This is a genomic window from Streptomyces sp. NPDC048506, assembly GCF_040651315.1.
Lineage (GTDB): Bacteria > Actinomycetota > Actinomycetes > Streptomycetales > Streptomycetaceae > Streptomyces.
Genome location: NZ_JBEZIX010000041.1, coordinates 1 through 98540, shown reverse-complemented (window position 1 = coordinate 98540; position 98540 = coordinate 1). Strand labels below are relative to the sequence as shown.

The 98540-nt window shown below is 72.3% G+C and carries 62 protein-coding genes and 1 pseudogene; 35 read left to right on the top strand and 28 right to left on the bottom strand.

Annotation, left to right across the window (positions count from 1 at the left end):
* The first annotated feature begins 242 nt into the window (after positions 1 to 242).
* Positions 243 to 1769: an amino acid permease gene (locus AB0C96_RS29400; protein WP_362921440.1), complete on the top strand. Its 1527-nt coding sequence runs from the start codon at positions 243 to 245 to the stop codon at positions 1767 to 1769.
* Positions 1770 to 1919: 150 nt separating this feature from the next.
* Here the strand turns inward: AB0C96_RS29400 and AB0C96_RS29395 are convergent, their stop codons facing one another.
* The 3 genes from AB0C96_RS29395 to AB0C96_RS29385 all read right to left on the bottom strand — a co-directional run bounded on the left by AB0C96_RS29395 (position 1920) and on the right by AB0C96_RS29385 (position 5792).
* The gene (locus tag AB0C96_RS29395) at positions 1920 to 2306 is read right to left on the bottom strand and encodes an NTP pyrophosphohydrolase (RefSeq protein ID WP_362921438.1); all 387 of its coding nucleotides are present in this window, start codon (positions 2304 to 2306) and stop codon (positions 1920 to 1922) included.
* 130 nt (positions 2307 to 2436) lie between these two features.
* On the bottom strand, positions 2437 to 4569 hold the full coding sequence (locus AB0C96_RS29390) for a 3-hydroxyacyl-CoA dehydrogenase NAD-binding domain-containing protein (RefSeq protein ID WP_362921436.1): 2133 nt from the start codon (positions 4567 to 4569) through the stop codon (positions 2437 to 2439).
* Positions 4566 to 5792 carry an acetyl-CoA C-acyltransferase gene (locus AB0C96_RS29385; RefSeq protein ID WP_362921435.1) on the bottom strand — a complete coding sequence of 409 codons (1227 nt, stop codon included), beginning with the start codon at positions 5790 to 5792 and terminating at the stop codon, positions 4566 to 4568. The genes AB0C96_RS29390 and AB0C96_RS29385 overlap by 4 nt, the downstream gene beginning before the upstream one ends.
* Positions 5793 to 6066: 274 nt before the next feature.
* Here AB0C96_RS29385 and AB0C96_RS29380 point away from each other — a divergent pair, with 274 nt between their 5' ends.
* Positions 6067 to 6747 (top strand): PepSY domain-containing protein, encoded by a 681-nt coding sequence (locus AB0C96_RS29380; protein ID WP_362921433.1) that lies wholly within the window; start codon positions 6067 to 6069, stop codon positions 6745 to 6747.
* 76 nt (positions 6748 to 6823) lie between these two features.
* Here AB0C96_RS29380 and AB0C96_RS29375 read toward each other — a convergent pair whose 3' ends face one another.
* From AB0C96_RS29375 to AB0C96_RS29365, 3 genes are all read right to left on the bottom strand, one after another.
* Positions 6824 to 8110: a ribonuclease D gene (locus tag AB0C96_RS29375; RefSeq protein WP_362921431.1), complete on the bottom strand. Its 1287-nt coding sequence runs from the start codon at positions 8108 to 8110 to the stop codon at positions 6824 to 6826.
* Between the two features lie 78 nt (positions 8111 to 8188).
* Positions 8189 to 8851 (bottom strand): response regulator transcription factor, encoded by a 663-nt coding sequence (locus AB0C96_RS29370; protein ID WP_362921429.1) that lies wholly within the window; start codon positions 8849 to 8851, stop codon positions 8189 to 8191.
* 360 nt (positions 8852 to 9211) lie between these two features.
* Entirely contained in the window at positions 9212 to 9868 is a 657-nt protein-coding gene (locus AB0C96_RS29365) for a DUF3000 domain-containing protein (RefSeq protein WP_362921428.1), read from the bottom strand.
* Between the two features lie 117 nt (positions 9869 to 9985).
* Between AB0C96_RS29365 and hemE the strand changes: the two genes are divergently transcribed.
* Positions 9986 to 11077, top strand: coding sequence for a uroporphyrinogen decarboxylase (gene hemE, locus AB0C96_RS29360; RefSeq protein WP_362921445.1), 1092 nt, complete (start codon positions 9986 to 9988; stop codon positions 11075 to 11077).
* A gap of 19 nt (positions 11078 to 11096) precedes the next feature.
* On the opposite strand, the gene AB0C96_RS29355 is transcribed toward hemE, so the two are convergent.
* The 4 genes from AB0C96_RS29355 to AB0C96_RS29340 all read right to left on the bottom strand — a co-directional run bounded on the left by AB0C96_RS29355 (position 11097) and on the right by AB0C96_RS29340 (position 16367).
* Positions 11097 to 12521, bottom strand: coding sequence for an FAD-dependent oxidoreductase (locus AB0C96_RS29355; protein WP_362921427.1), 1425 nt, complete (start codon positions 12519 to 12521; stop codon positions 11097 to 11099).
* Positions 12522 to 12537: 16 nt separating this feature from the next.
* Positions 12538 to 13731: an aldehyde dehydrogenase family protein gene (locus AB0C96_RS29350; protein WP_362921425.1), complete on the bottom strand. Its 1194-nt coding sequence runs from the start codon at positions 13729 to 13731 to the stop codon at positions 12538 to 12540.
* 172 nt (positions 13732 to 13903) lie between these two features.
* Positions 13904 to 15100 (bottom strand): thiolase family protein, encoded by a 1197-nt coding sequence (locus AB0C96_RS29345; RefSeq protein ID WP_362921423.1) that lies wholly within the window; start codon positions 15098 to 15100, stop codon positions 13904 to 13906.
* A gap of 94 nt (positions 15101 to 15194) precedes the next feature.
* Positions 15195 to 16367 (bottom strand): DUF4349 domain-containing protein, encoded by a 1173-nt coding sequence (locus AB0C96_RS29340; RefSeq protein ID WP_362921421.1) that lies wholly within the window; start codon positions 16365 to 16367, stop codon positions 15195 to 15197.
* Positions 16368 to 16494: 127 nt separating this feature from the next.
* Here AB0C96_RS29340 and hemG point away from each other — a divergent pair, with 127 nt between their 5' ends.
* On the top strand, positions 16495 to 17958 hold the full coding sequence (gene hemG, locus AB0C96_RS29335; protein WP_362921420.1) for a protoporphyrinogen oxidase: 1464 nt from the start codon (positions 16495 to 16497) through the stop codon (positions 17956 to 17958).
* Positions 17959 to 17969: 11 nt separating this feature from the next.
* Positions 17970 to 18722: a hydrogen peroxide-dependent heme synthase gene (hemQ, locus tag AB0C96_RS29330; protein WP_362921418.1), complete on the top strand. Its 753-nt coding sequence runs from the start codon at positions 17970 to 17972 to the stop codon at positions 18720 to 18722.
* A gap of 77 nt (positions 18723 to 18799) precedes the next feature.
* Here hemQ and AB0C96_RS29325 read toward each other — a convergent pair whose 3' ends face one another.
* The 5 genes and pseudogenes from AB0C96_RS29325 to AB0C96_RS29305 all read right to left on the bottom strand — a co-directional run bounded on the left by AB0C96_RS29325 (position 18800) and on the right by AB0C96_RS29305 (position 24662).
* A complete protein-coding gene (locus tag AB0C96_RS29325) occupies positions 18800 to 20485 on the bottom strand; it encodes an alpha/beta hydrolase (protein ID WP_362921417.1) in 1686 nt (561 codons plus the stop codon).
* 84 nt (positions 20486 to 20569) lie between these two features.
* The gene (locus tag AB0C96_RS29320; protein WP_362921415.1) at positions 20570 to 21361 is read right to left on the bottom strand and encodes a TIGR04222 domain-containing membrane protein; all 792 of its coding nucleotides are present in this window, start codon (positions 21359 to 21361) and stop codon (positions 20570 to 20572) included.
* 101 nt (positions 21362 to 21462) lie between these two features.
* Positions 21463 to 22455, bottom strand: coding sequence for a TIGR04222 domain-containing membrane protein (locus AB0C96_RS29315; RefSeq protein WP_362921413.1), 993 nt, complete (start codon positions 22453 to 22455; stop codon positions 21463 to 21465).
* Positions 22456 to 22460: 5 nt separating this feature from the next.
* A pseudogene (locus AB0C96_RS29310) lies at positions 22461 to 23766 on the bottom strand (DUF692 domain-containing protein).
* Between the two features lie 143 nt (positions 23767 to 23909).
* Complete coding sequence (locus AB0C96_RS29305) at positions 23910 to 24662, bottom strand: aminoacyl-tRNA hydrolase (RefSeq protein ID WP_362921411.1); 753 nt, start codon at positions 24660 to 24662, stop codon at positions 23910 to 23912.
* 346 nt (positions 24663 to 25008) lie between these two features.
* On the opposite strand from AB0C96_RS29305, the gene AB0C96_RS29300 reads away from it, so the two are divergent.
* The 3 genes from AB0C96_RS29300 to AB0C96_RS29290 are packed head-to-tail and all read left to right on the top strand — an operon-like array spanning position 25009 to position 26959.
* On the top strand, positions 25009 to 25968 hold the full coding sequence (locus AB0C96_RS29300) for an ATP-binding cassette domain-containing protein (protein WP_362921409.1): 960 nt from the start codon (positions 25009 to 25011) through the stop codon (positions 25966 to 25968).
* Positions 25965 to 26633: an ABC transporter gene (locus AB0C96_RS29295; RefSeq protein ID WP_362921407.1), complete on the top strand. Its 669-nt coding sequence runs from the start codon at positions 25965 to 25967 to the stop codon at positions 26631 to 26633. The genes AB0C96_RS29300 and AB0C96_RS29295 overlap by 4 nt, the downstream gene beginning before the upstream one ends.
* 44 nt (positions 26634 to 26677) lie before the next feature.
* Complete coding sequence (locus AB0C96_RS29290; protein ID WP_362921405.1) at positions 26678 to 26959, top strand: hypothetical protein; 282 nt, start codon at positions 26678 to 26680, stop codon at positions 26957 to 26959.
* Positions 26960 to 26977: 18 nt separating this feature from the next.
* Here the strand turns inward: AB0C96_RS29290 and AB0C96_RS29285 are convergent, their stop codons facing one another.
* Positions 26978 to 28345 carry an alkaline phosphatase PhoX gene (locus AB0C96_RS29285; protein WP_362921403.1) on the bottom strand — a complete coding sequence of 456 codons (1368 nt, stop codon included), beginning with the start codon at positions 28343 to 28345 and terminating at the stop codon, positions 26978 to 26980.
* A 106-nt stretch (positions 28346 to 28451) separates the two neighbouring features.
* The gene (locus AB0C96_RS29280) at positions 28452 to 29090 is read right to left on the bottom strand and encodes a TetR-like C-terminal domain-containing protein (RefSeq protein WP_362921401.1); all 639 of its coding nucleotides are present in this window, start codon (positions 29088 to 29090) and stop codon (positions 28452 to 28454) included.
* Positions 29091 to 29143: 53 nt separating this feature from the next.
* On the opposite strand from AB0C96_RS29280, the gene AB0C96_RS29275 reads away from it, so the two are divergent.
* Positions 29144 to 30178, top strand: a complete 1035-nt coding sequence (locus tag AB0C96_RS29275) for a hypothetical protein (protein ID WP_362921399.1) — start codon at positions 29144 to 29146, stop codon at positions 30176 to 30178.
* Between the two features lie 88 nt (positions 30179 to 30266).
* Here the strand turns inward: AB0C96_RS29275 and zapE are convergent, their stop codons facing one another.
* Entirely contained in the window at positions 30267 to 31403 is a 1137-nt protein-coding gene (zapE, locus tag AB0C96_RS29270; RefSeq protein WP_362921397.1) for a cell division protein ZapE, read from the bottom strand.
* Between the two features lie 67 nt (positions 31404 to 31470).
* Here zapE and AB0C96_RS29265 point away from each other — a divergent pair, with 67 nt between their 5' ends.
* Together AB0C96_RS29265 and AB0C96_RS29260 are read left to right on the top strand one after the other, a co-directional pair.
* Complete coding sequence (locus AB0C96_RS29265; protein WP_362921395.1) at positions 31471 to 32292, top strand: dihydrofolate reductase family protein; 822 nt, start codon at positions 31471 to 31473, stop codon at positions 32290 to 32292.
* A 157-nt stretch (positions 32293 to 32449) separates the two neighbouring features.
* Complete coding sequence (locus tag AB0C96_RS29260) at positions 32450 to 32923, top strand: indole-3-glycerol phosphate synthase (protein ID WP_362921393.1); 474 nt, start codon at positions 32450 to 32452, stop codon at positions 32921 to 32923.
* Between the two features lie 123 nt (positions 32924 to 33046).
* Here the strand turns inward: AB0C96_RS29260 and AB0C96_RS29255 are convergent, their stop codons facing one another.
* Positions 33047 to 33733 carry an ABC transporter ATP-binding protein gene (locus AB0C96_RS29255; RefSeq protein ID WP_362921391.1) on the bottom strand — a complete coding sequence of 229 codons (687 nt, stop codon included), beginning with the start codon at positions 33731 to 33733 and terminating at the stop codon, positions 33047 to 33049.
* On the bottom strand, positions 33730 to 34863 hold the full coding sequence (locus AB0C96_RS29250) for an ABC transporter permease (RefSeq protein WP_362921443.1): 1134 nt from the start codon (positions 34861 to 34863) through the stop codon (positions 33730 to 33732). The genes AB0C96_RS29255 and AB0C96_RS29250 overlap by 4 nt, the downstream gene beginning before the upstream one ends.
* A 184-nt stretch (positions 34864 to 35047) precedes the next feature.
* Here AB0C96_RS29250 and AB0C96_RS29245 point away from each other — a divergent pair, with 184 nt between their 5' ends.
* From AB0C96_RS29245 to msrB, 4 genes are all read left to right on the top strand, one after another.
* Positions 35048 to 36283, top strand: a complete 1236-nt coding sequence (locus AB0C96_RS29245; RefSeq protein ID WP_362921390.1) for a sensor histidine kinase — start codon at positions 35048 to 35050, stop codon at positions 36281 to 36283.
* Positions 36280 to 36960: a response regulator transcription factor gene (locus AB0C96_RS29240; protein ID WP_362921389.1), complete on the top strand. Its 681-nt coding sequence runs from the start codon at positions 36280 to 36282 to the stop codon at positions 36958 to 36960. Before AB0C96_RS29245 ends, AB0C96_RS29240 begins: the two co-directional genes overlap by 4 nt.
* A gap of 182 nt (positions 36961 to 37142) precedes the next feature.
* On the top strand, positions 37143 to 38540 hold the full coding sequence (gene murC / locus AB0C96_RS29235; protein ID WP_362921387.1) for a UDP-N-acetylmuramate--L-alanine ligase: 1398 nt from the start codon (positions 37143 to 37145) through the stop codon (positions 38538 to 38540).
* Between the two features lie 18 nt (positions 38541 to 38558).
* On the top strand, positions 38559 to 38966 hold the full coding sequence (msrB, locus tag AB0C96_RS29230) for a peptide-methionine (R)-S-oxide reductase MsrB (protein ID WP_362921385.1): 408 nt from the start codon (positions 38559 to 38561) through the stop codon (positions 38964 to 38966).
* Positions 38967 to 39205: 239 nt separating this feature from the next.
* Here the strand turns inward: msrB and AB0C96_RS29225 are convergent, their stop codons facing one another.
* From AB0C96_RS29225 to AB0C96_RS29205, 5 genes are all read right to left on the bottom strand, one after another.
* Positions 39206 to 39832: a hypothetical protein gene (locus tag AB0C96_RS29225; protein ID WP_362921383.1), complete on the bottom strand. Its 627-nt coding sequence runs from the start codon at positions 39830 to 39832 to the stop codon at positions 39206 to 39208.
* 46 nt (positions 39833 to 39878) lie between these two features.
* Positions 39879 to 40589: a hypothetical protein gene (locus AB0C96_RS29220; protein ID WP_362921382.1), complete on the bottom strand. Its 711-nt coding sequence runs from the start codon at positions 40587 to 40589 to the stop codon at positions 39879 to 39881.
* A complete protein-coding gene (locus AB0C96_RS29215; protein ID WP_362921380.1) occupies positions 40586 to 41107 on the bottom strand; it encodes a SigE family RNA polymerase sigma factor in 522 nt (173 codons plus the stop codon). Before AB0C96_RS29215 ends, AB0C96_RS29220 begins: the two co-directional genes overlap by 4 nt.
* Positions 41108 to 41281: 174 nt before the next feature.
* A complete protein-coding gene (locus AB0C96_RS29210) occupies positions 41282 to 42709 on the bottom strand; it encodes an amino acid permease (RefSeq protein ID WP_362921378.1) in 1428 nt (475 codons plus the stop codon).
* A 145-nt stretch (positions 42710 to 42854) separates the two neighbouring features.
* Positions 42855 to 44120: an ArgE/DapE family deacylase gene (locus AB0C96_RS29205; protein ID WP_362921442.1), complete on the bottom strand. Its 1266-nt coding sequence runs from the start codon at positions 44118 to 44120 to the stop codon at positions 42855 to 42857.
* Positions 44121 to 44300: 180 nt separating this feature from the next.
* Between AB0C96_RS29205 and AB0C96_RS29200 the strand changes: the two genes are divergently transcribed.
* Positions 44301 to 44738, top strand: coding sequence for an Lrp/AsnC family transcriptional regulator (locus tag AB0C96_RS29200; RefSeq protein ID WP_362921376.1), 438 nt, complete (start codon positions 44301 to 44303; stop codon positions 44736 to 44738).
* On the opposite strand, the gene AB0C96_RS29195 is transcribed toward AB0C96_RS29200, so the two are convergent.
* Positions 44719 to 45060, bottom strand: coding sequence for a LysR family transcriptional regulator (locus AB0C96_RS29195; RefSeq protein WP_362921374.1), 342 nt, complete (start codon positions 45058 to 45060; stop codon positions 44719 to 44721). The genes AB0C96_RS29200 and AB0C96_RS29195 overlap by 20 nt on opposite strands.
* 343 nt (positions 45061 to 45403) lie before the next feature.
* Here AB0C96_RS29195 and AB0C96_RS29190 point away from each other — a divergent pair, with 343 nt between their 5' ends.
* The 16 genes from AB0C96_RS29190 (at position 45404) to AB0C96_RS29115 (ending at position 91227) form a co-directional block, all read left to right on the top strand.
* Positions 45404 to 46735: a GAF domain-containing SpoIIE family protein phosphatase gene (locus AB0C96_RS29190; RefSeq protein ID WP_362921372.1), complete on the top strand. Its 1332-nt coding sequence runs from the start codon at positions 45404 to 45406 to the stop codon at positions 46733 to 46735.
* A 608-nt stretch (positions 46736 to 47343) separates the two neighbouring features.
* Positions 47344 to 47961: a response regulator transcription factor gene (locus tag AB0C96_RS29185; protein ID WP_362921370.1), complete on the top strand. Its 618-nt coding sequence runs from the start codon at positions 47344 to 47346 to the stop codon at positions 47959 to 47961.
* 139 nt (positions 47962 to 48100) lie between these two features.
* Positions 48101 to 52090, top strand: a complete 3990-nt coding sequence (eccCa, locus tag AB0C96_RS29180) for a type VII secretion protein EccCa (protein WP_362921368.1) — start codon at positions 48101 to 48103, stop codon at positions 52088 to 52090.
* Positions 52091 to 52170: 80 nt separating this feature from the next.
* Positions 52171 to 53568: a type VII secretion integral membrane protein EccD gene (eccD, locus tag AB0C96_RS29175; protein WP_362921366.1), complete on the top strand. Its 1398-nt coding sequence runs from the start codon at positions 52171 to 52173 to the stop codon at positions 53566 to 53568.
* 10 nt (positions 53569 to 53578) lie between these two features.
* Positions 53579 to 54904, top strand: a complete 1326-nt coding sequence (gene eccB / locus AB0C96_RS29170) for a type VII secretion protein EccB (RefSeq protein ID WP_362921364.1) — start codon at positions 53579 to 53581, stop codon at positions 54902 to 54904.
* Between the two features lies 1 nt (position 54905).
* On the top strand, positions 54906 to 57863 hold the full coding sequence (locus AB0C96_RS29165) for a hypothetical protein (protein ID WP_362921362.1): 2958 nt from the start codon (positions 54906 to 54908) through the stop codon (positions 57861 to 57863).
* Complete coding sequence (locus AB0C96_RS29160; protein WP_362921361.1) at positions 57860 to 61120, top strand: right-handed parallel beta-helix repeat-containing protein; 3261 nt, start codon at positions 57860 to 57862, stop codon at positions 61118 to 61120. Before AB0C96_RS29165 ends, AB0C96_RS29160 begins: the two co-directional genes overlap by 4 nt.
* A 194-nt stretch (positions 61121 to 61314) precedes the next feature.
* Positions 61315 to 61626, top strand: a complete 312-nt coding sequence (locus AB0C96_RS29155; protein WP_362921359.1) for a WXG100 family type VII secretion target — start codon at positions 61315 to 61317, stop codon at positions 61624 to 61626.
* 28 nt (positions 61627 to 61654) lie between these two features.
* Positions 61655 to 61942, top strand: coding sequence for a WXG100 family type VII secretion target (locus tag AB0C96_RS29150; protein WP_362921358.1), 288 nt, complete (start codon positions 61655 to 61657; stop codon positions 61940 to 61942).
* Position 61943: 1 nt separating this feature from the next.
* Positions 61944 to 62591 (top strand): hypothetical protein, encoded by a 648-nt coding sequence (locus AB0C96_RS29145; protein WP_362921356.1) that lies wholly within the window; start codon positions 61944 to 61946, stop codon positions 62589 to 62591.
* Positions 62592 to 62855: 264 nt separating this feature from the next.
* The gene (locus tag AB0C96_RS29140) at positions 62856 to 66263 is read left to right on the top strand and encodes a hypothetical protein (RefSeq protein ID WP_362921354.1); all 3408 of its coding nucleotides are present in this window, start codon (positions 62856 to 62858) and stop codon (positions 66261 to 66263) included.
* A gap of 183 nt (positions 66264 to 66446) precedes the next feature.
* Positions 66447 to 66869 carry a YbaB/EbfC family nucleoid-associated protein gene (locus AB0C96_RS29135; RefSeq protein ID WP_362921353.1) on the top strand — a complete coding sequence of 141 codons (423 nt, stop codon included), beginning with the start codon at positions 66447 to 66449 and terminating at the stop codon, positions 66867 to 66869.
* A 113-nt stretch (positions 66870 to 66982) separates the two neighbouring features.
* Complete coding sequence (locus AB0C96_RS29130) at positions 66983 to 67369, top strand: WXG100 family type VII secretion target (RefSeq protein ID WP_362921352.1); 387 nt, start codon at positions 66983 to 66985, stop codon at positions 67367 to 67369.
* Positions 67370 to 67379: 10 nt separating this feature from the next.
* Positions 67380 to 86675: a glycosyltransferase gene (locus tag AB0C96_RS29125; RefSeq protein WP_362921351.1), complete on the top strand. Its 19296-nt coding sequence runs from the start codon at positions 67380 to 67382 to the stop codon at positions 86673 to 86675.
* A 380-nt stretch (positions 86676 to 87055) separates the two neighbouring features.
* Positions 87056 to 88105 carry a polyprenyl synthetase family protein gene (locus tag AB0C96_RS29120; protein WP_362921350.1) on the top strand — a complete coding sequence of 350 codons (1050 nt, stop codon included), beginning with the start codon at positions 87056 to 87058 and terminating at the stop codon, positions 88103 to 88105.
* A gap of 230 nt (positions 88106 to 88335) precedes the next feature.
* A complete protein-coding gene (locus tag AB0C96_RS29115; RefSeq protein ID WP_362921349.1) occupies positions 88336 to 91227 on the top strand; it encodes a BTAD domain-containing putative transcriptional regulator in 2892 nt (963 codons plus the stop codon).
* Positions 91228 to 91545: 318 nt separating this feature from the next.
* Here the strand turns inward: AB0C96_RS29115 and AB0C96_RS29110 are convergent, their stop codons facing one another.
* Complete coding sequence (locus AB0C96_RS29110) at positions 91546 to 91974, bottom strand: hypothetical protein (protein WP_362921348.1); 429 nt, start codon at positions 91972 to 91974, stop codon at positions 91546 to 91548.
* 161 nt (positions 91975 to 92135) lie between these two features.
* A complete protein-coding gene (locus AB0C96_RS29105) occupies positions 92136 to 94973 on the bottom strand; it encodes an AAA family ATPase (protein WP_362921347.1) in 2838 nt (945 codons plus the stop codon).
* 570 nt (positions 94974 to 95543) lie between these two features.
* On the opposite strand from AB0C96_RS29105, the gene AB0C96_RS29100 reads away from it, so the two are divergent.
* From AB0C96_RS29100 to AB0C96_RS29090, 3 genes are all read left to right on the top strand, one after another.
* Positions 95544 to 95978, top strand: coding sequence for a DUF485 domain-containing protein (locus tag AB0C96_RS29100; RefSeq protein WP_362921346.1), 435 nt, complete (start codon positions 95544 to 95546; stop codon positions 95976 to 95978).
* Positions 95975 to 97603 (top strand): cation acetate symporter, encoded by a 1629-nt coding sequence (locus tag AB0C96_RS29095; protein WP_362921344.1) that lies wholly within the window; start codon positions 95975 to 95977, stop codon positions 97601 to 97603. The genes AB0C96_RS29100 and AB0C96_RS29095 overlap by 4 nt, the downstream gene beginning before the upstream one ends.
* Before the next feature lie 81 nt (positions 97604 to 97684).
* On the top strand, positions 97685 to 98540 hold an 856-nt coding region (locus AB0C96_RS29090), incomplete at its 3' end, for an AMP-binding protein (RefSeq protein WP_362921343.1).

The following is a 98540-nucleotide window of genomic DNA, read 5'->3' as shown; positions in this document are numbered from 1 at the left end:
CGCAAGCCACGTCAAAATGCCCGTAATCCAGATTGCCCGGGCATATCTTTACGCGATCACCCCTCCGACGCATCGAGGGAGGAGACGGATGACCGACCCGGCCCATCGGCATACCGGTCGAACCACCCCATCGGGTGAATAACCGCCGCCCGGAGGCCCGCCGAAGCTGACTGTTTCCCGACATTGCGGAGACTCGGTCAGTTCAGGAGAGTTGCCAGGGACGTCCAGGCGGAGGTTCGCCCATGAGCACACAGCACGGCACACCACACGATTCGCGCCGCAATCGCGGTCTGTTCCGGACGAAGACTGTCGAGCAGTCGATCCTGGACACCGAGGAGCCGGAGCACACGCTCAAGAAGTCCCTGTCCGCGTTCGATCTGACCGTCTTCGGTGTCGGTGTCGTCATCGGCACCGGCATCTTCGTCCTCACCGGAAAAATCGCCAAGGAGCAGGCCGGGCCCGCCGTCGCACTCTCCTTCGTCGTCGCGGGCGTGGTATGCGCGCTGGCGGCGCTGTGCTACGCGGAGTTCGCCTCCACCGTGCCGGTCGCCGGATCGGCCTACACCTTCTCGTACGCCTCACTGGGCGAACTGCCCGCCTGGATCATCGGCTGGGACCTCATCCTGGAGCTCGCCCTGGGCTGTGCGGTGGTCGCCGTCGGCTGGTCCGGCTACATCCGCTCGCTTATGGACAGCGTCGGGTGGCACCTGCCGGCCGGTCTCGCCGGCACCCATGAGGGGCACTTCGGCTTCGACCTCCTGGCCTGTGTCCTGGTGCTGGTGCTGACCGCCATCCTGGTGTTCGGGATGAAGCTGTCCTCGCGGGTGACGGCGGTGGTCGTCGGCGTCAAGGTCACCGTCGTCCTGCTCGTCATCATCGCCGGCGCCTTCCTGATCAGCGGCGCCAACTACGAGCCGTTCGTGCCGCCCAGCGAGCCGGCCCCGTCCGGCGGCGGACTGAGCGCCCCGCTGGCGCAGCTGATGTTCGGCTTCACCCCGTCCAACTTCGGCACCATGGGCATCTTCGCCGCCGCGGCGGTGGTCTTCTTCGCGTTCATCGGCTTCGACATCGTGGCCACCGCCGCCGAGGAGACCCGCAACCCGCAGCGCGACGTGCCGCGCGGCATCCTCGGCTCGCTGGCCATCTGCACGGTCCTCTACGTCGCGGTGTCCGTCGTGGTCACCGGCATGGAGAAGTACAGCAAGCTCTCCACCGACGCCCCGCTCGCCGACGCCTTCAAGGACCTCGGAAAGCCCTTCTTCGCCGGGGTGATCAGCTTCGGTGCGGCGGTCGGCCTGACCTCGGTCTGCATGATCCTGCTGCTCGGCCAGAGCCGGGTGTTCTTCGCGATGAGCCGGGACGGGCTGCTGCCCCGGGTCTTCTCACTGTCCCACCCCAAGTACGGCACCCCGTACCGGTCGACCATCGTCCTGGGCGTGGTGGTCGCCATCGCCTCCGGTTTCACCTCCATCGACGTGCTCGCCGAACTGGTCAACATCGGCACGCTGTTCGCGTTCGTCGTGGTCGCCATCGGCGTGGTCCTGCTGCGCCGCTCCCGTCCCGACCTGCACCGCGCCTTCCGCACCCCGGGGGTGCCGGTGGTGCCGATGCTGTCCGTCCTGGCCTCGGTGTGGCTGATGCTCAACCTGCCCGCCGAGACCTGGGTCCGGTTCGCGATCTGGATGGCGGCCGGATTCTGCGTCTACTTCGTGTACGGGCGCACCCACAGCCGCCTCGGCAGGCGCAACGAGCAGGCGGGCAAGGGCTGAACAGGACCCCCTGACGCCTCCCGCCCCGACCGGCCCTGACCGTTCCGACCGGCCCTGACCGTTCCGACCGGCCCCGTACGCCCACGGCGTACGGGGCCCTCACACGCTCCCACTGCACGACCGGGGCGCAGCACCCCTACGGGACAACCCTCAGCTACCGTTCCGTCCCCACACCGCCCGCGGCCCCGTCACCCGCGCGCCCAGCGCCTGGACCCGTTCGCGCAGCCCCCGGTCCGCGGTGACCACCAGGCAGTCCCGTCCGGCGCCCTCCTCCGCCACCAGCTCGACGATCCGGTCGTCGCCGCTGCCGGCCGCCGACACCACCCGTACGCCCTCCACGGACGACACGCCGCGCGCCGCGCCCTCCACCACCAGCACCATCTCCAGCGGTGCCGCGACCAGCCCCGGCAGCCCGTCCGCCGCACGGGCCGGCAGCGCGTCCCGCAGCCGCTCCGCCGCACCGCGCCGGTCCCGCCACCAGCCGTCGGGCACCGAGCCGACGACGTTTGCGGCATCGACAATGACCAAGGAATCCATGGCGCAAGCCTCCCACGGCCGTCGCCGCCGTCACCGCTGCCGCCGGCCCCGCACCACGGGCCCGGAACACGACGAAGCGCGGGCCGGCTCCACCGAGCCGGCCCGCGCATCCGTCCTCAGTCCCGCACCGTTACGCGGGCACGCTCGCCACGCCCGGGGCCAGGAACTTCTTGCCGGTCACCCGCTCGGAGACGCCCTCACGGTCCAGGTACGGCGTGATGCCGCCCAGGTGGAAGGGCCAGCCGGCGCCGGTGATCAGGCAGAGGTCGACGTCCTGCGCCTCGGCGACCACGCCCTCGTCCAGCATCAGGCCGATCTCCTGCGCGACGGCGTCCAGGACGCGGTCGCGGACCTGGCCCTCCGTCAGCACCGAGTCGCCCTGCTTGAGCAGCGCCGCGACCTCGGGGTCCAGCTCCGGCTTGCCGGAGTCGTAGACGTAGAAGCCGCGCTTGCCGGCCTCGACCACGGCCTTCAGGTTGGGGGAGACCTTGAAGCGCTCGGGGAACGCCCCGTTGAGGGTCTCCGAGACGTGCAGACCGATCGCCGGGCCGACGAGCTCCAGCAGCACCAGCGGCGACATCGGCAGACCGAGCGGCTCGATGGCCTTCTCGGCGACGTCGACGGGCGTGCCCTCGTCGATGACGTTCTGGATCTCGCCCATGAAGCGGGTCAGGATGCGGTTCACGACGAACGCCGGGGCGTCCTTGACCAGCACCGCGGTCTTCTTCAGCTTCTTGGCGACGCCGAAGGCGGTGGCCAGCGAGGCGTCGTCGGTCTTCTCACCGCGGACGATCTCCAGCAGCGGCAGGATCGCGACCGGGTTGAAGAAGTGGAAGCCCACGACCCGCTCGGGGTGCTTCAGCTTCGACGCCATCTCGGTGACCGACAGCGAGGAGGTGTTGGTGGCGAGGATGGCGTGCGCCGGCGCCACGGCCTCGACCTCGGCGAACACCTGCTGCTTGACGCCGATCTCCTCGAAGACCGCCTCGATGATGAAGTCCGCGTCGGCGAAGCCCTCGGCCTTGTCCAGCACGCCGGTCACCAGGGCCTTGAGGCGGTTGGCCTTGTCCTGGTTGATCCGGCCCTTGCCGAGCAGCTTGTCGATCTCGGCGTGGACGTACCCGACGCCCTTGTCGACCCGCTCCTGGTCGATGTCGGTCAGCACGACCGGCACCTCCAGACGGCGCAGGAAGAGCAGCGCGAGCTGAGAGGCCATCAGACCGGCGCCGACGACACCGACCTTGGTGACCGGGCGCGCCAGGTTCTTGTCCGGCGCACCGGCGGGCCGCTTGCCGCGCTTCTGCACCAGGTTGAACGAGTAGATACCGGCGCGGAGTTCGCCGCCCATGATCAGGTCGGCGAGCGCCTGGTCCTCGGCGTCGAAACCGGCCTGGAGGTCACCGCTCTTGGCGGCGGCGATGATGTCCAGCGCACGGTACGCGGCCGGGGCGGCGCCGTGCACCTTGCCGTCGGCGATGAACCTGCCGCGCGCGACGGCCTGGTCCCAGGCCTCACCGCGGTCGACCTCGGGACGCTCGACGGAGACCTCGCCCTTGAGGACGTTGGCCGTCCACACCAGCGACTGCTCCAGGAAGTCCGCGCCCTCGAAGATCGCGTCGGCGATCCCGAGGTCGAAGACCTGCTGGCCCTTGAGCTGCTTGTTCTGGTTGAGCGAGTTCTCGATGATGACCGAGACCGCCTTGTCCGCGCCGATGAGGTTCGGCAGCAGGGCGCAGCCGCCCCAGCCCGGGACCAGACCCAGGAAGACCTCGGGCAGCGAGAACGCCGGCAGCGCCTTGGACACCGTGCGGTACGAGCAGTGCAGACCGACCTCGACGCCACCGCCCATGGCGGCGCCGTTGTAGTACGCGAAGGTCGGTACGGCGAGCCCGGACAGCCGCTTGAAGACCTCGTGGCCGCCCTTGCCGATGGCCAGCGCGTCCGAGTGCTGCTTGAGCAGCTCGACGCCCTTGAGGTCGGCGCCGACCGCGAAGATGAACGGCTTGCCGGTGAGGCCGACGCCGACGATGTCGCCGTCCGCGGCCTCCTTCTCGACCTGGTCGAGCGCGGCGTTGAGGTTCGCCAGCGAGCCCGGCCCGAAGGTGGTCGGCTTGGTGTGGTCGAAGCCGTTGTCCAGCGTGATCAGCGCGAACCGGCCCGCCCCATAGGGGAGTTCGAGGTGGCGTACGTGCGCCGACGTGACGACCTCGTCCGGGAACAGCTCGGCGGCGCCCTTCAGGAGCTCAGCGGTGGTGGTGCTCACTTGTCGCCTCCGGCGTCCTTGTGGTGCGGGTTCTCCCAGATGACCGTGGCGCCCATGCCGAAGCCGACGCACATGGTGGTGAGGCCGTAGCGGACCTCGGGCTGCTCCTCGAACTGGCGGGCCAGCTGGGTCATCAGCCGGACGCCGGAGGAGGCCAGCGGGTGACCGAAGGCGATGGCGCCGCCGTACTGGTTGACCCGCGCGTCGTCGTCGGCGATGCCGTAGTGGTCGAGGAAGGCGAGCACCTGCACGGCGAACGCCTCGTTGATCTCGAACAGGCCGATGTCGCCGATGCCCAGGCCCGCCTTGGCGAGCGCCTTCTCGGTCGCCGGGATCGGACCGTAGCCCATGACCTCCGGCTCGACGCCCGCGAAGGCGTAGGAGACCAGGCGCATCTTGACCGGGAGACCGTTCTCCCGGGCGAAGTCCTCGGAGGCGATGATCGAGGCGGTCGCGCCGTCGTTGAGGCCCGCGGCGTTGCCCGCCGTGACCCGGCCGTGCGTACGGAACGGGGTCTTGAGGCCGGCCAGGTTCTCCAGGGTGGTGCCCGGACGCATCGGCTCGTCGGCGGTCACCAGGCCCCAACCGGTCTCGCCGACCTCGGCGTTGGTGTTGCGCACCGAGATCGGGACCAGGTCCTGCTGGATCTTCCCGTTGGCGTACGCCTTCGCCGCCTTCTCCTGCGAGCGCACGGCGTACTCGTCGGCGCGCAGCTTGGTGATCTGCGGGTAGCGGTCGTGGAGGTTCTCCGCGGTCATGCCCATGAACAGGGCCGACTCGTCGACGAGCTTCTCGGACACGAACCGCGGGTTCGGGTCGACGCCCTCGCCCATGGGGTGGCGGCCCATGTGCTCGACACCGCCCGCGATGACGGCGTCGTACGCGCCGAAGGCGATGGAGCCGGCGGTGGTGGTGACGGCGGTCAGCGCACCGGCGCACATGCGGTCGATGGAGTAGCCGGGCACGGACTGCGGGAGGCCCGCGAGGATGCCGGCGGTGCGGCCCAGGGTCAGGCCCTGGTCACCGATCTGCGTGGTCGCGGCGATGGCGACTTCGTCGATCTTCGCGGGGTCCAGGTCCGGGTTGCGGCGCAGCAGCTCCCGGATGGCCTTCACGACGAGATCGTCGGCGCGGGTCTCGTGGTAGATGCCCTTCGGGCCCGCCTTGCCGAACGGGGTGCGGACGCCGTCGACGAAGACGACGTCCCTAGCGGTACGAGGCACGTTGGCTCTCCTCCAGGTGCGGGATGGCACTGCTGTGGCGCGCCCCCAGGGACGCTTCACACCCACATGCTACTTACGGGTAACCAAGCTGCACACCCCCACCGCCCGGAGCGGTGAAGGTCACACCCGACGGAGGTGTGGCGGGCCGGTCGCCCGCGCCCCGAGAGGCGGAATCGACCGACCGAAAGGGGCCGGATGTCGTCGGGTCCTGGCGCAATTCATTCCCTCGCGCACTTAAAGTGCGCATATGGGTACGAAGAGGAGAGGTGTCGTGATGGGGCGCCGGCGGTCGGCCGCGCCCCGTGCCCTCGGGCTGGTCTGCGCCCTGACCGCCGCCGGCGCGCTGCTGTCGGGCTGCGCCACTGCCACCTCGGACGGCACCGCCGACACCGGACGCGACGACGGCAGCGCGGTCCCCTCCCGCGCGGTGGCGGCCTCCGCCCACACCCGCCCGAGCGCCACGCTCACCGCGGACCAGCAGAAGCGGAAGGCGCTGATCCCGGCGGCCAAGGTGACCTACGAGGAGGCGCTGGGCGCGGCGGTGGCGGCGGTTCCCAAGGCCGAGCCGGTCGCGGCCGAACTCAAGGGCACGCCCCGCAAACCGTATTGGGAGACCGCGGTCACCAACTCCGACGGAACGGCGCACATCGTCCGGGTCGACGCGGTCTCCGGCGAGGCCGGCAGACCGCGCACCGAGTCCGACGACGCCGACGACAAGAAGCGCCTCGCGACCCGGCTGGCCAAGGCCACCGTCACCGCCCCACAGGCGGCACGGACCGCCACCCGGTCGACCGACGGCACCGTCAGCGGGGTCGCACTCGGCGAGGCCCGCAACGGCAGCGACGCGGTGGCCTGGTCCGTCGACGTCGTGACCCGGGACGACTGGAACCTGACGACCTATGAGATCGACGCGGTGACCGGCAAGGTGCTGCGGATGCACGTCGACCAGGACTGAGGCCGCGCCGGTACCGGGCCTCCCGCCATGGCGGGAGGCCCGCCGGAAACCGGCCGGCGGGCGCTCGTCGGTCGCGTCAGTCGGTGTCCGGGACCGTCCGCAGCGCCTCCGTGAGGATCGGTGCGACCTGCTCGATCTGCCAGGCGCGTGCGCCGTGGCCGGCCAGGACCGTGCCGACCGACTCCTCGGCGGGGACGGCCGGCGGCTCCCAGCACAGCCGGCGCACCGTGTCCGGGGCGATCAGGTTCTCCTGCGGGAGGTTCAGACGCTCGGCGAGCGCCGTCACCGCCGCGCGGGCGGCCGACAGGCGGGCCGCCGCGACGGGGTCCTTGTCGGCCCAGGAACGGGGCGGCGGCGGGCCGTTGAGCGGCTGACCCGGCTGCGGCAGCTCGCTCTCGGGCAGCGCGCGGGCGCGGTCGACGGCGGCCTGCCACTGCTCCAGCTGCCGGCGGCCCATGCGGTGCCCGAAGCCGGGCAGCGCCGCCAGGGCGTGGCTGCTCTGCGGCAGGTGCAGCGCGGCCTCCACGATCGCGGCGTCACCGAGCACCTTGCCCGGCGACACGTCACGCCGCTGGGCGACCTGGTCGCGGGCCGTCCACAGTTCCCGTACGACCGCCATCTGGCGGCGCCGGCGCACCTTGTGCATACCGGACGTCCGGCGCCAGGGGTCCTTGCGGGGCGGCGGCGGGGGAGCGGCGGCGATCGCGGCGAACTCCTGCCGGGCCCACTCCAACTTCCCCTGCCGGGTCAACTCCTCCTCCAGCGCATCGCGCAGGTCCACCAGCAGTTCCACGTCGAGCGCGGCGTAGCGCAGCCAGGGCTCGGGCAGCGGCCGGGTGGACCAGTCGACGGCGGAGTGGCCCTTCTCCAAGGCGAAGCCGAGGACGTTCTCGACCATCGCGCCCAGGCCGACCCGGGCGAAGCCGGCCAACCGCCCGGCGAGCTCGGTGTCGAACAGCTGGGAGGGAGCCATCCCTATGTCGCGCAGGCACGGCAGGTCCTGGCTGGCGGCGTGCAGCACCCATTCGGCGTCGCCGATCGCCTCGCCCAGCGCCGACAGGTCGGGACAGCCGACCGGGTCGATCAGCGCGCTGCCGGCGCCCTCGCGGCGCAGCTGGACGAGGTAGGCGCGCTGGCCGTAGCGGTAGCCCGAGGCTCGCTCGGCGTCGACGGCCACCGGGCCGGTGCCGGCCGCGAAGGCGGCCACGACCTCGGCGAGCGCCTCTTCCGTGGCGGTCACCGGGGGGATGCCCTCACGGGGTTCCAGGAGAGGGACCGGCGCCGGGCTGGGGTCCGGAGGAGGGTCTCCGGCTCGCAGTGTCGTGTCTGTCGTGTCTGCTGCGGTCTTTTGGGCGTCGGTCACCAGTCAAGGGTATCTGTGTATGCACGTCGCCCGTCGAGGGAACGTTCCCTCGACGGGCGAGCGGGGCGGGCAAAAGGGTCAGTGGATGATGCCGGTGCGCAGCGCGACCGCGACCATTCCGGCCCGGTCGCCGGTGCCCAGCTTGCGGGCGATCCGGGCGAGGTGGCTCTTGACGGTCAGCGCCGACAGCCCCATGGAGACGCCGATGGCCTTGTTGGACTGGCCCTCCGCCACCAGCCGCAACACCTCGACCTCGCGGCCGGACAGCTCCCGGTAGCCACCGGGGTGACCGGGCGCGCCCGGCGGGCGGCGCTGCATGCGTGCCGCGGTGGCGCCGATCGGAGAGGTGCCGGGGCGACCGGGAATGCCCAGGTTGGTGCGGGTGCCGGTGACGACGTAGCCCTTGACGCCGCCGGCCAGGGCGTTGCGTACGGCGCCGATGTCGTCGGCCGCGGAGAGCGCCAGACCGTTGGGCCAGCCGGCCGCCCGGGTCTCGGACAGCAGCGTGAGGCCGGAGCCGTCGGGAAGGTGGACGTCGGCAACGCAGATGTCGCGCGGGTTGCCGACGCGGGGACGGGCCTCCGCGATGGACGATGCCTCGATCACGTCACGTACTCCGAGGGCCCACAGGTGGCGGGTGACGGTGGAGCGGACGCGAGGGTCGGCCACGACGACCATGGCCGTCGGCTTGTTCGGGCGGTAGGCGACCAGGCTCGAAGGTTGCTCGAGGAGAACAGACACCGGGCCTCCTGGGGGAGTGGCGGGGACGGAAGCCGGCTTGGGGGAGCCGGAATGATCCGTATTTGAAGGGTCACTGACCTCTTCGGCAGCAATCAGGCGGGACTTTAGACTTTGATCACGATTTAGTTAGGGGCAATTCGGGCAAATCGGATGGGTGATCGATCAGGTGTGGGCACGGAGTGCATAGCGAGGTGATCACAGCCGTACCCGAACGTGATCAGGGTGGGCGCGATGGAACGACGCACCCGGACCCTGTACGTGGACTCCGTGCGTGGACTGTGTACCGGGGCTGCGTGCCGTAACGGTGCGCCGGACCGCTCGGGACGGGGGAGGGAGGGGACGTGGCGGGCGGTGTGGGGCCTAGCGCGGTTGTGCGCCGCGGCGCTGCGGCAGCGGGACCACGCCGCCGCGCGGCGCCATGTCGGGGGTGGCCGGCGGCAACCCGGCGACCTGGCAGAGCAGGTCGCACCACGCCGCCAGATGGGCCGCCAGGTCCGGTACCCCGCCGGGGCCCTCGACCGGTGTCCAGGACGCCCGGATCTCGATCTGTGTCGCCGGCTCGCGTTCCGCCAGCGCACCGAAGTACGACGACCCGGCCCGGGTCACCGTGCCGCTCGGCGCCCCGTAGCGCACCGCGCGGGCGTTCAGCGCACCGGTCAGCCACGACCAGGACACCTCCGGCAGCAGCGGATCGGCGCCCATCTCCGGCTCCAGCTCGGCCCGGGCCAGCGTCACCACGCGGAAGGTGCCCTGCCAGGTCTCGTCCCCGGCCGGGTTGTGCAGCAGCACCAGCCGTCCGTCCGCCAGGTCCCGGTCCTCGTCCCCCGGGCCGGCGCCGTGCTCGACGACCGCTGCCTCCAGCGCGTAGGCGAACGGGGCGAGCCGTTTCGGCGCGGGCGTCGGGTCGATCTCGATCTCCGGTCGCAGCCGTGCCGACCGGAGCGCCTCGACCGCCTGCCGGAAGGGGATCGGGACCTCGTCCGCGCTGTCCGCGAGGTGTTCGTGAGCCGCAGCCATGCCCGGAAGATTAGGCGGAACCGGCCCCGCATACGCGGAGGACACCCGGTATGCGCGTCGCCCATTCGGAGGCGCCCTGGGGCGCGTGCGAAGATTTGGGGCGTGAGCGCCAACGACATCCCCCAAGCTCTCGACTCCGATCGAGCAGGGGGCACCCCCAGCGCGGGCCAGCAGCGGACCAGTACGTACGACTCGGCCTTCCTCAAGGCCTGCCGGCGCGAGCCGGTGCCCCACACCCCGGTGTGGTTCATGCGCCAGGCCGGGCGCTCGCTGCCCGAGTACCGCAAGGTCCGCGAGGGCATCGCGATGCTCGACTCCTGCACGCTGCCCGAGCTGGTCACCGAGATCACCCTCCAGCCCGTGCGCCGCCACGGCGTGGACGCCGCCATCTACTACAGCGACATCGTCGTCCCGCTCAAGGCGATCGGCATCGACCTCGACATCAAGCCCGGCATCGGCCCGGTCGTCGAGAACCCGATCCGCACCCGCGCCGACCTCGCCCAGCTGCGCGACCTGGAGCCCGGCGACGTTCCGTACGTCACCGAGGCCATCGGCATGCTCGTCCGCGAGCTCGGCGGCACTCCCCTGATCGGCTTCGCCGGTGCGCCCTTCACGCTCGCCAGCTACCTCGTCGAGGGCGGCCCGTCCCGCAACCACGAGCGCACCAAGGCCCTCATGTACGGCGACCCGCAGCTCTGGGCCGACCTGCTCGACCGCCTCGCCGACATCACCGCCGCCTTCCTCAAGGTCCAGATCGAGGCCGGCGCCAGCGCGATCCAGCTCTTCGACTCCTGGGTCGGCGCGCTGGCGCCCGCCGACTACCGTCGCTCCGTGATGCCCGCCTCCACCAAGGTCTTCCAGGCCGTCGAGGGCCTCGGCGTACCCCGCTTCCACTTCGGCGTCGGCACCGGCGAACTCCTCGGCCTGATGGGCGAGGCCGGCGCGGACGTCGTCGGTGTCGACTGGCGGGTGCCGCTGGACGAGGCGGCCCGCCGGGTCGGCCCCGGCAAGGTGCTCCAGGGCAACCTCGACCCCGCGGTCCTCTTCGCCCCCCGTGAGGCCGTCGAGACCAAGGCCCGCGAGGTCCTCGACGCGGCCGCCGGCCTCGAAGGGCACATCTTCAACCTCGGCCACGGCGTGCTGCCCAGCACCGACCCGGACGCGCTGACCCGGCTCGTCGAGTACGTCCACACCCAGACGGCCCGCTGAGCCCGGCGCCGCGCGGCGGTCAGTCGCCGGCCGCCCGTACGGCGCCGGCGGCCTTGCGGGCCGCCACCAGTACCGGGTCCCAGACCGGGGAGAACGGCGGGGCGTAGCCGAGGTCGAGGGCGGTCATCTGCTCCACCGTCATTCCGGCGGTCAGCGCGACCGCCGCGATGTCCACCCGCTTGCCGGCACCCTCGCGGCCGACGATCTGCACGCCGAGCAGCCGTCCCGTGCGGCGCTCGGCGAGCATCTTGACGTGCATCGGGCGGGCGCCCGGGTAGTAGCCGGCGCGGCTGGTCGACTCGACGGTCACGGTGACGAAGCGCAGCCCGGCGGCGCGGGCGTGGCGCTCCAGCAGACCGGTCCGGGCGATCTCCAGATCGCAGACCTTGCTGACCGCGGTGCCGACCACCCCCGGGAACGTCGCGTAGCCGCCGCCCACGTTGGTGCCGATGACCTGGCCGTGCTTGTTGGCGTGGGTGCCCAGCGCGATATGGCGGGTGTGGCCGGAGACCAGGTCGAGGACCTCGACGCAGTCACCGCCGGCCCAGACGGCGTCGTGGCCGCGCACCCGCATCGCCAGGTCCGTGAGCAGCCCACCGGACTCGCCCAGCGGCAGCCCGGCCGCGGCGGCCAGCGCGGTCTCGGGGCGGACGCCCATGCCCAGGACGACCACGTCCGCCGGGTACTCGGCGTCCTCGGTGGTGACCGCGCGGACCCGCCCTCCTCCTTCTCCTCGGCTCCGCCCGGGCAGGGAGGCGCCCGCGGTGTCCTCCTCGGTCAGCACGCCGGTGACGGTCGCACCGCGCACCGTCTCGATGCCCAACCCGCACATCGCCTCGTGGACCAGCGCGCCCATGTCCGGGTCGAGGGTCGACATCGGCTGTGTGCTCTGCTCCAGGACCGTGACGTGGTAGCCGCCGTGGATCAGCGCCTCGGCCATCTCCACGCCGATGTAGCCGGCGCCGACCACCACCGCCCGCCGCCCCGGGGACGCGTCCAGCCCGTCCAGCAGTGCCCGGCCGTCGTCCAGGGTCTGCACGCCGTACACCCCAGGCGCGTCGATCCCGGGCAGGGCGGGTCGCCGCGGTCGGGCACCGGTCGCCAGCACCAGTTTGTCGAAGCCGGTCCAGGACTCCCGGCCGCCGTTGTCCAGCTCCCGGGTGCGCACCCGGCCGCGGTCCAGGTCGAGTTCGGTGACCTCGGTCCGCATCCGCAGGTCGATGTCCCGGGCGCGGTGCTCCTGCGCCGTCCGCGCGATCAGCGCATCCGGCCCGTCGACCACCCCGCCCACCCAGTACGGGATGCCGCAGGCGGAGTACGAGGTGAAGTGGCTGCGCTCGAACGCGGTGATCGCCAGCTCGTCCGGCTTCCTCAGCCGCCGTGCCTGCGATGCCGCGGACATCCCCGCGGCATCGCCCCCGACGACCACCAGCCGCTCCGTCATGGTCAACTCCTCCGGCTCAGAAGGGGTACGCGGCCGGCGTGGCGCGGACCGTCGTCCAACGGGTCTCGGTGAACGCATCGAGGTTGGCGTCGCCGCCGAAGCGCGAGCCGGTGCCGGAATCGGCCAGGCCGCCGAACGGGGCGATCGGTTCGTCGTTGACCGTCTGGTCGTTGATGTGGAGCAGGCCGGTGGGGATGCGGTCGGCGAGGTCGAGGGCGCGGGTGGTGTCGCGGGTGACGATGCCGAGCGCGAGGCCGTAGTCGGAGTCGCCGGCGAGTGCGACGGCCTCGTCCGCGGTCTGGAAGGCGCGCACCGGCGCCACCGGGCCGAACACCTCCCGGCCGTAGGCGGGGGAGGAGCCCACGGACCCGGACCCGTAGCCGGGGCCCGCGTCGGCCAGCACCGTCGGGCGGTAGAACAGCGCGTGGTGCCGGCCGCCGGCGGCGATCCGTACGCCGGCCGCCGCGCTGCTGCGCACCAGCTCGTCGATCTTGTCGAGCCGGCCGCGGTCGATGACCGGGCCGAGGTGCACCTGCTCGCGGAACGGGTCCCCGACGGTGAGCGCATCGGCCCTGGCCGCCAACCGCTCCACGTAGTCGTCGTAGAGGGAGGCGTGGACGAGGTGCCGGCCCGCGGTCATGCAGATCTGGCCCTGGTGGAAGAAGGAGGCCCAGGCGGCGGTGGACATCGCGGCGTCCAGGTCGGCGTCCTCCAGCACAAGGAGGGCGCTGTTGCCGCCCAGCTCCAGGTGGGAGCGCTTGAGGTGGCGGGCGGCCAGTTCGCCGACGCCGCGCCCGACGGCGCCGGCCGGCACCCGGGTCGTGTACGACAGGCGGGGCGCGGCGGAGGGGAGCACCTGCCCGAGCGGGCGGTGGGCGAGGGCAGCGGCCTCGTAGCACTCCTCGGCCGCCGCGCGGATCTCGAAGTCGGCCTTGCCCCGGATGCTGCCGGACTCCCGGATGATCCACTCGGCGATCTCCGCTTCGTGCCGTCGGATCAGATCGCCGGCCCGGCGGAGCACCGCGGCCCGCTCCGGGTACGGCGTCCCGGCCCAGCTCCGCTGGGCGCGCGCCGCGGCGACCGAGGCCCGCTCGACATCGGAGGCGGCGGCGAGCATGAAGGTGCCGAGCACCTCGCCCGTCGCGGGCTCGACCGCCTCCGCCGTACCGCCGTGCAGGGAGTGCCAGTTGGTCGGGTCGAGCAGGGCCATCGCGCCAACCTCCGGTCGGGAACAGAGAGTTGATGGATGAGCAGGTGTGGGGTGCGGTCCAGCCCTTCCAGGGTGATCCGGGCCGCCGTGCCGGGGCGTGTCGAACGTACCGCGCCCGGCGCGGATCGCCGCGCACGGCGTGCCGCCGGGCACCCGAGCGGACACGCCCTGGCTAGCGCTCCAGGACGAGCGCCAGCCCCTGCCCCACGCCGATGCAGAGGGCGGCGAGGCCGGTGCCCGAGCCGAGGGCGGCGAGCTGGTGGGCCACCGCGCCCGCGAGACGGGCGCCGGACGCACCGAGCGGGTGGCCGATGGCGATGGCGCCGCCGCGCGGGTTCACCACGGACGGGTCGAGGTCGGGCCACTGGCCGATGCAGCCCAGCGCCTGGGCCGCGAAGGCCTCGTTGAGCTCGAAGGTCGCGAGGTCGGCGAAGCCGCGGCCGGAGCGCTCCAGCGCGCGCCGCACCGCCTCCACCGGGCCCAGCCCGAACAGCTGCGGCTCGACACCGGTCACCGCGCTCGCGCCGATGCGGGCCAGCGGCTCGCGCCCGGTCGCCCGCAGGCCTTCCTCGTCCACCAGCAGCAGCGCCGCCGCACCGTCGTTGAGCGGCGAGGAGTTGCCGGCCGTGACCGTTCCTCCGGCCGTGCGGAAGACCGGCTTCAGCTTGGAGAGGGACTCCAGGGAGGAGTTCTCCCGGATCGTCTCGTCGCGCTCCAGGTCCACGTCCGGGACCGGCACGACCTCGGCGTCGTAGGCCCCCTCCCGCCAGGCGCGGGCCGCCTTCTGGTGGCTGGCCAGCGCGAAGACGTCCTGCTGCTCCCGGGTGATGCCGTGCCCGTCGGCGATCAGCTCGGCGCCCTCGCCCAGCGCCACCGTCCACTCCGGGCGCATCCGCGGATTGACCATCCGCCAGCCCAGCGTCGAGGAGAACATCTCCTGGTGGCCCGCGGGGAAGGCCCGCTCGGGCTTGCGCAGCACGTACGGCGCGCGGCTCATCGACTCCACCCCGCCCGCCACCGCGATGTGTGCGTCGCCGTGCGCGATGGCGCGGGCCGCCTGGATGACCGCCTCCAGGCCGGACCCGCACAGCCGGTTCACGGTCACCCCGGGGACGGTCGGCGGCAGACCGGCCAGCAGCACCGCCATCCGCGCCACGTTGCGGTTGTCCTCGCCGGCGCCGTTCGCATCGCCGAAGCAGACGTCGTCGATCCGTGCCGGGTCGAGGTCCGGGGTGCGGTCCACCAGGGCCTTCAGCACGTGGGCGGCGAGGTCGTCGGGGCGGACCTCGGCCAGCGCGCCGCCGTACTTGCCGACGGGGGTCCGTACCGCATCGACGATGTAGACATCCCGTACCCGTGGGTCGCTCATCAGGCCCTGTCCTCGCTGTCCCGGCTCGACGGTCGGCGGACGGTACGAAGATCGCCGCCCGCCGACCCGAGTCTTTGCCCGACGGTGCCCGCTGTCAACGGGGACCTCGGTCATCCTCCTCCGTGACGTCGGCCGGGTCGGCGGGCGGCGCGACGGCCTGCCCGGTGGCCTGCCCAGGGGCCGGTCCGGTGACCGGCGCGGCGACCGGTGCGGTGGCCTGCCCGGCCACCGGCGCGGCCATCGGCGCGGGGGCGGTCCGTTGCCGGGCGCCGCCCTTGCCGCCGGCCCGCCGCCGTATCCGCAGGGCGGCCGGCAGCCGGTCGCGGACCAGTCGCCACAGCGCGTACAGCACGCCCGCGGTGACCGCGAACGGCAGCACCGCGCCGATCGCCACCAGCACCCACCGCACCGCCGTGAGGAACGCGTGCCAGCCACCGGACAGCGCCTCCGAGAAGGACGGCTCGTGCTCGCCGGAATCCGTCTCGGCGGCGGCGTCCGGCTGGCGGAGCAGCAGCGTCACGGTGGCCATCCCGGTCCGGCCCTTGAGCGACTTCAGCTGGGCCTCCAGTGACTCCAGATCCGCCTCGCGGGAGTTGAGCTCGGACTCCAGCGCCACGATGTCGCTGATCGTCGTCGCCTTGTCCATCAGCTCCCGGACGCGCGACACACTGGCCCGCTGGGTCTTGATCCGGCTGTCGACGTCCACCACCTGGTCGGTGACGTCCTTCGCCGAGACCTCGCGGGAGAGCAGCTTGCCGAGCCCGGTCAGCTTCCCCAGCACCGCGTCGTACTCGGCGGGCGGCACCCGCAGGACGATCCGCGACCGGTCGTGCCCCTCGGGGTCCCGGTCGGTGGTCTCGTCCGCCGCGTAGCCACCCGCGCCGTCGACCGCCGCCCGCGCCTTCGCCAGCGCCGTCGTGACGTCCTTGGTCTGCACGGTCAGGGTGGCGGTGCGGATGATCTGCGACGGGGTGAGCTTCGGCGCCGCGCCGGGCCGGCCCGCCCTGGCCGCCGCCCCGCCGCCCTGCCGGCCGTCCGCCGCCGGGCTCGGTGCCACCGCCGACGTGTCGGAGCGCGCGTCGCCCGCCGCACTCGGCCCGCCCGAGCCGCTGCACCCGGCGAGCGCCAGCGACGCGGTGAGGAACAGCGCCGCCGCGGCTCCCCGCCCGGACGCCCGAACTCCCCCTGCCGGTACGGTCGTTCGCCCCGTGGCCCACCCCGTCGTGCGCCCCGTGGCCCGTCCGGCCGCTCGTTCCGCTCCCCGCATGAACCGCTCCCCGTATGAAATGGCCTGTCGATGTCGCCCCTTCGACGGGGAGCCCCGGCCCCCGGTTGCCGTGCGCAGGTCGCGATCCGGTCACGGTCCGGCCCGGGCGCTCTGAGAGAGTGGAGGCATGAGTGCAGCGGACACCAGGACGGCCCACGGGCCCGGCGGCATCGGCCACGCGGTGGTCATCGGCGGAGGCATCTCCGGGCTGGCGGCGGCGCACCGGCTGCTCGACGGCGGAGCCCGGGTGACCGTCCTGGAGGCGTCCGGTCGGCTGGGCGGCAAGCTCCGCGCGGGCGCGATCGCCGGCGTACCGGTCGACCTCGGTGCCGAATCCATGCTGGCCAGGCGGCCGGAGGCGGTGGAGCTCGCCCGCGCCGTGGGGCTCGGCGAGCGGCTGCAACCGCCCACCACCGCCACCGCGTCCCTGTGGACCCGCGCGGCGCTGCGCCCGATGCCCAAGGGTCACGTGATGGGCGTGCCCGGCGACCTCGGTCCGCTCGCCGCCTCCGGAGTGATCTCCCCGGAGGGGCTCGCCCGGATCGAGGAGGACGCCCGGCTGCCGCGCACCGAGGTCGGCGCGGACGTCGCGGTCGGCGAGTACGTCGCCCGGCGGCTCGGCCGCGAGGTAGTCGACCGGCTGGTCGAGCCCCTGCTGGGCGGGGTGTACGCGGGCGACGCGTACAAGATCTCGATGCGTGCCGCCGTACCGCAGCTCTTCGAGGCCGCCCGGACGCACCGCTCGCTGCTCGACGGCGTCCGCGACATCCAGGCGCGCTCCGCCGCCGCGGTCCACCAGATCGGGCCCACCGCCACCGGCCCGGTCTTCATGGGCATCGACGGCGGCATCGGGACCCTCCCGGGCGCGGTGGCCGAGGCGGTGCGCGCCAAGGGCGGGGAGATCCGCACCGGTACGCCCGTCACCGACGTCCGGCGGATCCCGGACGGCTGGCGGATCACCCTCGACGGGGCCTCGCTCACCGCGGACGCCGTCGTCCTCGCCACCCCCGCGCAGGACGCCGCCCGGCTCCTCGCGCACGTCTGCAAGCCCGCCGTCGCCGAGCTCACCACCGTCGAGTACGCCTCGATGGCGCTGGTCACCATGGCCTTCCGCCGCTCCGACGTCGCCGCCCGGCTGACCGGCAGCGGTTTCCTCGTACCGCCCGTCGACGGCCGCAAGATCAAGGCGTCCACCTTCGCCAGCAACAAATGGGGCTGGATCGGCGGCGCGGACCCGGACCTCTTCGTGCTGCGCACCTCCCTCGGGCGCCACGGCGACGAGGAGGACCTCGCGCGCGAGGACTCCGAGCTGGTCGACTTCTCCCGTACGGACCTGCGCGAGGCGGTCGGGCTGACCGCCGCCCCGGTCGCGACGGAGGTCACCCGCTGGCACGGCGGACTGCCCCAGTACCCGGTCGGACACCTGGAGCGGGTGGCCCGCATCCGGGACGCCGTCGCGCAGCTGCCCGGCCTGCGGGTGTGCGGTGCGCTCTACGACGGCGTCGGCATCCCGGCCTGCATCGCCTCCGCCCACAAGGCCGCCGACGACGTGCTCGGCACCCTGCGGCCGCTCGGCGCCGCCGGCGAGTGAGAATGGACGACATGACAGACGCTTCCACCCCCGCATCCGCGCCGCAGACCCCTGCGGCGCCCGAGAAGGCCCCCAACGCCGGCAAGAAGGCCAAGGACCTCAACGAGGTCATCCGCTACACCCTCTGGTCGGTGTTCAAGCTGCGCGACGTCCTCCCCGAGGACCGCAGCGGCTACGCAGACGAGGTCGAGGAGCTGTTCACGCAGCTCGCCGCCAAGGACGTGGTGGTCCGCGGCACCTACGACGTGTCCGGTCTGCGCGCCGACGCCGACGTCATGATCTGGTGGCACTCGGAGAGCTCGGACGCCCTCCAGGACGCGTACAACCTCTTCCGCCGCACCCGGTTCGGCCGCGCCCTCGCGCCGGTGTGGTCGAACATGGCGCTGCACCGCCCCGCCGAGTTCAACAAGGCGCACATCCCGGCCTTCCTCGCCGACGAGCGCCCGCGCGCCTATGTCAGCGTCTACCCCTTCGTGCGCTCCTACGAGTGGTACCTCCTCCCCGACGAGGACCGCCGCCGGATGCTCGCCGACCACGGCAAGATGGCCCGCGGTTTCCCCGACGTCCGCGCCAACACCGTGCCGTCGTTCTCGCTCGGCGACTACGAGTGGGTGCTCGCCTTCGAGGCCGACGACCTCTACCGCATCGTCGACCTGATGCGTCACCTGCGCGGCTCCGAGGCGCGGATGCACGTCCGCGAGGAGGTCCCGTTCTACACGGGGCGGCGCAAGCCGGTCGCCGAGCTGGTCGCCGGTCTGGCCTGACCCGTCCGACCCGCACACCCACACGCCGAGGGCCGCCCCCCAGGGGGCGGCCCTCGGCACGTTGCAGGCGGATGGGCTCACTTCCCCGGACGCATGTGCTGCCCCCGGGTCAGTGCCTGGCCCGGCACCGGCTCCGCCCGCGGCGAGCAGTACACCTTGTGCGCCGGGACCTTCCCGCGCAGCAGGTACGCCTCGGCGTACGCGTTCACACAGGCGTTCTCGCCGAAGGCGATGCCGTGGGTGCCCGCGCCGTTCTCGGTGACCAGCGAGGAGCCGGGGAACCGCCGCTGGAGCTCGACCGCACCCGGGTACGGCGTCGCCGCGTCCCGCTTGGCCGCCAGCAGCAGCACCGGCGGCAGCGCGCCGGGCTCGGTGTGGATGTCGAGCGGACCCTGCTGATCGCGGAGCGCGCCGTCGAGCTCGGTGTCGGCGGCGTGCCCGGCGGCGTCCGCGAGCTCCTGGTCCACGTCCTGGCCCGCCGCGCGGAGCACGTCGTCCAGGCCCTCCGTGGCCGACTGCGACCGGGTGGGCCAGAAGGCGCACGGCAGATTCATCCAGGCGTTGTCCCAGGTCTCGAACGGCGCGACCCGCGCCATCCGGCTGTTGTCCCGGTCCCAGGTCTTGAACGAGCGCGGCCAGGACGCGTCGTTGCACTCCACCGCCGTGTAGACGGCGTTGGTGTTCTCCTCGGCCTGGGCCGTCCGCTCCTGCGGCAGGGCCTGGGCGATCAGCGCCTTGGGGTTGCCGTTCAGATAGCCCGAGAGCGCCTCGGCGCGCATCGGCCAGAAGGCGTCGTTGTAGCCGGTCTTGAGGTAGGCCGACTGGAGCTGGCCGGGGCCGATCTTGCCGTTGAGCGGCTGCCGGCGGAGTTGGGCCGTGGCCTTGTCATAGGACTGCTGCACCGCCTGCGGGGTCTTCCCGAGGTGGTAGTGGTCGTCGTGCTTGGCGGCCCAGCGCAGCCAGTCGCCCCAGCGGCGTTCGAAGGCGAGGTTCTGGTCGAGGTTGTTGCGGTACCAGATCTGCCGTGGGTCGGGGTTGACCACGCTGTCGAAGACCATTCGGCGGACATGGCCGGGGAAGAGCGTCGCATAGACCGCACCGAAGTACGTCCCGTACGACGCGCCCATGAACGTCAGCTTCTTCTCGCCCAGCGCGGCCCGCAGCATGTCCAGGTCGCGGGCGTTGTTGATGGAGTTGTAGAACGGCAGGTCCGCCCCGGCCCGGCGGGCGCAGCCGCGGGCGTACGCCTTCGCCTCGGCCACCTTCGTGCGCTTGAAGGCCGCGTCGGGGTGCATCCGGCTGTCGGTGGGCGCCTTCATGAACTCCTTGGGGTCCTGGCACGACAGCGGTGCCGACCGGCCGACGCCGCGCGGCGCATAGCCGACGAGGTCGTAGGCGCGGGCCAGCTTGCTCCATCTGGGGAGGCCGCCGTAGAGCGGGAACTCCATGCTGGAGGCGCCCGGGCCGCCGGGGTTGAAGATCAGGGCGCCCTGACGCTCGGCGGGCGCGGTGGCGCGGACCCGGCTCACCGTGAGCTGGATCTTCTTGCCGTCGGGCCGCGCGTAGTCCAGGGGGACGGTGAGTTCTCCGCACTCGACGGACGACGGCAGGTGCTCCACGGCTGCGCAGCGGCCGAAGCCGATGCGGTGCGAGGCGGGCGCGGGCGGCGCCGCCGGAGCCCTCGTGGTGCCGCCTGCCGGGGCAGTGGCGAGGGCGGTCACGATCAGCGACCCGATGGTGCCGTACAACGCAAGTGCTCTCACTGGCCGTCCCTTCGTGTGTGCATACAAAAGGGATAGTTGGGGCGCTGGTTGGTGTTGTAAAGCACCTGGTGCCGGTGTCGGACGCTATGCCCCGGAAGAGTGGAGCGCGGCGCGAAGGGAGGGGTCGGTGAGGGCGCCGGGACCGTGGAGGGCGAGCGTGGTGAGTGAGGCGGCGGTGGCGGACGGGCCGGGGGAGCCGGCGGCGCCGGGCAGTCGGCGTTCGCCCGAGGCGGTGGCCCAGTCGCTGTAGGGATGGAGCTCGAAGCGGGCCACGGCCAGGGTGCCGAGCGTGAGGATCATCGGCAGCGCGAACCAGCCCACGAGGCCGACGACGTCCGCGTCGTCCGGCGCCGACCAGTAGCTCGCCGCGGCGGACAGCAGCACCAGGAGGGCGGCGGCCCGCACCAGGCGGACCGCACTGCGGACGCCCGGGCGGGCCGCGGCCGGCAGCGCGAGCCCCGCGGCCACCAGCCGGTCGGCCACCGTCCGCACCGCCTCGTCGGCCACCAGTGTGTCCCGTACGGCCGGTATCTGGCGCTGCCCCTCGGGCCCTATGGCGCTGAGCGTGGCGCGCTCGACGGCGTCCTGGCCGACCGGGTCCACGACGGTGGCCCAGCCGGTGTGGGCGAGCAGCAGCCGCCGCTGCTGTGCCATCAACACCAGGACCACATCGGCGAGACGGTGCGGGCCGCCGGAGAGATAGGCCATCTCATACAGCGTCAGACCGCCGTCCGCGGTGGCCGGACCCGGGCCGGGGGCGGGCGCCGACGGCCGGTCCGGACCGGTGGCCCGGGCCACGGCAACCGCGATGCGACAGGCCCGCGCGCAGGAGAACGCCGCCGCCACACAGGCGACGAGGAGGAAGAGGAACCACATGGCAGAGTTCCTACGGGACGACCAGCGGCGCCGCCAGGCAATTTCCCAGATTGTGGGCGACCGCACCGCGCACGCTGCGGAGCGGCGCCGGCCGTCGTACGTCAGCTGCCGCCGCAGCCGCCCCCGCCACCCCCGCACGACGAGCCGCCGCCGCACGACGAGCCGCCCCCACAGCTCGAACCACCGCCGCACGAGGAGCCGCCGCAGCCGGACCCCGACCCGCCGTCGGACGAACCGCACCAGCCGCCACTGTCCCCGGAGCCACCGGAGTCGTAGGACGACGACGAACTCCCCGACGACGAGGACCCGCTGCCGGCGGCGACCGCGGTGGCCCGCTGCGCCTCCTCGAACTGCTGCCGCAACAGCTCGTCCGTGATCAGTGCGGTGCCGCCGAGCGCCACCACCAGTGCCGCAGGCTGCCAGGCCCCGCCCGCGCCCCCTTGGGCGTTGCCCGCCTTCGCGGAGTTCAGCGCACGCGTCCCCGCCTTGGTGATCCGACGGTGGAACACCTTCCGGCACGCGGAGGCGATGAGCACGCCGACGATCAGCGCCGGGACGACCTTGAGGACGGTCTGCTCGTCGCCCGATCCGACCGCGTCGTCGGCGAAGATCGACATCAGGAACGCCGCGACGAACAGCAGCCCGCACGCCGTCATCTGGGCACCCGCCAACCGGCGCCAGCCCCGGCCCAGCCGCGGAGGGCGCATCAGCCCCCGTGCCGCCAGCCCGTCACCGATGCCCTGGACGGCCGGGCTGCGCATCGCCGTGGTGCGCACCGCGGTCAGCGCCCCGCCGGGCGTGCGGGCGACCGCGTCCAGGACGGCCGCCTCGACGGCGTGCCGATCGGTGGCCTGACGGACGGTCACCACACCCGGGCCGCCCACCACCAGCCGGCCGTCCTCGTGCATCCCGGCGACCGCGGCGTCCACCACCCGCCCGGGACCCCCGGCGAGGAACGCCATCTCCCACACGTCGTTCGTCCGCGCCGCCGCCCTGCGCACGGACGGCGTCCGCAACCGCACCAGCACCGCGCCGACGACCAGCACCGACGACGAGACGCCCAGCCCTACGTACACCCACAGCGGGAAGGACATCCCGCTCACCCCCGTTCGGATATCCGGCGCAGGGCCCGCACCAGGCGGGCCGCGGGCCGCGTGGACGGCGGCTTGGGACCGGCCCGGTCCCGCCACCACCGTGTCAACTCCTGTCGTGCGCCCGGGTCTTCGGGACGGCCCCGGGCCAGCAGGTGCGCCGCGAAGTCCAGGGCGTCCTGCCGGTAGCCGCCACCCATCGGCCGGTGCCGCGCATAGTCGACGAAGGCCGCGCGGTAGTCCGTGCCGAGGAGCTCCGGCAGCTCGGGCGCCACCTTGGCGACGACCGCGGCCCGCTTGGCGATCAGCGCCCGGCTCTGCACCTGCAACCGGGTCCGGTCGAAGCCCTCGGGGGCCGGCACCCCGGCGACCAGCGCGGACAGCAGCGCGGCCTGTGCCAGCGCCAGCCGCTGGCGTGCCGCGTCGGTGGCGGGGTCCGTGCGCGGTTCCGGGGGCGTGTCCCGTACGGGCTCAAGCCGCCTCGACATGACGGGCCTCCTTGAGCACGGTGCGGATGGCGTCGAGTTCGGCGGCCAGTTCCCCGCCCTCGGGGAAGTCGTCATCGCGCTCCAGCAGCACGCCGGGCGGCGTGGTCCGGGCGCACAGCTCGGCGAGCACGTCCAGCACCGGCCGGGTCACCGGGTGGGCGTGGCTGTCGTGCCACACCCCGTCCCGCTCCACCCCGCCCGCGACGTGCACATACGCGATCGCCTCGACCGGCAGCTCGTCGAGCGCGACGGCCGGGTCCTCGCCCCGGTTGACGTGGTTCGTATGGAGGTTGGCGACATCGATGAGCAGCCGCACCCCGGTCCGCTCCACGAGCTCGGACAGGAACTGCCCCTCGGTCATCTCCTCGCCCGGCCAGTTGATCAGGGCGGCGATGTTCTCCAGGGCCAGCGGCACCGGCAGCGCGGCCTGGGCGATCCGGACGTTCTCGCAGAGCACGTCCAGGGCGTCCCGGGTGCGCGGCACCGGCAGCAGATGCCCGGCCTCCATCACCGGGGAGGCGGTGAGCGGCCCGCCGGCCCGGACGAACGCGATGTGCTCGGTGACCAGTGGCGCGCCCAGCAGCTCGGCGCGTTCGGCGAGGGCCGCCAGCCGGCCGGGGTCCGGGCGGTCCGCGCCGCCGAGGCCGAGCGAGACCCCGTGCGGGACAACGGTCGTGCCGCGCTCACGCAGCTGCTGGAGGGCGTACGGCAGGTGGCCCGCGCAGAGGTTCTCCGCCACCACCTCGACCCAGTCCACCCCGGGCAGCCCGGCGATCTCCGCGGCGATCTCCGGTCGCCAGCCGATACCCGTACCCAGGCGCTCCATGCTTCCCCCTCCGCTCCGTGGTCGGGGTACTCATGCCGCGCCACGGGGCGTCGAATCCTGCACCGGCCGAGTTCAGAGCTTGATTTGAGCTTGCGCGGACGGCGGTCGGTCGCCTGCCCGAGCGGGCGCCGTGCCGTCCCGCGTCAGGCGACGGGCGGCAGCGCGCTCCGCAGCGCGGGGTGGTCCGCGACGACCGTGCAGGAACCCGGGGCGATCTCCGTGAACCCGGCATCGCGCACCACCGGCAGCCCGCTGCGGGTCAGCGCCTCCCACGCCGCGGGCGCCGCGGACCGTACGGCCAGCGTGAACCCCGTCGCGCGCCAAGCCGCCCGCTCCTCCTCGGACAGCTCCCACCACGCCAGCTGCGCACCGTGCCCGGCCTGTGCCATCTCCTTGCCCGCCGACATCTCCAGCGCCGGGTTGAACCACAGCACCGGCACGCCGTCCGCGGGCGGCCCGGGCGGCTGCGGATCGTCCAGCTCCGTGCCCGAGACCTGGAGCCGGGCCAGGTCCTTCGGCCAGCCGTCCAGCGGCACCGGCGGATGGACCCGCACCTCGGCCTCGCGCCCGCGGACCGTGATCCCCGGCAGCGCCTCGGCCCGCCGCCACTCCGCGCCGCGCGCCCGCCGGACGACCTTCCGGATCCGGGCGTCCTGCCAGTCCCGCACCGCCTCGGCCCACTCGCCGTCGCCGGTCGCCCGTTCGTCCGACAGCAGCACCAGCACCGCGCGGGCGGCCGTCTCCAGTGCGTCCGTCCGCGCCGGCGGCTCGGCCCGCTCTATCCGCGCGACCAGCGGCAGCACGAACTGCGGCGCCGCGTCCCGGTCGGTCTGCTCCTGCTGGAACGGGCTGCTGGAGTCGTTGCCGGACTGTCCGGCGGTCTCGGTGCTGATCACGCCCTTCAGTCTGCCAGCCACCACTGACAGCGCCCCTGCCCCGGGCCCACCGCCCGCGCGGCAGGCCTCCGACGGCCGTTCGCCGCTGGACCCGCGGTCCGCCGTCCCGACCGGCCAACTGCGCCCGCCGGGCGCGGCGTTCGCTCCGTACGGCTGCGCCGCCCGCGCTCCCTTCCGGGCATCGGACCGGCCTCTCCGGTTACCGTTTACCGTCGTGGACAGCACCGGGGCGGGGAACACCGGGGGACGTCGGGAGCGCCGGGGACGAGCGGAGAGCCCCGGAGGACGACGGGAGAGTCCCGGAGGAGAGCCCGGGCACCGGTGGTGAGCGGGAGGGGCGGAGCGCATGAGGCTGGACGGGGTGGGGCGGCGCTACGGGGTGCGCGGGCCCTGGGTGCTGCAGGACGTGCGGCTCGACGTGCCCGGAGGCGCGCTGCTGCGCGTCGAGGGGACCAACGGCAGCGGGAAGTCCACCCTGCTGCGGCTGTGCGCCGGCATTGACCGCCCCAGCGCCGGCCGCATCACCGGCCGCCCGCGCAGCGCGTACGTCCCCGAACGGTTCCCGGCCACCCTGCCGTTCACCGTCGTCGACTACCTCGCCCACCTCGGACGCATCCACGGCCTGCGCGGCCCGGAAGCCGGCCGCCGCGCCACCGAGTGGCTCGAACGCTTCGGTGCGGCCGGGCACGCCCGTACGCGACTGGCCGAGCTGTCCAAGGGGACCAGCCAGAAGGTCGCGGTCGCCCAGGCACTGCTCGCCGAGCCCGAACTCCTCGTCCTGGACGAGGCCTGGACCGGCCTGGACCGCGACGCCCGCGCGGTGCTCGACCGGGCGGTCGCCGAGCGGGTCGCGGCCGGCGGCACCGTCATGTTCGTCGACCACGACCCGCAGCGGTTGGCCGGCGCGGCGGATGCCCGCTACCAGGTCGTGGACGGGCGGTTGCTCCCCCAGGAGGACGGCGACCCGGCGCCGACGGCGGGTGCGACCGGCCCCCGCGTGACCATCGAGGCCGTGGGCGCACCCGGGGCCGCGCCGCCCACGAGCGACCGCGCGCCACGGCTGCCGGGCGGGCCGGAGATCGCAGCGGGCCCGGACGGTACGACCCGGCTGACGGTCCCCGCCGTCCACTCCGACGCCCTGCTGCGCGCCCTGCTGACCGCCCGTCCGCCCTGGCACATCCGCTCGGTCACCCCCGCGCCGGTCCCGCGCGGCGGCACCCCCGGCGCGGTCCCCGAGGCGCCCACCCCGCCCACCGCAGCCGAGCACCCCGGTGCTCCCGACCCCTACGAGGCCCCGCACCCGTGATCGCCCTCCTCCGCTACCAGGCGGCGCTGCTCGTCGGCTCGCACCGCTGGCTGCCGCCGGTCATCCTCTACGCCGCCTTCCTGGCCATCGGCATCCAGAGCGGCGGCCCGATCCTGGACGCGTCCGGCTGGGCCGCGGGCGGGTTGCTGCCGGTCGCCGTCTGGCTCACCCGGATCTGCGTCACCAACGAGCCGCCGGCCGCCCGCAATTGCGCCGCGGCCGCCGCCGGACCCGGACGGGTGCACCTCTCCTGCGTGCTGACCGCGGCCGCCGCCGGGCTGCTGCTCGCGCTCGCCGGCACGGCGATGGTCGTGCTGCTGTCCGACCCGCACTCCACCTATCACCGGGTGGCTGTCCCGGTCCTGCCGGCGGTCGGCGCCGGGCTGGTCGCCGCGCTGGCCTGCCTGTTGATGGGCATCGCGATCGGCGCCCTGTGCAACTGGCCGGTGCTGCGCAGCCCCGGCTGGGGCGTCCCGGCCGGCCTGACCGCCGCCCTGCTCCTGCTCGTCCTGGGCGCCTCCCCGGCCAACGCCGCCGTCACGGGCCTGGTCACCGGCTCCGCCCACGGCACCATCAACACCCCCTGGCTGCCGCTCGCCGCCACCGTGCTGATCGCCTCCGCCGCCACGGCCGTCGCCTGCGGTCTCAGCTCCCGGCGCAGCTGAACGGGGCGGGGCGAGGGCGGGGGAGCCGGCGTACGCTCGGCACCATGCCGACCACCGACGCCGCCACCCCGCCCGAGGCCCGCACCCCGTCCGATGCCGCTACGACCACCGATGCCGCTACGACCACCGATGCCGCTACGACCACCGACACCGCTACGACCACCGACGTCAGCGACACCGCCCCGGCCGGCTCCACCGCCTCCGCGCCCCGTGCCGACTGCCTGCACTGCGGCCGTCCCACCGAGTACCCGGTCGACCGCCCCGGCATCGTGCTCTGCCCGGTCTGCGAGTGGCAGGAGGCCCAGCGCTCCGCCTGCTCCGGCTGACCGCGGCGCTGCCCGGGATCAGTGGTGCCAGGGGCCGCGCACCGCGAACGTCGTCCCCGGCGTGTAGCAGTTGACGTACATCGTCCGGTGGTCGGGCGCGAAGGTCACTCCGGCGAACTCGCCCCACTCCGGCTTCTCCGGCGTGCCGATGTTCTGCCGGCCACGCGCCATCGGGTAGACCTCGCCACGCCGGGTGAGGCCGAAGACGTGCTGGGCGCCGTCGCCGTCCTCGCACACCATCAGGCCGCCGCTGGGCGCGAGGCAGATGTTGTCGGGGGACTCGCCGGGCAGTTGGAGGTCGGTGTCCGGGCCGAAGACCACGACCTGGGTGAGCCGGCGCCGCCGGGGGTCGTACTTCCAGACCTGGCCGTAGTGGTCGGCCGCCGAGCCGGCCGCCCGGTGCGCGAAGCTGGAGACGAAGTACACACAGGAGCCGCCCCAGTAGCAGCCCTCCAGCTTCTGGGCGTGGGTGATGCCCCGAGGGCCGAAGTCCTGGAAGCGGACGGGCGTCCGGCGGGCGAGCGGGTCGGGGACGTCGACCCACTCGACGTGGTCGAAGGCGGTCCCGGGCTCCTGGATGGTGGACAGGTCGGGCACCCCGGGGACCCGCAGCGCCTGGAGCCGGCCGCCGGCCCGTAGTGAACCCCGGCCGCCCATCGGCTTGTTGGGCAGGAAGCGGTAGAACAGGCCGAACGGCTTGTCGAAGGCGTCCTCGGTCTCGTAGACGGTGCCGGTTCCGGGGTCCACCGCGATCGCCTCGTGCTGGAAGCGGCCCATCGCGGTCAGCGGCACCGCGCCGGTCCGCCGCGGGTCGTACGGATCGACCTCGAAGATGAAGCCGTGGTCCTTGGTGTAGTTCTCGTCACCGGCCCGAAGCTCGGTCTCCTCGCAGGTCAGCCAGGTGTTCCACGGGGTGTGGCCGCCCGCGCAGTTGGTGGAGGTACCGGCGACGGCGACCCGCTCGGAGCGCACCGTGCCGTCCCGGTCGAGCTCCAGGGCGGTACAGCCGCCCTCGCCACCGGGGTCGTAGGTCAGATCGCGGACCCGGGGGACGGCGGAGCGGGAGCCCGTACGGTTCTCGTGGTTGCGGACGAGGTGGGTCCCGCCGCGGTGCCCGGGGAAGGCCGACATGCCGTCGCAGTTGCTGGGCACCCTGCCCTCCCCGGAGAGCAGGGGGTCGCCCTCCTTGGAGAGGACCCGATAGCGGAAGCCCTCGGGGAGGTCGAGGAGGCCGTCGGGGTCGGGGACCAGCGGGCCGTAGCCGCGCCTCCCCATGTCCCGGGCGGTCGCGGTCCCTGCGAAGATCTCCGTGAGGCTGCCGGAGAAGGCGAGGGACGCCCCCAACGCACCGGTTCTGGCCAGGATCTGACGTCGTGTCGCGGACATGGGCAACTCCCTGTTGGCGGACAGGTGACGTGACCCGTTTGTGTGTACCACGCACCCGGGCCGTCGGAAACCGGTCGGCGCCCGGTCCGCCGTGGCGGCGCCGTCGTCAACCGTCCCCGTTCACCGTGCCGTCCGCCCGACCGTGGTGCGCGACCAGCGGCAGGAAGATGTCGTCGACCACCGCCGTGACGGCGGCCGGTGAGGGTGCCTGATGGGTGATCAGCATCTCGCTCGACACGAGGGTCACCGGCAGCGCGGCGACCGGGGCGGGGATGCGGGAGGGGTCGAGCTCGCCGCGCCGGGCCGCACGGTCGAGCAGGTCCGCCATCGCGTCCCCGCCGCCCTCGCGTGAGCGTTCCGCCAGGTAGTCGCTGAGGTCGGTGCCGCGCGTCCGGCTGTCGGTGAGCACCTGTAGCACGGGTGTGATCTCCGTCAGGCGGGTGGTGATCTGGTCGAGCAGGGCGAGCACGTCGGTGCGCAGCGACCCGGTGTCCGGCACCGGTGGGGGCAGCGGCGGCGTCCGGTGGCGCAGCGCGGCGAGGATGAGGTCGAGGCGCTGGGGCCAGCGCCGGTAGAGCACCGTCCGGCTGGTCCGTGCGCGCGCGGCCACGCCCTCGTACGTCAGGTCGTGACAGCCGACGGCGAGGAGCTCGTCCCAGGTGGCGTCCAGTAGTGCGGCTTCCAGCGCGGCGCCCCTGCGTCGGCGTCCCGGGGGCGGCGACCCGCCCTTCACATCTTTAGGCACAGTATGTATCTTACTCTTCAGAATAAGATACGCGACGAACCTTAAGGAGCGCTATGCGCGGCAAGGGTGTGCAGTACGACACCGGAACGTTTCCGAACGGCGACACCACGAACCCCGCCTTCACCCCCGACCTCGCGGCCCGCGACATGCGCGTCATCGCCGAGGACCTGCACTGCAACGCCGTGCGCATCACCGGCGGGGACCCCGAGCGGATCAGCGCGGCGGCCGCGGCCGCCGCCGAGGTCGGGCTCACGGTCTGGTACTCGCCGTTCCCCTGCGAAATGACGGAGGACCAGCTCCTGCCGTACTTCGCCGAGTGCGCGGACCGCGCCGAGGAGCTGCGCCGGACCGGCGCCGAGGTCGTGCTGGCCACCGGCTGCGAGATCAGCATCTTCAACCGTGGCTACCTGCCCGGCGCGAGCTTCAACGACCGGATGGAGACGCTGCGCGCCGCGCCCGAGGTGCGCGAGAAGGCGCTCGCCACCATCCCGGAGCAGCTCAACGCCTTCCTCGCCGAGGTCACCGCGACCGTACGGCCGCGGTTCGGCGGCCCGCTCAGTTACGCGTCGATCCCCATCGAGCACATCGACTGGACGCCCTTCGACATCGTCGGCATCGACGCGTACCGCAGCGCCCGCAACGCCGCCACCTACCGCGAGGACCTGCGGGAGTACTTCGCGCACGGCAAGCCGGTCGTGGTCACCGAGGCCGGCTGCTGCGCCTACCGCGGTGCCGGGGACATGGGCGCGGCCGGCTGGCTCGTCGTCAAGGCGGACCACACGGTCGCACCGGGGACCGTGCGGGACGAGGGCGAACAGGTCCGCTACATGGACGCGTTGCTCCAGGTCTTCGAGGAGGAGGGGATCGACACGGCCTTCTGGTTCAGCTTCGCCTGCTACGCGCTGCCGCATCGCAGCGACCCGCTCCTGGACCTCGACCTGGGCTCGTACGGGATCGTCAAGGTGCTGAACGGCGAGCGCGACGGCACGTACCGCGGCCTGCCCTGGGAACCGAAGGAGGCGTTCCACGCCCTGGCCCGGCACTACGGGGGCGCCGGGCGGCCGGAGACCGAGGGCGTGTCCGACTAGCGGCCGGAGACCGAGGGCGTGTCCGACTAGGGGTGCCCTTTTTTTGGGGGGGCGCCCCTGGTCGGACAGGAAATCCCTGGAGACGCCCCTAGAGGGGGGCGCCCTCGGCCAGCGGCTTGGCGTCGCGGGCCAGCGCGGTCAGTCGGGAGATCGCGCGGAAGTACTTCTTCCGGTAGCCGCCGCGCAGCATCTCGTCGCTGAACAGCTCGTCGAAGGCCTTCCCGGAGGCCAGCACCGGCACCTCCCGGTCGTAGAGCCGGTCCGCGAGGACCACCAGCCGCAGCGCGGTGGACTGGTCGGGCACGGCCTGGACGTCGGTGAGGCAGACCGCCTCGATGCCGTCGCACATCGCGCCGTAGCGACTGGGGTGCACCTTCGACAGGTGCGCCAGCAGGGAGGGGAAGTCGTCGAGCGAGGCACCGGGCATGCGGTACGCGACGCGGGTGACGGTCTCGTCGTCGTACGGGGCGGGGGCCTCCGGCAGGCCGCGGTGGCGGTAGTCCTCGCCGTCGATGCGCAGCGGGCGGAAGTGGGCGCTCAGGCCCTGGATCTCGCGCAGGAAGTCGGCGGCGGCGAACCGGCCCTCACCGAGCTTGCCGGGCAGGGTGTTGGAGGTGGCGGCCAGTGCCACGCCGCTGTCCACCAGCTTGCCGAGCAGGGTGGAGACCAGGACGGTGTCGCCGGGGTCGTCCAGCTCGAACTCGTCGATGCACAGCAGCTTGTGGTCGCCGAGCGTGCGGATGGTCTGCTGGAAGCCGAGCGCGCCGACCAGGTTGGTCAGCTCGACGAAGGTCCCGAAGGCCTTGCGCTCGGCCGGGGCGGGGGTGGCGTGCCACAGGGAGGCGAGCAGATGGGTCTTGCCGACGCCGTAGCCGCCGTCCAGGTAGACGCCGCGCGGGCCCTTGGGTGCGGCCGGCTTCTTGGCGAACCAGCGGCGCTTGCCGGCGGCCCTGCCCGACCCGGCGTCGATGCCGTCCGCGAAGTCGCCCAGCACCTGCACGGCCTGGGCCTGGCTGGGCTGCTGGGCGTCCGGGATGTAGGTGTCGAACCGCGCGTCCTGGAAGCGGGGCGGCGGCACCATCTCGGCGACCAGGCGGTCGGCCGGGACGTGCGGGGCGCGGGCGGTGAGCGCGGCAGGAGACGTGCCGGGGGAGGTGCCGTCCCCGTCGGCCGGCGGTCCGGCTGTCGGGGCGGGCTGGGGGAGGGAGGGCTGGGAAGGCGACACAGCCGTCCAGCCTATCTCCTCGCCCGTATCAGCCGGCCCGGCGAGCGAGGCATGTCACACTGCCGCCATGCGACGCCTGTTTCCCCTCCCTGCACCTCCCGCACCCGCTTCCGTCGGTACCGACACCGTGCCGCCGACCGACCTCACCGACCGGGAGTGGACGCTGGACGAGCTGGCCGACGCCTACGCCTACCCGGCGGCGGACGACCCGGCGCGGGCCGGTCGCACCGGATGGCTGCGGGCCAACATGGTGTCCTCCATGGACGGCGCGGCCCACCACGAGGGCCGCTCGCAGCCGCTCTCCAGCGCGGCCGACATGCGGATCTTCGGGGTGCTGCGGGGTGTCGCGGACGCCGTGGTGGTGGGCGCTGAAACGGTCCGGCAGGAGGAGTACCGGCCGGCCCGCGCCCGGGAGGCCTTCGCCGCCCGCCGGGCCGCCGCCGGCCAGGCGCCGGCACCCGCCATCGCGGTGGTCACCGCGGGACTCGGGCTGGACTTCGACCTGCCCCTGTTCACCGAGGCGCTGGTCCCCACCCTCGTGCTGACGGGCGCGGGCGCGCCGGCCGATCGGGTGGCGCGGGCCCGGGCGGCCGGCGTCGAGGTGCTGTTCGCCGGTGAGGGGCTGGGCGTCGCCCCGGGGCGGGTGGCCGGGGTGCTGGCCGAACGGGGACACACCCGGCTGCTGACGGAGGGCGGACCGAAGCTGCTGGGGCAGTTCGCGGCGGCCGGGGCACTGGACGAGATGTGCCTGACGCTGGCCCCGGTGGTCGCCGTCGGCGATGCGCCGAGGATCATGAACGGGCCCGCCGTCCCGGTTCCCGAGCGGTTCGCCCTGGCATCCGTATTGGAGGAGGCCGGGTTCCTGTTCACTCGCTACCGCCGGTCCTGACAATCAGCGGAATTACCTGTTCCGCTTAGCTACCTTTGGGCACACTAAAACCCAACAGGTCCCGTGTGGCGACGGGGCAGGATGGTTTCTGTCGGGCACCGCGCACTGTGGCGCCCCGAAGAGAAGAAGGGCGTCCGCCGTGTTCACGAGCGTATTGATGATCGAGAAGCCTCTGACGCCCGCCGACGTGGAGTTCGTGACCACCCTGCACGGCGACGACCCCATCTCGTTCGTCGTGCTCATGCAGCCCCGCGGCAAGCAGGACGTCCTGCTCCGGGCCATCGACGACGTCGCCCTCGGCGAGTTCGACGACGCCGTGCGGGAGGGCGGGGAACCGGCCGGCGAGGCGGCCGAGGCCCCCGCCCAACTCGCCCTCTCCCACACCCTGGAGGCCCTGCGCGCCGCCGGTGCGGAGGCCGTCGGGCAGGTGGTCGAGGACCACCCCCTGGACCTGCTGCGCACCGTCGTCGACGAGACCGGTGCGGACGAGGTGATCGTGCTGACCGCCCCGCACTTCGTCGAGGAGTTCTTCCACCGCGACTGGGCCTCCCGCGCCCGCCACAAGGTCGGCGTCCCGGTGCTCAAGCTCTTCTCGCACGCGGCGGACGACCAGCCGCAGGAGTCGGCCTGACCTGTCGGCCCAGGTCCTGACCGTCCGCCCACGTCCTGACGGTCCGCCCACGTCCTGACCGTCCGCCCACGTCCTGACCGTCCGTTCCGGGCCCGCCTGTCGGCTCCGGGCCGGCCCGTCCGTTCACTGCCGGACCACGGCCCGCCGCCGCAGCCGCCCGTCCCGCACCTCCGCGATCTCGTCGGCCGCGTCCAGATGGGTGTGATCGTGGGTGACCAGCACGGTGGCGGTGGCGCGCTGATGGGTGAGGGTCAGCAGCAGTTCGAGGACCGCCGCGCCCCGCTCGTGGTCCAGTGCACTGGTCGGTTCGTCCACCAGCAGCACCGCCGGGTCGTTCATCAGCGCGCGGGCGATGTTGATCCGCTGCCGCTGGCCGCCCGAGAGCTGGTGCGGCCGCCGGTCGGCCTGGCCGTCCAGGCCGACCGCCGCCAGCAGCTCCAGTGCCCGGGCCCGCGCCTTGCGGGGCGGGCGGCCGTCCAGATGGGCCATCACCTGCAACTGCTCGGCGGCCGTCAGCGACGGCAGCAGATTGGGCTGCTGGAAGACCGTGCCGATGCGGGTGCGGCGCAGCGCGGTCAGCTCCGCGCGGCCGAGGCCCGCGGTGTCCGTGCCGTCGATCACCACCCGCCCGCGGTCCGGGCCGATCAGCGTCGCGGCGACCGCGAGCAGGCTGGACTTCCCCGACCCGGACGGCCCGATGACCGCGGTCAGGCACCCGGCCGGTACGGACAGCGAGACCTCGTCCAGTGCGGTCAGTCGGGCATCGCCGTCGGGGTAGGTGAGGGTGACGTCGGTCAGTTCAAGGCTCATCGGGCACTTCCCAGGGCGGTCAGCGGGTCTACGGAGGTGATGCGGCGGATGGACAGTGCGGCCCCGACGGCCCCCAGCGCGATCATGACCAGGGCCGGGAACAGCACGGTGGACGGATCGAGCACGAAGGGCACCGCGCCGCCGATCCCGGCGCCCACGCCCGCCACCACGGCGGTGCCCAGGCCGGTGCCGATCACCAGCAGGACCACGGCCTGGCCGAGTGCGTCCCGCAGGAGGTAGCGGGTCGAGGCGCCCAGCGCCTTCAGCACCGCGACGTCACCGCTCCGCTGGATCGTCCACACGGTGAAGAACGCGCCGATGACCAGCGCGGAGATGGCGAACAGGAAGCCGCGCATCAGCGTCAGCGAGCCGTGCTCGGCGGTGTACGAGCCGATGGCCTGAAGGGCGTCGTCGGTGGTGACGGTACGGGTGTCGAGCCTCCGGTCGGCGGCCGGCAGACCAGCCGTCGAGGAGGTGGACAGGGCGAGCACGGTCGCCCCCACCGAGTCGCCGGAGCCGTGGGCTCCGGCGGCCGGCCCGGAACCACCGGTCAGCCGGCGCCAGTCGCCCAGCGACGTCCAGACCACCGGCGTGTGGCTGTACATCGCCGCGCCCGACACGGCCGCGACGCGGAACGTCCGGCCGCCGAGCGTCAGCCGGTCGCCGGCGTGCACGCCCAGCGAGGCGGCGGCCTTCTCGGACAGCGCCACCGCTCCGTCGGCCACCTTCTCCCGGCTCGCACCGGCAGCCGCCCCCGCCGGGGCCGGCGCCAGCCGCGACCCCGGCCGCACCCCGAACGCCGACACCGCGGCCGTCCGCCCGCCCGCCTCGGCCTTCGTCGTGGCGATCCCCAGCGGCTCGGCGCTCCGCACCCCCGGCACCCGCGCCCACTCCCGTACGGTCCGCTCCGACAGCCGGGACTCGGTGAACGAGACACCGCCGTCCCCGACGGGCGCCGAGAAGACCAGGTGGTCGGCGGGCAGCGCGGTGATCGCCGAGGTGTTCTCCCGGCCCAGGCCCGCCGTCAGGCCCGACAACAGGCCGACCAGCACCGTGATCAACACGATGACGGTGCCCATCAGGGCGAACCGCCCCTTGGCGAATCTCAGGTCTCTCCAGGCAACGAACACCGACTCTGCCATCCTCGGATCCGGATGCCGGGCCCACTGCCCGGCGGCTGGTCCCCACCGTCGCCCGGGGACGGGGTCCCGGGCATCGCGCCGCGGAGTGGTTCACCGGCATCGAAGGGTGCGCCTCGGCATCAACCCTTCGATTGATGCCGCAGGTGGGGGCGGCCCGTAGCCTGAAGGGGCCGTGACCGAAGAAGCCGTGACCGATCACTCCCTCACCCCCGTCCTGCGGGTCCTGCGCAGCTGCCTCCACCTGATGGTGGCCGCGCTGCTCGCGCTCGCCGCCGTACGGGCGGTCGCCGACCGCACCTCCGACGCCCCGGCCGTGATCGCCACCGCCGTCGCGCTGTTCGCCGTCTACGCGGTCGGCCCCAGGCTGCCGCGCCTTCGCAGCTCCGCGGGCGCCGCCGGCCTCTGGCTCGCCGCCGTGGCGCTCCTCTGGCTGGTGCTGCTCGCGCTCACCCCGGACGGCGTCTGGCTGGCCTTCCCGATCTTCTTCGTGCAGCTGCACCTGCTGCCGCTGCGCTGGGCGCTGCCCACCGTCGTGGCCACCACGGTCGCCGCCATCGCCGGCTTCGGGTGGCACACCCACACCCTCAGCGTCGGCACGGTCCTCGGGCCCGTCCTGGGTGCCGCCGTCGCGGTGGCGGTCGTCCTGGGGTACGAGGCCCTCTACCGGGAGAGCGAACAGCGCCGCCGGCTGATCGAGGAGCTGACGGCGGCCCGCAGCGAACTGGCCGCCGCGGAACGCTCCGCCGGAGTGCTCGCCGAGCGCGAGCGCCTGGCCCGCGAGATCCACGACACCCTCGCCCAGGGCCTGTCCAGCATCCAGTTGCTGCTCCGGGCCGCCGAGCGCGCCCTGCCGGTAAGGCCCGACACGGCCCTCGGCCACGTCCGGCAGGCCCGTACCGCCGCCGTCGACAACCTCGCCGAGGCCCGCCGCTTCGTCCGGGCGCTGAGCCCGCCCGACCTGGAGGCGGGCTCGCTGCCGGCCGCCCTGGAACGGCTCTGCACCACCACCGTCCGCACCTCCGGCCTCGCCGTGCACTGCCAGGTCTCCGGCGCGCCCACCGCCCTGCCCACCCCGCACGAGGTCGCCCTGCTGCGCATCGCCCAGTCCGCGCTCGCCAACACCGTCCAGCACGCCCGGGCCGACCGGGTCGAGCTGACCCTCAGCTACATGGACACCGAGGTGGCCCTCGACGTCGTCGACGACGGCGCCGGGTTCGTGCCCGCCGAGGTGCCCGCGCCGGGCTCCGCGGCGGCCCGCGGCACCGGCTTCGGCCTGGCCGCGATGCGCGCCCGGGCCCGCGCCCTGCACGGCACCCTCGCCGTCGAGTCCGCCCCCGGGGAGGGCACCGCCATCGCCGTCACCCTGCCCTGCCCGGCAGCGCCCGCCACCTCGGAGGCCGCCTCATGACCAGCACGGACTCCCCGGGGCCCGGGGCACCTCGCCCGTCGGGCGGCGCCCCCGTCATCCGGCTGTTGCTCGCCGACGACCACCCGGTCGTACGGGCCGGGCTGCGCGCCGTCCTGGAGACCGAGCCGGACTTCGAGGTGGTCGCCGACGTCGCCACCGCCGAGCGGGCCGTCGAGCTCACCGCCGAGCGGGACCTCGACGTGGTCCTCATGGACCTCCAGTTCGGTGGCCGGATGCTGGGCTCCCAGGCCACCGCCGCGATCACCGCCCGCCCCGATGCCCCACGCGTCCTGGTCCTGACCACGTACGACACCGACGCCGACATCCTGGCCGCCATCGAGGCCGGCGCCACCGGCTACCTCCTCAAGGACGCCCCGCCCGAGGAGCTGGCGGCCGCGGTGCGCACCGCGGCCGCCGGGAAGTCCGCGCTGGCGCCCGCCATCGCGCTGCGCCTGATGGACCGGATGCGCACGCCGGCCACCGCGCTCTCCCGCCGCGAGACCGAGGTGCTCCAGCTCGTCGCCGACGGCCTCTCGAACGCCGCGATCAGCAAACGGCTCTTCCTCAGCCAGGCGACCGTCAAGTCCCACCTCGTCCACATCTACGCCAAGCTGGGTGTGGACTCCCGTACGTCCGCGGTGGCCGCCGCCACCGCACAGGGCCTGATCCGCCGCTGAGCGGCGGCCCCCGGCCCGCCGGCCCGGCCCCGGCCGGCGGGGCCCGATGATCCCGGCGGCACGCCCATGGCCCGGCGCTGTCGGTGTCGGGTGCGAGAATCACCGACAGCAGGACAGCACGACAGGTGGCACCGCACGACCGCACCACCGCTCGCGATGATCGACGATCAGGGAGACGCACCATGGCACCCGCCATCCCAGCCTCGATGGACCGGCCGCACTTCATCGGCATCGGGGGAGCCGGCATGTCGGGCATCGCCAAGATCCTCGCGCAGCGCGGCGCCCGGGTGGCGGGCAGCGACGCCAAGGACTCCGCGACCGCCGAGGCCCTGCGCGCGCTCGGCGCCACGGTCCACATCGGCCACGCCGCCGAGCACCTCGCGGCCGACGCCACCAGCGTCGTGGTCTCCTCAGCGATCCGCCCCGACAACCCCGAGCTGGCCGCCGCCCACGAGCGCGGCATCCCCGTCGTGCACCGCTCGGACGCCCTCGCCTCCCTCATGGAGGGCCTGCGCCCGATCGCGGTGGCGGGCACGCACGGCAAGACGACCACGACCTCCATGCTCGCCGTCTCCCTCGGCGCCCTCGGCCTCAAGCCGTCGTACGCCATCGGCGGCGACCTCGACGCGCCGGGCTCCAACGCCGAGCACGGCACCGGCGAGATCTTCGTCGCCGAGGCCGACGAAAGCGACCGCAGCTTCCACAAGTACGCGCCCGAGGTCGCCATCGTCCTCAACGTCGAGCTGGACCACCACGCCAACTACGCCTCGATGGACGAGATCTACGAGTCCTTCGAGACCTTCGTCGGCCGCATCCGCCCCGGCGGCACCCTGGTCATCTCCGCCGACCACCCCGGCGCCCGTGAGCTGACCGACCGGATCTCCGGCCGCTTCGACATCGAGGTGGTCACCTACGGCGAGGCCAAGGACGCCGACGTCCGCATCCTCAAGGTCAACCCCCGCGGCCTGACCAGCGACGTCACGGTCGCCCTCACCAGCGGCAAGATCCTCACCTTCACCGTCTCCGTCCCCGGCCGGCACTACGCGAGCAACGCCGTCGCCGCGCTGGCCGCCGGGGTCGCCCTGGACCTGCCGCCGCACAACCTCGCCTCCGCCCTCGGCAAGTACACCGGCGTCAAGCGCCGCCTCCAGCTCAAGGGCGAGGCGGCCGGCGTGCAGGTCATCGACTCCTACGCCCACCACCCCACGGAGATGACCGCCGACCTGGAGGCCATCCGCGGCGCCGCCGAGGACTCCCGGGTGCTGGTCGTCTTCCAGCCGCACCTCTTCTCCCGCACCCAGGAGCTGGGGGCGGAGATGGGCCAGGCGCTCGCCCTCGCCGACGCCTCCGTCGTCCTGGACATCTACCCGGCCCGCGAGGACCCGATCCCGGGCGTCACCAGCACCCTGATCATCGACGCCGCGCGGGCCGCCGGCGCCGAGGTCACCCCGGAGAGCGACCAGGCCGCCGTCCCGGACGTGATCGCCGGAATGGCCGGGCCCGGTGACCTTGTTCTCACCATGGGCGCGGGCGATGTGACCGACCTCGGCCCCGCCATCCTGGCCCGCCTGGGCCGCTGAGCTGAGGAGGCACCGCAGATGCCGTACGAGATCGACAAGCCCGACGAGCAGTGGCGCGCCGAGCTGACCCCGGCCGAGTACCAGGTACTCCGCCAGGCCGGCACGGAACCGGCGTTCGTCGGCGAGTACACCGACACCAAGACGGCCGGCGTCTACTCCTGCCGTGCCTGCGGTGCCGAACTGTTCCGCTCCGACACCAAGTTCGAGAGCCACTGCGGCTGGCCGTCCTTCTACGACCCCAAGGACAGCGATGCGGTCGAGCTGCTGTCCGACAATTCGCACGGGATGGTGCGGACGGAGGTCCGCTGCGCGAAGTGCGGCTCTCACCTGGGGCACGTCTTCGAGGGGGAGGGTTATCCGACGCCGACGGACCAGCGGTACTGCATCAACTCGATTTCCCTGCGGTTGATTCCGGACGAGGGCTGAGATCAGTTCTGGTGGACCGACTGGGTTAGCGGTGGCGCCGGTGTCCTCTATGGGCACAGAGGACACCGGCGCACGCAGCCCGTCGAACGGCACGCCGTATCGCACGCGAATCGCGTCGCGTCTCCGAGGGCCCCCTCCCTAGGGGACTCGCGCAGGTCGAAACCCACCTCTCATCTGCCACGTCACGTCGGCCCTTGGGCGGGCTGTCATGACGCGGATCCGGGGTGTGTCGGTGGGGTTCACCGGCCCTTCGTGGAGATGTCGCGGGTGGCTTCGAGGAGGGGCAGCCGGTGGACACCGTCTGCGGGCTGTTTGTCGGAGGGCGGTCCCTGCGGCTGGACCGACATGACGACGACCACCTGGTAGTCGCCGGGGTGCTTGTCCACGTCGGCCCATGTGGTGCCGGGGCAGAGGCCGTCGATCGCCAGGGTCTTGGTGTAGGGGCGCCGGCCGACGGGGTACAGGAGGGCCGGCCCGCCGTGCGGACCAGTGTCGGCGGCGGGTTTCTGGCGGCCGGCGATGACTCCGTGCTTGATCAGGAGGGCCGTGGGCGGGACATCGACGATCGGCAGGCTGAGAGCCTCTGTCCGGTCGCGGGAGGTGATCCTGTAGGTGGTCCGCAGCGTGGAGCCTTGGCGCCGCAGGGACGTGACGGTCAGTTGCAGGGATTCGTCGGGGCGGCTGACACGGACCGGGGGTTCGATGGTGCCGCGGCAAGGCAGGGAGCGGTCCTGTTGCCTCAGCGACGGGCTCGTGGTGGTCGGGGCAGGGTGGGCCGGATCGGCGGTCACCGCGTCGGCCTGGCTCCCGCATCCGGCGAGGGCGAGCAGCAGGGCGGGGACGGCGGGCAGCAGGGGGCGACGCATGGGTTCCTCCGTGAGGTAGTGAGGTGGCGAGAGCGGTGCGGAGCATTCATCGAGCCAGGGGTGCACGGGCCACGATCAACGCATCGGGTGCCCGGTCGGCGGCGGTCGCGCCGCGCTGGGTGGTGAGGACGACGGCCACTTCGTAGCCGTCCTGCCACACCGAGCTCCAGGTGGTTCCCGCGCAGGGACGGCCCGGCACGGGCACGAGCCGGGCGCGGTGCGGACGGGCCGGGGTGACGCTCACCTGGCCGGCGGTGCTCTCCTCTCCTGGCAGGCGGGTGGCCGCCGGTCCGGCCGGATCCTGACCGGCCACGACCCGACCTTCCTTCAGGACGAGGATTCGCGGCTCACCGGACAGGACGGAGGGGGCGGTCGCGGTCACCTCGTAGCTGACCCGCGGGGAACCGCCCGGAGCCTTGCGCACAGCGGAGATGCGTACGGTCACGGCTCCGCGGCCGGTACTCGCCGGGAGTCTCGCGCCGCACATGTAACGAGGGAGCTCCGGAGCTGCGCCGCTCGTCGCCGGGGGCTGCCTGCTCACCGAGTCCGCCGGTGACTTGATCTCCGGGGTTGAGGCGGACGGCAGCGTGTTCAGCACCACCGCGGTAGCCACGGCCAGGCCCGCACCGGTCAGGGCGGTGTACCGGGCGGCTCTGCGCCGGCGCACCCGGGTCCGGACGCGCTCGGTGTCGATCTCCAGCGGCGGTGTGTGTTGCGCGGCGGCCAGCAACTGTTCGCGCAGTTCCTTCGGCTTCATGTCTCCAGCCTTTCCTCCGCGACGTGATGTGCGGGTGTCCGCAACCGGGCGCCCAGCCGTGCCAGCGCGTCGCTCAGATGACGTTTGACCGTGCCTTCACCGCAGCCGAGCCGTGCCGCGATGTCCGCGGTGGACATGTCCTCGTAGTAACGGAGCACCACGCAGGCCCGCTGTCTCGGCGACAGTCCGCGCATGGCGTCCATGAGGTCGATCCGGTGCATGATGTCTGCGCTGTGGTCGGCAACCGGCGCCGAGGACACGAGCCGTGGCAGCGCGCGGATCCAACGGGCGCGGCGCCGGTGCAGATCCAGGTAGCGGTTGAGCATCGTGCGGCGTACGTATGCCTCCGCCTCACCCAGTTCCCACGCACGGCGGGGCCGGGAGAAGACCCGTACCAGTGCCTCCTGAACCAGGTCGGCGGCCTCCGCGCGGTCGCCGCACAACAGGAAGCCGTACCGGTTCAGCTCCGCGCCGCGCTTCTGCGCGAGCTCGGCCAGAAGCCTTGACCATTCGGCCACATTCCCTCCGATCACCTCACCCGGTATCACGAACAACTCGGCGGTCGGGTTGGGGCCTTGTGGCGAGGAATCTGGACGATCGCAGCCGAGCTGGGCCGCTTCGACGCGGCCCTGCCCTGTGGCAACCGCCCGCCGGTGGCCACGGCAAGCCGGGCAGGGCCGCCTCCCCCGTCCTTATCGGCGGGCGGGGGCCGGCTGCGGGGCGCGCCGCTTGGTGGCGTGGTAGCCGATCGTGAGGATCGTGCACCACGCGGCCCATACGTACAGTCCGAGGCGGGTGTCGCTGGAGGTGGCCATCAGCACGACCACGAAGACGAGCGCGGCGAGGGCGATCCAGTTGGTGAACGGGGCGCCGGGCATCCGGAAGTCGACGGCGGGCAGGAGCCCGGCGCGTGCCTTGGACCGGTAGCGCAGGTGCGCGATGAGGATCACGGCCCAGGTCCACAGGCCGGCGCAGGCGCTGACCGAGGTGACGTAGACGAACGCCTTGTCCGGGGAGACGACGTTGACGACGACGCCGATGCCCATGACGAGGGTGGACAGCGCCAGTGCGGCCAGCGGGAGGTGGCGGTGGGTGAGGTTCCTCATGGCTTTCGGGGCCTCGCCGTTGACGGCCAGTCCGCGGACCATCCGGCTGGCGGAGTAGATGCCGGAGTTGCAGGAGGACAGGGCGGCGGTGAGGACGACGAAGTTCATGATCCCGGCGGCTCCGGGGATGCCGACCTGGGCGAGGACCTGGACGAAGGGGCTGACTCCGGGGGTGTACCGGGTCCAGCTGAGGACGGAGAGCAGGATGATCAGCGCGCCGATGTAGAAGACGGCGATACGGACCGGAAGGGTGTTGATCGCCTTGCGGAGCGTCTGCTTGGGGTTCTCCGCCTCGCCGGCGGTGAGGCCGATGAGCTCGATGCCCAGGTAGGCGAAGACGACGCCCTGCATGGCGGCCATGGTCTTCCAGGCACCGTGTGGCGCGAAGCCGCCGTCGGCCCACAAGTGCCGGACCGAGGCGCCCTGTCCGAGGGAGGAGAAGCCGAAGGTCAGTACGCCGACGCCGATCACGATCAGGGCGGTGATCGCCACGACCTTGATGGTGGCGAACCAGAACTCCAGCTCGCCGAAGAGCGTGACGGAGACCAGGTTCGCGACGAAGAGCACGATCAGGGCCCCCGCGGCCGTGGCCCAGACCGGGACGGCGGGCCACCAGTAGGCGATGTAGTGGCCGGCCGCGGTCACCTCGGCCATGCACGCGGCGACCCATGCGGCCCAGTACGACCAGCCGGTGACGAAGCCCGCAAACGGGCCGCAGAACTCGCGCGCGTAGTCCGCGAAACTGCCGGACGTGGGGCGATAGGTGAGGAGTTCCCCCAGCGCCCGCATGACGAAGAAGATGACGATGCCCGCAGCGGCGTAACACGCCACCAGGCTCGGCCCGACCTCCGCGATACCGGTGCTGGAGCCGTAGAAGAGCCCGGTGCCGATCGCGCCTCCGATGGCCATCATCTGGATCTGGCGGGCGCTGAGTCCCCGCCGGTAGCCCTCGTCGGGCGTCTCCGTGTCGGCGTCGCCGCCGAGACGAGGTGGTGCGGTCTTCGCTGAGGTCATGGTGGTGCCCTTTCGCTCCACGGCTCGATGCTCCACGTGTTGGTCCTGCTCCGGTGCGGCCGACTCCTCCGGCCCCTCTCACGGCCACCGTCCCGCCCGCGGGAGATGGCCCCAACACCCGCTCCGGGCAGGCGTCTTGTGCGTCCTATGCGGTGCCGACGGTGCGCAGTACGGCGAGGACGAGGGTGCGGGTCACGGCGACGATCTCGGGGAGGGAGACGTGCTCCCGGGGGCTGTGCGCCAGGCGCACGTCGCCGGGCCCGAACTGCAAGGTGGGGATGTCCGCGGCGGCGTACAGGCGCAGGTCGCTTCCGTAGGGCGCGCCGCGCTCGCGCAGCCGCGGCCCGCCGACCGCGTCGGCGTGTGCGTCCCGGACCAGAGCCCCGAGCGGATGGCCGCTCGGCAGCCGGCCGCTCGCGAACCGGCCGCCGGGCCAGCTCACGGTCGCCGGGTGGGTGCGCAGCCACGGATCGTCCGCGCACGCCTCGGCCACGCAGCTTTCGAAGTCGGCCACCGCCTTGGCCGGATCCTCGCCGAGCCGGACGCCCAGCCTGCCCTCGGCGACGAGGCAGTCCGGCACGCTGCTCGCCCAGTCACCCGCGCGGAGCGTGCCGACGGAGAGCGCGTACGGGATGCGTGACTCCGCCATCAGCGGGTCGACTGCCGCGTTGCGCCGGGCCTCCAGTCGGGCCAGCGCCCGATGGAGGGGCAGGTATGCGTCGATGGCGCTGACGCCCGCGTCGCGGGTGCTCGCGTGCGTGGCCCGGCCCGGGACCTCGATGCGGAAGGTCAGCGCGCCGGCGTTCGCGGTCACCAGCGTGCCGCCGGTCGGTTCGGTGATGAGGCAGGCGTCACCGGTGTGTCCGCGCTGGAGGGTGGCGAAGGCGCCGAGCCCGCCGTCCTCTTCACCGACCACGCAGTGGGCGGCCACCCGGCCGCGCAGCCTGGCGCCGCTCGCGCGGATCGCCGCCAGGGCGGCGAGGTTGGCGACCAGCCCGGCTTTCATGTCGCAGGCGCCACGGGCATGGACGACGTTCCCGGCCACGCGCGGGACGAAGGGGTCGCCGTCCCACTGCCGAAGGTCGCCGGGCGGTACGACGTCGACGTGCCCCTGAAGGATCATGGCCGGTCCGTCACCGCCGTCCGACGTGGTCGCCACCAGCCCCCACGCTTCGTCGCGCGGTGCCTCGGTCCCGGGAAAGCCGGGCTGGGCACGGAGATCGGACAGGTCCATGGACCACAGATCGACGTCGAGACCGAGCCGGTCCAGATGTCGTGCCAAGCGGTGCTGCATGTCGGACTCGGCGGCGCTTCCGGTCACGCTGGGGATCGCGAGCAGCTCCAGGAGCATCCGGGCGAGGGCGGCCTCGTCGATCGCCGCCAGAGCGGCGGACTCCTCGGCACTGAGCACTGCGGTCAATGGTCACTCCCGACACATCGCGGCTGAGCGGATGGGTCCGGATGCTATGTTCGGGCCATTGACGCAATCAATTGCCATATCTTGTCTGCTGAACTCGATTTTTTGCGTAGTTAAAGCTGCTGTGGCGTTTTCTTGCGGACGCAGCGCATGCTTCTCCGCGGAGGTAACGGCGTGGACGCCATCGACGAAGAGATCATCCGCTGCGTTCTGCGGAACGCGCGGAGTACCTATGCCGAGATCGGTGAAGCGGCCGGGCTCTCCGCGCCGGCGGCCAAGCGGCGGCTCGACCGCCTCGTTGCCACGGGGGCGATCCGTGGGTTCACCGCGCTCATCGACACCCAGGCGCTGGGCTGGCGGACCGAGGCGTTCGTCGAGGTGTACTGCAAGGGCAATCCCACCCCCGCCGAACTGCACCGGGCCCTGGAGGAGATCCCGGAGGTCGTCGAGGCGTGCACCGTCTCCGGTGCTGCGGATGCGATGCTGCACATGCTCGCCCGGGACATCGCGCACCTGGAGCAGGCCATTCAGCGGGTCCGTGAGGCCCCCGTCATCGACCGCACCGAGAGCGTGATCGTGCTGTCCCGTCTGCTCAACAGGCCCCGGCTGTGAGCGGCCGCGGCCCTGCCGGGGAAAGGTTCCGGCGCGCAGGGTCGCGGTACCGCTGAACCATGCCGCGCACCTCCTGCTCGGCGAGCCGGACGCGTTCCGGCACCGCCTCGGCGTGCGGCAGCAGCGCCTCCCCGACCTCGGTGGGGGTGGCCCCGCGGGGGCTCCGGTGGAACAGCGGCGCGCCGAAGTGGGGTTCGAGGGTGGTCAGGTGGTAGGTGACCGTCGGCCGGGTGTGGCGAAGCGCGCGTGCAGCGCCGGCGAGGGGGCCTTCGCGGGCGATGGCGCGCAGGACCTGGAAATGGCGTAGCTCCAGTATGGGCACCCGCCGGGCCTGTGGAACCTCTATGGATCGACAGCCAAGCCCGTACCTCGCTGACGAACCGTCAGGTCGTCGTGCGCAGACCCGGAGGCGCTGCGGAACCCGGGTCTGTTCGGGTACGGCATGTCAGTTTCGGGACAACGGGCGGAGGTTGGGCTGTTCGGTCGTGCCATGCTGTGGCCGTGGCCTCCGACGTTCCGTTCGGAGAGTGGAACAGGACGTGCACCGATCCCCGGCTCTGTGTGGCGATCGTCGACCGGCTCACAGGCCCCCTCATCCGGACCGGCTCCGACTCCTGCCGGCTGAAGGCCACCCAGAACGAGGGCCGATCCACCAGGGGCTCATGATGGCCAAGGACGAAGAGGAACCACAACGGCCGCCCGTCTCCGATCGGGGGCTACCACGGGAGGCCGAGCTGGGCGATATCGCCGAGCGACTGCGGCAGCTGGCCGCTGCCAAGGACCGACTACAGGGACTGCTGGACGCGGTGCTGGCCATCAGCCGGGAGCTGGACCTGTCGTCCGTACTGCACCGCATCGTCACCACCGCCATGGACCTGGTCGGCGCCCGCTACGGCGCCCTGGGGGTACTGCACGAGTCCGGCGAGTTCCTGGAAGAGTTCATGGCCGTCGGACTGACGGAGCAGGAGCGGGACGATCTGGCCGAGGTGGAGTTCCCGCACGGCCGTGGCGTGCTCGGACACCTGATCCGTCACCCCGAATCCCTGAGGATCGACGACATCGGCTCCCACCCGGCCTCGGCCGGGTTCCCTCCCGGCCACCCCTGCATGCGCACCCTCCTCGGGGTGGCCATCGGCGTCCGCGGCGAGATCTACGGTGACCTCTACCTCTCCGAACGCCACGACGGACGCCCCTTCGACGGAGCGGACGAGGAAGTCGTCGTCGCCCTTGCCGGCGCCGCCGGCATCGCGATCGAAAACGCCCGCCTGTTCGGCCAGATCCGCGACAGCGCCGAGACCTTCCAGCGCCTGCTCCTGCCCACCCTCCCGGACGTGCGGCCCTTCACCGCCGCCGCGATCTACCGGCCCGCCGCTGAACCCAACCATCTGGGCGGGGACTGGTACGACGCCGTCATCCTGCCCGACGGAGCCGTTGGTGTCGTGATCGGAGACGTCGTCGGCCACGACCTCCATGCCGCCGCCGCAATGGCTCAAACCCGCAGCATGCTCCGTGCCCTGCTCTACGACCGGGGCACGCCGCCCAGCAGCATCCTCACCCAACTCGACCACACCCTGCACGCCACCACCCCCAACCCCGTCACCACGGCACTGCTGGCCCGCATCGAACCCCGAGACGACGGCTGGTCGCTGCACTGGAGCACCGCCGGACACCTCCCCCCACTGCTGATCACCGCCGACCAGCGGGCCGAATACCTCCGCGCCGACCCCGGCATCCCACTCGGCATCAACACCGCCCACGCCCGCCCCGACCACAGCCGCACCCTCCCCGCGGGCGCAACGCTGATCTTCTTCACCGACGGACTCATCGAACACCCCGCCCACGCCATCGACGAGGGGCTGGACGCCGTGGCCACAGTCGCCACCATGCACGCAGACCAGCCACTGCAAGACTTCGTACAGACCCTCGCCGACCACCACCCGAGCGACGGCCACGACGACATGGCCATCCTCGCTCTGCGCACCCCACCCGCCACCTGACATCGCTGCACAAGGCGGGCCCGCAGGGCGCCACTCGATCGGGGGCGCTGCCGACCTCATTGCCGATCGCAAACCTGCATCGCGCAGGGAACGGGCACGAGCGCGAGCATCCCCGTCAGCGGGCGGAAGAGACGACTTCGTCGCGAGGGTGTCGGCGAGTTCGACGGGCCTGGACAGCATGGGCCAGTGCCCCGTGGGCAGATGGAAGTGCCGCCACGGTGCCTGGTTGCTGATCGATGGCCCTGCCGATGACATCTCGCGTCGGCTGCCGCGCACGACTTGAGGCGGACATCCGGTGGGCAACTGCCCTTCGGTGAAATCCGGTTGGCGGGGTAGCCGCGTTCGGGCGGCACACGCCGGCAACGGCCGCGCCTGGACTGGTGAGGACGGGCCAGGGCGAATTCGGCAACCCCTTCGGTCAGTTCGGCGCAAACCTTTCGGTGAACGCCGTCATGTGTGCCGATGGGCGCGGTCCTTAGTGTGCTACTCGCGGTCGGACGCCGCTCCCCGTGGTGGAGCGTGGGAACCGTCATATGCCCGTCCAGTGGCGCGCGTACGACCCGTAGTAGACCAAGGCGCCATCAGGAGAAGTGTTGGAGAGCGTTTCTTTGACCATCCTGGCTGCCGATCCCATCAGCGGCGCCGGGGCCGCCGCCCTCTTGCGGCCGTACCCCACCGTCAGCCTGCTCGGCACGGAGCGCAGTGCCGAGGCCGACGTCATGCTGGTGCTCGCGGGGGAGATCACCGCGGAGACCCTGGACTCCATCGAGCAGGCAGTCCGTGACGCGGCCAACCCGCGGATGCGCGTGGTGCTGGTCGGGGACATGGTGCGCAAGCAGCATCTGCTACGCGCCGTCAACTGCGGTCTGATCAGCCTGATCCCGCGCCGTGAGGTCAGCACCGAGCGGCTGCTGCGGGCCGTCATAGGGGCCAGGGACGGGCGTGCCGAACTGCCCACACAGGGGGCGGCCTGGCTGCTCGACTGGGCCAGGACGGTCCAGTCGGACGTGCTGACGCCGATCGGGCTGACCACCACCGGCCTGGTGACCCGGGAGGTGGAGGTCATCAAGCTGCTCGCCGACGGCCTGGAGACCGCCGCTATCGCGCAGCGGCTGAACTACTCGGAGCGGACCATCAAGAACATCATCCACGGGGCCATGAGCAGGTTGCAGCTTCGCAACCGGGCCCACGCCGTCGCGTACGCCTTCCGAACGGGCGTGATATGAGCAGGTCACCGCAGAACCGGTACGGGCGGGCACGTCCCGGCGGTCGTTCGGGCACCGTCCCCCGCAACCGCGCACTCACGGCGCGGCCGATCCCTGGCCCCCATCGGGAGATGGCGTCACGTGCAGGAGAGCCAACCCGATGAGTACCGTGATCGTTAAGCGCTCGCCGCGCGCCGACGGCCCCCCGATGCCCTCAGGGCGGGTGGAGCTGGCCGAACCGCCGGTGCTCGGCGAGCCCGCAACCGCCGACCTCGGCTCGGTGCTGCTCTACCTGCCGATGGGCCTGGGGACCACGGCGATGGTGCTGATGTTCTCCACGGGCGGCAGTTCCCCCACGAGCTTTTTGATGTCGGGGGTGATGGGCATCGCCATGGTCAGCATGACCTTCAGCCAGCTCGGCAGGGCAGGCGGGGAGCGCAAGCGTCGGATCCGGGCCGAGCGGCGGGACTACCTGCGGTACCTCGGACAGCTGCGGGCGCAGGCCAGAGCGGCGGCCGAAGAACAGCGGGCGGCGGTGTGCTGGGACAACCCGCGACCGCAGCAGCTCGCCGCGATCGCCGCTGGGCCCCGACTGTGGGAACGCCGGCCGGGCCACGAGGACTTCGCACGCGTACGGACCGGAGTGGGCATGCGGCGGGCCGCGTTGGAGTTCGTCCCGCCGCACACCAGGCCGGTGGAGGATCTGGAGCCGCTCTCGGCCGTGTCGCTGCGGCGGTTCGCCCGCGCCAGCAGGGCCGTACCCGGTGTCCCGGTGACGGTGGCGCTGCGCCGGTTCACCAGCGTGGAGCTGGTGGGGGACCGGGAGGGTGTCCTCGGCCTGGCGCGGGCGGTCGTCGGGCAGCTCGCCACCTTCCACTCGCCCGACGAGCTGCGGATCGCGCTGCTCACCGACGACGCCGGGCGGGCGGAGTGGGACTGGGTGAAGTGGTTGCCCCACAACGCCCACCCGGAGCGGGAGGACGCCACGGGCCCGCAGCGGCTGACGGCCCAAGACCACGACGCGCTGATGGAGCTGCTGGGCGCCGAGTTCGCCGACCGGCCCGACCACGACGAGTCGGCCGTTCCCGGGACGACGGAACCGTTTGTGGTGATCGTCGCCGATGGAGTGGACCTTCCTGAGCGATGCCGGCTGCTCGACGGCGGGGTGCGCTGCGCGGTGCTGCTCGACGTCACCGGCTCCCTGCGCGGTGGCCCCAAGGTGCTGCGGCTCACCGTGGAGAACGGCAAGGTCACCTTCCCCACCGGCGAGACCACCGCCGACGCGGAGGCGGACCTGCTCACCGAGGCGGCAGCGGAGCGCGTGGCCCGGACACTCGCCCCGCGCCGCACCGGCGGCACCGTCGATCTGCTCGACAAGCCGCTGGAGACCGACTTCGACCTCACCACCCTGCTCGGTATCCGTGACGCGCGCGGTTTTGACGTCGCCTCCCTGTGGCGACCGCGCACCGACCAGCAGGCCCGTCTCGCCGTTCCCATCGGGGTCACCGAGGACGGCGAGGTCGTCGAGGTGGACCTCAAGGAGTCGGCACAAGGCGGGATGGGTCCGCACGGGCTGCTGATCGGGGCCACCGGGTCGGGCAAGAGCGAGTTGTTGCGGACCCTGGTCGTCGGCCTGGCCGCCACGCACTCCTCCGAGGTGCTCAACCTGGTGCTGGTCGACTTCAAGGGCGGAGCGACCTTCCTGAACATGGACCGGCTGCCGCACACCTCGGCGGTGATCACCAACCTGTCCGACGAACTGCCCCTGGTGGACCGGATGCAGGACTCGCTGACCGGCGAGGTGATCCGGCGTCAGGAACTGTTGCGGGAGAGCGGTTACTCCTCACTGTTCGACTACGAGAAGGCACGCCTCGCCGGTGCCCGGCTCGCGCCGCTTCCGTCGCTCGTGATCGTCGTCGACGAGTTCTCCGAACTGCTGGCGTCCAAGCCGGACTTCGCCGAGCTGTTCGTGATGATCGGGCGGGTGGGGCGCAGCCTCGGCATCCACCTGCTGCTCGCCTCCCAGAGACTGGACGAGGGCCGGATCAACCGGGTGGAAGGACATCTGTCGTACCGGATCGCACTGCGCACCTTCTCCTCGATGGAGTCCCGGAGCGTGATCGGGTCGTCCAGCGCCTACGAACTGCCCTCGGAGCCCGGACACGGCTATCTGAAGATCGACACCACCAATCTGGTCCGGTTCAAGGCCGCCTATGTCTCCGGGCCGTGCCCGGAGCCGCCGGTGGCATCGACGCCGAGCGCGCGGGCGGCCAGGGTCGCCAGCGAGGTCGTGCCGTTCCGGCTGGAGCCGGCGCCCGCCTCCGCTCCGGAATCCGAACCGACGCACCACGCCCGTCCGGTGCCCACCGTGCTGGGAGCCGACGCGGAGCAGGAGGGCGGGCCCACCGGGCGCGGCGAGGACGGCGACAGCCTGCTGGAAGTGATGGTCGACCGGCTCGTCGACGCCGGCCCGCCGGCCCGGCAGGTCTGGCTGCCCCCGCTCGACGAGTCGCCGAGCCTGGACCACCTGCTGCCCGGGATCGTGCCCGACCCGGCCCGTGGCATGGCCGCGGGGGAGTCCGCGCGTCATGGCGCCCTCCGTGTTCCCCTCGGCGTGGTGGACCGACCGTACGAGCAGTTGCGCGAGCTGCTGGAGGCCGACCTGTCCGGGGCGGACGGCCACGTGGCCGTGGCGGGGGCTCCGCAGATGGGGAAGTCCACGCTGCTGCGCTCGCTCATGCTCTCTCTCGCGCTCACGCACACACCCGCCGAGGTGCAGTTCTACTGTCTCGACTTCGGCGGCGGGCTGGCGTCCGTCAGCGGTCTGCCGCACGTCGGTTCGGTCGCCGGCCGACTGGACCGCGACCGGGTGCTGCGCACCGTGGAGGAGATCTCCCAGTTGCTGGAGGTACGCGAGCGGCAGTTCGCCGACCTCAGTCTGGAGAACATGGCCGGCTACCGAGGGGCGCGCGCCCGGGGAGAGATCGACTCCCCGTACGGCGATGTCTTCCTCGTTGTCGACGGCTGGGCCACGCTACGGCAGGACTTCGAGGACGTGGAGGCGAGGATCGCCGAACTCGCCGCCCGCGGCCTGGCCTTCGGCGTGCACGTGGTGATCTCCGCGGTGCGCTGGTCGGAGATCCGCCCCCGGCTGCGGGACCTGATCGGAACCCGGCTGGAACTGCGGCTCGGCGACCCGATGGAGTCGGAGGTGGGCAGTCGGGCCGCCGGCGATGTGCCGCAGCAGCCCGGCCGCGGTCTGACCAGCTCCGGATACCACTTCAGGGCCGCGCTGCCCCGGCTGGACGGCAGTTCGGAGACGGCCGAGCTGGCCACCGCCACCAGGGCGGCCGTCGCGGAGGTCGCGGCCTTCTGGACCGGCGCCGCCGTGCCGGGCGTCCGGCTGCTCCCCACCCACCTCGGGGTGGAACGACTCCCCGCGCCGGAGGACGGCCCGAAGGTCTGCGTGGGCTGGGACGAGCAACGGCTGCTGCCGGTGTGGCACGACTTCGCCCACACCCCGCACCTGATGGTCTTCGGGGACGGCGAGACGGGCAAGTCCAACGCGCTGCGCCTGATGGCCCGGGCCATCACCTCGCACTTCAGCCCGGAACGGGCCCGCATCCTGCTCGCCGACCCCGGCAGGGAGCTGCTGAAGGACGTACCGGAGGCGTACCGCGTGGGGTACGTGGTGGACACCGAAGCGCTGGCTGACCTGGCCGGCAGCGCCGCGGTCTCGATGCAGAAGCGTCTGCCCGGCCCGGAGATCACCCCGGAGCGCCTGCACCAACGCGACTGGTGGGAGGGGCCGGAACTCTTCCTCCTCATCGACGACTACGACCTGCTCGCCACTGGTAGCGCGGTGGGCGGCCCGCTGGCCCCGCTCGTGCCCTACCTGGCTCAGGGCGTCCACATCGGCCTGCACCTGGTGGTCTCCCGCAGCACGTCCGGGGCGATGCGGGCCATGATGGACCCGCTGCTGCGCCGGATGTGGGAGCTGGGAAGCCCCGCGCTGCTGCTGTCCTACCCCAACGAGGAGGGGAAGTTCCTCGGCGAGGCCAAGCCCCGCACCCTGCCCCCGGGACGCGCCCAGTTGGTGACCCGACGGGGCGTCAAACTCGTGCAGACCGGGCTGGTCCGTCCGCGGTGACCAGCGCCGCACCACCAGGCCGTACCGCCTCTCCTGCCCCTCCTGCCCCTCCCATCCCGTTCCCGCATCTGAGGAGCTCCATGACCACCGCGAGTACCACAACCGTCGCGGGCAGATCCGACGTCTGCCGGCTGACCGTCGTGGGGCCCGAGCGACGGGCGGACCTCGCCGTTCCGGCCACGGTGACCGTCGGCGACCTGCTCGGGGTGGTGCGCGGCCACGTGTGCGGCAACCCCGGGCGCAACGACGGCGACTGGGTGCTCCAACGGCTGGGCGAACCGCCCCTCGACCCGGACGGCACCCCGGCCACGCTCGACCTGCGGGACGGCGAGGTGCTGTACCTGCGTCCGATGGACGACGCCCTGGCAGTGCTGCACTTCGACGATGTGGCGGAAGGCGTGGCCGAGGTGGTCGGCACCCCGGCCGTCCGCTGGCGACCCGCGCTGACGCGTCGGCTCCTGCTCGGCTTGGCCTGCCTGGTTCTCGGGGTGCTGGCGGTCGGGGTCTGGCGGGTCGGACCGGGACGGGGGATGGCGGTGGCGGCCGCGGTGGTCGCGGTGGCCCTCGGCGCCGCCTGCTTCGTGGCCACGCGGCTGCGCCCCGACCGGGCCATCGGCATGATCACCGGCCTCGTCGGCTGCCTGTTCGCCGCCCTGGCCGGCGCGACCGCCGCGCGCGGCGCCTCCGGCGTGCTCGCCCCGGGCCGGGGTGATATCGCCCTCGCCGGGGTCTGTGTCGCCGTGGCCGCCGCCGGTGCGCTCGCGCTGCGCCGGGCGCCGGCCGAGGTGTTCGGCAGCGTGCTCGCGACCTCGGTGGCGGCCCTCACGGGTGTCGGGATCTCCACCGTACTGGGCCTGGACGCCACCCGTGCCATGGGCGTGCTCGCGGTCGGCGCGTTCGTGACCGCCACGCTGGGGATGCGCATCGCCGTCCGGGTCGCCCGGCTGCGGGTGCCTCAACTGCCGCGTACCGCGGAGGAGTTGCAGGAGGGCATCGAACCGGAGCCGGCGACCCGGGTGGCCCGGCGGACCAGGATCGCGGATGTCTGCCTGACGTCCCTGGCGGTTTCGGGCGCGGCGGTCTTCGCCGTGGCGCTGTGGCTGCTGAGCCGGGAGCCGGAGTGGATCGGCCCGGTGCTCGCCACCGTGTTGGGCGGCGCCGTACTGCTGCGGACCCGGGTCCTGGTGGGACCGTGGCAGCGCATCCCGATGGCGGTCAGCGGGGCGCTCGGCCCGATGCTGGTGCTGCTCTCCCTGGTGGAGTCCGCGCCGCCCGTGGTCAGCGCGGTTCTCCTGCTGGTCCTGTTGGTTGCCGCGGGGCTGCTGCTGGTCGCCGCGCGCCGTATGCCCGGCTCACGGCCGCTGCCCGTGTGGGGCCACACGGGAGACCTGCTGGAGACCTGGACGGCGGTGGCGCTGATCCCGTTGCTGTTGCAGCTGGTACACGTCTACGTCGCTATCCGTTCACTGGTTGGGTGAGGGGCGGAACGTGCAGAGTCGACGCGACCACGTACAGGCGTACCGGTTCTCCATCGGTCGGCTGATCTCGGCGGTGGTCACCGGCGATCCGGGAAACGGAGAGTCGCCGACGCGCCGAGCAGACCTCGGATCCATGATCGGACTGGCGGTCGCGGCGCTGCTGATCGGTGGAGCCGCGGTATACGGGCTGATCAGCCCGGGCGCCAACACGAGCTGGCGCAAGCCCGGTTCGCTCATCGTCGAGAAGGAGACCGGTACCCGCTACCTCTTCCTCGACGGGGTGCTGCGCCCCACCCGCAACTACGCCTCCGCGCTGCTGGCGACCGGCGCAAACCCGACGGTGCACAGCGTCTCGCGCGACGCACTGCGGGACGTACGGCGCGGCACCCCGATCGGCATCCCCGACGCGCCCGACTCCGTGCCGGCGCCCTCCGAACTGCTCCACGGGGCGTGGAACCTCTGCCTGGGCGGGCGTGACGAGGAGGCGCAGCAGATCGACCTCGCACCCGGACCCGACACCGCGCTCGGCGGTGACCGGCGGATCCTGCTCGTCGACCCGGACGGCGCGAAGTACGTGCTGTGGAAGGACACCAAGTACCCGGTCGGCGACCTCTCCGCCCTGGTGGCGCTGGGGCTGGGCGACCGCGAGCCGATGAAGGCGCCGACGGCCTGGCTCTCCGCCCTGCCCACGGGGACGGCGCTGGCTCCGGCCGACATCCCGGGGGCGGGAAAGCCCGGGCCACGGGTGGGCGGTGGCCCCGCCAAGGTCGGCCAGCTGTTCCGGACCGGTCAGGCGGGAGCGAGCCAGAACCTGGTGCTGCGCTCCGACGGCCTGGCCCCCCTCACCCGTACGGAAGCGGCTCTCCTCCAGGCCCGGCCGGGGCACACGGCCCCGATCGAGGTGACGACGGCCGACGTGGCCGCGGCGCGCGGCTCCCACGACCGCACCCTGCTCAGTCGCATCCCCGACCTGCTGTCGGTCGCCGAATGGCGGGGAGACCGCGACCGGTTGTGCGTACGGCAGAAGGCCGCGGGCACCAAGGTCGAGGCCACCGTGGTCGTCCGCGACGGTGCCGTCTCCTCCGGCGCCGGGGTACGGGTGCCGCCGGGGCGCGGGATGTTCGTGGCCGAGCTCGCGCCCAGGTCGGGCGAGCAGGTGCCGCGCCGCTACCTGATCACCGATCAGGGGCGGAAGTATCCACTCTCCGACGACGCGACCGCGAACGCCCTGGGATATGGACGGGTGGCGCCGTTGCCGGTGCCGAGGAAGGTGTTGGACGCGGTACCGAGCGGCCCGGCCCTGGTGGCTTCGAGCCGCGGCAAGGGAGGGCAGTGACATGCGGATCCCTGTAGAGCGCCTTCGCCCCACGGCGCCCGCCGTGGAGTGTCTGACCGTCGGCCACACCGTGCTGGTGAGGCGGAAGGGGACAGATGAGCGGGGCGGCCGCCGGTCCCGGAGCTGGGCGGAAGGGCTGGCACTCGACCCCGACCACCGGTTGGTGGCGGTGGACGTGCCCGCCGCGCTACCCCCCACGGCCTGGCGGCCGGTGGCGAGCAGGCTCAGCCGCGACGACGGTGGCAGCCGCGGCCTGCGTCTGGTGCCCGTCCCCGGCAGTGCCGGGGAGTTGATGCCCGCCGGACAGTGGCTGGCCGACCGGCTCGGCACCGAGGTACTCGTCCCGGCCGGGGAACTGGTGCGTGTCGACGACGGCTCGCTCTTCGTCCGCGGTGACGCGAGAACAGGCTGGATCCGGCTGCGGCCGGACGGGCCGCCGCAGTGGGACTCGCGCCGCGCCCCGAAACCGCAGTGGGAGGACTGGATGGTCAACCAGTCCTGGAGCCCAGGGCCGTCGGGGTTCTGCGAGCCGCTGCCGGGTGGGGCGTGGCTGCGCCCGGCGTCGAACGACCTCTGGCACGAAGTGCACCGGTTCCGGTTGACGAGCGTGGTGCCGTGCGACCGCAAGCGGCTGTGCGTGGTGCTGGGCCACCCTGGCGGTTCCGCCCTGCCGTTGGCGGACGTCGCCCGTTTTTGGCGCGCGGTACCCGAGGAACACCGCGGTGAGGTGCGCTTCGTGGGCTACGGTCCGGTGGCGGCCCCCGAGGAGGAGACGCTGGGACAGGCCCTGTCCGACCTCCTGGGCCGGCCGGTCACCGTCTACTGCGGGTTGCCGGTCGGCGGTCCGACGGTCACCGGGGAGCCGGACGTGCATGGGGTGTGCCCCGACGGCTCGCCCGGTTGGCGGCCGTTCGCCAGGGAGCTCGGCTACCTGCCACGCCAGCAGAGCGGCGGTCAGGTCCTGCCTCCCCGTCCGGTCAGCCATCGGCTTCCGGTCCACGGTCTGCCCGAACTCTCGCCCGGCGTCTACGGTTACGCTCCGGACGCCGTGCTGGAGGTGATCCAGAGCGGGCTGTGGATGCGGCCGCCGACCGAGCCCGCGGACGCGCAGGCCGTCCGGGCACTTCCCCTCGACCCGACCGCCGCCAAGATCCTCTACGACACGAGCTCGCAGCAGAGCGCCGAGCGCATGCAGCTTCTCGCGCTGGGGGCGCTGTGGCGTCTCGATCCGGCCACCCGCCAGTCCTCCCAGGTACTGCCGGCTGCCATGGCCACGTCGGGGATGGGCGCGCCCGGTGGCCAGGAGACGCCCGCCGGGTCGGCACCTGCCGCGTCCGCGCCCGCCGCGTCTGCACCTGCCGGGTCGGCGCCTGCCGGGTCGGCACCTGCCGGGCTCGCGCCTGGCTGGTCGGTTCCGGTCGGCGGTCCCTCCCTCACCGGCAGCGTCCCCGACGTCGGGACGGGCTCCGCCCCGGAAGCCTCCACGGCGCAACCGAGCGCGGCGGCGGACACCACGGCGCCGGAGCCCGCCACGGTGACGCCGGAGGTCGCGCCCGCCATGGCTCCCGCGGCGGTCGCGCCGGCCACAGTTCCCGCGGCGCCCGTTGCCGCTCCCGTGCCGGATCCCGTCTCCGTATCGCCTGTCGTGCCGGATCCCGTCCCCGTATCGCCCGCCGTGCCGGACCCCGTCCCCGTATCGCCCGCCGAGTCGGTTCCCGCCGCGGCGCCCCCGGCCGCGCCGCCGTCTGTCGGAATGCCTTCCGTGGCAGCGGACGTGCCGCCGGCGCAGCTTCCCGCGCCCCCGCCGGTGGTCCGCCTTGAGGCGGATCTGCTGCCGGCTCCGCCCGAGGCCGAAGCCGCCTCCGCCGTACCCGCCGCCGTACCTGCCTTCGCCGGTGACGCCCCTCGACCGCCCGGCGGTGCGAAGCCGGTGCCCGACCTGCCGGAAGCACGGACGTCCGGCGAACCGGCCGCCGAGGGGGTGCCGAAGCAGGTGGCGCCCACCGCACCTGACGACGGGGCAGCGCAGGTCGGCGCGCCAGGGGGACCTGGCCAGGTGACCGTGTCCGAACCTTCGGACGACGACCCGCGGGTCCAGCCGACGCCGCGGCCCGAGGCGTGTGCGGTCCCCCCGTCCGGCGGCATCGACCGGGAGCGCGACTGGCTGCGCGGTGCACTACGGCAGCAGTACGACGCCGCCGCCAGCTCCCTGGCCCGGCTGCTCTCGCAGTCACCGGGCCTGCGCGGCGATGCCAAGAAGCCCTCCGAGGACACCCTCACGGACCTGGTCGCGGTGCGGATCTACCTCTCTGCCGAGGGCAGCAAGATCGACGCCGCGGTGCGCGGTGCGACGGTCGGCCCGCATGTGCCGCTGTCCCGCTGTGTGTACGAGGGACTCCGCCGTCTGCCGTCACATCGTGGTGCCGGCGTGCTGCGCACCACCGTCAGCGACGCGCAGTGGCAGTGGTACCGACAACAGCGACTGGTGACGGAGTGGGGTTTCTGCCCGGCCCGGACCAGCGCCCCCTGCGAACTGCCCGGCACCGTCGATTTCCTCATCTGGTCGCTCACCGCCCGCCGCACCGTCCTGCTGGAACCCGCCGTCACCGACCGCGTGGTCTTCCTGCCCGGGACCAGCTTCAAGGTGCTGGACGTGCGTCAGGAAGAGCGGCGCGAGGTGTTGTTGCGGGAGTTGTCGCCCTCGGAGATCGCGCCGGACGGCACGGTGGACCTCGCGTCCGGTCCGCTCGACGAGGCAGCGGTCGCCGGACTGGAACGCGCCGCCGAGAACTGGCGGGGCGCGAGCCCCCCGGAAGCGCTGCCGGAGCACTGGTCGAACAGCTTCGGCAGCCCACCCGGGCTGATCGGCACGGCGCGCGTCGCCACGCAGGGAAACAGCCAGGGAACCACCCAGGGAAACAGCCAGGTAAACAGCCAGGTAAAGGGGTCACCGTCGTGACGCGGCAGATTCTGCTGGTCTCCGCACAGCGCCCGGGCGCTCACCGCTCGATCGCCGAGGCGTTGAGCCAGGCCGGCGAGGGCGCCCTGGTATCCGTGGAAGCCGGGCGGTATGAGGAGCGGATCCTGCTCACCGGGGCGGTCACCCTGGCCGCCCAGGACGGGCCGGGCAGTGTGGAGATCCACGCGAGCACCGGGAGCGCACTGGTGGTGGACTCCGATGAGGTCCGGCTTTCCGGGTTGGTGCTCTCCGGGGCGGACGAGCAGTACCCGGTGGTGGACCTGCGCCGGGGACAGGCCGCCTTCGACGGCTGTGCGATCTCCGGCCGGGCCTGGACGGCGGTGCTGGCGCGGGACCAGGGCACGCTGGTGGCGCGTGACTGCACGGTCGACAACCCGCGGGGCGCCGGCATCGTGGTGACCTCGCCGGGTGCGAACACCATGGAGAACTGCCAGGTGGCCGAGGCGGGTTCGTCCGCGGTGGTCGTTGCGGCACAGGGGCGGCTGACCGTCCGCGGGGGCACGCTGACCGGAAGCGGTGGCAACGCGGTCTGCGTCAACGGGCAGGGGCACGCGACCGTCGAGGACACCACCGTCGCCGACAGCAGAAAACCCGGCCTGGTGGTCGAAGAGGAAGGCAGCGCCGAACTGCGACGGGTGGTCGTGACCGGCAGTGCGGGACCGGACGCCTACCTGACCAGCAGCGCGCCGGTCACTCTCACCGACTGCACCTTCTCCGGCGCGGAGGGCGAGTCGGTGCACATCGCGGCCGGCTCCGCGCCGCTGCTGCGTGGCTGCACCATCACCGGCGCGGGGCGGTGCGGGGTGCGGATCACCGGTGCCGCCAAGCCGCGGCTGGAAGAGTGCGAGATCCGGGACACACCGCTGGGCTTGGTGGTGGACTCGAACAGCGCCCCTACCGCGAGCGACCTCGCGGTCCACGACGCACAGCAGGTCGCTGTGCTCGTCACGGATGGTTCCGCCGCGGAGTTCGGCAGGCTCACGGTGGTCGGGGACGCCGGGGGAGTGCGCGTGCTGGGTTCCGCTCGGCTCCAACTGCGCGGCGGCGAAATCGAGTTGGCTCGTGGCGACGCGGTCGAGGTGGGCGAGGGCGGCACCGGACGGTTCGGCGAGTTGACGGTGCGCACGGCGCGGGGCGCGGCGCTCAAGGCCACCGCCGCGGCCGACGTCGTCGCCGAGTCGTCCCTGCTGCACGGCGGCGGGGTGGTGGTCGACACGGACGCGGCGGTCCGCCTGGACGACACCGATGTCGCCGCATCGGATACTGACGGGATCCGGGTGCTGAACGGGGGCTCGCTCGTCGCCGAGCGGTGCCGGGTGCACGGCGCTCGCGGGCACGGTGTGCGCCTGGACGCCACCGGGCGGGGCGAACTGCGCTCCTGCACGGTGGAGGGCAACGAGGGAGAGGGCATCCGCAGCGACTCCGTCGAGCCGGTGCGGATGCATGACTGCGAGGTCCGGGACAACGGCGGCCCACGGCCGAACCCGCCGCGCGAGGGCCGGCCGGACCCGGCGGACCGCCGCGACGGGGCACCTCCGGAGGAGAGCGACGACCCGGGGTGGTCGGACCGTGGAACGCGGCCGGAGCCCTCCGGGCAGGCGGGCAACGGACCGTTGGCCGAACTGGAGGCGCTGGTCGGGCTGGAGAGCGTGAAGCAGGAGGTGACCGGCCTCATCAACCTCAACCGGATGGCCCAGCGGCGCGAGGAGATGGGGCTGCCCATGCCGCCAATGAGCCGCCATCTCGTCTTCGCCGGACCGCCCGGAACCGGCAAGACCACGGTCGCCCGGCTCTACGGAGCGGTGCTCGCCGAACTCGGCATCCTCGGTGAGGGCCATCTCGTAGAGGTGTCGCGGGCCGACCTGGTGGCTCAGATCATCGGCGGCACGGCGATCAAGACCACGGAGGTCTGTACCAGGGCGCTCGGCGGCGTGCTCTTCATCGACGAGGCGTACACCCTGACCAACCAGGGCAAGGGCAGTGGCCCGGACTTCGGTCAGGAGGCGGTGGAGACCCTGATGAAGCTGATGGAGGACCACCGCGACGAACTGGTGGTCATCGTCGCGGGCTACTCCGAGCAGATGGAGCAGTTCCTCTCCTCCAACCCGGGGATGGCCTCCCGCTTCTCGCGCACCGTGGAGTTCCCCAACTACAGCCCCGCCGAACTGGTCACCATCACCCGCAACATGTGCGGGCGGCACTACTACGAGCTCGACGACAGCGCGCACGAGGCGCTGGTCCGGTACTTCGAACAGATCCCCAAGGGCGCGACGTTCGGCAACGGCCGGGTGGCGCGCGGCGTGTTCGAGTCCATGGTGAGCAACCAGGCGTCACGGCTGGCGATGGCGCCGGGCACCGGGGACGCCGAGCTGAGCAGGCTGTCCGCCGCGGACGTGCCCGAGCTGCCCGGCGGTGACGACACGGACCCCCGAGCGCCCGGCCCGGACGGCGCGCGGGGGCGTGGCAGCGCCCGGCTCTCCGCTCTCGTCGGCCTCGCCGAGGTACGGCAGGCGCTGGCCGCCAGGCTGTCCGGCCTGGGGCAGCTGCGGGCCGAACAGCAGCCGGTGGCGCTGACGGCCAACCTGGTCTTCGAAGGGCGCCCGGGCAGCGGACGGCGGTCGGCGGCCCGGCTCTACGCCCGCGCGCTGGCGGAGCAGGGGGTGCTCACCGCCGGAGTACTCCACCGGGTTCCGCTCTCCGCGTTCCCGGCCCGCTGGCACGGCCAGGCCGAGACCTTCACCGCAGGCGCCTTCGACGAGGCCGCGGGAGGGGTCCTGCTGTTGGAGGCGGACCGGCCGTTCGCGGACCGGCCGGACCAGGAGCGTTCCGCCGTGCTCGACGCCGTGCAGCGCGCGGCGTGCGCCGGCCCTGACGTGGCGGTGGTGCTCTCCGGTGAGGCGCCGCAGCTCGCCGAGGTGCTGAGGGAGAGTCCCAACCTGGCCGGTTGCTTCGCCGAGTACCTGAGGTTCGCCCTGTACGGGCCCGAGGAGCTCGCGGAGCTGGTCCTGCGCCGACTTGCCCGCCACGGCAGGGCAGTTGACGACGGGCTGCGGCAGGCGCTCGGCGTCCACTTCGCGGACACCGCGCATCCGGAAGGCGCCTACGGTGCCCACCGGTTCGCCGACCGGCTGGCGGCCGCGGCCCCCACGCGAACGATCCGGGTGGCCGATCTGCCGGACGGCGCTGGGGCCGTGGCGGCGGAGCCGGCGGTCGCGAGCGCGGCGGCGCCCGGCTGAGTGCCCTCACCGGCTGTTATCGGGTGCTCGGGTACAGCAGGGCACCGTGGGATGACAGCGAGGGCAGGCGCCGGGCCGGACCGGCCAAGGGCCGTTCGTCGTGGCCCAGCATCGAAATGCACATCCACCAGGCACGTCTTTGCAGGCGGAGCCGCACATATGTGAGGAGCAACAAGGTGACTACACCCACCTCAGTGACACTCGAAGGAATGCGGGGAGCGCTGGCCGCCTTCCGGGAGGCGGACAGCCAGGCGCGTTCCCAGCTGTCCGCTATGAGGGAGCAGAGGTCGGCGCTCGCGAGCCACTGGGACGGTCTAGCGGCCACAAGTTACGGCCATGCGCTGGACGCATGGCTGGCGGATTTCGAGAGGGTGGTGTCCGCCTTGGACAGGATGATGAACACCCTGGAGCAGAACACCGGCGTCTACAACACGACCCACGAAGCAACCCAGCAGGCCGTCACCGCCTTGAAGGGGAAGTTGCACGCCCCGCTTCCCTCCATCTAGTCGGCCCGCCCACCCCGCAGGAGCACACATGACGTACAGAATCAACTTCCCTCAGGTCGAGCACGTCACCGAGGAGATGCGCACCATCTCCCGCAACATCACCAACCTGCTGGAGGCGCTGGACGACAGCGCCCGAAGCAACCTCGCCGAGTGGACCAGCCAGGCCCAGGAGGCCTACACGCAAAGCAAGCGCCAGTGGGACGCGGCGGCGGCCGACATGGTCCAGCAGTCCATCGCGGCCGGGACCACGCTGGAACAGATCCGCTCCACCTACGGGCAGGCCGAGGTCACCAACTCCGGCATGTGGAGCAGTTGACGTGGCGAAGGGGCTGGATGGTATCGGGAGTCCTGACGTTACGTCCGATTCTTCCGGTTCCGGTAGCTCGACTCCCGGCATCAAGGACTGGGATCCCGGACAGGTCACACTGCCGCCGGGCCGCACGGTGGAGGCGCAGGTGCCGACACCTCCCGCGGTTCCAGGAACCAGTCGGGGAATGGGTTCGACCTCGGTGGACACCCCCTCTCTCGACGTGGTCGCCCGGAACATCGAGAGCCTGAAGGCACCGGTGAAGGACGCGATGGACCGGCTGCGTCAGGTCAGGGTTGCGCCCGGCTCGTTCTACGACGCCGACCAGCTCAGGACCAAGACCGTAGGCGCCAACGCAGACGGCGGTCTGAAGGACCAAATGGTCAAAGCGCTTTCGGACCTCTACAACGGCCTGACCGACGTGAGCGACGCCATGCGGACCATGAGCAAGAACTACTCGACGACTGAGGAGGCCAACGGCATCAAGGCCGCTGACCTGGGAAAGTCCATCGAGAGGGCGCAGGCGGACTTCGGCGCCATGCTCAAGGACACCGGCGGCGCACCCGCCGCCCCGGGTGGGGGTGGCGGTTCGGCGCCTTCCATCGGGGGTTCGGGGCCTTCCACCGGCGGTTCGGCGCCTTCCACCAGCGCTACCTGAGCCGAAGCACGGCTCGTCGGCCGAGCCAGGCCCGGTGTGCGGCACACCGGGCCACCTCGGCCCTGCCGTCAAACTCCCGCCTGACTCGGGAGTTTGACGGCAGGGCCCGGTCCGCCGGGGTCCCCGGCGGACCTCTGCGGTGTCGTAGCGGAAGCCCTCCAAGGCGTCCGCTTCACTTTCCGGACACGGGCTGATCAGCCTTCGGTTCACGTGGTCGGACCAGTTTCATCCGGGAACCGAAGGCTGACTGGGAGCACGGAGCCGATGGCGGAGAACAAGAACGGATTCGACAAGGGAGATGACGGCGCGCTCTACGCCGCCCCCTCGCAGGCGAGTTCCGTCAACGACTACGACACCTGGGACTGGAAACAGATCGAGGCGGCCATCAGCGGCGGCGCCGCCATGGCCGACTCCTCCGACCACGGTCGTGCCAACGGCATCTCCGATCCGGCCACGCTGGTGGAGGCCGGCAACACCTTCTACCGGGTGCAGTTGGTGCTGGAGATGGTGTCGAAAAGCCTGGATGAGCAGTCCGCCGCGCTCGCCGGAGAGAATGGGCCATGGCGGGGTGCGGCCGCGGAGTCGTTCCTGGCAGCCATGGGGACCTTCTCCCACCAGGTGTCCGCCGTCGCCGGGGTGCTCTCCGGCGGTTCCTCCCACCTCAACTCGGTGCCGAACCAGCTGGTGCGGAACGGCAACCAGCTGGCCGAGGCCCGGGCGAAGATCGCGGCCATCGACGCCTGGTACGCACAACAGGCCCAGAACCAGGGCGTCAAGGCGATGTCCAACGGGCTGATTCCGGTGAGCAAGAACCAGACCATCGTCGACATGATGAGCCGGGACATGCGGGAGGTGCTCAAGAGCCTGGCGAGGCAGTACCAGTTCACCGTTGACGCGGTGCGCCCTCCGTCGAACGTGACCCCTCCCGTCAAGGGCCCCAACTCGCCCGCGTCCCCTGCCAACGCCCCCCAGCCGTTCCGCATGCCGCCGGTCGCGCCGGGCGGAATGCCGTCCGGCGCCGGATCGGGGCTGCCGTCGGCCTCGCCGTCGGAAGCCCCTCCCGTGCAGCCCTTCTCGGCACCTGGCGTCGATCCGTCGGCCCCGGGGCTGCCCACGGATGCCTCGGCCCCTGCCGGCGGGGGTATGCCCCTCGGGTTCCCGGGCGCTCCGCAGGTGGGTCCGGGCGGTGCGGGGATGCCCGCGCTGGATGGCGGTCCGGGTGTTGCGGGGATGCCCATGCCGGGCGTTGCGGGGATGCCCGCGCTGGACGGTCCTGGCGCCGGTACGGCCGTGCCTGCGGGCGCTCCGGGTATCGACGCTGCGCCACCCGGGCTGTCCGCGATGGATGCCGCACCCGGCACGGGGGCGGACGCGCCCGTTCTCCCGTTCCCGGGCGCCCCGTTGGTGGGTTCGGGCCTTCCCGGGATGACCGCACCGGGCGGCAACCGTGCGGGCAAGGACGCGGCGGCGGCCTCCTTCCCGGGTGTTCCGGGGGTGGATTCCGGGGCTCCGGGGATCGGTGCCCTGGACGGCTCGCCGGCCGGCGGCGCGGGTGCGCCCGCCGGGTTCCCGGGGGTCCCAGGGGTCGGGGTGGACGCTCCGGGAATCGGTGCGCTCGACGGCGGGCAGGCCGGGCAGGTGGGAACGCCCGCCGGGTTCCCGGGGATCCCAGGGGTCGGGGCGGACGCTCCGGGGATCGGTGCGCTCGACGGCGGGCAGGCCGGGCAGTTGGGAACGCCGGTGGGCTTCCCGGGGAGCACGGGCGTCGGGTCCGGCGTTCCCGGGACCGGGGGCTCGGCGCCGTGGCTGAACTCCGCCCCCGCTCCGCTGCCGGTCGCGGGTGGGCACGGCGCCGGTGCCGCCCCGGGAGTGGCCCCCTTCGGAGGCTCCACGCATGTGGCCGGACCGGACGCCGTCGGGCTGCCCGGTCACGGTGGCGGCCTGACCAAGACCGGGGGCCTCGACGGCTCCGCCTTCGGAAACCCTGGCCACGTCACCGGGTCCGGTATCGGCGGGGTGGGGGCGGGAGCCGGTGGCGCCCACAGCGTGCACCCAACCGCCCCCCACGTCCCCTCGTTCGGACCGGGCGAAGGTGCGGTGTCGGGTGGTGGGGCCATGGGCGGCGGTACACCGGCCATGGGCCCGCAGATGCCGATGATGCCGGGCATGGGGATGGCGCCTCCCCACGGCAGGGCCGACGGCGAACGCTCCGACGCCTCCGGGCTGTTGACCCCCAGCGGGGCCCCTTGGGCCGACGAGTCGGGCGCCGACCACGACGAGGAGATCGGTTCGCCCGACGGCGCCCCGTCGGGCGCGCAGGCCGTCGGCGGGCAGCCCGAAGCCACCGGCACCACGCACTCCGCCGAGGAGTCGGTGACGGCGCCGGCTGCCACGGCGGGCGCCGCGCCCCTGCTCACGGGCGCCCCAGCGATGGCCACCGGGGGTGACAGGTCCGAGGCCGCAGGCCTGCTGGAGGGAGCCACGGCTCCCTGGACCGCGGAGGGTTCGGCCGAAGAGCCGCTGTTGCGGCCGGAGGCCGGTGAGAGCGTGACAGCCGCCGAACCGGACCGGGTGGCGGAGCCCATCGCGGAAGGCGCCACCGTCGCGGCCACGGGAGCGCCGGAGCCCGCCGCGGTCGACGCGGACGCGGAGCAACCGGCCCAGGAGAGCGCGGTGTCCGCCGCCGCGACCGCGGCCGTCACCACTGCGGCAACGGCCGCGGCAGCCGGAGTTGCGGCAACCGGAGTCGCGGCGACCGGAGTCGCGGCAGCCGCGACCGCGACCGCGACCGCGGCCCCTGCGACGCCCGGTCCCGCCGCGACCGCACCCGCCGCGCAAGCGACCGCCAGGGTGTCCTCCGCAGCTGAAGCGACCGCTGAAGCCACCACCGCCCACCCCCCGAGGGCCGCCCAGGCCGCGCGTACCGCTGCCGCGTCCACCCCGGGTACGGCCTCCGCGGCCGGGACCGCCGCCGTGACGGCCACGAGCACCCCCGCTCCGCCGGCGTCGACCGCAGCGGAGCCCGCACCTCGTCAGCCCGCGACATCCGGCAACCCGCCCCTGCCCAGGCAGGCTGGTACGGCGGGCGCCTCGACATCCGGTCCGGCAGCACACGGCGAGGCGGACGAGCGAGGCGACAGGCGCACGCCCGGCGTGGGCAGGCCCGACCGGGTGCCCCTGCCCCCTTCGTCCGTCTCGACCGAGGACGTCTCGACCGAGGACGTCGTGGCCTGGGGAGCCACGGCTTCCACCGCCCTCGCGCCGTTGCTGTCGCGGTCGCTCGGCCGCCGCGGCCGGGGCGAACGGGCGGACGGCCAGGCTCCTTCCACCGCATCCTCCGACGGGAACCCGCCCGGGACCGATGCGCGGAGCGCCGAGGCCGCCGAGACCGACGCCGCCGCCGGTAGCGGGCTGCCCAGCTGGCGCCGGTCCCGGGTCACCGGCGGGGATCGCGGCGGGGCCGCCGAGCCCCCTCAACTCCGCTCGGGCTACTGGCTCGGCGACGAGGAAGAGGACGAGGAGGAGGACCCCGCAGAGAAGGCGCCCGGTTCGGCCGAGTCGCCCTCCGCGGACGGCGACGACCCGGAGTCCGGAAGGATCGCGGAGCTGCTCGCCAGGAGTGCGATGCCGTGGGGCACCAAGGACGGTGACATCCCCGGCATCATCGACTGATCTCAAGCCCGGCCACTGGGTACGCCAGGGCAGAGCGGTATGTACGGACGGCCACAGACGTGCCGTCCCCGGGCTCCGGCCACAGCTTGATCGGCTTGGCTCGACCCGCACAGCAACCTCACAGGCCCGCGCCCACCGCCCGCGGTGGGCGCGGTAGTCGGTGGCAACGGGAGAGGGGTCGGCGTGGCGAGCCCGTACGACGAGCGGATCGAAGAGCTCTTGGAGGAGTACCGCAGGCAGCGGCAGGAGGCCGGTGAACTCCAGCAGCGGCTCCGTGAGATCTCCGCGACCGGGACGGCGCCCCGGCAGACCGTCAAGGTCACAGTGGGGGCGCAGGGCGAGCTGACCGGTGTGGAGTTCCCCACCGGTGCCTACCGCAGGATGGCTCCCGCCGAGCTGACCGAGGCGATCCTCGGTGCCGCCCGGTCGGCCAGGGAAGCGGCGCTGGCTCAGGCAGGGGAGCTGATGGCCTCCCATCTCCCGGCGGAGATACCGGCGGTCGATTTCCTCCAGGGCACCGCCGACTTGACGGCGATGTTGCCGGAGCAGCCGTCGATGCCGGAGGCGGTACGCGCCTACGTCGAGCAGGGCCGGACACCGGAGTGACCGGAGCGAGCTCCCGTCGGCCGGGACCGCACCGTACGGCGCCGAGCGGTTCGGCGTACTGCTCCGGGCACACCACTCAACCCACCGAATGACGAAGCGGCACGGAGGAACTGATGGACAATGAGCTTTCGGTGGACCCCGACGGCCTCGATGGGGCCGTCCCCCACATCCGAGAGATCGCCGGCCGGGCGGAGAGCGTCCTCAAGAACCTGGAAGGGGAGCTCAAGGGCGTCGGCAAAGGGTGGGACGACCCCATGGGGCGTGCCTTCATGGAGGGGTATCAGGGCCCTGCCGAGACCGTGCAGCGCGGCCTTGCGGACATCTCGCACGTGGTGACCAGTACCGCCGATGGGGTGCACACCATGAGCAAGAGCTTCGCGAACGCGGAGTACGACAACCTGGACGCGATCCGCTCCCACGGTGTGCCCCGGGAGACCGGTCACTCAGGGGAGACCGCTCACCCGAGCGTGCGTTCCACACCGTCGCGCGGCCGCGGCTGACGGGCATTCCATGGGCATCCAGATCCCCCCGGAAATCGCCTGGGCCGTTTCGTGGGCGGCCGGTGGGGACTGGCCCAAGCCGGACGAGGACCACGTCAGAGCGATCGGCGCCGTATGGAAGGGCGCCTCCCAGGAGCTCGACCGCGTCGCCGCCGAAGTCGATCCGGTGACGGCCCGTGTGCTCGGCAGCGTGAAGGGCGCCGCCGCGACGGCGTTCAGCTCGTTCACCTCGCGCCTTCGCCAGACCATCCCCTCGATGGCCGGTGCCGCCGACGACATCGGCACCATGAGCGTCAACACGGCCCTACAGGTCGAGTACGCCAAATACATGATCCTCGCGCAGAGCGCATGGCTGGCCGCCGAGATCGTCGCCCTGGCCAGTTCCTTCTACGGCTCGGCGCTGATTCCGGCGGAGATCACCGCCGTCCGAATCAACGTCCAACTCATCCTGCGGCGGGCCTTCAACGCGGTGGTCAGCGCGGCGGTCACCCAGGCGGCGATGGACGCCGCGGTGCAGGGCATCCAGTTCCTCAAGGGCGACCGCACCGAGTGGGACGCGAAGGGCACCGCCCTCGGCGCGGCGATGGGCGCCATGGGCGGCGCCATCGGGATGCCGATCTCCCTCGCCGGAAACGCGCTCGCCCCCAAGTTCGCCAACACCATCGTCGGTCACGCCGTGACCGGTGCGGTGTCCGGTGTGGCGGTGGGCGCGGCGGCCAACGCGGCGTTCGACGCGGGTCAGGACCTCGGCATGGCCGCCGGCGCCGGTGCGATCGGCGGCGCGGCCGGATGGCGCCACCGACCGGGCGGGACCTCCCCTGCCGGCGTCGAGAATGTTGAAGGAGTGCCCGAGGCACCCAAGCTCTCCCAGGACGTCACCGGTGAGGTCGGGACCTCGGGACACACGGCGGACGGTGCGTCGACCGGACACCCCTCGGACGAGCCCGTGACGACCGGGGCGGCGCCGCAGGCAGACGCCGCATCGACGACCGGGACGGCATCGGCCGGCGGAACCGAGTCCCCTCAGGGCGAACGGCAGTCGGCCGAGGCGCCGTCCACCGCGTCGCAGCCGACGCGGGCCGAGCCGGGAGGCGAGGCGCCGGTGTCGGGGAACGCGCAGGCCCCGGACGCCGCCGGTACCCACGCCCCGGAGACGGAGCGCGCACAGACCACGCAGACCACGCAGGACGCGCGAGCGGCCACTTCGACGGCCCCTCCGGCCACCGCTCCGCTGACCCTCGACAGTGGAGCCGGCGCCACCGGACGCACCACGCCGACCGCGTCCGCGGACACGCCGGCCCGGAGCGCGATGACGACCGGGGAAGGTCACGGCAACAGCGGGTCGCAGCAGCGCGACGAGACCACGACGGCCACCGCGACGCGGCCTGGAACACGCACCGCGACCAGCCCGGAGACCGCCTCGCAGACCACCGCTGGCTCTGGAGGCATCGAAACGGAGCGGGGGGCCGCGAGCACCGCCCCGGCCACCGCGACCCGGGCGTCCGGCCCGGCGACGGACCAGCCGGAGCAGCACGCCGCCGCGACCGCGCCGGCTGCCTCGGCCGTTCCGACGATGTCCCCGGGACATGCGGAGACCCCCGCCACCGTCGGCTCCCACGCGGTCGCTCCCGGCACGCCGGAGCACCAGGGCCCGACGACCGCCCCGACGACCGCCCCGGCCACCTCCACCGCGTCGACGTCGTCGGCGACGGCGGAGGCGTCCACGGTGGGGGCGGCATCCTCGTCCACGGCGGCCTCCCACTCCGTCCCGAGCAGCGTGCCGGAGCACGCGACGGGCCTGCCGGGGATGGACCCTGCCGCCAAGCCGGCGGAGCAGCCCGCTTCCCCGCACCTCGCGGACACCGTCGTCGCGTCGGGCACGCAGGCGGTTGAGCACGGCCCGTCCCTGGCGCCTGAACCCTCGTCAGCCACCCATGTCGAGCACGGCCCGTCCCCGGCGCCTGAACCCCCGTCGGCCGCCCATGTCGAGCATGGCTCGTCCCCAGCGCCTGAACCCCCGTCAACCACCCATGTCGAGCACGGCCCGTCCCCAGCGCCCGAACCCCCGTCAACCACCCGTACCGACCCGGTCACCGTGCTGCCCGCCGCACACCAGTTGGGCAAGGCTGCCGGGGAACCTTCGCACCCCGGACTGCCCGGTCTGGAAGCCAAGGGCATGTCGACGCAGGCAGCGCAGCCCGAGCGGGTACCGACACAAGCGGTGCGTGCGGTGGCCGAACCCCCGGTGGGCGAGACACCGGTGCGCCTCAGCTCGGCGGGGACGGATGCGGCCAGGTCGCTTCCCACGGTGGCCGCCCACGACCCGGCAGCACACAGCCCCCTCCGCACCGCCGGTGGCCCGCCTCGAACCGGGGAGCCCGCCACCGCCTCGCACGGGCCCACCACCAACGCGGCATCAGAGCCACGGACGACCACGTCCGCCGCTTCGCCCCCGCAGCCCATGCACCCCCAGTCCGCGGCCGAGCCCGCGGGGCACGCCGTGCCGCGGCCCGTGTCCGGCGAGCCCGGCACGGAGGGTTCCGCCGCGCATGCGCACACCACGGCGGACTCCAACGGGCAGTCGGTGCACGGCGATCCGCCGCAGGGCCCGCACCACGACGACCGCCGGGATCCGCCGGACGGCGGCGGTGACCCGCTCGCCCCGCACCCTCGGTCGGACGACGCCACCGCGGCGCACCCGTCGCCCTCCCCCGTCCCCGAGTACATACCGGCACCGGACCACGCCCAGGCATCACCGGAGCAGCAGCGTCACTGGGAACAGGCGCAGCGGGAGCTGCACGGGGCCTACGACGGGCACCTCACCGAGGCGGCCAGGGTGGCGGGCGAGCAGGCCGAGGTACGGGAACGCCTCGACGTGGCGTTCACGCAGTGGTCGCCACGACTGCCGGAGCACAGCCCGGAGGAGTTCGCCTTCGCTGTCCGGCGCCGCGCCGAGGAGGTGGTGAAGGCCGAGCTGGCGGCCGAGCCGGAGTCCCGTGAGCGGATCCTCGGTGACCTGCACGGACGGCTGGAGCTGGCCGCCGTCCGGGAGGCAGCCGTGCGCGTCGGCATGGAACGCTTCGAGCGGACCGTCGACGTCGCCTCCGGACAACTCGCGGCCCCCGCAGAGGAGTTCGGACCGCAGCCGGTGGCCCTGTCCCGCGAGATGGTCGACCGGGCGCGCGAGCATCTGTCCGGTGTGTTCCGGGACAGGGTGGAGAAGGCGGTCGCCGAGGTGTACCGGACCCCCGATGACGTGGGGGAGGCCCTTCCGGAGCGGACCGTGCGGGGCGAGCGGGCACTGGACGGGCTCACCGCCGCCCTCCCCAGGGACCTGGACCTGCGGGTCGGGTTCGAGACGGCGTTGGACAGCGCCGACCGTGCGGTCGAGCACACCGCCGGGACCTGGCGCAGCGGTCTCGACGCCGCCGGCGAGAGGCGGCTGGAGCAGACGGGTGTGGCGGCGGACGCCGGGGTGTCACAGGAGAGCCTGCGACTGTTGCGGGCGACGCTGCGGGAGCACGTCGAGTCGGACTTCACGGCGGTGTTCTCCTCGGTCGACTCGGCGGACGACTTCCATGGCTCCCCGCAGGGCGCCGTGGCGGACTTCAACGGCCGCTTCGAGCAGCGCACGCAGGAGCTTCCGCGCCAGTTCGCCGTCCAGGCGTCCCGGGAAGCCGCCATCCGCACGGTGCTGGACACCGTTCATGAGGCGGCCGGGGTCTGGCACGAGCAGGGCCTGCCCCGGTTCGACAAGGCCACGACCGAGACGTTCGGTCTTTCCGGCCCGGTGCCGGAGCACCTCGCCGACCGGGTCGCCGCCGAGATGGCGCGCGGGATCGACGGGCGACTGCTGCGTACCCGCGACGCCGAGATGGACACGTGGGGCACGACGTTCGGACAACTCACCGCATCCGACCGCATCCACGACCTGATCGCCCTCCACTCCGCCCGCGAGCACGGCTTCCGCGCCGCGGAGGGGCAGGCTCACGAGCGCGTCGCCGCCTGGCGTGAGGGCCACATCCTCTCCGACGACGCCGCGGAACGGGTCCGCGAGGGACACTCCGAGCGGGTACGCGAAGCCTTCGACGAACTGTTCCCCACGCCTGACGCGCTCCGAGGCGACGGAGTGGCGCAACGGCTCCAGCGGTGGCACGAGACCCGCCAAGCCCTCGACGAGGACCTTGCGGTCCACTTGGCCTTCGAGTCCGAGGTCATGCCCGCGCTGGAAGGCGCGGCCCGCGGTTTCGACGCCCTCGCCGCCGACAAGGGACCCCTTCCCTTCGCGGAGCTCTCCGACCTCAAGGAACGCTACGGTGCGGAGTGGTTCACCGCGTACCGCGAGCACTGGGGCCCGGAACGCCTCGACGCCGACAAGTGGCTCGCCCACGAGGCCGCGCACGAGAACACCTTCAGGGTGGCGGACGGTGACGAACCCGCCGAACACGGGAGCGCGCAGAGCCCTTCGCCGCTCGATGTCGGGCGTCCCCTCATCGGCGGCCACCCGGAGCACACGGGCGACGCCCAACGGCCCGGCCACGAGGCGTTCGACCAGCCGGGCGGCGTCGATCGGGTCGCGGGCGACACGGTGCCCGCGCACTCCCTCGACCGCTGGTCCACTTCGCGCGCGTTTGAACAACCCGGCGCCGGGGAGCTGAGCACCGTCGACGGCAAGCCGGTCGGCGACCGTGTCCCCGACCCTCACCACCAACCGCTGACCGCGGAAGAACACGCCACGCACCAGCCCCAACCCGGCCCGCCGGAGCAGCCGGCCGCCCTTGCTCCCGTCGCGCCAGGTGGCAGAGTGGCTGATTTCGCCGCGCCTGACACCTGGATGCACCGCAGCGACGACGCGCCTTCCGCGCTACTGCGCAGTGAACGGTTCGACCCGGCCGGCAACCCTCTGGACCCGAGCCGCTTCCCCGGCACCCTTTCCGGTGCCCAAACCCTCATCCGCGCCGAGGTCCGCCGTATCCAGGCCGACAACGGCACCTGGGTCCGCGACCACACCGTCGCCCTTCCCGTCCGCCTGGACCACACCGTCACCCCACACGACCTCACCACGCTCAACACCCGGCTTCAGGAATCCCTCGACGCACACCTCAACACCGGCTACGCGCTTCCCCGCTCCGGCGACCAACTCCACGTCACCCTCGACCTGGTCCACGACGACCACCACCCCGAGCACGTCGTCCTCTCCCGCACCCCCACCCCCACCGGCATCGACCAACGCCACTGGTACCTCCCCCAAGACGGGAACGACACCGCCCCCCTACCGAAATTCATCCACGAAGTCCTCCACTACCTCGGTCTGCCGGACGAATACCTCAAGGAGAATTTCCTCTTCCGCCTCGACGAGGGACGTCCGGCCGTACATTCCGATGACGCCCTCATGGTGCAGGCGGACCGCTTCACACCACTGCCCGAGCGCTACCTCACCATCATCGAAAACACCGTCGACACAAACATCGTCCTTCACGACCACCCCCTCACGCCCCGAGTCGAGAACGACCCGGTCCAGCGCGACCACGACCCTGCTGCCGACCCGATCACCGATCGCTGGCCCACGTCACGATCGCCCGGTCCCGAGGAGAACACGGGGGTCGACTCCGGTACGCCGGAATCCGCGGGGATCGGTATCCGAAAAGATCCGTTCGGCGGGTGGCGGCTTGACGACGGGACGCCCCTGACTGTCGATGATCGCTCTGGGTTGACGTCGTTCGTGGAGAAGGGACTCCGGGCGGATGCGCCGACGGGGGAGCGGCTCAAGGCGCGGATACTCCTTCAGCGATTGGAGCAACTGAGCCTCGGCAGGCACCCCACCGACCCCATTCTTGAGCGGATCAGCCAGGAGCAGCGGACCGTGCTCGGCGAGGTTCACCAGGAGGTTCGCCAATACTACGAGCGTGCCTTGGCTTCGGCTTCGCCGGTGTCCGACGGTGTACTGGTGCCCAAGAAGCTGCACTTCGTGTGGTTCGGCAAGCCGATGAGTCCACATGGCTTGGCCAACGTGCTGCGGTGGGCGGACCACATAACTCGGACCAACGAGAAGTTGCCTCCGGGGAAACAGTGGGAGCTGAACCTGTGGACCGACCCCAAGCACAACGCCAAGGGGTCGAGTAAGGCCTGGCAGACGGATATAGAAAGGCTGGGCAAGGCCGGCGTCGCGGTGCATACCGACACGGCTGAGAAGGTGGCGGGGGCGGCGCGCAGTGTGCAGGAGAGATACCGGCAGCTCGACCCCGATGGCAGCCAAGGACTGACCGGGCTGCCTGACCTGGGGCAGATCTACCGAGCCGGTTTGAAGCAGGGAGCGTTCAACCTGGGTTCCGATATTGCTCGGTACGCAGTGCTCGCTGAGCAGGGAGGGGTGTATGCGGATGTGGACCTCGGCCCCGGCCAGGTGTCGTGGGAGACCATGCCGGACATCCGGTTGCGGCCGGATGAGGTGCCGCTGCTCAGCCCGGGGTTGCGTGATCTGAGCTCCCTCCTGAAGGAGTTGCGAGATCTGGGCCTGCGAGCCCAGTCGGGTTCGACTGATTCAGGCGGACCTATCACTCCGGAAGATCTGCTGGTCGCAGCGAAGAGCCGCTACGAGAAGGGTCACCTGGGCAATCACTTCATTGTCGCACCGCCTAATTCCGACTTCATCAATTTGCTCAATGAGAAGATTCCCCAGAAGTTCCAGGAAATCAGCGCGAGTTCATCGAAGAGCGGCCCTGACCTGACGCGGGAAGCAGCGGCCATCTCCGGTCCGGGCCTTATCCATTTTGTCCGCCAGAATCAGAGCGGTTCGGCGCTGGGCGAGTACGTGGAGGACGTGCTCGGTCTGTGGAGGGCAGGGGCCGCCGCGGACTGGCAGACGCCGCCCGGACTTCGCAGTCGAGATCTGGTCGCTCTGTTCGATCCGCAACTACTTGCGACCTGGACTGGATTGGAATGGGTCACACAGGAGAGCGCCCATCAACTTGATCCAATGCAGCAGACAGTCCCCGCCGACGCTCCGATGTCAGCAACATCGGGCGCGCTCCCGACCGCTGATGTCGGCACTGTGCCGACCGATATCCGCGGCGCCGGGGACAGCGAGATCATCGACAGGTGGCGGGCTGAGTCGTCGCTGCCGCGGGTTCGGCGCTCCGACACTCTGCGGCGCGTCGATACGGCCGTCGACGAGTGGGCGAACGGCGGCCGGCGGCTGCGTGGTGATCACGAAACCAACCAGCGGCAGCTGGGGGCCATCCTCGATGCCCTGGAAGCGTGGAAGTCGAGCAAGAACGGGCCCAGCAACCGTGCCGAGGCGGTCGGCCGCCTCACCGCACACGTCCAGTCCGAGTTGCACGATCTCCAGCAGCGCATCGCCGAGCAGGCACCGGCGGAGGAGCCGTCCGGCCAGGAGCGCGGCGGCACCGACGTCCGTCCGCACGCCGCCCCGGATCCCGACGCCGGGTCACTGCCCCACGAGGCCGATCGCTGGCCGACCTCTCGTGCGCCGGAGGGCAGCCCTTCGGGGGAGTCCGTCCACGCGACCGCTGAGATCGCCTTCCGGGAGGGTTCGACGCGGCTGCCCAACGGCAGAGACCAACTGGCCAAGATCGAGGACTTCTCGGCTTCGGTCGCCGCCGAAGCGGTGCGGCGGGTCACCCACGACGAGAAGCCGCTCCGGGTCTACGTTGAAGGAGGCGGAAACGGCAGCAAATGGGGGTCGTTGCGCGGAACGTCGAGCGAAGCCGACTCCGGGTTGAAGCGTGCTCGGGTGGTGTGGGACGTGCTGCGCAGCCAATTGAACGAAGGGATCTCCCGGCTGTGGGGCGGAGATCCGGACATCCTGACCGGCACTTCCCTGCTCCAGGCTCCCCGGTCCCGGGGCCAGGGCGAGTCCGCCGCCCCGTTCCCCGAGACGCCCGCGGAGTCGCTGACCCCCGCGGAGGCTCGTGCGGCCCGTCGTACGGTCCGGATCTGGGCGGCGGCCGACGGGCCCGCACGCGTACTGCGGTTGCTGGCGCACGACCGGACTCAACTCGACGTCGACCGGCGCGAGGCGCTCGTCGACTACGTCGACGAGTCCGCGAGGCGTGGCCAAGATGCCAGAGTCCGACTCCTGCTGCGCCGATTGGAGCTTCAGAACCTTCACGTACTGCGCGGTGAGCTCGACTCGCGCTACATGGAGCGGATTGCCGAGATCGCTCCGTCCGTCGGTGCGCCCGCCCCGGTGCCCAAGGACGTTCACTTCTTCTGGATTGGAGAGGAGCCCAGGCCGGCGGCGTTGAACAACCTTGAGGCGTGGGCACGATCGGCCGAGGGCACATGGCAACAGCACCTGTGGACCGACGCGACCTACGCCGAGTGGAGCGGCGAGGTGCGTGCCCGTCTTGAGCAGATCGTCACCGTCCACCAAGATTCGCCTGATGCCCTGCGCCTGGAGGACCGGCCCGAGGTGCTGAAGGTCTACGAGACAGCTGTGGCGAACGGGGCTTACAACCTGGCCTCCGACATCGCGCGCTACGCGATCCTTGAGCAGATCGGCGGGGTCTACGCCGACGTGGACCTGCATCCGGGAACCGTGGATCTGTCCTCGATGGCAGACATCACCATGCGTTCGGAGGATCTTCCCCTGCTCGCCCCGCGCGTGCGGGACATGGTCAGCGTCGCCGACGCGCTGGCCGCGGCAGGGGCGGACGTTCCCGCCGACCGGATGGAGCAAGTCGATCTGGCGGCGCGGCTTCGGTGGGAGGCGGGAGTCCTCGGCAACCACCTCATCGTCGCGCAACCGGGATCGGAGTTCATCACCTCGCTCTTGGACGCGATTCCCAAGAACTTCGCCGCCCTGCGGGAGCACATGGCCGTGTCCTTCGCGGATGCGTCGCAGCTCCCCGAGGTGCTCAAGGACCTGGCACCGCAGATCAGTGGCCCCGGCATGATCGAGGACCGGATCCCCGGTGTCGAAGGCTTCCCTCCGCTGCAACGGTTCGCCATGAAGGCGGGTGCGGAGGGTGTTGCCGCGTTCGACGGCTCCTCCTATCCGACGTTCCAGCGGAACGAGGCCATAGCGCTGTTCTCCCCCCGCGCGCTGGAGGCTTTTCAGGGAATCCGCTGGGTCACTGCGGAGAGCGAGCGCCAGCTGGACGGGCCGGCGGTCGAGCAGTCGGCGGCAGGACCTTCGGTCGGTATGGCGCCACGTCGTGTTCCCGAAGGCTCGTCCGACGCTCCGGCGCCGTCTCGTCCGGCCCGCCAGGTGCCCCTTCCCGCCGCCGTATCGACCTGGGGGGAGCGTCGGAACGAGGTGCCGGAGGGGTATGTCGGGCGTCTCCGTGTCGAGAGGTTCGACCCGGCCGTCGACGTCATGAGTCGCCATCGTGCTCCGGGCACGCTGGCCGGCTCGCAGACCCTGATGCGTGCCGAGGTCTCCCGTATCCAGGCCGAGAACCGCACATGGGTGCGCGACCACGTCGTGACGCTCCCCGTCCGCCTGGCCGGCAGTGGTTTGTCCGAGCACGGTCTGGCCGGCCTTCAGGCAGGCATCCAAGGGGCGCTGGACGAGCACATCAACGCGGTTGGCTACGCGCTGCCGCGTTCCGGTGACCAGTTCCATGTCGAGCTGCGGCTGGTCCATGACGACGATCACCCCGAGCATGTGATCGTGAGCCGGTCCGACAACCCTGGCCGTTCCGACCAGCGGCACTGGAACCTCGGGCCGCCCACCGAGGACCACAGGTACCTGCCGGTGGTGTTCCACGAGGTCTTCCACTACCTGGGCCTGCCCGACGAGTACCGGGACCCGGAGTTCCTCTTCCGCCGGAACGCGGACAGCGCGGCCGTCCACACGGATGGCCTCATGGCCGGCACCGCGCGCCTGGCGCCGCTACCAGAGCGCTATCTGGCCGCCATCGAGGACACCGTCGACGCCAGCGTTGTTCTGCACGGCTACGGACTGCGGGATATGGCCGCCGACCGTGACCGGCCGGGGGCCGGGGCCTCCTCTCAGCACGACGGATGGCTGAGCGCCGTGGACTGGGAGAGCGAACGGTGGGACACCGCACCTTCGCCGCGGCCGGACGGAGATGACGCCACCAAATCGGCAGTTCCGGTGACGGCTCAGGGTCCGGCCGCCGGACCGTCGACCGGCGAGACCCCTGCGCTCCCCACATCGGTGCCGGTTCCGTTCGCCGAGGGGTCGAAGACGGTGGAGGGTGCCGGGAAGCAGGCGATCGACGAACTGGCCCCCGTGTTGGCCGAGCAGGGGCTGGAGAGTTGGCGCAGTGGCCGTGCGCTGCCTGAGGTGGATGTCGTCGGCTACGGCAACGGCAAGAGGCGGGGCGGCGGGTCCGAGGGCGAGTCGCAGGCGCTGCGTACCGGCGCTCAGCGGGCTCAGGCCACTGCGGAGGCGTTGCGAGCGGCACTGCCGGAGAGTCTGCTGGCCATGCAGCCGGATGACGGCCCACGGCTGCTTGCCCGGCGGTTCACGATGGTGGAACAGTCGGCCGGTTCGCAGTTGGCGCAGGAAGACAGCGCGGGGCAGGCAAGGACTCTGCGGCGGCGCGCGGTGATTTCGGTCGATTACGACCCTCGTCAGGCGGTCCTTGCCGACGCCGGTGAGCCTCCGGAGTCGGTGCCGCGTGCGGTGCATCTCGTATGGCTGGGCGCCGAGTTGACGCCGGCGGCGAGGGCGAATGTCGAGGGGTGGATGGGCAGGACGCCAGATGCCGGCTGGCAGTTGAACATGTGGGCCGATTCGGGATCTCGGCATGCCAACGGAGAGTTTTTCCAACAGATTCAAGAGGGTGGTGCCCGAATACGGGACGTGGATAAAGCGCTGTTCACCGCTGAGGATGGGCATTCCGGCGAAAGGTCGATCCCCGGGGGCGACAACGCGCTCGCGCTGTTCGAACTCGCGGTCCGACGCGGGGCTCACGCCATGGCTTCGGACATCGCTCGTTATGCGCTGCTGTACCGGGAAGGAGGTGTCTATCTGGACGTGGATCTGGCCCCGGGAGACGTTCAGTTGCCAGCCGAGGATTTGGTCATGTCTTCCGACAGCGTTCCCTTCTTCCCGCCGGCGATCCGTGACTTGAGGCACTTCAACTGGCTTTTGGATCAGATCGACCGCGAGCGGCAGGAGGAGGGCTTCCCGATTGTGCAACGGCATGGTGGGGAGGGCCTGCGGGAGGTCATTGAGAGGCAGTACTCTCTCGGCGACATCGGCAACAATCTCATCGTTGCTCCCCCGGCTTCGTCGTTCCTCAGGCAGGTGCTGACGCATCTGCCTGAGGGCAGTGAGTCAGGTCCCCTTTCGAGCATGAACCTGAAAGAGCACGCCGCGAGCGTCACCGGGCCATGGCTGATCAAGAGCCAGATCGAAGTGGTACTGCGGGAATCGGGCCAATGGCCGGGAAACGCAAAGTGGAGCGAGGCCTTCGCCTCCGGTCGTCTGCGGTTCGACAAGGGCCAGCGCGCCCTGTGGGACGGCCTGGGATGGCTCACCGAGGAGAGTGAGCGCCAGGAGACCCACCAGCAGGACGAGCCGGCGGTCGAGCAGCCGGCGGCAGGACCTTCGGTCGGCACGGCGCCACTTCAGGGTCTCGAAGGCCCGTCCGGCGTCCTGCCGCGGGCGGCCTCCCCTCACCACGACGGACAGCCGAGCGCCGTGGACGCGCCGCGGACGCACGACCCCGCACCGTCCGCCGTACCGCACCGCGGCTGGAACCACGCGCCCCGCTTCGTGGTCCAATCCGCCTTCGACGTCCGTTCGTTCCGCGTCGGCGACACACCGGTCACCGACCTGACCGTGCGCATCGCCTTCCGCGACGCCGCCACGCACGACACCGACGCGGTCTGGCAACTGGTGAAGCCGGGGGTCGAGGAGTTCTTCAACCGCCCCGTCCACCACCTGCCGGACAGCAGCCGCCTGCATGTGACGGTGGAACGCGTGACGGCCGACCAGGATCCGCATCTGACGGTCGACATAGTGGGGAACGACCGGTTCATGGACCAACGGAACTGGTGGCCGGACGCCAAGCCGATCGCCTACGCCCACGAGCTGGCGCACCAACTCGGTCTTCGCGACGAGTACCAGGAGGGCGGCGCATCAGGCCGCGCACAGATCACCGGCAGCCTGATGGGCAACTTCTGGGGGGCCGCCCCCGACGGTCTCCCGCAGGGCGGACTGCGCGGCCGTCACCTCCAGTTGCTCGGCGCGCTGGTCGGGGACACCCGCGATCACCGGGTCGAGTCCCACTCCGCCTCCGGACCGGTCACGGAGACGCCGACCAGTACACCGGGCGGAGCATCCTCGAACGGTGACGCCCCTACGGGAGCCGGGCACCTGCAAGACGGCGGCAGCGCACTGCTGTCGGAGGACCCCCGGTGGCATACCGCCCGTTCGGCTGCGTCCCCCACGCTCCGTCAACACACCTGGGTGGACCCGGTCACCGATCCGGTCCAGCGCCCTGCCTCCTCCCCCGGGAGTGTGCCGCACGACCCCAAGTTGCTCCCGCCGGATTCCCCGGTGCGGGCCGCTGATGACAGAGAGATCATCGACAGTTGGCGGACCGAGTCGGCGATGCCGAGGGCGCGGCGCTCCGACGCTCTGCGGGGCATTGACAGGGCCGTCGACGAGTGGGCGAACGGCGGCCGGCGGCTGCGTGGTGATCACGAAACCAACCAGCGGCAGTTGGGGGCCATCCTCGACGCCGTGGAAGCGTGGAAGTCGGGCAAGCACGACCCCAGCGACCGTAGCGAGGCGGTCGACCGCCTCACCGCACACGTCCAGTCCGAGTGGGACGATCTGCACCAGCAAATCGCCGAGCGGGCGCACCAGGCACAGCTTCTCGGCCGGTATGCCCGTATCCATCCTGGTGTGAGCGAATTCGCGGGCCGGCGCTTGCCGCAACTGGTCGACCCGGCGAACAACACCACGCACAACATCTTCACCGGCGACCGCACCGCCCACGGTGCTTTGTCGGACGATGCGCTCGTTGCCGCCGATGAGTTCTCGCGCCGGCAGCTGGCGGCCAAGCGGGATACGGCGGCGGCCGGTGGGGTGACCGTCGACGCGGGTGTGTCCGCCGATCGTGTCCGGGAGCTGATGGGCAGCGCTCGCAACGAGCTGACCGGCTCCACGCTCTACCCGGAACTCCACTCCTATCTCGACCGTGCCGACCAGGCCGAGGCGCTCGACACCGGCTCCCACCTCGGGAACCTGACGCCGGTGGTCGAGGACGTCCACGGCACGCGGGTCACCGTTCACGGGGACCCCACGGACAGCCTCCGCGACGCTCGGATCGACCACTTCCGCAAGGCCGTGAGCACGGTGCAGGAGGCCGGCTTCCACGTTCCCGACGTGGAACTGCACCTGCCCAAGTACGGCCGGCTTCTGGAAGTCCACGACGACCGTGTCGTCGAGCAGACCGGGGACCGGCTGCCGCGTGCCGAGTACCTCGCACCCCACGCGGTGATCGCCTCGCCCGACGTCGTCGGCAATCCGCTGACCAACAAGCTCGCCGACGATCGGTACCGCTACCTCTCGACCGAGCTCGACCCCTCCGGCGTCGGCACGATGGTGCACGAGCTGGGCCACTTCTTGCACTACGCCAACGCCCGTGCCCAGTACCACGATCTGGCCTTCACGCAGTTCGCCGGCCGCAGCGAGCAGGACGGCGATGCCGTACCCCATCGGGCTCTCGCCCTTGGCGTGAGCGCCTACGCCGCCGGCAACCCCCGCGAGTTCGTAGCGGAGGTCTTCACCGGGCTGGTGTACGGGAAGCCGTTCCCGCCCGAGGTCATGCGGATGTACCACGGGCTCGGGGGCCCCAGCCCGACTCCGAACAGGGCACCGTCCGTCGCGCCGCCCGGCCCCGCGCCCGGCTCCGCGGACGGCCCGGCGATCGCCCCCCGCGCGCCGCGGCCCCCTGCTGTGCCGGGCTCTTCCCGGCACAGCAGTGCAGCCGAGCACAGCGATGGGCCGGAGTCCGCGTTAGAGAGGCCGGAGTCCGCGTCAGGGGATGCCGAAGAGGCCGACTCGTACGGCAGGGCCCCCGCAACCGAGTCCGACGGCGAGTCGAAGCACACGGCCGACAGTGCCCCCGGTCCGGTCGCGCCGCGGTCGTCGGAGCGCCGCCATCCCTGGTACGTGGACCACGGTGCCCACGGTGAGATCGACGTCGCCGGTGCGGCCACGTGGCATCCGGAGCGGGTGGACACCGAGGCCGCCGCCGTCGCCGGGGCACTCACCGGTCTGCCCGGTTCCCCGGCACACCAGCAGGAACTGCGGGCCGGCATCGAGCGGGAGTTGCGCGAGCTGTTCGCCGCCGACAGCGGTGAACAGTGGAGCGAGCGGCTGCGCGAGGGGCACGTGGCCGAGGTCGCCGGTCAGACGGTGTGGCTGCGGCCGGTGTTGCGTGAGGTGACCCCGGTCGATGGATCGCCGCGTCCTGACGGCGCCGTGGAGCACCACGTCCACTTCGGCTCCACCACGGTGCGGAGCACTGCCGAGCGGGAGACGCGGAGCGCGCTGAACTCCGCGTTGACCAGCGCGTTCACGGTGGCCGCCGCGGGGTTGTCGACAGTGGCGGCCCCGGTCCCGCAGCTGTCGGTGGGCGGCAACGCCAAACGCAGCCACACCCACGGGTTCGAGGTGGTCTCCGGGCGGAAGCCGATGACCACCGGCTCCTCGGACTTCACCGCTCAGCTGCACGTCGAGGTGTCGGTGGACGGCGCGGTCGCCCCCCACGACACCGTCACCCCGCGTGGCCTGACCGTGCGCTTCCCCGAGGTGTTCTCCTCGGCCCGGGAGCCCCGGCCCGACGACGTCGCCCACCCGATGCGCCCGGTCTCCCCGGACGCGCCACACCTGACCCGGGCACCGCTGACCCTTCAGGCCATGGACGTGGGCCCGGTGGTGGCCGGCCTCGTCCGCGAGCTGCGCCGGGCGGGCATCCCGGCGGACACGGTCGCCGTCCTGATGCCCAAGCTCATCAAGGAGCTGGCCAACGAGGGCACCGTTCGCACCCGCAGCCGTTTCTGGACGACCACCGGCGACTCCTCGCGTCGGTTCGACGAGAACACCTCCGTGATGAGGCGTTTCACCGGCCGCTTCACCGCGAACACGGTCTGGGAGCGTGCGCAGTACGTCGGTACCACGGCGGTGCGGATCCAAGAAGATCTGGGGCAGGGCAGCAACGACAAGTACGGCCGGGCAACGACCGGCGAGGGCCGTATCGGCGGTGGCGTCGACGTGCTCGGCATGAGGACGACGGGCAACGGTCATCTGGGCAACCTGTCCGTGGGCGCGCAGGCTGAGTCCTCCCGCAGTGTCTCTCTTGCGGCCGACGGCAGCCGGTCGGGACACACGGTGCTGACCCGTCACGAGGACCACGCGCGCTACCACGTCCAGGCCCGGGTGGAGGTGGTCACGCAGTCCGAAACCCACCGGGACGTGCGTCCGGTGCGCGCGACCGTGGCGACCGAGGTCATGGTGCCGCTGAGGGCGGCTGCCGAGTTCGAGCGGCGGATGTTCGGCGAGGTGGTGACCGAGGCGCTGCGGCCCGGGGAACCCGGTACGCACCCTGTCGCCGCCGTTCCCGATGCGGGGACGGTGAACTCCCGCGAGCTCTCGGATCGACTGTCCCGTCCCCCCTACCGCGAGGGCGAACCATTTCAGCAGGAACGTCCGCAACGGCTCGACGCGCCCCGCCCGCAGCGCGTGGAGGCGATCGCGCCCCCGCAGCTGGCCTCCGGTCGAGGCCAGGGGTTCGGCACGCTCATCGGCCTGCCCGGGTCGGAGCGGGTATACGGCGAACTGCGTCGGCAACTCGACTCGATGATGGCGGAGTTGCGTCGCCGGCCCTCGCCGGCCGACCGGTCGGGACTGGAGACGCTCCTTGCCACGTACTACGGCCGTCCCGCGCTGGAAGGCGACCTCGGGGTGGTGCTCGCCGGACTGGATCGGCGGCTGACGATCGGCGGGGAGAGCTTCGACGTGTCCGCCAGACTCCATCTGCTCGACCGGTTGGAGGGCACCGAGCCGTATGTGATGACGGTGGACGGGAAGGCGATCAGCCGCGCGGGGATGCAGGCGCAACGCTCGCACGGAATCGCCCTGTCCGCCACGGCCAACGGCAGCGCCCAGCTGAAGGTGTCGGATCAATTCAAGGTACGGGTGGGCAAGTTCCAGGTCGGCGGCAGCTGGAACAGAGCGACGGGCAGCACACTGTCCGCCGAGTCCAGGACCCACCGCCGCACCCAGACCACCGGCCTCGTTCACGAACTCGTCTACGACGCGGTGTGGGAGGTCGGCGTCCACCACCCGAAGGCCGACGCCCACTGGTGGATCGAGGACCAGGGCAATATGGCAGCGGTCTTCGTCGTCCCGGACGAGCACACCGCCGCCCGCGCCGCCGACCTGTCGCCCTCTCCCGACCTGGTCCGGGCCGGTGAGGGCTATGGCGCCGTGCGCACGCTGACCGGCTGGCCCGACACCGCCCACATCCCCTTCGAGCACCACTCGGGCGCGGTGTACCCGGTGTTCCTGCACACCGACGAGCTGCTGCATGCCGCCATGGAGCAGTACCGGCGGGTCAACGGCGTCCTGCCGGGTCTGCTCCGCGAACGCTGGGAGTTCCCGCTCGAACTGCGCCGCAGCATGAACAGCTCCGCGTTGCGCACCGAGTTCGACGCACTGACCTCACCGGACGGCTGGCATGTGCAACTGGACGCGTACAAGAACCGGAAGCAGGCACTGCGGCTGCGCCTGCGGGCGTACGACCCCGTCCACCACGGTCGACCCGACGTCTCGATCGAGCGGGCCGTGCAGGGCAGGGACCGCACCACGGACAGCTCTCGTTCCGGGTACGGGTGGCAACTGACCGGGCAGCTCGGCGTGCAGGTGCGCCATGCCACCCACGAGGTGTCGGCGAGCCTGACCGCGAGCGGGTCGGCGTCGAGGCAACACCATCACGAGGCACAGCGCGGCGGCGCCGGCGCCACCCGGGCCACCTACGCGGGGCCGGTGCACACCTACCGCTCGGACGTCGTGGTGGAGGTCACCGCGATCCGGTGGACGGGCGGTACCACCGAGTCCGAGACCACCTACCTCCACATCACCCGGGGAATGGACAGTCTGGTACCGCACCGGCTCGTCAGCGACCTGGGTCTGGCCGTGCCCGAGCACGTCCAGGAGCGTATTGACGGGGACGACCGGACCCCCGCCCCCCGGCGCGGTCCCCACCGCCTGTTGGACGACGGTGTCACCGAGGTGCCCCTACGCCGTTACCGGGAGCCCGCGTTGGGTGTGCTGACCGGGCACGTCGAGCAGCTGCGTGCCGCCCGGGTCCTCACCCACATCGAACAGGTGCTGCGGGAGCGCGGGCTGCTGCCCCGCGACGCCGTGCCGCGCCCCAATCTGCGGATGCAGGCACTGCGACATCGCTTCTCCGAGGAGGCTCTGGCCACCAACCTCCCGGCGCTGCTGGGCAATGGTGTCCACGCCTGGATGCCGATCACGGGCGCCTTCGGCCGGACTCACTTCGTCTCGATCCGGGTCACGGCGCAGGCGTTCGAGGCGGTCGAGCACTGGACGCGCCCCGAGACGACCCTCCTGCTGGGCGGCGAGAGGTCCGCCGCGCTGAGCGAGAAGCGGGTCGTCGCAACCGACTGGAAGGTCGCGGGGGAGGCCGAGGGACGCGGGAGCCTCGGCTCGGTCAAGTTCAGCGGCGGCGGCGAGGCGGGGTGGGTGAGCAAGTCCTCGGACACCCGGGGGACCAGCAAGGACACCAAGGACGTCTTCCGGGTCAAAACCCGTGAAGGCTCACAGGAGTTCACTCATCCCTTGCGCTACCGGGTCGAGATCGACGTGGCCGCCCAGGGACCCCACGTGGTGCACTGGATGGGTACGCGGGTCAGAGACGGCGTACTGACGCTGGGCAGCCTGTCCTCCCGGTACCTCGGCACCGGAAATGATGTGGCCGCCTTCTGGTACGGCCACCAGGTGGGCTCGTGGAGCAGTGACAGTGCGGCCGAGGGCAAGGTGATCGACGGCAGCCTGCGGACCCTGGTGCCCGACCACCTCACCTCGGGGCAGCCGCGGGCCCATGCCGACCCGGAAGCCCCACTGATCGACCGCCAGCACACTCTCGGCAAGGGTGTCCACTGGCACACCGGCACCAGGCCGGTGCCCGGCCCGGTGGAGACCGAACTCGCGGCGCACCTCCTCCCGAAGGCAGTCCCGGCCGGCGAAGCGGTGGCCCGGTGGGCCGCGTTGACCACTCTGCCGCCGTGGCAGCGGCTCAGGGACCTGGGGCACCTGGGCGCCTGGCAGGTGCCGGGCCTGGGGCTGGACAGCAAGTACGGCATGCGGCTGCGGTTGTCCGCGACCGACGCAGTCCTGCGCGCCCACTCCGGCGAACTGCTGGGGCACACCTATCAGCTGCCGCTGCGCGATGGCGGCTCGGTCACGGTCGGCCTGCGGGTGGTGTGGGCGCAGCAGGTGGCCGAGGCACAGTTCAAGGACCGTTCCTACGCCGAGGCGGAGGACACGCCGCTCTCGGTGCGCAACCGCGCCCGGGGGTGGGACGTGGCCGGCCGCTCCGCCGCGGGTGGCCCGGGGGCCGACGGGACCGAGCTGCGCGGCACGGGTGGGCTGTCCTACGGCAGGGTGCACGGCGCCGGCGAGGAGTACGAGGCGGGGCAGGACTACGAGAACAAGCTCGCCACCCCCCGCGAGCTGCGCTACTACGCCTTCGATGTGGAGGCGTTCCTCATCGGACCGTACGGGACGCTGGCGATGGAGATCCCGGGGGGCTTGTACGGGATGCTTCCGACCGGGGTCGCGGAGGGCCTGCACGCCGCGCATCCGGACGTCTTCCACGGCCCGGTCCCCACCGCCGAGGCCAAGGGCAAGGCTCCCGAGGCCGAAGCCCTGGACGACCTCATGGCTGGTTGGGAGCCGCCGGCCGCCGGGAGCAGCACCGCGCCCGTCCGCCACCTCGCCGACAGACTGCGGGACGCCGGCCTGGCCGAGGGCAGGTCGCCCATCCGGCTCCGGGCCGGGGACACCTCACACGCCGTTGACCTGGCCCTGGAGGCGGCCCAGAGCCTTGGCAGGCCGATCGACCTCATCCTGGACACCGGCATCGAGGAACGCATCGTGCCCGGTGGGACGGACCGTTCGGGGGCAGCGACGCCGACCGGTTCCGTGGGGCTGCCTTCCGGCACTGCGCAGGACACGGATCCGGCCCGGTCCGAGGCCGCGCCCGCGGCGGTGGTCACCGAGGTCTCGGCGCCGGAAACCGACCCTCCGGCCCTTGGCGCATAATCGACCCCGCCTCCTCACCCTGCCCGCCAACTCCCGAGCCGCGGGCGCCCCCCCAGCCGCAGCTGGAGCCCGAAGATCACCTTCCGCTCTGCTGCCCCGATCTCCTAATCCTTCGGTATCGCCCGTCATCCTTCGTGGCTCGTTCTCCACCTAATTTGGCCGCACAAGGGTCGTGCGACCGGGTCCCGTACGACGGAGCGCGCCGTCAGCAGTCCGCTCACACTGCCCCGGACTGCGAGTCGACCCGAGTGCCCCAGGCCGCCCGAGATCCGGCACGGAACCGGTCCGCCGTCGGCGTGGCACGGACGAGGGATCACCCCGAGGCTCCGCCGGCGGGGCCGCATCGCGGACAAGACGAGACCCAAAGGACACACCCGATCATGACGCCTGCTACAGCGCCCCAGGCCGCCGCGTCGCAGACCCTGGCCCGCTGCCGCGAGTTGGTGCAACCGGCGCTTGTGGAGGCCGTGGAGCGCCTCCACCCGTGGCTGGCCGACATGGCAGCCCACTCTCTCGGATGGACCAGGACGCAAGGCGGCTTGGTCCCCGGCTCCCAGGGCAAGGGGGTGCGCCAGGCACTCACGGTGCTCTGCGCAGAGGCCGTTGGAGCACCTGCGGAGTGCGCCGTCGCCGGTGCGGTCGCCGTGGAGTTGGTACACACCTTCTCCCTCGTGCACGACGACATCATGGACGGCGATGAGACCCGTCGGCAGCGGGAGAGTACATGGAAGACCTACGGTGCCGGACCCGCGGTCCTGGCAGGTGACGCGATGTGCGCCCTCGCTGCCCAAATCCTCTGCGACTCCCCCGCGGCACAAGGCGGAGCAGCGGTGCGGCACCTGGCCGATGCCTTGAACGACATGGCGCGGGGTCAGGCCGACGACCTCTTCTTCGAGTTCCGTTCATGGACGGGCCCGGACGCGGTCCGGGTGCACGAGTACCGGTCGATGGCCGAGCACAAGACGGGTGCTCTGCTCGGGTGTGCCACCGGTCTGGGCGCCGTGCTCGCCAGCGCGCCGGCCGCGACCGTCGCAGGTCTCACGCGAGCCGGCCGGCATCTCGGGGTGGCATTTCAAGCCGTTGACGACCTGTTGGGCATCTGGGGAGATCCGCAAGACACCGGCAAACCGGTATACAACGATCTGCGACGGCTGAAGAAGACCTACCCCGTCCTGGCGGCGCTGGCCTCGGACACCCTGGCCGCACGGCAGCTCGTATGGATTCTCGAATCGGGCGGGACACTGGACGACGCCGGCGCCCGTCACGCCGCCGATCTCATCGAGAAGGCGGGCGGGCGCTCCGCCACCCAGAGCGAAGCCCAGCAGCACCTCGACCGGGCCCACGACTGCCTGACAGCGCTCGACCTGGAGCCGACGGCATGTGACGAGATCCGTGCACTGCTGCCCTTCCTCATCCATCGCAGAGCGTGACGGGGACAAGGCGGCCCGTGGGAAGTCGGAGGCATCATCGCCGACGCGGTGCAGCCGGGTGTCCACGCCCTGTTTCGACCAGTGGACACTCCGGGCCGTCGCACGCGCTTCCGGGGATAATGACGACCGGCAGAACTTCCCGGCAAGTGACCGCCCCTCGGTTCTCGGTCAGTGACCGATGACAGGTGGATCGATGACTGATGCCGTGGGTCGAAACGTTGGAGAGGGGCATGGGGGGACTGCGGATCGCGGCGCTGGGTCCGCTGAGGGCATGGCGCGGTGAGCGGCAACTGGACATCGGACCGGCACAGCGGCGTGCGGTGCTCACCTCACTGACGTTGCGGTGCGGCCAGGTCGCCTCCGCGGAGGAGCTGGTGCGGGACGTCTGGGGATCGGAGCCGCCGGCCAGCGCGCACGTCGCGGTGCGCAACCACATCTCACGGCTGCGCACCGTGCTGGAGAGCGAGTCCGCCGGACCCAAGGCCCTGGTCTCCGTCGCCGGCGGCTACGCGCTGCACCTGCCGGACGGGGCGCTGGACGTCTCCCAGGCCGAACGGCTCTACGCCCGGGCGCAGTCGGCCCGGAGCCAGGGGGATCTGGAGCCGGCCGTCCGCATCCTGGCCGAGGCCGAGGCACTGTGGGTCGGCACTCCGCTGACGGGTGTGCCCGGCCCCTACGCCCAGCGGCAGCGGGACCGCCTCATGGAGTACCGGCTCCTCCTCGCCGAGGCGCGGCTGACCCTGGAGCTCCAGCTCGGCGGACACGCCCGAGTCGTCGGGGAACTGCTCACGCTGGCCGACGAACATCCGTTGCGCGAGGAGCTGCGTGCGTTGCAGATGCTCGCGCTGTACCGCTGCGGCCGGCAGGCGGACGCGCTGGCCGCGTACACCGCGGCCAGACGGCACCTCGCCGCGGAGCTGGGCGTGGATCCCGGCCCTGAGCTGGTACGCCTGCATCAGCGCATCCTGGAAGCGGATCCGACGCTGGCGCCGCCGCCGGGTGCGGCCGCCGTGTCCCCGGCACCCGGACCGGCCGCCGCGCCGGACCGGCCGACCTGGGTGCCGCCGGCGCAGGCCCCTCCCGACGTCCCTGACTTCACCGGCCGCGGGGAGGAGAGCCGGCAGGTGCGCGACGCCCTGGCCGGTGCCGTACGGACGGACGCCACCGCTCCGGTGGTCTGCGTGATCCACGGCATGGGAGGCGTGGGGAAGACCGCGCTGGCCGTGCACGCCGCGCACGCCGTGCGGGAGCAGTTCCCCGACGGCCAGCTCTACGTCGACCTGCGCGGGGCCGGACGCGAGCCCGCGAATCCTTATGAGGTGCAGGAGTTGTTCCTGCGCTCCTTGGGGGTCCTGGCCGGCAATGTGCCCAGTGGGCGGGAGGAGCGTACCGCGCTCTACCGCTCGCGGATGGCCGGCCGCCGGCTGCTGCTTCTGCTGGACAACGCCGCCGACACCGAGCAGGTGAGCACCCTGCTGCCGGGTACCGCGGGGAGCGCCGCGCTGATCACCAGCCGTACGGCGCTGATGTGCCTGCCGGCGACCACCCGCACCGCACTCGAACCGTTCAGCGAGCCGGAGGCCCTTGCCCTCCTGGAGCGGATGGCCGGCAGCGGGCGGTGCCGTCAGGAGCAGCAGACCGCCAGCGACCTGGTGTGGGCGTGCGGCATGCTCCCGCTGGCCGTCCGAGTCGTCGGCGCGCGCCTGGTGGCCCGTCCGCGCTGGACGCTCGCGACGCTGGCCGAGCGGCTCAGCGACCGCTCGCAGCGGCTCGGCGAGTTGGAGGTCGGCAGCCTGGCCGTCGAATCGGTCTTCCACCTCGGATACTCGAGCCTGGACGACGCGGAGGCGCGTGCCTTCCGGCTGCTGGCCATCCCCGAGGTGCCCGACCTCTCCACGGCCGCCGCAGCGGCGGTGCTCCAGTGCGACCGGCGGGAGGCCGAGGCGATCCTGGAGTCCCTGACCCACCAGGGTCTGCTGGAACCCGGGGAACCCGGCCGGTACCGCTACCACGATCTGCTGCGGCTGTTCGCCCGCCATAGGACCCTGGACACCGACCCCTCCACCACGCGGGGGGCGGCCCTGAGCCGGATCGCCCGCTTCTATCTCACCGGGACGAGCAGCGCCGTGCGTGCCGAGCGGCCTTACAGCCGGCTGCCCGATGTCGCCGATCCGGACGGTACGCCGGGTGCCGCGGCCTTCACCGACGCGCTCCACGCGCAGGAGTGGGTGTTGCACGAGCTCCCCGCGATGCTCAACGTCGCCGGGCAGATCCTCCACCACCCCTATCGACCGGTGAGCGCGGAGGACACCCGCACCCTGTCGTGTCTGCTGGCGCTGCTCATGCCGTTCACCGACTTCTGTCTGCCGTGGGGTCCCATCCGTCAGCTGGCCCGTACGCTGCTGCGCGCCGCCGACCACCACGGGGATCGGGTTTCGACCGTCTTCAGCTGCATCACGGCGGCCGCCGCCTGCGCGCGGATCGGACACCACGAGGAGGCGGCCGCGCTGGCCGCCCGCGCCCACGAGACGCTCGACCCCGCGGACCGGGTGCTGGCCCCACGCCTGTTGTACACCATGGGGTTGGTCGCCAGTGCGCGGCCGGACGGCTTGGACGAGGCCATCGGCCACTTCCGGAACGGGCACGCCCTGGCGTGCGCGAACGGCGAGCCCGGTATGGCCGCCCAGTGCTCCGTCAACCTCGCCCGCGCCCAGCTCGCGCTCGACCGGCCGGACCAGGCGCTGGACGCCGCCCGGGACGCCCTTGCCCATTGCCCGCCCGGGGACAATCCGGTGGGCATCGCCCTGGCGCAACGCGTGTTGGGCGACGCTCTGGCGGCACTCGGCCGGTACGAGGAAGCGGTGACGGAGTACCGTACGGCGCTCGACGTCTGCCGGGCGCACGGACTGCACGCACAGCGCGCCCATACGCTGCTCTCCCTCGCCTCGGCGCTGGCCGCCGTCGGCCGGCCGGAGCAGGCCCGTACGTGCGCGGCGGAGGCAGCGGCCGCCCTGGCTCAACTCGGCGACCCTACGGGCGAGGAGCGGGCGCGCGCCTTCATGAACCGCCTCGCGGCGGCCGGCCCGTCAGCCCCGCCCAGCGCACCGGACGGCAGCCGGTAGCGAGCACCGACGTTCCGTCCGGCCCGGCCGCCGGGTGCACCGGGGCCGCGACGGGCCAGTTCACCTCGACGGTGTCCGGCAGCCGGCCTCCCTCCGGGCAGGGCCACTCCGGCATGCTCTCGTCCGGCAGAGGTAGCAGCGGCGGCGTGGTGCTCGGCGGCGGGGGGCTCGGGGTCGGGGAGTCGGCCGCGTACCCGGCCAGACCGCTGCCGCCGACCACGGCAAGGGTGACGGCCACCGTAACGGCCACGGTCACGGCCAGGGCCAGGGCCAGGGGTATCCATCGGCTATGGGGCGGCCGGGAGTGGGGAAGTGAGTTCATGACGAGCGCCCCGGGCTGTCCTGCCGGTGCAGCGCCTCGAAGAACCGGTCCATCTCCGGTCGCCAGGCGCGGCGGACATTGAGCCAGGCAGTCTTGGTCTCCCCGGGGAACCGAAACCGGAAGGTACTCCACAGGGGGCGCCGGCGGACCTCGTCGATCCGAGTGTGGAACTGCTCGCGCTCCATGTCGTACCGCAGCTTCCCCGGCCGGTATCCCGTCGATGCCACCTCGTGGAACAGCACGGAGCGGTCGGTGAGGGTGACGAAGAAGGTGTCGTTGTCGGCGATACCGCAGGACAGCAGCGTGGACAGGAGCGGATGGCGTCCCGACCCCACGGCCAGGGTCACCACCGGGTGGGCGAGCGGGTCGGATTGCCGTACGGCCTCGGCGACTTGGGCCAAGGTAGTGGATTTGATGAGCCCCATGGGTCTCTCCTCGGTAGGGGAAAACGTGAAAGGTGGGGAGTTGATCAAGGTACGTGCGGGGGCGCGCGGTGACGTCGCGGTCGTCACCGAAAACTTTTCGGGGCTGTGGAGCACAGCTGATCTGCCGTCATAGCTGATGAGCCGTCATGGCTGATGAGCCGTCATAGCTGCTCTTGCGGAACGGCGTTCGCCAGCGCGCGCGTCAGCCCCGCGCGGCCGTCGATGGCGAGCTTCCCGTAGACGTTGGTCAGGTGCACCTCCACGGTGCGCAGACCGACGAAGAGGCTCTGGGCGATCTCGCGGTTGGTCATGCCCCGGCCGGCGAGGTCCGCCACCCGCCGCTCGGTGGGGGTCAGTGCTCCCACGCCGTGGAACGTCCGGGTGCGCGGCCGGTCACCAGCAGCACGCAGCTCCGCGAGCGCCTGATCGGCCAGCGACGTCGCCGTGCACTCATGGGCGACACTCACGGCCCGCCGCAGGTGCGCACGAGCCTCGGACAGTCGGCCGACCTTGCGGGCGAGGACACCGCAGTCGGCCAGCGCCTGGGCGTACCGCAGCCGCGCGGGCGCGGCGTCGAGGAGCCGTACGGCTTCGCCGAGCAGATCGAGTCCCTCCCGCCCGCCGACCACCACTCCCAGGGCGCGCAGGGCCACCCCGGTCACCTCGGGCACGCCCCAGATGCGGGCAAGCCGCAGCTCCTCCTCCGCCAGCGCCCTGGCCGCCTCGCCCTGCCGCAGCGCCGCGTACACCAACGCGGCCTCCGAACGCCAGGGAAAGAAACCGGGGTTGGGCATCCCGCGGGCGCAGGTCCGCTCACCGCACAGCAGGAAGTCGGCCAGCCCTTCCTCCAACCGCCCCTGGGCGCAGCGCAGCCAGCCACGCACCATCAATACGTAGTCGTTGATCCAGTTGCCGTTCAGCCGGCCGCTCAAGTCGCCGCGTACCAGCAGGTCCTCGGCGTCGGCGAGCTCGCCCTGCCGGATCAGCGTCTCCGCCAGCGTCGTGATCGCGAACGTGCTGAGGCCGTTGCACGGGCCGACGCCGATACTGCCGAGTGCTCCCAGCGCGGCCTCCGCATCGGCCTGGCAGTCCGCGAGACGGCCGAGCCGGCAGTGGATGTTCGCCCGGGTGCTGAGAGCGTGGGCGTAGTGGAAGGGCGAGGTCCCGGGGTGCGCCGCCCGCACGGCCGCGTCGGCGTACGCCAGCGCCAACTCCGTCTCCCCGGCGGCTCCCAGGGAGATCACCGCGCTGGTGTAGACGATGGACTCGTCGTCCTCCGGGGTCATGCCCTGGCTGAGCGCGAGCCGGGCCAAGGCCGACACTTCCCGCGTGGACGTTCCCGCCATGGCCGCACGCAGGCTCAACAGGGCGGCCAGGGGCCGCTGCACAGGGCTGCCGGCCGCGTCGGAGACATCCAGCTCCATCAGCCGTGGCACCACGGCCGGGGCCGAAGCCGCCTCACTCAGGCTGGTGTGAATGAAGTCGATCTCCAGCCGCATGGCCTGGGCGGGATCCGTCCGCCGCACAGCCTCGCTGGTGCGTCGCAACGTCTCCAGCGCGTCGGGGTGCCGGTCGAGAGCCAGGAGCGCGCCGGCCAGCTTACGAGCGATGGCGGTCTGCTTCACCGGGTCCGTGGACAGTTCCAGGCTGCGCTCCAGATTGCGGACGGCGACCGGGAGGCTGGAGGTGAGTTCCAGTTCGCCCAGCGTCGCCAGCAGGGTGGCCCGCAGTTCCGCCGTGAGCTCCTCGCGCAGGGCGCGGCGCAAAAAGGCGGCGGCGTGCGCGTCGTCGCCCTGCTCCGCGGCCAGCGTCGCCGCCCGGCCGAGCGTCTCCGGCACCCACGGCTCGCCCAGGGGGCTGAGCAGCAGATGAGCGGCCACCCGCAGCAGCGGAGCCTCGTGGGCCAGCAGGTGCCGGGCTGCCCGGAGGTGGAGGTCCCTCCGCCGGCTCGGCAGCACCACCGCGGCGACCGCCGCCGGCAGGGCGTCGCAGACGAAGGACAGGCCGTGCTCCGTCCCGGTCATCCAACCCGTGCCCACCAGCCGGTGCACGGCGTCCGCGACGGCCGGCTCCGGCAGGCCGGTGACCCCCGTGATCAGGTCGATGCCCGGCGCACCCCCGAGCACCGCGACGGCCTGGGCCGTGGTCACGGCGTGCGGATCGACCTCCTGCATCCGGGTGAGCACGGCCGAGCCCAGGTCGGCCGGTACATGGCCGGTGATCCGATCCGCCAGTTCCGTCCGAGGGCGCTGCCCGGAAGTCCGGAGCCCGCGCAGCACGGCGTGCAGCAGGAGGGGGTTGCCGCCGGTGGCCTGCCGGCAGGCGACGGTGAACGGCTGCTCCGGTGCCTCACCCAGAACCTGGGTCGCCAGGGCCTCGACGGCGTCGTCGGCGAGGCCGTCGAGCGTCAGCCGGTGCTGGAACAGCGGCTCGACGGCGGCCACGGCAGCAGCGTGCGGATGTGCATCCCCCGGACCGAGCGTGGCGAGGACGACCAGCGGCAGGTTGTCGGCCCTGCGCAGCAGGTACCGCAGCCAGAGGAGGGAGTGCGGATCGGCCCACTGTAGATCGTCGACGGCGATCAACAGCCGTCTCTCACCCGCCAGTCGGACGGACCGCCGGTACAGGTCGCCGAGGGTCTCCGCGTCCTGCCCGGTCACCGTGGACGCCGGCCCGTCCGGCCGCTGCGCCCAGGGGGCGAGTACCCGGGCGGCGTCCAGAGTCCAGTCGCGGAACGGCGGACCCGACGGGTCGTCCGCGGCCAGGTGCTCGAAGAGCCGGCGGACCACGCCGAAGGGCAGGTCGCGCTCCAGCGGGTCCGCGACCGCGGAGACGACGCAGGTTCCGGGGTCCTGGCGGATGTCCGCCAGGGCGGCCCGCAGCAGTGCGGTCTTCCCGCACCCCCAACCCCCGCTGATGACAGCGGAGTCACCGCCGGTCCAGGGGTCCCCGAGCAGCCGGGCGAGCGCGCTCAGCTCACGTTCCCGCCCGATCAGCACCGGACCTCACCCCGTTCCGCGTGGGGAGCGGTCTCTGCGGGGTTGGTCGGCATGTCACACCACGACTGTCTGGAGGGCGGCCCCCATCCCGGTGACGGGGGACACGCTGTCTTACCTGGCTGTGGAGCGGCCGGCCCATCGGCGACGTGCACGGGGGGTCACGTTCCCCGGGGCCGGCAGCTCTGCCCAGAAGGGTGGCGTCGGTGTGTAAGGAATCGGTAATTTTCCAGTAAGGGGCCGGGAAAGCTCGCAACGGACCGCGGCCGCGAGATCTTTCGGTGCGTGCCCCGTAAAGCGGTCCCTTAATCCTTCGGTACGGCCCGTCATCCATCGTGGCCGGTCCAGCCCCAGACTTTGGCTGAACAAGGGTTATGCGACCGGGTGCCGTGCAACACCGCGCGGCTGTCAGGAGCCGGCTCATACCGTCCCGTACTCCGCGCCGACCCGAGTCCCATGCCGCTCACCGACCGGCAGGGGAGCCCGTTCACCGTTCGCCGCGAACCGGTGAGCACCACCGCCCCGTGGCCGGTCCGACTGCCGGGCCACGCCGAGTCCCACCTGGAAAGGCCCATGACCACGCACGCCTCCCCTCCCGGCAGCCCCACGGCCGACGCGCCCGGCAGCACGGGAACCCCGCCCGCCACGGACGAGCTCACCGCCATGGTGTTCCGGACAGCACAGCAGGGCCAGCCGTTCTGTCAGCTCCGGCGCTCGCAGCGGGTGTTCGCCGCGGTGGCGACCACCGCGGTGCTCAGCCTGTACCTGCTGTACGTCCTGCTGTCCAGCTACGCGCCCGGCCTCATGGCCGGCAAGGTCGTCGGCAATCTGAACGTCGCGCTCTTCCTCGGACTCGCCCAGTTCGCCGCGACCTTCCTCGCCGCGTGGCTCTACACACGGCATGCGAACCGCCGGCGGGACCCGCTCGCGGAGCAGATCAAGGACGGTATCGAGCAGGCCCAGATCCGTGCGCACAGCCACGTCGCAGCGGAGGGGACCGCGGCATGATCACTCACCTTCGGCAGACAGCCCTGGCGGCCCCGGGTGCGGACGGCGGCCGTGGGCTGACGATCGGCCTGTTCCTGGTCGTGGTGGCGGCGACGCTGGGCGTCACCCTGTGGGCGAGCCGGCAGACCAAGGGCACCACGGACTTCTACACCGGCGGCCGCTCGTTCTCAGGATTCCAGAACGGCCTGGCCATCTCCGGCGACTACATGTCGGCCGCCTCGTTCCTGGGCGTCACCGGCACCATCGCGCTCTTCGGGTACGACGGGTTCCTGTACTCCGTCGGCTTCCTCGTCGCCTGGGTCCTGGCGTTGGTCCTGGTGGCCGAACCACTGCGCAACGCGGGCCGGTTCACCATGGCCGACGTCCTCGCGTTCCGTCTGCGTCAGCGGCCGGTGCGTACCGCCGCGGGCATCTCGACCATCGTGATCTCCGTGGTCTACCTCCTCGCCCAGATGGTCGGGGCAGGTTCCCTGGTGGCCCTGCTGCTCGGCGTCTCCGGTGAGGCGCCCAAGAAGTGGATCATCCTGGGCGTCGGCATACTGATGATCCTCTACGTCGTCGTGGGCGGCATGAAGGGCACCACCTGGGTGCAGATCGTCAAGGCCGGGATGCTGATGGCCGGAACGCTGCTGCTGACCGTTCTGGTGATGAGCAAGTTCGGTTGGAACATCTCCTCGCTCCTCGGCTCGGCGGCCGAGGCCAGCGGCAAGGGCCATGCCTTCCTCTCGCCCGGCCTGAAGTACGGCGCCGGCCCCACCACCAAGCTGGACTTCATCAGCCTCGGTGTCGCGCTGGTCCTGGGTACCGCGGGCCTGCCGCACATCCTCGTCCGCTTCTACACGGTGCCGACCGCCAAGACCGCCCGGACCTCGGTGAACTGGGCGATCGGCCTCATCGGCGTCTTCTACCTGATGACGCTCGTGCTGGGCTTCGCCGCGGCGGCGCTGGTGGGGCACTCGACGATCCAGGCCGCCAACCCGGCGGGCACCACGGCCGCGCCGATGCTGGCCGAAGTGCTCGGCGGCGGCCCCGGATCCGCCCTGGGCGCCACACTGCTGGCGGTGACCTCCGCAGTCGCCTTCGCCACGATCCTGGCGGTGGTGGCCGGCCTCACCCTCACCTCGTCCACCTCCTTCGCCCACGACCTGTTCGCCCACGCCGTGCGCAAGGGGAAGGCGAGTGAGCGCGAGGAGATCAGAACGGCGCGGTTCGCCGCGGTCGGGATCGGCATGGTGGCCGTCGTACTGAGCATGTTCGCCGACAAGCTCAACACCGCGGCGCTGGTGGCACTGGCCTTCGCCATCGCGGCATCGGCCAATCTGCCGACGATCCTGTACAGCCTGTTCTGGAAGCGGTTCAACACCACCGGCGCGTTGTGCAGCATCTACGGCGGCCTGGTGACCTCGGTGGTGCTGGTGATCTTCTCGCCGGTCGTCTCCGGCACCCCGGCGTCGCTGGTGCCCGGTGCGGACTTCCACTGGTTCCCACTGGAGAACCCCGGCCTGGTCTCCATCCCGATCGGCTTCCTGGCCGGCTGGCTGGGCACCCTCGCCTCCCGCGAGACCGACCCGGACAAGTACGCGGAGCTGGAAGTCCGTTCCCTCACCGGTGCCGGCGCGCACTGACCCCCTGCGCCGCGACGCCGTCGCCACCGCAGCACACCACGTGGTCCCCACCCGACGAACGACTGCAAGGAGCAGCACGTCGTGAACAACGAAAGCCTGGCGAACCTCCTTCACGAGGAACGGCGGTTCGCCCCGCCGGCCGACCTGGCGGCGGATGCCAACGTCACGGCCGACACCTACGAGAAGGCCGCCGCCGACCGGCTCGGTTTCTGGGCGGAGCAGGCCCGCCGTCTCAGCTGGGCGGTGGCGCCGACCGAGACGCTGGACTGGTCCGACGCGCCCTTCGCCTCCTGGTTCGCCGACGGCCACCTCAACGTCGCGTACAACTGCGTCGACCGGCATGTGGAGAACGGTCTGGGCGACCGGGTCGCGATCCACTTCGAGGGCGAGCCGGGCGACAGCCGCACGATCACCTACGCCGAGCTCCAGCACGAGGTCGCCAAGGCCGCCAACGCGCTGGAAGAACTCGGCGTGCACGCGGGCGACCGGGTCGCGATCTACCTGCCGATGATCCCCGAAGCGGTCATCGCCATGCTGGCCTGCGCGCGCCTGGGCGCCCCGCACTCGGTGGTCTTCGGCGGCTTCTCCGCCGAAGCGGTCGCCGCCCGCATCCAGGACGCGGACGCCAAGCTGGTCATCACCGCCGACGGCGGCTACCGCCGGGGCAAGGCGTCCGCCCTCAAGCCGGCCATCGACCGTGCGGTGACGAAGTGCCCCACCGTCGAGCACGTCCTGGTGGTGCGCCGTACGGGCGAGCCGACCGCCTGGCACGAGGGCCGGGACGTGTGGTGGCACGATCTCGTCGAGCGGCAGAGCGAGACCCACGCGCCCGAGGCCTTCCCCGCCGAGCACCCGCTGTTCATCCTCTACACCTCCGGCACGACGGGTAAGCCCAAGGGCATCCTGCACACCACCGGCGGCTACCTCACCCAGGTGT

Coding starts and splice junctions, on each gene's coding strand:
- AB0C96_RS29300 (WP_362921409.1), top strand. CDS start 25,009: ATGAGGCTGGACGGGGTGGGGCGGCGCTACGGGGTGCGCGGGCCCTGG.
- eccCa (WP_362921368.1), top strand. CDS start 48,101: ATGAGTACCGTGATCGTTAAGCGCTCGCCGCGCGCCGACGGCCCCCCG.
- AB0C96_RS29100 (WP_362921346.1), top strand. CDS start 95,544: ATGACCACGCACGCCTCCCCTCCCGGCAGCCCCACGGCCGACGCGCCC.
- AB0C96_RS29110 (WP_362921348.1), bottom strand. CDS start 91,974: ATGGGGCTCATCAAATCCACTACCTTGGCCCAAGTCGCCGAGGCCGTA.
- AB0C96_RS29395 (WP_362921438.1), bottom strand. CDS start 2,306: ATGGATTCCTTGGTCATTGTCGATGCCGCAAACGTCGTCGGCTCGGTG.
- AB0C96_RS29130 (WP_362921352.1), top strand. CDS start 66,983: ATGGACAATGAGCTTTCGGTGGACCCCGACGGCCTCGATGGGGCCGTC.
- AB0C96_RS29400 (WP_362921440.1), top strand. CDS start 243: ATGAGCACACAGCACGGCACACCACACGATTCGCGCCGCAATCGCGGT.
- AB0C96_RS29165 (WP_362921362.1), top strand. CDS start 54,906: ATGCGGATCCCTGTAGAGCGCCTTCGCCCCACGGCGCCCGCCGTGGAG.
- AB0C96_RS29315 (WP_362921413.1), bottom strand. CDS start 22,455: ATGTCCTTCCCGCTGTGGGTGTACGTAGGGCTGGGCGTCTCGTCGTCG.
- AB0C96_RS29140 (WP_362921354.1), top strand. CDS start 62,856: ATGGCGGAGAACAAGAACGGATTCGACAAGGGAGATGACGGCGCGCTC.
- AB0C96_RS29365 (WP_362921428.1), bottom strand. CDS start 9,868: ATGGCTGCGGCTCACGAACACCTCGCGGACAGCGCGGACGAGGTCCCG.
- eccD (WP_362921366.1), top strand. CDS start 52,171: ATGACCACCGCGAGTACCACAACCGTCGCGGGCAGATCCGACGTCTGC.
- AB0C96_RS29115 (WP_362921349.1), top strand. CDS start 88,336: ATGGGGGGACTGCGGATCGCGGCGCTGGGTCCGCTGAGGGCATGGCGC.
- AB0C96_RS29120 (WP_362921350.1), top strand. CDS start 87,056: ATGACGCCTGCTACAGCGCCCCAGGCCGCCGCGTCGCAGACCCTGGCC.
- AB0C96_RS29355 (WP_362921427.1), bottom strand. CDS start 12,521: ATGACGGAGCGGCTGGTGGTCGTCGGGGGCGATGCCGCGGGGATGTCC.
- AB0C96_RS29190 (WP_362921372.1), top strand. CDS start 45,404: ATGGCCAAGGACGAAGAGGAACCACAACGGCCGCCCGTCTCCGATCGG.
- AB0C96_RS29345 (WP_362921423.1), bottom strand. CDS start 15,100: ATGAGCGACCCACGGGTACGGGATGTCTACATCGTCGATGCGGTACGG.
- hemG (WP_362921420.1), top strand. CDS start 16,495: ATGAGTGCAGCGGACACCAGGACGGCCCACGGGCCCGGCGGCATCGGC.
- msrB (WP_362921385.1), top strand. CDS start 38,559: ATGCCGTACGAGATCGACAAGCCCGACGAGCAGTGGCGCGCCGAGCTG.
- AB0C96_RS29240 (WP_362921389.1), top strand. CDS start 36,280: ATGACCAGCACGGACTCCCCGGGGCCCGGGGCACCTCGCCCGTCGGGC.
- AB0C96_RS29275 (WP_362921399.1), top strand. CDS start 29,144: ATGCGCGGCAAGGGTGTGCAGTACGACACCGGAACGTTTCCGAACGGC.
- AB0C96_RS29350 (WP_362921425.1), bottom strand. CDS start 13,731: ATGGCCCTGCTCGACCCGACCAACTGGCACTCCCTGCACGGCGGTACG.
- AB0C96_RS29320 (WP_362921415.1), bottom strand. CDS start 21,361: ATGTGGTTCCTCTTCCTCCTCGTCGCCTGTGTGGCGGCGGCGTTCTCC.
- hemQ (WP_362921418.1), top strand. CDS start 17,970: ATGACAGACGCTTCCACCCCCGCATCCGCGCCGCAGACCCCTGCGGCG.
- AB0C96_RS29125 (WP_362921351.1), top strand. CDS start 67,380: ATGGGCATCCAGATCCCCCCGGAAATCGCCTGGGCCGTTTCGTGGGCG.
- AB0C96_RS29380 (WP_362921433.1), top strand. CDS start 6,067: ATGGGGCGCCGGCGGTCGGCCGCGCCCCGTGCCCTCGGGCTGGTCTGC.
- AB0C96_RS29340 (WP_362921421.1), bottom strand. CDS start 16,367: ATGCGGGGAGCGGAACGAGCGGCCGGACGGGCCACGGGGCGCACGACG.
- AB0C96_RS29220 (WP_362921382.1), bottom strand. CDS start 40,589: ATGAAGCCGAAGGAACTGCGCGAACAGTTGCTGGCCGCCGCGCAACAC.
- AB0C96_RS29255 (WP_362921391.1), bottom strand. CDS start 33,733: ATGAGCCTTGAACTGACCGACGTCACCCTCACCTACCCCGACGGCGAT.
- AB0C96_RS29225 (WP_362921383.1), bottom strand. CDS start 39,832: ATGCGTCGCCCCCTGCTGCCCGCCGTCCCCGCCCTGCTGCTCGCCCTC.
- AB0C96_RS29210 (WP_362921378.1), bottom strand. CDS start 42,709: ATGACCTCAGCGAAGACCGCACCACCTCGTCTCGGCGGCGACGCCGAC.
- AB0C96_RS29260 (WP_362921393.1), top strand. CDS start 32,450: ATGATCGAGAAGCCTCTGACGCCCGCCGACGTGGAGTTCGTGACCACC.
- AB0C96_RS29095 (WP_362921344.1), top strand. CDS start 95,975: ATGATCACTCACCTTCGGCAGACAGCCCTGGCGGCCCCGGGTGCGGAC.
- AB0C96_RS29150 (WP_362921358.1), top strand. CDS start 61,655: ATGACGTACAGAATCAACTTCCCTCAGGTCGAGCACGTCACCGAGGAG.
- AB0C96_RS29265 (WP_362921395.1), top strand. CDS start 31,471: ATGCGACGCCTGTTTCCCCTCCCTGCACCTCCCGCACCCGCTTCCGTC.
- AB0C96_RS29285 (WP_362921403.1), bottom strand. CDS start 28,345: ATGTCCGCGACACGACGTCAGATCCTGGCCAGAACCGGTGCGTTGGGG.
- AB0C96_RS29290 (WP_362921405.1), top strand. CDS start 26,678: ATGCCGACCACCGACGCCGCCACCCCGCCCGAGGCCCGCACCCCGTCC.
- murC (WP_362921387.1), top strand. CDS start 37,143: ATGGCACCCGCCATCCCAGCCTCGATGGACCGGCCGCACTTCATCGGC.